At 40.6% G+C, this 115,343-nt stretch carries 97 protein-coding genes and 3 tRNA genes (1 of these 100 running past the window's edge); 59 read left to right on the top strand and 41 right to left on the bottom strand.

The annotated features are described in order from the left end of the window. The 3 genes from FTT99_RS12465 to FTT99_RS12475 all read left to right on the top strand — a co-directional run. Positions 1-96 (top strand): transposase domain-containing protein (locus FTT99_RS12465; protein WP_141192730.1); only part of this gene is annotated, 96 nt, incomplete at its 5' end. A 151-nt stretch (positions 97-247) separates the two neighbouring features. Beyond that, positions 248-1,225 carry a GGDEF domain-containing protein gene (locus tag FTT99_RS12470; RefSeq protein ID WP_180132013.1) on the top strand — a complete coding sequence of 326 codons (978 nt, stop codon included), beginning with the start codon at positions 248-250 and terminating at the stop codon, positions 1,223-1,225. A gap of 130 nt (positions 1,226-1,355) precedes the next feature. Next, complete coding sequence (locus tag FTT99_RS12475) at positions 1,356-2,264, top strand: polyprenyl synthetase family protein (RefSeq protein ID WP_078193048.1); 909 nt, start codon at positions 1,356-1,358, stop codon at positions 2,262-2,264. 197 nt (positions 2,265-2,461) lie between these two features. Here FTT99_RS12475 and putP read toward each other — a convergent pair whose 3' ends face one another. The 5 genes from putP to FTT99_RS12500 form a co-directional block, all read right to left on the bottom strand. Then, on the bottom strand, positions 2,462-3,952 hold the full coding sequence (gene putP / locus FTT99_RS12480; RefSeq protein ID WP_111885594.1) for a sodium/proline symporter PutP: 1,491 nt from the start codon (positions 3,950-3,952) through the stop codon (positions 2,462-2,464). 211 nt (positions 3,953-4,163) lie between these two features. After that, entirely contained in the window at positions 4,164-5,018 is an 855-nt protein-coding gene (locus FTT99_RS12485) for an SPFH domain-containing protein (protein ID WP_078189969.1), read from the bottom strand. 16 nt (positions 5,019-5,034) lie between these two features. After that, positions 5,035-5,514 carry an NfeD family protein gene (locus tag FTT99_RS12490; protein WP_078189968.1) on the bottom strand — a complete coding sequence of 160 codons (480 nt, stop codon included), beginning with the start codon at positions 5,512-5,514 and terminating at the stop codon, positions 5,035-5,037. A gap of 99 nt (positions 5,515-5,613) precedes the next feature. Continuing rightward, the gene (locus tag FTT99_RS12495; RefSeq protein ID WP_180055353.1) at positions 5,614-6,537 is read right to left on the bottom strand and encodes a patatin-like phospholipase family protein; all 924 of its coding nucleotides are present in this window, start codon (positions 6,535-6,537) and stop codon (positions 5,614-5,616) included. Positions 6,538-6,598: 61 nt separating this feature from the next. Then, complete coding sequence (locus FTT99_RS12500; protein ID WP_180132012.1) at positions 6,599-7,234, bottom strand: 1-acyl-sn-glycerol-3-phosphate acyltransferase; 636 nt, start codon at positions 7,232-7,234, stop codon at positions 6,599-6,601. A gap of 169 nt (positions 7,235-7,403) precedes the next feature. On the opposite strand from FTT99_RS12500, the gene FTT99_RS12505 reads away from it, so the two are divergent. From FTT99_RS12505 to FTT99_RS12525, 5 genes are all read left to right on the top strand, one after another. Continuing rightward, positions 7,404-8,690, top strand: coding sequence for an MFS transporter (locus FTT99_RS12505; protein ID WP_180132011.1), 1,287 nt, complete (start codon positions 7,404-7,406; stop codon positions 8,688-8,690). A gap of 127 nt (positions 8,691-8,817) precedes the next feature. Then, positions 8,818-9,924, top strand: coding sequence for a porin (locus FTT99_RS12510; protein WP_180132009.1), 1,107 nt, complete (start codon positions 8,818-8,820; stop codon positions 9,922-9,924). A gap of 140 nt (positions 9,925-10,064) precedes the next feature. Continuing rightward, complete coding sequence (locus tag FTT99_RS12515) at positions 10,065-11,735, top strand: phosphoethanolamine transferase (protein WP_180132007.1); 1,671 nt, start codon at positions 10,065-10,067, stop codon at positions 11,733-11,735. 3 nt (positions 11,736-11,738) lie between these two features. Then, positions 11,739-12,407, top strand: a complete 669-nt coding sequence (locus tag FTT99_RS12520) for a response regulator transcription factor (protein WP_180132005.1) — start codon at positions 11,739-11,741, stop codon at positions 12,405-12,407. Positions 12,408-12,426: 19 nt separating this feature from the next. Beyond that, positions 12,427-13,746: an ATP-binding protein gene (locus FTT99_RS12525; RefSeq protein WP_180132003.1), complete on the top strand. Its 1,320-nt coding sequence runs from the start codon at positions 12,427-12,429 to the stop codon at positions 13,744-13,746. 43 nt (positions 13,747-13,789) lie between these two features. On the opposite strand, the gene FTT99_RS12530 is transcribed toward FTT99_RS12525, so the two are convergent. Continuing rightward, positions 13,790-14,497, bottom strand: a complete 708-nt coding sequence (locus tag FTT99_RS12530) for a phosphatase PAP2 family protein (RefSeq protein ID WP_180132001.1) — start codon at positions 14,495-14,497, stop codon at positions 13,790-13,792. A gap of 172 nt (positions 14,498-14,669) precedes the next feature. Between FTT99_RS12530 and FTT99_RS12535 the strand changes: the two genes are divergently transcribed. Then, positions 14,670-15,368, top strand: a complete 699-nt coding sequence (locus tag FTT99_RS12535) for an HAD family hydrolase (RefSeq protein WP_180131999.1) — start codon at positions 14,670-14,672, stop codon at positions 15,366-15,368. Positions 15,369-15,443: 75 nt separating this feature from the next. Here the strand turns inward: FTT99_RS12535 and FTT99_RS12540 are convergent, their stop codons facing one another. The 3 genes from FTT99_RS12540 to dhaK form a co-directional block, all read right to left on the bottom strand. Then, positions 15,444-16,631, bottom strand: a complete 1,188-nt coding sequence (locus tag FTT99_RS12540; RefSeq protein ID WP_180131997.1) for an ammonium transporter — start codon at positions 16,629-16,631, stop codon at positions 15,444-15,446. A gap of 603 nt (positions 16,632-17,234) precedes the next feature. Then, the gene (locus FTT99_RS12545; RefSeq protein ID WP_180089250.1) at positions 17,235-17,912 is read right to left on the bottom strand and encodes a DUF421 domain-containing protein; all 678 of its coding nucleotides are present in this window, start codon (positions 17,910-17,912) and stop codon (positions 17,235-17,237) included. A 225-nt stretch (positions 17,913-18,137) separates the two neighbouring features. After that, positions 18,138-19,868 carry a dihydroxyacetone kinase subunit DhaK gene (gene dhaK, locus FTT99_RS12550; protein ID WP_180131995.1) on the bottom strand — a complete coding sequence of 577 codons (1,731 nt, stop codon included), beginning with the start codon at positions 19,866-19,868 and terminating at the stop codon, positions 18,138-18,140. A gap of 392 nt (positions 19,869-20,260) precedes the next feature. On the opposite strand from dhaK, the gene FTT99_RS12555 reads away from it, so the two are divergent. Continuing rightward, complete coding sequence (locus FTT99_RS12555; RefSeq protein WP_160242927.1) at positions 20,261-21,271, top strand: hypothetical protein; 1,011 nt, start codon at positions 20,261-20,263, stop codon at positions 21,269-21,271. Between the two features lie 219 nt (positions 21,272-21,490). Here FTT99_RS12555 and metH read toward each other — a convergent pair whose 3' ends face one another. Continuing rightward, entirely contained in the window at positions 21,491-25,180 is a 3,690-nt protein-coding gene (gene metH, locus FTT99_RS12560) for a methionine synthase (RefSeq protein ID WP_180132022.1), read from the bottom strand. Between the two features lie 479 nt (positions 25,181-25,659). Here metH and FTT99_RS12565 point away from each other — a divergent pair, with 479 nt between their 5' ends. Further along, positions 25,660-27,279: an inorganic phosphate transporter gene (locus tag FTT99_RS12565; RefSeq protein WP_180035527.1), complete on the top strand. Its 1,620-nt coding sequence runs from the start codon at positions 25,660-25,662 to the stop codon at positions 27,277-27,279. A 165-nt stretch (positions 27,280-27,444) separates the two neighbouring features. Here the strand turns inward: FTT99_RS12565 and FTT99_RS12570 are convergent, their stop codons facing one another. From FTT99_RS12570 to FTT99_RS12575, 3 genes are all read right to left on the bottom strand, one after another. Next, positions 27,445-28,995, bottom strand: a complete 1,551-nt coding sequence (locus tag FTT99_RS12570) for a hypothetical protein (protein ID WP_180132021.1) — start codon at positions 28,993-28,995, stop codon at positions 27,445-27,447. 219 nt (positions 28,996-29,214) lie between these two features. Further along, positions 29,215-29,394 (bottom strand): hypothetical protein, encoded by a 180-nt coding sequence (locus FTT99_RS16525; RefSeq protein ID WP_180005268.1) that lies wholly within the window; start codon positions 29,392-29,394, stop codon positions 29,215-29,217. A gap of 245 nt (positions 29,395-29,639) precedes the next feature. Next, positions 29,640-30,257, bottom strand: coding sequence for a rhomboid family intramembrane serine protease (locus tag FTT99_RS12575; RefSeq protein ID WP_111884441.1), 618 nt, complete (start codon positions 30,255-30,257; stop codon positions 29,640-29,642). A gap of 158 nt (positions 30,258-30,415) precedes the next feature. Here FTT99_RS12575 and nfuA point away from each other — a divergent pair, with 158 nt between their 5' ends. Both nfuA and FTT99_RS12585 read left to right on the top strand, forming a co-directional pair. Next, positions 30,416-31,054, top strand: coding sequence for a Fe-S biogenesis protein NfuA (gene nfuA, locus FTT99_RS12580; protein WP_078189947.1), 639 nt, complete (start codon positions 30,416-30,418; stop codon positions 31,052-31,054). Positions 31,055-31,285: 231 nt separating this feature from the next. Then, positions 31,286-33,478, top strand: coding sequence for a TonB-dependent siderophore receptor (locus tag FTT99_RS12585; protein WP_180132020.1), 2,193 nt, complete (start codon positions 31,286-31,288; stop codon positions 33,476-33,478). Between the two features lie 37 nt (positions 33,479-33,515). Here FTT99_RS12585 and FTT99_RS12590 read toward each other — a convergent pair whose 3' ends face one another. Beyond that, positions 33,516-34,523 (bottom strand): hypothetical protein, encoded by a 1,008-nt coding sequence (locus tag FTT99_RS12590; protein ID WP_180024089.1) that lies wholly within the window; start codon positions 34,521-34,523, stop codon positions 33,516-33,518. Between the two features lie 46 nt (positions 34,524-34,569). Further along, positions 34,570-35,610 (bottom strand): alpha/beta fold hydrolase, encoded by a 1,041-nt coding sequence (locus tag FTT99_RS12595; protein ID WP_373684601.1) that lies wholly within the window; start codon positions 35,608-35,610, stop codon positions 34,570-34,572. 334 nt (positions 35,611-35,944) lie between these two features. On the opposite strand from FTT99_RS12595, the gene FTT99_RS12600 reads away from it, so the two are divergent. After that, positions 35,945-36,559 carry a carbonic anhydrase gene (locus FTT99_RS12600; RefSeq protein ID WP_111884438.1) on the top strand — a complete coding sequence of 205 codons (615 nt, stop codon included), beginning with the start codon at positions 35,945-35,947 and terminating at the stop codon, positions 36,557-36,559. Between the two features lie 84 nt (positions 36,560-36,643). Here FTT99_RS12600 and FTT99_RS12605 read toward each other — a convergent pair whose 3' ends face one another. Then, a complete protein-coding gene (locus FTT99_RS12605) occupies positions 36,644-37,273 on the bottom strand; it encodes an arylesterase (protein WP_180132018.1) in 630 nt (209 codons plus the stop codon). An 11-nt stretch (positions 37,274-37,284) separates the two neighbouring features. On the opposite strand from FTT99_RS12605, the gene FTT99_RS12610 reads away from it, so the two are divergent. Together FTT99_RS12610 and FTT99_RS12615 are read left to right on the top strand one after the other, a co-directional pair. Next, a complete protein-coding gene (locus FTT99_RS12610) occupies positions 37,285-38,016 on the top strand; it encodes an ABC transporter ATP-binding protein (protein WP_111884437.1) in 732 nt (243 codons plus the stop codon). After that, positions 38,013-40,514, top strand: coding sequence for an ABC transporter permease (locus FTT99_RS12615; protein WP_180132017.1), 2,502 nt, complete (start codon positions 38,013-38,015; stop codon positions 40,512-40,514). Before FTT99_RS12610 ends, FTT99_RS12615 begins: the two co-directional genes overlap by 4 nt. Positions 40,515-40,641: 127 nt before the next feature. Here FTT99_RS12615 and FTT99_RS12620 read toward each other — a convergent pair whose 3' ends face one another. Beyond that, positions 40,642-41,466: a rhomboid family intramembrane serine protease gene (locus FTT99_RS12620; protein ID WP_180107562.1), complete on the bottom strand. Its 825-nt coding sequence runs from the start codon at positions 41,464-41,466 to the stop codon at positions 40,642-40,644. Positions 41,467-41,544: 78 nt separating this feature from the next. On the opposite strand from FTT99_RS12620, the gene mtgA reads away from it, so the two are divergent. Both mtgA and ppk1 read left to right on the top strand, forming a co-directional pair. Then, positions 41,545-42,222: a monofunctional biosynthetic peptidoglycan transglycosylase gene (gene mtgA, locus FTT99_RS12625; protein WP_078193019.1), complete on the top strand. Its 678-nt coding sequence runs from the start codon at positions 41,545-41,547 to the stop codon at positions 42,220-42,222. A 146-nt stretch (positions 42,223-42,368) separates the two neighbouring features. Beyond that, positions 42,369-44,450 carry a polyphosphate kinase 1 gene (ppk1, locus tag FTT99_RS12630; protein ID WP_111884435.1) on the top strand — a complete coding sequence of 694 codons (2,082 nt, stop codon included), beginning with the start codon at positions 42,369-42,371 and terminating at the stop codon, positions 44,448-44,450. Positions 44,451-44,534: 84 nt separating this feature from the next. On the opposite strand, the gene FTT99_RS12635 is transcribed toward ppk1, so the two are convergent. The 5 genes from FTT99_RS12635 to rubA all read right to left on the bottom strand — a co-directional run bounded on the left by FTT99_RS12635 (position 44,535) and on the right by rubA (position 49,240). Continuing rightward, complete coding sequence (locus FTT99_RS12635) at positions 44,535-45,146, bottom strand: response regulator transcription factor (RefSeq protein ID WP_180107563.1); 612 nt, start codon at positions 45,144-45,146, stop codon at positions 44,535-44,537. Positions 45,147-45,904: 758 nt separating this feature from the next. Continuing rightward, a complete protein-coding gene (oxyR, locus tag FTT99_RS12640; protein ID WP_180132111.1) occupies positions 45,905-46,810 on the bottom strand; it encodes a LysR family transcriptional regulator OxyR in 906 nt (301 codons plus the stop codon). A gap of 11 nt (positions 46,811-46,821) precedes the next feature. Then, the gene (estB, locus tag FTT99_RS12645; protein WP_218954527.1) at positions 46,822-47,760 is read right to left on the bottom strand and encodes an esterase EstB; all 939 of its coding nucleotides are present in this window, start codon (positions 47,758-47,760) and stop codon (positions 46,822-46,824) included. 58 nt (positions 47,761-47,818) lie between these two features. Further along, a complete protein-coding gene (locus FTT99_RS12650; protein WP_180132110.1) occupies positions 47,819-48,997 on the bottom strand; it encodes an NAD(P)/FAD-dependent oxidoreductase in 1,179 nt (392 codons plus the stop codon). A 78-nt stretch (positions 48,998-49,075) separates the two neighbouring features. Further along, positions 49,076-49,240, bottom strand: a complete 165-nt coding sequence (gene rubA / locus FTT99_RS12655; RefSeq protein ID WP_005179369.1) for a rubredoxin RubA — start codon at positions 49,238-49,240, stop codon at positions 49,076-49,078. 527 nt (positions 49,241-49,767) lie between these two features. On the opposite strand from rubA, the gene FTT99_RS12660 reads away from it, so the two are divergent. After that, entirely contained in the window at positions 49,768-50,313 is a 546-nt protein-coding gene (locus FTT99_RS12660) for an adenine phosphoribosyltransferase (RefSeq protein WP_078189930.1), read from the top strand. Positions 50,314-50,392: 79 nt separating this feature from the next. Here the strand turns inward: FTT99_RS12660 and FTT99_RS12665 are convergent, their stop codons facing one another. Continuing rightward, positions 50,393-50,899: a YqiA/YcfP family alpha/beta fold hydrolase gene (locus FTT99_RS12665; RefSeq protein WP_078193013.1), complete on the bottom strand. Its 507-nt coding sequence runs from the start codon at positions 50,897-50,899 to the stop codon at positions 50,393-50,395. A gap of 461 nt (positions 50,900-51,360) precedes the next feature. On the opposite strand from FTT99_RS12665, the gene lysS reads away from it, so the two are divergent. Both lysS and FTT99_RS12675 read left to right on the top strand, forming a co-directional pair. After that, on the top strand, positions 51,361-52,887 hold the full coding sequence (gene lysS, locus FTT99_RS12670; RefSeq protein ID WP_078193012.1) for a lysine--tRNA ligase: 1,527 nt from the start codon (positions 51,361-51,363) through the stop codon (positions 52,885-52,887). A gap of 169 nt (positions 52,888-53,056) precedes the next feature. Beyond that, on the top strand, positions 53,057-54,508 hold the full coding sequence (locus FTT99_RS12675) for a capsule assembly Wzi family protein (RefSeq protein WP_180132109.1): 1,452 nt from the start codon (positions 53,057-53,059) through the stop codon (positions 54,506-54,508). A 353-nt stretch (positions 54,509-54,861) separates the two neighbouring features. On the opposite strand, the gene trpS is transcribed toward FTT99_RS12675, so the two are convergent. Further along, positions 54,862-55,875: a tryptophan--tRNA ligase gene (gene trpS, locus FTT99_RS12680; RefSeq protein WP_168379231.1), complete on the bottom strand. Its 1,014-nt coding sequence runs from the start codon at positions 55,873-55,875 to the stop codon at positions 54,862-54,864. A gap of 202 nt (positions 55,876-56,077) precedes the next feature. On the opposite strand from trpS, the gene FTT99_RS12685 reads away from it, so the two are divergent. Continuing rightward, positions 56,078-57,004, top strand: coding sequence for a DUF808 domain-containing protein (locus FTT99_RS12685; RefSeq protein ID WP_180132108.1), 927 nt, complete (start codon positions 56,078-56,080; stop codon positions 57,002-57,004). A 46-nt stretch (positions 57,005-57,050) separates the two neighbouring features. Next, positions 57,051-57,956 carry a neutral zinc metallopeptidase gene (locus tag FTT99_RS12690; RefSeq protein WP_180132107.1) on the top strand — a complete coding sequence of 302 codons (906 nt, stop codon included), beginning with the start codon at positions 57,051-57,053 and terminating at the stop codon, positions 57,954-57,956. 56 nt (positions 57,957-58,012) lie between these two features. Here the strand turns inward: FTT99_RS12690 and FTT99_RS12695 are convergent, their stop codons facing one another. Next, positions 58,013-58,570 (bottom strand): hypothetical protein, encoded by a 558-nt coding sequence (locus FTT99_RS12695; protein ID WP_180132106.1) that lies wholly within the window; start codon positions 58,568-58,570, stop codon positions 58,013-58,015. Positions 58,571-58,789: 219 nt separating this feature from the next. On the opposite strand from FTT99_RS12695, the gene FTT99_RS12700 reads away from it, so the two are divergent. The 6 genes from FTT99_RS12700 to FTT99_RS12725 all read left to right on the top strand — a co-directional run bounded on the left by FTT99_RS12700 (position 58,790) and on the right by FTT99_RS12725 (position 62,168). Next, complete coding sequence (locus tag FTT99_RS12700; protein ID WP_180011033.1) at positions 58,790-60,289, top strand: sodium:proton antiporter; 1,500 nt, start codon at positions 58,790-58,792, stop codon at positions 60,287-60,289. 496 nt (positions 60,290-60,785) lie between these two features. After that, on the top strand, positions 60,786-60,968 hold the full coding sequence (locus tag FTT99_RS16635; RefSeq protein WP_373684806.1) for a BapA prefix-like domain-containing protein: 183 nt from the start codon (positions 60,786-60,788) through the stop codon (positions 60,966-60,968). Further along, positions 60,943-61,140, top strand: coding sequence for a hypothetical protein (locus FTT99_RS12710; protein WP_111884424.1), 198 nt, complete (start codon positions 60,943-60,945; stop codon positions 61,138-61,140). Before FTT99_RS16635 ends, FTT99_RS12710 begins: the two co-directional genes overlap by 26 nt. Positions 61,141-61,167: 27 nt before the next feature. Continuing rightward, positions 61,168-61,389, top strand: a complete 222-nt coding sequence (locus FTT99_RS12715) for an Ig-like domain-containing protein (RefSeq protein ID WP_078193005.1) — start codon at positions 61,168-61,170, stop codon at positions 61,387-61,389. Positions 61,390-61,419: 30 nt separating this feature from the next. After that, complete coding sequence (locus FTT99_RS12720; RefSeq protein ID WP_227591821.1) at positions 61,420-61,779, top strand: type I secretion C-terminal target domain-containing protein; 360 nt, start codon at positions 61,420-61,422, stop codon at positions 61,777-61,779. A 71-nt stretch (positions 61,780-61,850) separates the two neighbouring features. Then, a complete protein-coding gene (locus FTT99_RS12725; protein ID WP_180131606.1) occupies positions 61,851-62,168 on the top strand; it encodes an MGMT family protein in 318 nt (105 codons plus the stop codon). Positions 62,169-62,278: 110 nt separating this feature from the next. On the opposite strand, the gene FTT99_RS12730 is transcribed toward FTT99_RS12725, so the two are convergent. Further along, positions 62,279-62,719 (bottom strand): universal stress protein, encoded by a 441-nt coding sequence (locus tag FTT99_RS12730; protein ID WP_078193002.1) that lies wholly within the window; start codon positions 62,717-62,719, stop codon positions 62,279-62,281. Positions 62,720-63,012: 293 nt separating this feature from the next. Beyond that, positions 63,013-63,429: a hypothetical protein gene (locus FTT99_RS12735; RefSeq protein ID WP_078193001.1), complete on the bottom strand. Its 417-nt coding sequence runs from the start codon at positions 63,427-63,429 to the stop codon at positions 63,013-63,015. 167 nt (positions 63,430-63,596) lie between these two features. Here FTT99_RS12735 and FTT99_RS12740 point away from each other — a divergent pair. After that, positions 63,597-63,673, top strand: a tRNA-Met gene (locus tag FTT99_RS12740). Positions 63,674-63,941: 268 nt separating this feature from the next. On the opposite strand, the gene FTT99_RS12745 is transcribed toward FTT99_RS12740, so the two are convergent. Next, positions 63,942-65,567, bottom strand: coding sequence for an NAD+ synthase (locus FTT99_RS12745; RefSeq protein ID WP_111884419.1), 1,626 nt, complete (start codon positions 65,565-65,567; stop codon positions 63,942-63,944). Positions 65,568-65,942: 375 nt separating this feature from the next. Continuing rightward, positions 65,943-66,455, bottom strand: coding sequence for a hypothetical protein (locus FTT99_RS12750; RefSeq protein ID WP_218954528.1), 513 nt, complete (start codon positions 66,453-66,455; stop codon positions 65,943-65,945). 165 nt (positions 66,456-66,620) lie between these two features. Here FTT99_RS12750 and FTT99_RS12755 point away from each other — a divergent pair, with 165 nt between their 5' ends. From FTT99_RS12755 to FTT99_RS12775, 5 genes are all read left to right on the top strand, one after another. Beyond that, positions 66,621-68,123, top strand: a complete 1,503-nt coding sequence (locus FTT99_RS12755) for an AAA family ATPase (RefSeq protein ID WP_180131604.1) — start codon at positions 66,621-66,623, stop codon at positions 68,121-68,123. Then, positions 68,111-69,550 carry a VWA domain-containing protein gene (locus FTT99_RS12760; RefSeq protein WP_180077240.1) on the top strand — a complete coding sequence of 480 codons (1,440 nt, stop codon included), beginning with the start codon at positions 68,111-68,113 and terminating at the stop codon, positions 69,548-69,550. The genes FTT99_RS12755 and FTT99_RS12760 overlap by 13 nt, the downstream gene beginning before the upstream one ends. A 237-nt stretch (positions 69,551-69,787) precedes the next feature. Next, entirely contained in the window at positions 69,788-70,744 is a 957-nt protein-coding gene (locus FTT99_RS12765) for a metal-dependent hydrolase (protein ID WP_180161565.1), read from the top strand. 12 nt (positions 70,745-70,756) lie between these two features. Next, complete coding sequence (locus FTT99_RS12770) at positions 70,757-71,623, top strand: SDR family NAD(P)-dependent oxidoreductase (RefSeq protein WP_180161567.1); 867 nt, start codon at positions 70,757-70,759, stop codon at positions 71,621-71,623. Continuing rightward, positions 71,620-73,260 (top strand): NAD(P)/FAD-dependent oxidoreductase, encoded by a 1,641-nt coding sequence (locus FTT99_RS12775; RefSeq protein ID WP_180161569.1) that lies wholly within the window; start codon positions 71,620-71,622, stop codon positions 73,258-73,260. Before FTT99_RS12770 ends, FTT99_RS12775 begins: the two co-directional genes overlap by 4 nt. Positions 73,261-73,594: 334 nt before the next feature. On the opposite strand, the gene gltA is transcribed toward FTT99_RS12775, so the two are convergent. Then, positions 73,595-74,872, bottom strand: a complete 1,278-nt coding sequence (gltA, locus tag FTT99_RS12780; RefSeq protein WP_078189909.1) for a citrate synthase — start codon at positions 74,870-74,872, stop codon at positions 73,595-73,597. Positions 74,873-75,899: 1,027 nt separating this feature from the next. Between gltA and sdhC the strand changes: the two genes are divergently transcribed. From sdhC to pgaD, 13 genes are all read left to right on the top strand, one after another. Next, positions 75,900-76,298, top strand: coding sequence for a succinate dehydrogenase, cytochrome b556 subunit (sdhC, locus tag FTT99_RS12785; protein ID WP_078192993.1), 399 nt, complete (start codon positions 75,900-75,902; stop codon positions 76,296-76,298). Further along, on the top strand, positions 76,298-76,663 hold the full coding sequence (gene sdhD, locus FTT99_RS12790) for a succinate dehydrogenase, hydrophobic membrane anchor protein (protein ID WP_078192992.1): 366 nt from the start codon (positions 76,298-76,300) through the stop codon (positions 76,661-76,663). Before sdhC ends, sdhD begins: the two co-directional genes overlap by 1 nt. Before the next feature lie 12 nt (positions 76,664-76,675). Continuing rightward, positions 76,676-78,574 (top strand): succinate dehydrogenase flavoprotein subunit, encoded by a 1,899-nt coding sequence (gene sdhA, locus FTT99_RS12795; protein ID WP_078192991.1) that lies wholly within the window; start codon positions 76,676-76,678, stop codon positions 78,572-78,574. Between the two features lie 14 nt (positions 78,575-78,588). Further along, entirely contained in the window at positions 78,589-79,296 is a 708-nt protein-coding gene (locus tag FTT99_RS12800; protein ID WP_078189905.1) for a succinate dehydrogenase iron-sulfur subunit, read from the top strand. 794 nt (positions 79,297-80,090) lie between these two features. Next, a complete protein-coding gene (locus FTT99_RS12805; RefSeq protein ID WP_180131616.1) occupies positions 80,091-82,913 on the top strand; it encodes a 2-oxoglutarate dehydrogenase E1 component in 2,823 nt (940 codons plus the stop codon). A gap of 16 nt (positions 82,914-82,929) precedes the next feature. Then, positions 82,930-84,147, top strand: a complete 1,218-nt coding sequence (gene odhB, locus FTT99_RS12810; RefSeq protein ID WP_111884404.1) for a 2-oxoglutarate dehydrogenase complex dihydrolipoyllysine-residue succinyltransferase — start codon at positions 82,930-82,932, stop codon at positions 84,145-84,147. 60 nt (positions 84,148-84,207) lie between these two features. Next, positions 84,208-85,638, top strand: a complete 1,431-nt coding sequence (gene lpdA / locus FTT99_RS12815; protein ID WP_078192989.1) for a dihydrolipoyl dehydrogenase — start codon at positions 84,208-84,210, stop codon at positions 85,636-85,638. Positions 85,639-85,818: 180 nt separating this feature from the next. Then, positions 85,819-86,985: an ADP-forming succinate--CoA ligase subunit beta gene (gene sucC, locus FTT99_RS12820; protein WP_078192988.1), complete on the top strand. Its 1,167-nt coding sequence runs from the start codon at positions 85,819-85,821 to the stop codon at positions 86,983-86,985. A gap of 13 nt (positions 86,986-86,998) precedes the next feature. Continuing rightward, positions 86,999-87,889 (top strand): succinate--CoA ligase subunit alpha, encoded by an 891-nt coding sequence (sucD, locus tag FTT99_RS12825; RefSeq protein WP_180121689.1) that lies wholly within the window; start codon positions 86,999-87,001, stop codon positions 87,887-87,889. Between the two features lie 232 nt (positions 87,890-88,121). Beyond that, positions 88,122-90,578 (top strand): poly-beta-1,6 N-acetyl-D-glucosamine export porin PgaA, encoded by a 2,457-nt coding sequence (pgaA, locus tag FTT99_RS12830; protein ID WP_180131599.1) that lies wholly within the window; start codon positions 88,122-88,124, stop codon positions 90,576-90,578. Beyond that, on the top strand, positions 90,578-92,443 hold the full coding sequence (gene pgaB, locus FTT99_RS12835; RefSeq protein WP_257229295.1) for a poly-beta-1,6-N-acetyl-D-glucosamine N-deacetylase PgaB: 1,866 nt from the start codon (positions 90,578-90,580) through the stop codon (positions 92,441-92,443). The genes pgaA and pgaB (FTT99_RS12835) overlap by 1 nt, the downstream gene beginning before the upstream one ends. After that, positions 92,443-93,714 (top strand): poly-beta-1,6-N-acetyl-D-glucosamine synthase, encoded by a 1,272-nt coding sequence (gene pgaC, locus FTT99_RS12840; protein ID WP_180131597.1) that lies wholly within the window; start codon positions 92,443-92,445, stop codon positions 93,712-93,714. The genes pgaB (FTT99_RS12835) and pgaC overlap by 1 nt, the downstream gene beginning before the upstream one ends. After that, positions 93,701-94,213, top strand: coding sequence for a poly-beta-1,6-N-acetyl-D-glucosamine biosynthesis protein PgaD (gene pgaD / locus FTT99_RS12845; RefSeq protein ID WP_180131595.1), 513 nt, complete (start codon positions 93,701-93,703; stop codon positions 94,211-94,213). Before pgaC ends, pgaD begins: the two co-directional genes overlap by 14 nt. Before the next feature lie 55 nt (positions 94,214-94,268). On the opposite strand, the gene pgaB (FTT99_RS12850) is transcribed toward pgaD, so the two are convergent. The 4 genes from pgaB (FTT99_RS12850) to FTT99_RS12865 all read right to left on the bottom strand — a co-directional run bounded on the left by pgaB (FTT99_RS12850) (position 94,269) and on the right by FTT99_RS12865 (position 99,367). Then, positions 94,269-95,525, bottom strand: a complete 1,257-nt coding sequence (pgaB, locus tag FTT99_RS12850) for a poly-beta-1,6-N-acetyl-D-glucosamine N-deacetylase PgaB (protein WP_180131592.1) — start codon at positions 95,523-95,525, stop codon at positions 94,269-94,271. Positions 95,526-95,831: 306 nt separating this feature from the next. Beyond that, the gene (locus FTT99_RS12855; protein ID WP_180131589.1) at positions 95,832-97,544 is read right to left on the bottom strand and encodes a flotillin family protein; all 1,713 of its coding nucleotides are present in this window, start codon (positions 97,542-97,544) and stop codon (positions 95,832-95,834) included. Positions 97,545-97,720: 176 nt separating this feature from the next. Next, positions 97,721-98,359 (bottom strand): YqiJ family protein, encoded by a 639-nt coding sequence (locus FTT99_RS12860; protein WP_180131587.1) that lies wholly within the window; start codon positions 98,357-98,359, stop codon positions 97,721-97,723. A gap of 465 nt (positions 98,360-98,824) precedes the next feature. Then, positions 98,825-99,367, bottom strand: a complete 543-nt coding sequence (locus FTT99_RS12865) for a hypothetical protein (protein ID WP_111884395.1) — start codon at positions 99,365-99,367, stop codon at positions 98,825-98,827. Between the two features lie 321 nt (positions 99,368-99,688). Here FTT99_RS12865 and cysD point away from each other — a divergent pair, with 321 nt between their 5' ends. The 7 genes from cysD (at position 99,689) to FTT99_RS12900 (ending at position 104,496) form a co-directional block, all read left to right on the top strand. Then, positions 99,689-100,603 (top strand): sulfate adenylyltransferase subunit CysD, encoded by a 915-nt coding sequence (gene cysD, locus FTT99_RS12870; RefSeq protein WP_078189893.1) that lies wholly within the window; start codon positions 99,689-99,691, stop codon positions 100,601-100,603. A gap of 167 nt (positions 100,604-100,770) precedes the next feature. Then, positions 100,771-102,384, top strand: a complete 1,614-nt coding sequence (gene cysN, locus FTT99_RS12875; RefSeq protein WP_180011013.1) for a sulfate adenylyltransferase subunit CysN — start codon at positions 100,771-100,773, stop codon at positions 102,382-102,384. Between the two features lie 147 nt (positions 102,385-102,531). Continuing rightward, entirely contained in the window at positions 102,532-102,804 is a 273-nt protein-coding gene (locus FTT99_RS12880; protein WP_180161571.1) for a hypothetical protein, read from the top strand. A gap of 41 nt (positions 102,805-102,845) precedes the next feature. Next, positions 102,846-103,256, top strand: coding sequence for a surface-adhesin E family protein (locus FTT99_RS12885; protein ID WP_180161573.1), 411 nt, complete (start codon positions 102,846-102,848; stop codon positions 103,254-103,256). A gap of 130 nt (positions 103,257-103,386) precedes the next feature. Continuing rightward, complete coding sequence (locus FTT99_RS12890; RefSeq protein WP_180161575.1) at positions 103,387-103,908, top strand: PadR family transcriptional regulator; 522 nt, start codon at positions 103,387-103,389, stop codon at positions 103,906-103,908. Beyond that, the gene (locus tag FTT99_RS12895) at positions 103,905-104,222 is read left to right on the top strand and encodes a DUF3861 domain-containing protein (protein ID WP_180161577.1); all 318 of its coding nucleotides are present in this window, start codon (positions 103,905-103,907) and stop codon (positions 104,220-104,222) included. The genes FTT99_RS12890 and FTT99_RS12895 overlap by 4 nt, the downstream gene beginning before the upstream one ends. A gap of 13 nt (positions 104,223-104,235) precedes the next feature. After that, entirely contained in the window at positions 104,236-104,496 is a 261-nt protein-coding gene (locus FTT99_RS12900) for a DUF2798 domain-containing protein (protein WP_180026651.1), read from the top strand. Between the two features lie 13 nt (positions 104,497-104,509). Here the strand turns inward: FTT99_RS12900 and FTT99_RS12905 are convergent, their stop codons facing one another. Next, complete coding sequence (locus FTT99_RS12905) at positions 104,510-104,860, bottom strand: co-chaperone YbbN (protein WP_180020679.1); 351 nt, start codon at positions 104,858-104,860, stop codon at positions 104,510-104,512. A 131-nt stretch (positions 104,861-104,991) separates the two neighbouring features. Between FTT99_RS12905 and FTT99_RS12910 the strand changes: the two genes are divergently transcribed. Further along, positions 104,992-105,984 (top strand): NAD(P)H-quinone oxidoreductase, encoded by a 993-nt coding sequence (locus FTT99_RS12910; RefSeq protein ID WP_180049110.1) that lies wholly within the window; start codon positions 104,992-104,994, stop codon positions 105,982-105,984. 467 nt (positions 105,985-106,451) lie between these two features. Here the strand turns inward: FTT99_RS12910 and FTT99_RS12915 are convergent. Then, positions 106,452-106,537: transfer RNA gene (locus FTT99_RS12915), tRNA-Leu, on the bottom strand. Between the two features lie 10 nt (positions 106,538-106,547). Further along, positions 106,548-106,621 (bottom strand) — tRNA-Cys (locus tag FTT99_RS12920). 152 nt (positions 106,622-106,773) lie between these two features. Between FTT99_RS12920 and folD the strand changes: the two genes are divergently transcribed. After that, positions 106,774-107,622 carry a bifunctional methylenetetrahydrofolate dehydrogenase/methenyltetrahydrofolate cyclohydrolase FolD gene (folD, locus tag FTT99_RS12925; protein WP_078192972.1) on the top strand — a complete coding sequence of 283 codons (849 nt, stop codon included), beginning with the start codon at positions 106,774-106,776 and terminating at the stop codon, positions 107,620-107,622. A 263-nt stretch (positions 107,623-107,885) separates the two neighbouring features. After that, on the top strand, positions 107,886-108,554 hold the full coding sequence (locus FTT99_RS12930) for a methyltransferase (RefSeq protein WP_078189884.1): 669 nt from the start codon (positions 107,886-107,888) through the stop codon (positions 108,552-108,554). A 71-nt stretch (positions 108,555-108,625) separates the two neighbouring features. Here the strand turns inward: FTT99_RS12930 and FTT99_RS12935 are convergent, their stop codons facing one another. The 3 genes from FTT99_RS12935 to FTT99_RS12945 form a co-directional block, all read right to left on the bottom strand. Further along, positions 108,626-109,054, bottom strand: a complete 429-nt coding sequence (locus FTT99_RS12935) for a hypothetical protein (RefSeq protein ID WP_078193296.1) — start codon at positions 109,052-109,054, stop codon at positions 108,626-108,628. A 198-nt stretch (positions 109,055-109,252) separates the two neighbouring features. Continuing rightward, the gene (locus FTT99_RS12940; protein WP_180041673.1) at positions 109,253-110,572 is read right to left on the bottom strand and encodes an MFS transporter; all 1,320 of its coding nucleotides are present in this window, start codon (positions 110,570-110,572) and stop codon (positions 109,253-109,255) included. Between the two features lie 287 nt (positions 110,573-110,859). Then, the gene (locus tag FTT99_RS12945; protein WP_078192971.1) at positions 110,860-112,179 is read right to left on the bottom strand and encodes an MFS transporter; all 1,320 of its coding nucleotides are present in this window, start codon (positions 112,177-112,179) and stop codon (positions 110,860-110,862) included. A 341-nt stretch (positions 112,180-112,520) separates the two neighbouring features. On the opposite strand from FTT99_RS12945, the gene glpD reads away from it, so the two are divergent. Then, a complete protein-coding gene (gene glpD, locus FTT99_RS12950) occupies positions 112,521-114,038 on the top strand; it encodes a glycerol-3-phosphate dehydrogenase (protein WP_180132077.1) in 1,518 nt (505 codons plus the stop codon). 80 nt (positions 114,039-114,118) lie between these two features. On the opposite strand, the gene FTT99_RS12955 is transcribed toward glpD, so the two are convergent. After that, positions 114,119-115,343, bottom strand: partial view of a phosphoenolpyruvate carboxykinase (GTP) gene (locus tag FTT99_RS12955; protein ID WP_180007483.1) — the 3' portion only. 608 nt of this gene lie beyond the right edge of the window; the window shows 1,225 of its 1,833 coding nt (coding positions 609-1,833); its start codon lies beyond the right edge, outside the window — the gene reads right to left on this strand; its stop codon occupies positions 114,119-114,121.

A 115,343-nucleotide genomic window follows, 5' to 3' on the forward strand; every position in this document is an offset into this window, starting at 1 on the left:
GCCTATTTAAGTGATGTGCTGAAAAGGTTGCCGACACATAAAGTGACTCAGATTGAAGAATTACTGCCACATCGCTGGAAATCCAACTCAAATTAAAAAATAGGCATGGGGTTCAGCGGACGCTTACATTGGTATATATTTTTATATAATATGAACTGCATTTAATATTAGAAAGTTTCTGTGATTTATGTCAGATTAATTTTGTTAGCATTTTGCGTAGCTTTACCCTGAAAAAAGTAGCGAAACCATGCTTAAAAAAGACTTAATAAAATCGGATCTACCTACTGAACAATTGGCTGTATTAGAAGCGTTGCCAATGCCTGCTGCGTTATTTTCTGCGACAGCTGAACTGATATGCGCCAATCAAATATTTAAACATCGATTTCAGTCAGACTTACAAGAGATTGTATTGAATCATGTGTCCGTGATGCAGCAAAAAACCAAAGCCACAAGTTCTGAGTTTGATTTACGCTGTTTTGAGAACGATAGCATTGAACCCTTTATGTATAGTGAAAACGAACGGCATTATTGGTTCACGCTCAAACCAAAGTTTCAACAAAGTGGCGATTTGGAACATGTGCTGTTGTGCTGTGCGGACATAACGAATTTAAAGCAATTCGAATTATCGCTGTTGAAACATAACCAACAACTCGAACAACAAGTTTATTTTGATTATCTGACAGGGATAAAAAATCGACGAGGTTTTGATTTAGACCTTTCTCAGTGGCAAAAAAGCTTCGCGGTTGAACAAGCCGATGAAATTTGTTTGATGATGCTCGACTTAGACAATTTTAAGCAAATCAATGATATCTACGGTCATGCGTTTGGCGATGAAGTTTTAAGAAAAAGTGCGCAGCTTTTAAGGGTGCAAATTAGTCAACACGCAGATGCACAAATATATCGCATGGGTGGGGAAGAGTTCGCAATAATTTTGCCACGCACAGCAATATCGACCGCATGTTCGATTGCACAACAATGTTGTGAGCAAATCTATGCTTCTTCGATGAGTTATGCGGATAAAGCTCTACAACTGAGTATCTCATGCGGAGTGGCCCTGTGGGATGGTACGGAGTCATTTTTTGAAACATTGGCACGTGCCGATCAGGCTTTGTATCAAGCCAAGAAAGGTTCGAAAAATTGTACCTGTTTTAATGATGGACAAAATGTGGCGCTATTTGAGGAAACGACATTTAAAAAACCATCAGACTGTGGGAAAAACACATAGATTTAGGCCGTAACATAGAGAAAGATCTGAGAAAGCAGTATGATGCAACAGGTCAAAATTGACAGAAAACATTGGCAGTCGATTTGCTAATGAACGAAGCAGTTAAATATTTAAAGTATTTGAGGTGAATGTGTCTTCTTTAACAGACGTTTCCACACATGCCCTGACAGAAGCGCAGCAGCGTATTCAGCAGGATTTACTGACAGCGCTTGATGCATTTTCAATTCCAGAACCCTTAAAAGGGGCGGTGTATCATGCTGTGATGTTGGGTGGAAAACGCGTTCGACCGGCACTTTGTTATGCAACAGCAGCGTTAAAACCCAATACCAATTTTGCAGCCGTACGCCGTGCTGCTGTGGCGATTGAATTTATTCATTGCTATTCATTGGCACACGATGATTTGCCGTGTATGGACAATGATTTACTTCGTCGTGGTCAACCAACTTGTCATGTGGCTTTTGGTGAAGATACGGCCTTACTTGCTGGCGATATTTTACAATCGATGGCTTTTGAAGTTTTGGGCAGTCGTCTCTTTGATCAAGGCCCAGCCGTTGAAGCGCCGATCATCTTGAAGCAAATGCAAATTTTAGCGACAGCAACTTCAAAAATGGTCAATGGACAAGTCCTAGACTTACAAGCGGAAGGCAAGCATGTCAGTCAGGATGAACTGGAAAATATTCATCGAAATAAAACCGGCGCTTTAATTTCTGCTGCAATCATGATGGCTGCAGTGACGATATTTAATGGCACAGATCAAGCCATTCCTAAACTCCGCGAATTTGGTCTCGCGATTGGTTTAGCCTTTCAGGTGCAAGATGATATTTTAGATATTATTGCTGATACTGAGGCATTGGGTAAAACTGCAGGTAAAGATCAACAAGTGGATAAATCGACATATCCTGCGTTAATGGGTCTCGAGCAAGCCCAAGCTTATGCAGAAGAATTACATGCACAAGCGCTTCAAGCTTTGGATTATTTTGCAGAAGATGCGGCAGAATTACACAAGATCACACAGTTTTTATTAAAACGTCAAAGTTAATATGACGCAGTAAAAGACCTCAGCCCACACATGTAATCTGTTGTGGGCTTTTTTATATCAAGAACATTTGGAACAGAAGTCAATAAACCATATACGGAATAGCTAAATGGATGACATGATAAAAAAGAAAAAAGGACGCCTAGCGTCCTTTTTTGCAGATATTAAAACTTAGAAATTAAATTTAAGTGCTATTGGTCTTAAATACTTTCTTTATAGATACGATCTGCTTCTTCAAATTTTTCAGTGACTTCAGCAGATGGCGCTTTGCCCATTAAGCTCACAATGATGATTGCAATGAGTGAGCAGATGAAGCCCGGTATAATTTCATAAACCCCTGTATCGCCCCAGAGGTTTTTCCATAGAATAACCATAACCGCACCGACCACCATACCTGCTAAAGCACCATTGAGTGTCATGCGTTTCCAGAACAATGACATGATAATCAGTGGGCCAAATGCAGCACCAAAGCCTGCCCATGCATATGCGACGAGACCAAGGACTTTAGAGTCAGGATTAGCCGCCATATAGATCGCTAGCAACGCAATCATTAACACCATAATACGGCCGACCCAAACCAATTCTTTTTGTGAAGCATTTTTGCGTAAGAATGATTTATAAAAGTCTTCAGTTAATGTACTTGAGCAGACTAAAAGCTGACAGCTTAAGGTACTCATGATGGCAGCTAAAATCGCAGCCAATACGATACCTGCCACCCATGGGTTAAATAGAATTTTAGTCAATTCCATAAAGACCGTTTCAGGGTTTGCTGTAACGACACTTGACAGTTCTGGATGCTGTTGGAAATAAGCAATACCGAAGAAGCCTGCTGCAACTGCGCCACCGAGGCAGAGCGTCATCCATGTCATACCAATACGGCGTGCATTAGGAATCGATTTAACTGAATCTGCTGCCATGAAACGCACTAAGATATGCGGTTGACCAAAATAGCCTAAGCCCCATGCCAATAATGACATGATTGCGACAAAACTTAAGTCAGCAAATACATTCATCGCTTGAGGGCGTGCTGCTTCTAGTGCCAGAGTGAACTGGCTTAAATCAGAGAATGACAACATGACCACGATAGGGGTAAGTAGCAAGGCAAAAATCATAAAGCCCGCTTGAATGGTATCGGTCCAACTCACAGCAAGGAAGCCACCAATAAACACATAGCTCACTGTTGCGATGGCACTGATCCAAAGCGCAGTGCTATACGACATACCAAACATACTTTCAAATAATCGAGCGCCTGCAACCATGCCTGAAGCACAGTAAATTGCGAAGAAAATCAAAATAATCACAGCAGACACGATACGTAAGATTTTCTTTTGATCGTTAAAACGATTTGAGAAATAGTCAGGTAGGGTCAAAGCATTATTTTGAACTTCGGTATGTACACGGAGACGACCTGCTACAAGTAACCAGTTGAGCCAAGCACCGATGATCAGACCAATTGCAATCCACATTTCAGATAAACCTGAAAGGTAAATCGCCCCCGGAAGACCCATGAGCAACCAACCACTCATATCCGATGCACCTGCAGAAAGGGCAGTGACAAAGCTCCCTAATCGGCGGCCACCTAAAATGTAGTCAGAAAAGTTACTGGTCGCACGGTATGCAAGTAAACCGATCACGACCATGGCGACAATATAAAAGAGAAAGGTAATTAGGGTGGGATTCAGGGAGCTCATACGGTATCCGCTTTGGCGTTGGACAATTGCGTTTAATTAGGGGACTCAATGGGATTTGCCTAAGCCAAGTAGGTGAAATCGAACGATAAGTCCTAAAACGTCAAAAAAATAACGTGAAATTTAAACATAAATTCACAAACTTTGCCTTCTTTTTTGTTTTGGGCATAAAAATGGGCCGTATGTCACGCCCCATTTTTATTAATGTGAAGATTTAGTTATTACGTCCCATCACACCACGAATCGTATTCAGTACATCCGCAGGTAAAACCACAGTTTTGGCATTATTAGATTTAGCCATATCTTGCATGGCTTTAACGTATTGTTCACCCAGTAAGTAAGCAACTGGAATTTCTTTATCGCCGACGGCTGAACTCACCATTTCAATTGCACGCTGTGACGATTCTGCCAATACCACTTGAGCTTCTGCATCACGACGAGAGGCTTCTAAACGACCATCTGCTTCTAAAATAGCCGCTTGTTTTTCCCCGTCTGCCTTGGTCACTGTCGCACGACGTTGACGTTCAGCGGCCGCTTGCTCTTCCATCGCAGCTTGCATGGTATGAGAAGGTTTAATATCTTGAATTTCTACAGTTTTAAGCGTAATACCCCAGTCAGAAATATCGTCAGAAATTGCGGCTTTAAGTTTAGCCTTAATATGATCACGCGATGACAGTGCATCATCGAGGTCCATTTCACCGACAATTGAACGTAAAGAGGTTTGAACTAAGTTTTGAATCGCCCATGTGTAGTTTTCAATACCGTAAACTGCTTTTTCAGGCGTGGTTAAATTGATATAAGCCACAGCATTCATCAGCAGTACCGCGTTGTCACGAGTGATCACTTCCTGAGAGGGAATATCTAACACGATATCTTTGGTTGTCACTTTATAAGCCACTTCATCGACATACGGAATCACAAAGTTCAGCCCCGGATTGAGCGTGGTATGGTATTTACCTAAACGCTGAACAATCCATTTATAACCTTGGGGAACAATACGGACACCTTTAAAAATGGTGACGGCTACAAAAACTAAGAGCGCTAAAAAAACAATAGAAACACCAGACATGTCATTTCTCACTTATTTATGGATTGTCAGTGGGGTGGTTGCTGCTGTGCAGTTGGACGACTAAATCATTGCCTAAAATATCGGTCACGCGAACACGGTCGCCGACTTGAAGTGCATCTTGGGTACGGCAATGCCATTCGTCTGAACCTAAAACAGGCATCGGGAAGCGAACTTTAACGCTGCCATGATTGAGCTGGGTTTGAATCACCATACCCACTTGGCCAATCGTCGCTTCACGGGACAGACCTGCTTTGGTTTTATCGATGGATAAAGGTTTAATAAATTTGAACCACAAAAATGTGCAGAGCACGGCAAAAATAATCCAAACCACAATTTGGACATTAAAGTCCATGGATGGAAAGATCCAATATAAGATCCCAACCAAAATTGCGGAAACGCCAAACCATAGCGCAGCAAAAGACGGCAAAATTAGTTCAAAAAGCATCAAAGCGACGCCCAATACAAACCAGTGCCAAGGTTCTAAAATAAATTCCATACATCTACTCTTATATAAGGGTGAATTGATATAGATGAACCAGTATCTATATCAATGTAGCAGATGTATAACTCAATGAATATAAAAAAAATCGTTGAATTATATTTTCGCTTTTGGTGCTGGTTTAAAGGCCGCAGGGGACTGTTTAAAGTTATCGATCGCCTTAATAATGCTATTCACTTTGAGCTGTGCGGCTTTTTCACCTTCTAAAATCGTCGCATTGCTCGACTTCAAATCGAGTGTGCCGATATGTCCCACTTTAGGTTGAATCACGAAATTAGCATTTTTCAGTTCTTCATTAATACTTTGTTGTCCCATGATGTTAATGGTTTGATCGAGTAAACCAAACATGCTTACGGCTTTGCTACCGTCAGGACGCGCAGAAATATCAACAGCAATCACGATATCTGCACCCATATCACGTGCCGTTTTCACTGGAATCGGGCTGACTAAACCCCCATCGACATATTTAACCCCTGCAATAGTCGCAGGTACAAATACATTCGGAATGCTGCACGATGCACGCACTGCTTGGCCAGCATTGCCGCGGTTAAATTCAGTTTTGCTGCCATTATCTAAACGGGTGGCTACAGCAGCAAAGCGTTTTGGAAACTGTTCAATTGGTTTATTGCCGACGTTTTTATTGACAAAGTCTTGCAGTTTTTGCCCTTGAATAATGCCTTGGCTATTTAAGGTTAAGTCACGAATATCGGACTCTTTAAAGTTTAAGGCCAATTGCTGCATTTGATAAGGCGTTTTACCGCTGGCGTACAAGCTACCGACAAAACTACCCGCACTGGTCCCAGTCACAATTTTAGGTTTAATACCGTGCGATTCAAGCACTTTAAGCACGCCAATATGAGCAAAACCTTTGGCACCGCCACCACCGAGCGCAATCGCGATCACCGGTTCACGTGCTTTGGCTGGTGTAGGTGTCGTGGTTGCAGGCGTTTTGGTTGCAGAATCACAGCCAGTGAGTGCTAATACGAAGAGGCTAGGAATCAGGTAATGCAAAAGTTTCATGGGTGAAATCTGATGGTTAAATATACAAAGTGCACATCACATCAAAAAAATAGCCATTTGACTAGGGCTTTTTCCAGTGCTTTTGTAACGGCAAGGCCAACCATTCGGGATTTTTCGGGGAAAACTTCCCGTCATATATCTTCAAAATTTTTTCGAGATCAGTTTCAAAATCTCCACTCGGTTCAAAAACACCCAAGCAATGAATGGTTTTCTTTGCATAATCAAAGCTAAACATCACAATAGGTATCTGTGCTTCATAGGCAATATAGTAAAAACCACTACGGATTTTATCGGCTTTTTTTCGTGTTCCCTCAGGTGCCATTCCAATCCAAATTTGATCTGTCGCTTGGACAATCTCAGCAATTTCACGCGTCAGTCCATGTGGATTTTCACGCTGCACAGGGATCACGCCGATCCAATCCAAAAGTGGTTTTAAGGGAGTATCGAAAAGGGTGTTTTTGCCAAAAATGGTTATTTTTATCCCGATCCCAAGCAAGGCGAGAAAGCCGTGCCATGCATCTATATTAGAAGTATGCGGAGAAATGATCGCTACAGCTTTGGCAAGGTTGGGAAATTCGCCGTCAAATTTCCATCCTTGTGCCAAAAAAAGTTTTTTAAATATTGCGCGGCTCAGAGTGGAACCACGTGATGGGACTTGATCGGGCAAAACCGGAAATAATAGAGTCTTTTGATTCATTGCATATTCTTATATAGGTGAAATCCATTTTTGATGTGATGCACATTTAAAAGTACGGCATCAGCATTGACCTTTATCTTAGGTTGATGATTTTTTTAGATCATTGGCAAAATAGCCGTATTTTGACTACTCTAAATGTAACTTCAGCGCACTCAACATTTAGGAACTTATGATCCAGCTTCGTCAGCTCAATCTTTTACTGTTTTCTTTATATTGGGCGCAAGGGTTACCTGTCGGTTTTATGACGCATGCTTTACCAGTGATTTTAAGAGCGCAAGGTGTTTCTTTGGCACATATAGGTGGCTTTGGATTACTCATGCTGCCATGGTCGATCAAAGTTTTTTGGGCACCGTGGATTGATCGACATGGTTCAAGGTCCAAAGGGCACTATCGGAGTTGGATTATTCCAATGCAGTTGTTGTCCGTGTTGGTCTTGGTCTTCCTGTCTTTTTTGCCGATCCAAAGCTTGAATGAACCAATGTATTTGCTGCTGTTTTTTGTGGCTTTACTCAGTATGAATTTGGTCGGTGCAACTCAAGATGTTGCAACGGATGGCTTGGCTGTCAATATTTTAAAAACTGACCAACAGCACTGGGGCAATACCTTTCAGGTGATTGGTTCAAGACTTGGCTTTATCGTGGGTGGTGGCGCTGTGCTTTGGGCCTTGGATTGGTTGAATTGGCAAGCCACCTTTCTGTTTTTAGCGGCATTGGTGTTCATCAATACGATTCCTATTTTTCTGTATCGAGAACCTTCAAAGCCACCAATCAACATAATTTCCTCTCAAGAGAATGATAACAACCATAAACATACTTCAGGCTTGTTCTACGCCATTCGCCAGTATCTGACTTATTTTACTCAAACTAAAACTCTCTCACTGTGGCTGATGATCTTGTTGAGTTTTAAGCTTGCAGATGGTCTGGCAGGTCCTTTACTTAAGCCACTGATGGTCGATTTAGGATTGAGCTTTAGTCAAATTGGTCTGTATATCACCATGTTAGGTGCGGTGGCTGCTTTAATTGGGGCAGGGCTTGCTAGTCTTAGCTTGAAGTATATTTCTCGGGCGCAAGCCTTGGTTTTCTATTCGGTATTGAAAATATTCAGTTTATTGGCCTATGCATGGCTGGCTTTGCAGTTCGAGGCAAAACGGCCCGTCCATGAATGGCTGATCTATGGGATCAATGCTGCCGAAGACATGATTTCAGCCATGCTGCTCGTGATCATGCTGACTTTGGTGATGCAATATAGTCGTAAAGCATTTGCAGCAACGGACTTTACATTTCAGGTTGCCATTATGGCGACGGTGAGTGGGGGGCTGTATAGCATCAGTGGCATAGTGGCCGATCAGTTGGGTTATAGCACTTATTTATTTTGGATCACAGGTTTGGCTGCATTGAGCTTAGGCCCGATTCTATTTTGGGGAAAAGCATCAAAAAATGACCAAAATCACTTCTAAATCATGATTTTGGTTGTTTTTTATCAGCTAAAGCACTAAAAGAGCAATGCAAATATTATTTTAATAATTTTGTAATATGTTTCCCGTGTGTAATATCTGTTACAAAATAATTTAAGGAAAATTTTTGATGAAAACTAAGTTAGCAGCGGCTATCGCATTGAGCCTTTTGGCTGGTTCAACCTTTGCAGCACCAACCTTCTACGGTGAAATTGATGCGTCTGTTGATTATTTACCTGAAGATAATAAAACGGGTGTTTCAGACAAAGATGTCGTTGAAATCAGTTCAAACAGTTCTTTCTTGGGTTTAAAGGGCGATGAAAAACTGACAGACCGTTTAAGCGCAGTTTATGCAATTGAATGGGCATTTAACTCAGACGGCGAAGGCGATGACTGGTCTAAGCGTAACCGCTTCGTTGGTTTGAAAGATGCGAAACTTGGTACATTGAAAGTTGGTGCACACGATACACCATTAAAACAATTGTCTAGTCCGGTTGATACATTCAACAACTACGTGGGTAACCGTGCTGATGTTACAGGCATCATGACCGGTGAAAACCGTGTCGATAACGTTGTTGTCTATGAATCACCAGCATTTAAAATTGCGGAAGGTGCAATTAAAGTTAATGCATTGCTTGCAACTGGTGAATCTTCAGGAATCAAGAGCGACAAAGGTGTAGTAAAAACCGCAGGTCGTGGTCTTGGCGATGCTTGGTCGGCGTCTGTTGTCTATGACAGCCCCGTTGTTGTCGCAGGTTTGGCGTATGACAAAGCCATTCCATCGAACTTTGGTGGTGTAGGGATCTTAAATGCTCAAACTCCTGAAGTTACAGGTACCAAAGTATTTGCTGCTGCAAATACCGTTCGTGCGATTGGTCGCGTAAATCTTGAGGGCGGTTTGGCACTCAAAGCACTGTATCAAACATCAGAGGTTGAGGCTGCTAAAGGTAATGATGTTGCAGCAGCAAATATTGATGATGCTCAAGGTTGGTTAGTCGGTGCAGAATACAATCTACCATCTGCAAAAGCGTGGACAGTCAAAGCACAATATAGTCAAAATACCACGACCTATAAAGTGGGTGAGGATTATGAAGCTCAGCAATTCATTGCAGGTGCAGATTATGCATTTAGCAAACAAGTGAAAGCTTATGGTTATGCAGGTTACTTAGCACTTGAACAAGGTTCTAATGAAAGTGAACAACCTGTTCTAGGTACAGGTCTAGAATTTAAATTCTAAAACTTTGATTTAAGTTGTTCAAAAGGCGATGTTTTACATCGCCTTTTTTGATTTTTCTTGTTTGGTTTTGATCAGTTTTAAGTGATTTTTAAGTTTGAATTTTTAGATTAGGGCATCAAAGATCAATAATTGATGCCAATATGCTTCAGGTCATAGCTAAAATACAGCAAAAAATTCCAAGACTTAGTTTAAGTCAATTTAACCTCGTGCTTGCCTTATGGCTTGGGGTGGTTTTGAACCTCGCGTTTTATCAGCAAATCCAGCAGCTCACACCTTATACGGGGCTGAAGGCCGGACTATTTTTAGCGGCAACCGTACTGGTGGTAGTGGCACTTTATAATGTGCTGATGCAACTACTGCAATGGCGATGGAATTCAAAACTTTTGGCGAGTGTTTTGCTGATCATTGGTGGCTTGAGCGCTTATTTCGTCAATAGTTTAGGCGTGACCATTACATCTGACCAAGTGCAGAACATGATGCAAACAGATGTAAAGGAAGTGCAGGATTTAATCTCGCCACAATTTTTTATCTGGGTCTTTGGACTGGTTATTTTGCCAGTGCTATTGATCTGGCTTTTGCCACTGCATAAAGAAGCCCTAAGCACTGTCGTAGCCAAAAAGGGTCTACATATAGTGCTATCGCTCATCCTTTTGGGTGCTTTGCTGTTTGTTTATTTTGTTGATTATGCAGCGATCTTTCGTGAGCATCGTGACTTAAAAGGCATGCTCTCACCACAAAACAGTATCGCTTCGACATTTTCCTATTATCACAAAAAAGCACCGAAACAGAATTTGCCATTGCTGAGCTATGGTGAAGATGCACATATGGTTGAAAACGTAAGCGCCAAAAGCTTACCAAAATTGATGGTCTTGGTGGTTGGTGAAACTGCGCGCGCGGAAAGTTTTTCACTCAATGGCTATGCTAAAAATACCAATCCTGAACTCAGTCAGCAAAATATTATCAATTTTAGCCAAGTCAGTTCATGTGGCACCGCAACCGCTGTGTCTGTTCCTTGTATGTTCTCGGGTATGTCGAGAACCGAATATGACGAACAGCTTGCAAGTCATCGCGAAGGTTTACTCGATATTGCACAGCGTGCAGGCTATAAGGTGACGTGGCTAGATAATAATTCAGGCTGTAAGGGCACATGTACACGTGTTGAAAAATATGAATTTCCTGAAGCACTGAAGAAAAAGTGGTGTGATGCCGATGGCGAATGTCATGATGAAATCTTAGTGGATGGTTTGAAGGCATATTTGGCTTCGATTCCCAAAGCAGATCAAACTCCCCGTTTAATTGTGTTACACCAAATGGGCAGTCATGGCCCTGCCTATTTCAAACGAAGTACCGCAGCGTTTCAAAAATTTAAGCCAACCTGTAATAGCAATGCCATACAGGGATGTAGCTCGACAGAATTAATAAATAGTTATGACAACAGTATTATCTATACCGACCATGTGCTGAGTGAATTGATTAACACCTTAAAAGTGACTGACCACTATCAAACAGGACTGTGGTATTTGTCCGATCATGGCGAGTCGACAGGTGAACATGGCTTATATTTACACGGTTCTCCATACGCAATTGCACCGTCACAGCAAACCCATGTACCGATGTTGATGTGGTTTTCACCGGCGTGGCAAAAAAATAATTCAGCGCAATATACTTGTTTAATGGCACAAAAAAGCCAAAAATTAAGTCAGGATAATCTATTTCCATCGCTATTGAGTTTGCTCGATGTGCAGACTCAAGTGATTGATGAAAAAAACAATATGTTGCAACAATGTACTTCAGTACAGCGCAGGACTTAAGCCATGCACAAAATACTTATTATTGAAGATGATTTCATGATTGCCGAATCGACTAAAACCTTGTTGAACTATCAACAGTTTGAAGTCGAGTGGGTGAATAATGGTATCGATGGCTTAAAGCTCATAATGCAAGGGGGGATTGATATCGTCTTGCTGGATCTAGGTTTGCCGATGATGGATGGTATGCAAGTCCTGAAACAAATTCGTCAAATCCAGCCTAAATTTCCGGTATTAATCATCTCGGCACGTGATCAATTACAAAATCGTGTAGATGGATTAAACCATGGGGCAGATGACTATCTGATTAAGCCTTATGAGTTTGATGAATTACTTGCACGGATTCATGCACTCCTTCGACGCACAGGGCTGAGTTCAGTCGAAGCACCACAGAAAATTTTAAAACATGGTGAATTGATTTTAGATATCGAACAGCATCTTGCACGCTATAAGGGTCAATATGTCGATTTATCTAACCGTGAATGGGCCATATTGATTCCACTGGTAACGCATCCGAATAAGATTTTTTCGAAAGCCAATTTAGAAGATAAGCTTTACGATTTTGATAGTGATATCAGCAGTAATACTATTGAAGTGTATGTGCATCATCTTAGAACAAAATTAGACAAAGATTTTATTCGCACCATTCGTGGTTTAGGTTATCGACTCGGTTAAGGCAAAGGAATTATCAACCATGCAGCAGCCTTATTCTCTGAAAAAGAGACTAATTATTTATGTTTCTGTTTTCAGTATGCTTTTGGGCTGTCTTTTGGTGTTTTCAGCTTATCGAATTGCACTTGAAGAAATTAATGAAATTTTAGATGCGCAAATGCAAAATTTGGCGGAACGTGTTGCAGAGCATGATCCGCAGCCCATTCGCAGCGAATTTGATCAACATAAGCGTTATCACGAAGAAGATTTATTTGTCGATGTGTGGACCTATCAATCCAATGCGCATCAAACCCATCAATTAAAATTATTGGTCGCGCCTCAGCCCAAAGCCGGTTTTTATACTCACAGTACCCAACAAGATGAGTGGCATACCTATATTTTGCCACTTGCAGATCGGCAAATTCAGGTCAGTCAGCAAGAATCGGTTCGACAACATCTTGCTGCTGAATTGGCTAGTAGTATGTTTATTCCCTATTTGGTTTTCATACCTTTTGCATTAATCGCTTTGGGATGGTTGATTCAACGCAGTTTAAATCCACTGGAAAAATTTAAAAAAGAACTGGTAAAACGGGATGCCTTTGAACTTTCTCCAATCTCTCAAATGCCTTATCCAGAGGAAATTGCACCGACTATTATCGAAATGAACCAGTTGTTTGAACGAATTTCGTTGTCGCAGCAGGAACAGCGCCAGTTTATTGCTGATGCAGCGCATGAGTTACGGACCCCGATTACTGCACTGAATTTGCAAATGCAGATTTTGCTACAAAAATTCCCACAAGATGACGCCCTACAAAATTTGAGTAAAGGTTTAATTCGTATTCAGCATTTGGTCAGTCAATTATTGAGTTTGGCAAAACAAGACGCCTCGGTCTTTGAGCTTGAGCGCAAACAACATTTTGATCTCAAGCAAGTCGCAACCAATTGTGTCGAGCAACTGGTACATTTGGCGATGCAAAAAGATATTGACCTTGGCATGGAGCAACAACAGAGCATTGCCTTATATAGTCTTGAGCCAACCGTACATTCAATCATTTTTAATTTGATTGATAATGCCATTAAATATACCCCTGCACAGGGCATGATTAATGTCTCCGTCTTTGAACATGCGGGGCAGGCGGTTGTACAGGTTGAAGATAGTGGGCCTGGCATCGACCCTGCTTTATATGAGCAAATTCGAAAACGCTTTTATCGAATTTATAATCATGAAGAAATTGGAAGTGGTTTAGGGCTGGCAATCGTGGATAAAGCCGCAAAACATATCGGTGCGGAATTGGAGTTTTCTCAAAGTGAAACATTGGGTGGTCTGAAAGTGAGTTTACAGATCCCATTTAGTGAATCATGAGTGACTCAATCATTTTCAGATCAAGCTCAATTCAGGGACTTAATTAGATCCATGTAAAAGGTTTGCTGTTTTGCTGCGTAGTTGATGTAGTGAAATGGCGAGAAAATAACAGATACATGGCACAATTAAATGCCCAAATGATCCATACGGTCCAAAGGTTATGACTCAGAAAATGCGCACCCCGCATCATTTGCGCCCAGCCAAAAGCAAAGCCTAAAATCAGCCCAGCACATAAAAAGAAGTAAGCACGGGCAGGTCGATGTATTCGATAAACAAAATATCCCGTAATTAAGGCAAAACCAGTCGCAGCATGGCCACCGGGGAAGCAGTGTCCTTGGCGTGCTGAAAAATCCCAAGAAAAGCCTTGGGCTGTGGCGACGGTCATATTCCAAGGGCAGGCATGTGCAGATTGTGATTTGAGTAAACCAATCATTGCCGTGCTGAGTAGAGCCACCACGATAAAATAGCCAAATTCAAACTTACGTGCTTTCAGATGCGGATATTTAAAACTGCATATCCACGCTGCGATATAGAGAACATAAACGCCTATAACGATATTCTTGATATAGCGATGGTTCAGCACCGCAAGTGCCCAATCATTACGATGAGGAAAACCACCATGTAGGTCGACCCAAGGCTGAATAAAAGCTTGGTCGAGCGAACCACCGACGGGGAAAACATAAAGGAGGCCAACCAAACTGAGTGTGAGCAGCAGGGCTTGCCGTAATAAAAAGAAACGGTTCGAGAGCATAAGTCGTGTGATGTGCTGAAATTATTTTGTTTGAATGCTGCTATTTGAAAACATGAAACTTAAATCAGACTTAATCGGCTATGTGAACTGTATCGATATCGATAGCGAAGAAGGTGCATAAAGCAGAACGGGCATTGTGTTAAAGTTTTTGAAAACTCAGTAATAAAGATTTATGAGCATACGTGCAGTCCTTTTTGATTTAGATAATACCTTGACTCATCGAGATCACAGCGTTCAGGCTTATACGCAGTATTTAGCCGAGTCTTATCAGTCGACGCTGGCGGAGGTAGACCTTGTACAGATTAAACGTATTATTAACCGTATAGATAATGGGGGGTATCCGAAAAAAGAACTCCTTACTCATCCCAGTATTGGGGCATCTGTCGCTTATGCCCTACAAACAGAGCTAAGTTGGATACATCAACCCGATTTTGATGAGCTGACACAATTTTGGTTTCAGCACTTTGGTCAGTTTGCCGTGGCGATGCCAGGAGCATTGAGCTTGCTGCAGCAACTAAAACAACAGCAGTATAAATTGGCTGTGGTGTCGAATGGTGGACATGCCACACGCCTGAATATTCTGAATGGACTAGGTTTTGCATCGTATTTTGATCAGATCATCAGCTCGGAAAGTGCAGGCATCAGTAAGCCCAAAGTTGAAATATTTCAGCACAGTTGTCGTGAGTTGGGCGTGATGGAAACCGAGTGTTTATTTATTGGTGATCATCCTGTCAATGATATTTATGGTGCGAGCCAAGCAGGGATGTCTGCTGTATTGCTTGAAGGCTTTCATACTTTAAGTGCTGAACAACAGCACAGCATTCCGAATAAAATTCAGCATTTGGATCAGGTCTTAGATTTTCTAAAATAAGGTGATTTAAACTCAAGCTTTAAGCGAAGTTCTGGGTAAAAAAAGCGGCATAAATGCCGCTTTAGATTGTGTTATTTAGAACATGTTTTCTTCAGAGTTTGCCGAAATACGGTGAATACTTAAGTCTGCACCACGGAATTCTTCTTCTTGATCTAGGCGAATACCCATCGTTACTTTGAGTAGACCATAAACGATGAAACCACCTGCTAATGCAATCACGATCGCGAGCAGCGTACCGATACATTGAGAGATCATTGAAATACCGCCTAAACCGCCCAACCATTTTTGTCCAAATACACCCACTGCAATACCACCGAAAGCACCACATACACCATGTAGTGGCCATACGCCAAGTACATCATCGACTTTGAGTTTGTTTTGAGTGTAAGTAAATAGTTTGACAAAGATCAGACCTGCGATAGCGCCGATAATCAACGCACCGACAGGATGAACTACATCTGAGCCTGCACAGATTGCAACCAAACCTGCTAAGGGACCATTATGTAAGAAACCGGGGTCATTTTTACCCATAAAGTTTGCTGCAAGCGTACCGCCCACCATTGCCATGAGAGAGTTAATCGCAACCAGTCCTGAAATGGCATCCAAACGTTGCGCACTCATCACGTTAAAGCCAAACCAACCGACGATTAAAATCCAAGAACCTAAGGCAAGAAATGGAATACTTGAAGGCGGGTGCGCGCTGATACGACCGTCTTTTTTATAGCGTCCATGACGTGCGCCAAGTAAAAGCACCGCAGCCAAAGCGATCCAACCGCCCATGGCATGTACCACGACCGAACCAGCAAAGTCATGAAAGGCTGCGCCAAATGTACGTTCTAACCAACCTTGTAATCCAAAATTACCATTCCATGCCATGCCTTCAAAGAATGGATAGACCAAAGCGACCAATAATAATGTGGCAATCGCTTGAGTCCGCATTTTTGCACGTTCAGCAATACCACCTGAAATAATCGCTGGAATGGCTGCGGCAAAAGTCAGCAGGAAGAAACAACGCATTAAGTTGTAGCCATGATCGGCTGCTAAAGTGTCCCCAATATGAAAAAAGTGCTGACCATAAGAGATGTAATAACCCACAAAAAAGTATGCAATTGCGGAAATAGAAAAGTCAGTCAAAATTTTACTCAGCGCATTGACCTGATTTTTATGTCGTACTGTACCTAATTCTAAAAATGCAAAGCCTGCATGCATGGCAAGAACCAAGACTGCACCAAGAAGGAGAAAGAGGAGATCTATATTTTGCATAAGGTGTTCCAGTTTAGTGCGCTAGTTCACGAAAAGAACTTCAGTATATCGAGCGGAATAATTTCGAAAAGAGGAGTGAGAGAGGGAAATTTTGATTAAAAAAACTAAAAAATGTAGAAGACTCGATATAAAGCAAAGACTTGCTTGAGTATGACAGTAGTGCACTAAAATAGTGCAATGATGATTTGCAATGACAAAATTAAATGAATGATTATTAAGTGAAAAACTATGTTTTTAGAATCTGTTTAAAAAATGAAAAACAAATAGCGCCATTTCTGAGTTAATTCAGGGCAATTCATTATTTTATATTTTTATCTGATTGATAGATGTTAGCGCGATAATGGAACTGAAAATTGACAAATGATACATTTTAGGGAGTCTGTCTGAGCATCTTGTGGTCTTCAAAAGATGAAAGCTAGATGTCTCACCTGAACTGAAATAATGCACAGATATTAACCAATGAAATCTCTGCTGTTGCACTTTTAGATGGCGAAATAAACCTCCAAGAGGTGGTTTTGTGGTGATGGTCGTTGGATCTGACTGTATTTTGATGACGTGTTTAATTGAAGCGGCACAGAATTTTAAAGTTTTAGCCTTGAATGCTTAAGCTAAACGCTGTGTATTAATCGCTTCAGCCCAGTCACAACATCCGCAGCGCGGGCAGGTATCCTGAGCACCGTAAATGTACATGGTTTTGCCACAGTGCGTACAGGCATACAGCTGATGCATTTTGATATCTCGAACCGCTTTATAGGGTTTCGGAAATAGTGGCAGTCCATAACGTACTTGTTCAGGTGGATAAAACAAAATACTAAATTTTCCATCACTTTCTAATAAACCAACTCGAACTTGTCCAAGATGCTCCACATTTTGCTGACGCATTTCAGAGAAGAATTCATCATGTGACATTTTACCTTGCTTAATCTTTTCTAAGACCAATTCACCATCTTCCACAATGTAGAGGGCTTTGCCTTCAATTAAATCTTCAAAAGGTTGGTATTTCATCATGAGCCAAGTGATAACTCGGTATAAACCAATCACCACCGTCATTACAATGAGCGCTTGTAAGAGGGGGAGTTCCTCTTCAAACATCGGGTCGCCTGCAATAGAACCCAAAGCAAGGAGGATGGCAACTTCAAAGATGGATAACTGACGCACGCCGCGTTTGCCTGTTAGGCGTAAGAATACGATGATTAAAACGAACATAATGACGCTACGCAAAATCACTTCGGCAGCAAAAGTCCATGTAGTGTCATGGATGAATATTTGATTTAAATCCATGTCTCATCCTTTTTTATCGTTATATGTTTTAACTTAGCAAAGCGCTAGGCGATAAAGCAGCTCAATTGTGTTAATTTTTAAGCATTATTTGAAAATGGATTTCATGCTAACGGTATTGTATGCATGAGATATTTGATGAAAAAAAAGTGCTTTAAAATAGCCATAAAAAAAGCACCGACGAATCGATGCTTTTGATGTGGTCTGGCAATTTTTAAAGATGCTCAGTTATTTAATATGTTCTGCAATATCCGTAAAGATTACACCTAAACCATGTGCGCCAGCATCTGGATAGCCAAGACTACGGTCGCCTACAGTTCCCGCACGTCCCATACGCGCTACGATCTCTTTGGTATTTTCAGCGCCTTGAACCGCCGCTTTTGCACCAAGTACAAAGTTTTCTTTAAAGGATTTATCGGTATGGGCAGACCAAGAATCTGCGCATGGTACAAGTGCATCAATCAGGGTTTTATCACCCACCACTGCGCCGCGTCCAAATGAACGCTCACCTGTAGTTTGAATGCCTTTGACCGCTGCTTGCAGCATCTCTGCAAAATCAGCGACAGTTAAAACTGATTTGCCTTGAATTGATTTCGCTGCTGCACGGAATGCTGAACCCCAGATTGGGCCAGATGCACCGCCACAGTGTTCCATAATGATCATTGAGCAGTTCAGCATGAATTCATCCATCTGCTGCGCTTGAATCAGACTTTGCCATTCACGTTTTAATTGCTTAAAGCCTTTCGCCACGCTCATACCGAAGTCGCCGTCACCTGCATGCGCGTCTAGTTCACAGAATGGCACTTCATTTTTAATGATGCAGGCAGACATGACATCGACCACATAGCGCATGTTTTCGATGGTGAATTGTTCATTGCTAATCACCGCATGTTCAGGCTGTGTTTCAACTTGGGTATTTACTACAGCTTCGGTGGCAGAATCTTTGGTCGTGAAAGTTAAAGGCTGTGCTGCTGAACCATCCATTTTAAATGCAGGGGTGTTGGCTGCTGCATCGAGGTAAGTTTTCAATTCATCATCGACAGCAAGCAAGGACACAGATGCACCATTCATGTCGATACTGGTCATATAGTTGCCGACAAATGTGCGGTAAATTTTGATGCCTTTACGTGCAAGGTGTTCGCATACATCATGGTTAAAGACATACAACTCTTGCAGCGGTGTGCTACCAAAGCCATTGACCAAGATTGCAACTTCTTTCATGTCTGGGCGGTCAAGGAACAGGTCATCCACGATGCGCTGTGCCATTTTTTTAGATGGCAAGATTTTTTCACGACGGATGCCGGGTTCACCGTGAATGCCGACGCCATATTCCATTTCGTCATCAGCCAATGTGAAGGTTGGCGTACCTTTAGCAGGAACGGTACATGAGCTATAAGCAAAACCAAGGCTAATGACGTTGTCTGCAGCTTTTTGAGCAATCGCTTTTACTTCGGCAAGTTCTAAACCTTTTGATGCCGCTGCGCCTGCAATCTTATGTACAAATACTGTGCCTGCAACACCACGACGACCGACTGTATAGAGGCTGTCGTTGACCGCAATGTCATCTGCCACTTTCACGTAGTCAACTTTGATACCATCTTCAGTTGCTAAGGCTGCACCGTTCTGGAAATTCATCATATCGCCAGAATAGTTTTTGATAATCATCAGGACGCCTTTGTCAGTCGCGACTTGCTGCAAGGCTTTATAGACCTGAATTTGTGAAGGTGAGGCGAATACGTCACCACATACGGCAGCGTCTAACATACCTGTGCCAACAAAGCCTGCATGTGCAGGTTCATGACCGCTACCGCCGCCACTGATCAATGCCACGTTTTGGTGTTTTTCTTTACGTGAAATGATTTTATAGGCTTCATTAAATTGAAGCTCTGGATGAGCCAGTACAAGTCCTTTGCACATTTGGACAACGAGGTGTTCTGCGTTGTTCATGAGTTTTTTCATGGAGGAGAGCCTTCAAGTATTCTAGGAGAGGTCTGAAGTCTTATTATTATAGAAATTATTAAATAAATAAAAATTAAATTATTGAAACTTGATTTCGAAGGTGAAATTATAGTTGGATAGATTTTTCTATTTTTTTTATGAATATTTGATTTTTTAGTATCTTATTTTTGCTATGAAATTCTTAAAAATATAATAAAATTATTACATTGAAGGGGCTTTGTTGCATAAATATGTAAGCATCTGATTTAAATAAATTTAATTTTGGATCAAAAAATAATCAAAACTTTTAAAATCATATAGTTATGAAATCTTTGTGCAACAAAGCCCATTGAAGGTGTTAACTTAGTTGTAATTTTTAACTTTATTCTTTAACTTAATAACAGTAGGGCATTATGGAAAGCATAAGAATATGTAGTTTATTTGAAATGGAGAACATTCCTCAGGGTTCTGATAAGCTAAAAATTGATGAGAAGGATATTTTATTTTTTAGAAATGAATTAAAGTGTTTTGATTTTTATCAGAATATAGACAAAGGCAGAGTAAGTTGGAGTTTGATTTTTTTTAAAGGTGAAGAATATGAGACTAAATATAATATTTCTTTTTTCGAAACTCAATTTAGTAAATTAATTACTAAAGAACAGTATGAAGATAAAAAAAAATCGTTAGGTCAAAAGTTACCTTTTGCTACGTTGGTTTATTGTGATATTGATGGTTTAAAAGAAGAAAATTTGATCAAAAATTCAATAAGATTAAAGGGAGGTAAATCTTCAATTAGGAGAGAAGATTTCTTGGATTTTAGAAATGCAAAAATATTTATTGAGCCTAAAAATATTATGTATGTGAATGAGGTAGGATATAATGCTGATCAAAATTTTCAAAGGTTTATTTTATTGTATGCTCTGAGTCAAGCTTATATAAAAGTGATAAATGATCTTTCTGAAAATCTTAGAGGTATTAGTTTAACTACTAGTCAAGATAGAATGAGAGCTCTTGTAAAGAATGTAGCATTATTTAACGCAAAATATTTTTTTATAAAACCTATATCTGATGGTAGTGTTGAGTTAAATGCCTATTGGTCTAAAATTATTGAAAAATATGATTTATTAAATAGAAATAATGAGTTGATTAATCAGATTAAATTTCTTCATGAAATAATTGAAATTGAAAATATTAGTGAGCAAGAAAAAATAAGGGATTTAAATAGGAAAACAGATGAATTTAGAGTTTATTTATTAGCACTATTAGGGGTCGCAGCAACACTTGCCAGTATGCCAGGATTAGTGGAAATATTTATATTAAAATTGAATTCTATGTTTACATACGTTCTTATTTCTTATGCTATATTAATTTTCGGAATAACTATTATTTCATATGCTTTATCGAAGTTAATTTTTAAAAAGTAGACTTCTTGCGTTAGTCAAATTTTAAGCAGTGAAAAGCTATATTTTATAAGGTTTTAGCCAATTCAAAAATTAGATGAAACTATACTTTCGCAAGAGGTCTAGTATATATAAGAAAAATCCCCTCAAATGAGGGGATTTTTTTTGTATTCGATACGAATGGATTCTTCATCCTGAGCAAGATTTAAAGCACTGCTTTAAATCTTGTGTAAGAAAGGGGGATTAAACAATCGAATCATCCAAATTTGGCGCTAACCAACGTTTCGCTTCATCCAGTGTCCAACCTTTACGCTGCGCATAATCTTCAAGCTGGTCGCCTGCGATTTTACCCACGTTAAAGTACTGGCTTTCAGGGTTTGCATAGTAGAAACCGCTGACAGATGAAGGCGGCCACATTGCAAAACTAGAAGTCAATTGCGTACCAATCTTGTCGGTAGAACCTAACCAGTCAAACAATGGCGCTTTTTCAGAATGCTCAGGACAAGCAGGGTAGCCCGGTGCAGGACGGATGCCCACATACTTCTCTTTAATCAATTCTTCATTGCTTAACGTTTCAGACGCTTGGTTACCCCAGAACTCTTTACGGATGCGCTCATGCAAATGCTCCGCAAACGCTTCCGCAAAACGGTCACCTAAAGATTGCGCAAGAATTGCAGAGTAGTCATCGCCTTTAGCTTTGTACTCATTTGCCATTTCTTCCGCACCAAAGATGGATACCGTGAAACCGCCCAAGTAGTCTTCTGCGACACCTTTAGGCGCAACAAAGTCTGCTAGAGACAAGTTTGGTTTACCTGTCACTTTGTCAGACTGTTGACGAATGTGATGGAAAGTATGCGTAACCGATTGACCATCTTCGCTATACACTTCAACCGAATCCGCTGCAGAACGGTTAGCAGGGTAAATACCAAACACAGCACGAGCATCAAAACGTTTGTTGTCGATGATGTCTTTTAGCATGGTCTGTGCTTGTTCATACAAGTCAGTGGCTGCTTCACCTACAACTTCATCAGTTAAGATAGCAGGGAATTTACCTGCCAAACTCCAAGAAATGAAGAACGGTGTCCAGTCAAAGTACTCAACTAATGTTTCCAATGGATAATTGGTCAGCGTTTGCGTACCAATAAAGTTTGGCTTCACAGGCGCATTGGCAGCAAAGTCAATTTTTAAGCCATTTTCTACAGATTCAGCATATGTCAGCTTGGCAGCTTTTGGCTGTTTATTGGCAATACGCTCACGGACTTTTTCATATTCAGCACGTGTGTCTTCAACAAATTTAGGCTTCATTTCTTTAGAAAGTAAAGTTGTTGCTACACCCACCGCACGAGATGCATCGGCAACATAAATGACTGCATCATTTGAATATTGCGGATCAATTTTCACTGCCGTATGCGCTTTAGAAGTGGTTGCACCGCCAATCATCAATGGAACATTAAAGCCTTTGCGCTGCATTTCTTTCGCAACAAAAACCATTTCATCCAGTGACGGCGTAATCAGGCCAGATAGACCAATAATGTCGACTTTCTCATCAATGGCAGTTTGCAGAATCTTCTCGCAAGGTACCATCACGCCAAGGTCGATGATGTCATAGCCGTTACAGCCCAACACCACGCCCACGATATTTTTACCGATGTCGTGCACGTCGCCCTTCACCGTTGCCATTAGGACTTTACCCTTAGATTGGCCAGCTGTTTTTTCCGCTTCAATGAACGGATTCAGCCAAGCTACAGCCTGTTTCATGACACGTGCAGATTTCACGACTTGCGGCAGGAACATTTTGCCTGAACCGAACAAATCACCTACCACATTCATGCCGTCCATCAGCGGACCTTCAATCACATCGAGTGGACGTTTAGCTTTCAGGCGTGCTTCTTCAGTATCTTCATCAATAAAGGTGGTGATACCTTTCACTAAAGCATGCTCAAGGCGCTTTTCTACGGGAAGCTCACGCCATTCCAAGTTTTCCACTTGTTTTTGCGCAGCACCTTGACCACGGTATTTTTCAGCAACTTCAAGCAGCTTTTCTGTAGCTTCTTGATGGCTTTCACCTTGGTTTTGGTTCAAGATCACATCTTCAACCGCAGCTTTCAGTTCAGCATCAATATCATCATAAATCGCCATTTGACCTGCGTTGACGATACCCATAGTCATGCCTTGCTGAATGGCATGGTATAAGAACACTGAGTGAATCGCTTCACGTACAGGCTCGTTACCGCGGAAAGAGAACGATACGTTAGACACACCGCCAGAAATCATCGCATGCGGCAAGTTTTGCTTAATCCAGCCAGTCGCTTCAATGAAGTCCACAGCATAGTTATTGTGTTCTTCAATACCAGTTGCCACGGCAAACACGTTAGGGTCAAAAATGATGTCTTCAGCAGGGAAGCCCACTTCATTGACCAATACATCATAAGAACGTTTACAGATTTCTTTTTTACGTGCAGCAGTGTCGGCCTGACCATTTTCATCAAATGCCATCACAATCACCGCAGCGCCATACTGACGGCACAAACGCGCTTTTGCAACGAACTCGTCATAGCCTTCTTTTAAGGAAATCGAGTTAACAACTGCTTTACCTTGTACACATTTTAAGCCCGCTTCAATGATTTCCCATTTAGATGAGTCAATCATGATCGGCACACGTGAAATTTCAGGTTCAGAGGCTACAAGATTCAGGAAGTGCACCATTGCGCCTTCTGAATCCAGCATGCCTTCATCCATGTTGATATCGATAATCTGAGCACCGGCTTCAACTTGCTGCTGTGCAACTTCTAAAGCTTCGGCAAAGTTTTCTTCACGGATTAAACGTAGGAATTTTTTAGAACCTGTCACGTTGGTACGTTCACCGACGTTTACAAACAGCGAATCTTCTGTAATGTTGAACGGCTCTAAACCGCTGAGACGGCAAGCGGGTTTGGTTTCTGGCACTTGGCGCGGCGCAATGTCTTTTACGGCATTGGCAATAGCGCGGATATGATCCGGCGTTGTACCGCAGCAACCGCCCGTGATGTTAATCAGGCCGCTTTCTGCAAATTCTTTAATAAAGGCAGCGGTTTGTTCAGGGGTTTCATCATAACCGCCGAAGGCATTTGGTAAGCCAGCGTTCGGATGCGCCGAAACAAAAGTATCGGCAACGTCAGCAATGGTTTTTACATGCGGACGCATGGCATCTGCACCTAGGGCACAGTTAAAGCCAATCGACAATAAGTCACCATGACGCACAGAGTTCCAGAACGCTTCAGCAGTTTGGCCAGTTAAAGTTCGGCCAGAGGCATCGGTAATGGTGCCTGAAATCATCAATGGCAATTCGTAGCCAATTTGGTTGAACACTTCTTTCACTGCAAAAATGGCAGCTTTACAGTTTAAAGTATCGAATACAGTTTCGATGAGCAGAATGTCGGCACCGCCTTCAATCAGAGCATGCGCAGCTTGAATATAGTTTTCTTTAAGCTCATCAAAAGTAATATTACGAAATGCTGGGTCATTTACATTTGGCGAGATCGAGCAAGTACGTGAAGTCGGGCCAAGCACACCTGCTACAAAACGCGGTTTTTCAGGCGTTGAGTATTTTTCACAAGCTGCTTTGGCAATACGCGCTGCTTCACGGTTGATCTCTGATACCAAATCTTCCATGTGGTAGTCAGACATTGAAACTTTTGTGCCGTTAAAGCTGTTGGTTTCAATGATGTCTGCGCCAGCATCGAGGTAGGCTTCATGAATGCCTTGAATGATTTGCGGCTGAGTCAACACCAATAGGTCATTATTGCCTTTGAGGTCAGATGCCCAATCTGCAAAACGCTCACCACGGTAGTCAGCTTCTTCGAGTTTATGACGCTGAATCATGGTGCCCATTGCACCGTCGATAATCAGAATCCGTTGAGCGAGCAGCTCTTTTAGGGTGGCAAGCGTGGACATAAATAACCCCAATCCGATGGAATATAAAATCGGCAAATATATTAACAGAATTCATTGCAGTTTTATTGATATTCAATGATCTTCACAGCGCGCAATTATTAGCTTGTTGAATTAATGAGCAATATTGCAACTTGATAATTTCATATTCCAATTTCATATAAATGTATGGAAAGCTTCATGAATTTGTCATATTGCTCAGGCAAGATTAAAAAACATCCATTAGGGCTATGCAAAATGACAAAAAAACATGACAGATGAAATATAAGTTGAAATATTGGGTTTCAAAGAAAATAAAGTTTAAATACGCAGATTAAATAACTGATTTACTTTATGAAAGTAGAGTAGGGAAGTCGGTTTTTAACACTTAAAAAAAACAAATAAAGCATGAAAAATTGCTTTATATGACACCGCTTTGTCATATAATTGTCATAATTAAATTGAACAATATGGGGATTTTAAAATCCTCTATTCCTGCCTGCATGAATTCTAAACAAACTCCCGTAGATTCAGCGCACACGTCGACTCCTCAAAAGTCCACGAATGTTCATGTGCCTACACCGAAATTCTTTATGCCGGTATTTTTGACGGTGATTATTTCAACGTTGATTTATATTGGTTTTCAGGTGACTGCCGATTTAGCGCATGTTCCGCCTTTAAGTCTTTATTCAATGATTTTATTGGGCACAGCCTTATTCATCGCACTTGGCTTTGAATTTGTAAATGGTTTCCATGACACTGCAAATGCAGTAGCAACAGTGATTTATACCAACGCCTTGTCAGCACCGGTTGCAGTAATGTGGGCGGGTTTCTGTAATTTTCTGGGTGTAATGGTTGCCAGTGGTGCAGTTGCTTACGGCATTATTGCTTTATTACCTGTTGAATTGATTATGAACGTTGGTTCAGGTGCAGGTTTTGCCATGGTTTTCGCAATGCTGATCGCAGCGATTTTGTGGAATTTAGGGACTTGGTTCTTAGGCATCCCAGCGTCTAGTTCGCATACTTTGATTGGTTCTATTCTTGGCGTTGGCATCATGAACTACCTGTTAAATGCAGGCGGTGGTGCGAGCGGTGTAGATATGGAGCAGGTGCTTAAAGTCGGTAAGGCGTTATTGTTCTCTCCACTGATTGGTTTTGCATTTGCAGCCCTAGTTTTCTTGTTGGTGAAGCGTATTTTCCGCAAACAGCTAGAATTGTTTCAGCCACCAGAAGGCAATAAGCCGCCACCACCACTGATTCGTGCAATTTTGATCTTTACCTGTACAGGTGTAAGTTTTGCGCATGGTTCAAATGATGGTCAAAAAGGTATGGGTCTGATCATGCTGATTTTGATCGGATGTGTGCCATTGGCTTATTCATTGAATAAGAACTTAGATAATCAACATATTCAATCTTTCCATCAGTTATCTGCTCAAACTGCGACTGCGATCTACGCAGAGCATAAGGATATTCCTGATGCACAAGCGCGTGATGTACTCACCAAATACATTCAAACCAAAGAAGTCAGCCCAGAAGTTGTGCCAGCTTTGGCAAGTTTGACCGATCATTTAGGTGAGCGTGTTGCACAGTATGGCGACTTAAAAGATATTCCTGAACAAGAAGTATCTTCGATTCGTAATGACATGTACTTAAGTACTACTGCTTTTAAACGTCTAGATAAAGCTGAGCAACTACCAGCAATGGCAGAAGCTGAACAAAAGACTGTGAAGGAATATCGTAGTCACTTAGACTCGTTCTTACAGTACATTCCAACATGGGTGAAAGTCGCTGTTGCATTGGCACTGGGTCTTGGAACCATGGTGGGTTGGAAACGTATTGTCGTGACTGTAGGTGAACGTATTGGTAAAAACCACATGACCTATGGTCAGGGTATGTCTGCCGAGCTTGTTGCTATGTCAACGATTGCTGCTGCGGATGGTTTTGGTATGCCAGTATCGACTACACACGTACTTAACTCTGCGGTTGCAGGTACTATGGTCGCGAATAAATCGGGTCTGAACTTTGCAACAGTGAAAACCATTCTATCGGCTTGGGTCTTTACTTTACCTGCAACGATCTGTCTATCAGGCTGCTTGTACTGGTTATTCTTGAAAGTGTTCTAAGCAACTCAAATTCCAGATATAAAAAAACGCTGCTTCGGCAGCGTTTTTTTATGGCTGTATCTCAGACATCACCGATTTTAATGGGATGACTGAGAGCTGAATTAGAACAATCAAACTAGCGAGTTGAAACTTTGCAAAGTTCAACACTTATTTGAACCAATGCAATTACGCTTTTTTAAACAGCCCCAATACTTTTTTCACGGGCAGTTTTTCTTCTGCAAAACCATACAGCGCTGCAAAAGGTAAGGCGGTACGCGCCAAATAAGCCACACGCCATAAGCCACCATGGTTGGCACCATGCATCATGAGTTCTAATGGATGGTCTAGCGCTGTTTCAGGGTTAGCAACTGAGTGAGGATTTCTCAAGTCATGAATCCATAAAGCCGCCATGAGTGCATTGGTGGTTTCAGGTTGAAAGGATTCCACATCAAATAAACTCGCACCATTAAATGCGGCTTTTAATAATGGATTCTTCGTCACTGAGCGAGTCGTGGTGGATGGCGCAATATTGATACTAACCCGCTGACCATTTTGACGTGCGACAGTTGCGCGCCATTGTTGGATACGTTTTGCGAGTGCGTAGTTTGGACCTTGTTCTACCACCAGACAGTCAGCAATACCATAGGATTTTCCATTGTCTGCTGTGATGGTTTGCTCATTATTTTGCTTAAAGAAATGCTGACCTGTGACTTTGGCAATACTTTGTGTCAATAGTTTTTGTGCAGAAGCACGGTTTTGGAATTTGGCTTGTGCTGCCGTAACAATCTCTTCTGGAACCGCATAGACATCGGTTGGAGTACACATAAACATCAAGCTGGTGTCGGCTTTTTGTTGGCTGACATAGGCCATGATGCTGTCCATCGCCATTGCAACACGAACATGCTTTTCACCATCTAAATAGGCAATTGCAGCCAGATCTAGTTGATGTTCACTTTGTGCAAGCCATTGTGCAATTTCAGGAATGTGTGTCAGTAAATTGGCGCCCAATTTGTGTTTTAGTTCTTGAATGGATGTGTCTTCATGCACAGCGTCGAGACTTGGTGCATATAAAGTGGCATTACCGGCCTGAACCGTGCTTAAGATTCGATCCCAAACACGTTCATTATTGAGGTCGATTGCCACAATATTGGCTTTCCATTTTGCTAACCACGTCAGAGGGCCAGCTTCGGAGGCAGCACCAAAAAGCACCATAGTCCGATCTGACAAATCGAACCATTCTGGGTGTGCAATGGCTTCACGTAATGCGTCGGCATGACTGGCTTCAATGATGCCAGCATCTTGCCATTTTTGAATCTGAGCCAGTAAAGCCTCACCTTGAAGTTTTTGACCATGATAGGGCACATACCACTCAGGCGCTGCGTCACTTTCACCTTTTAATTTCACGGTATGCAGCGGATGTGCAGTCAAAGCTACTGCATCTTTGAGCGTATACTTTTCTTGATTACGATAAAACTCAAAGACGTGATGCGCTTTATTTAAACCTTGCTCTGCAATGTTGATCGCGGCTTCAGATGATTGAATCCCTTGTTCAACCAAGGCTTTAAAATATTCAGGATATTTTTTACGCCAGTTTTTTTCTTGTTTTGCACGTACAGAAGAGTGATGGTCAACTGCAGCTAAGGCTTCAGCGATAATTTCACGACCAGTTTTAGATGTACTCGGCTTTTGGTTTGAAGCCGAAATGGGAAATTGAAGACCTTCAGTTGAACTCGACATGCAAAATATCTCAGCTAATTTTGTCATTAATATACAGATGTATACATTATCTATGCCAAATTAAAAAATAGGGTGGCATAAAGTGCCAGATTTATATGATTTGTCATGTGCTTTTGTGAACTTTCGTAGAATATACAGCGTCAATTTTTATTGTCGCAATTGAAAAAGCCTTCGGTTTGAAGGCTTAAAAGAAGAGGGCATGAAATCAGCAACGGCAAATCAACAACGGCCTTTTTTAGCCTGTCCGGGCGGGCAAAAGTCGCCATGGCGATCTGGGTAATTATAAGGATAGTGATTACGATCTGGGTCGACCACGATACTGCCTTCACGGGTGTGAACGGCACAAGCACTCAACACGCAGGTCAACAACAAACTTGAGAACATCAGGACTATTTTCATTGGAATTTTCCCTTTTTTATTCTGTGTCATTTCAGTTTAAATCAGGGCAAGGGAAGATAGCGTTTCAATCTGCTGTGAAATTGTATAGCTCGATATTCAAAGTGCAGTGTTGTAGATGTGGGAAATTGGCTAAAGAAAAGATCAAAGGGCATGCGGCTTAACGCAGCACAATAAAAAAGCCTAAACTGAAACGGTTTAGGCTGTCATTTTTAGGTTAAATCCAGCTGATTTTTTAGACTTAACGTTTAGAAAGGAACGTTTAATAACTGACTTAAGAAATGTGGAATGAGTTTTGGTTCAAGAATAATCGTCATGATTACACCATACGCTGCGCCCCAAAGGTGTGCGCTGTGGTTAATGTTGCTGTTGCCACGTTTACCTGACCAGATACTATAAGCCACATATAGCACGGCAAAAATAATCGCAGGAACAGGAATAAAGAATACAAAAATCAGTTTCCACGGTTCAAACAAGATATACGCAAAGAGTACCGCGGACACCGCCCCAGAAGCGCCTAAACTTGCCCAATGGGTATCATGCTTATGTTTTAAATAACTCGGAATAATCGCAGCAATCAAACCGCCTAAATAAAACAGCACAAAGCCCATGTCGAAGAAATATTGGCGATAAAAACTTTCAATCACGCTACCAAAGAAAAATAAGGTAATCATGTTGAACAATAGGTGCGCGCCATCTGCATGAATAAAACCATGGCTAATAAATCGGTCATATTCGCCACGACTGAGGGCTGGCGGCCAAAATAACAAACGATTCATCACTTTCTGATTTGAAAATGCAATTAGTGAAATCACCACCGTAATCAGGATAATGGTCACGGTGTGGTTAAAGGGTAGGCCCAACATATATGACTATTCTACTTGTTAAAATTTATGCTCAATAATGCCATTAAATCTGCCTAAAGCGTGAACTTTCAGAATAATTCCGACAATTTTAGTTGATTTTTTTCTAATGCCCCGCATCTTAAGTTAAAATAGCGACTTCAGCTTGAGGAAATATTGTAATGTCGACTGAGAACAACAGCACAGCAGTTGCTGAAGAAATTCCAAACCTATTGATCACTCCAAATGCCCAAGAGTATTTGAAAGATCTTTTGGATAAACAAAATACACCGGGCATTGGTGTACGTGTTTTTGTGGAAAATCCGGGTACGCCACGTGCTGAATGTTGTATGGCTTACAGTGCACCAGAAGAAGTTGTGCCTACAGACTATAAACAAGACTATCCAGATTTCCCTGCATTTATTGACACACCGTCTATTCCATATCTTTTGGATGCGGTGATTGACTATAACAAAGACCGTTTTGGTGGTCAGTTAACATTCCGTGCGCCAAACTCTAAAGTGCCACGTGTGGGTCCAGATGCCTCTGTAGAAGAGCGAATCACTTATGTTCTACAGTCAGAAATTAACCCAGGCCTTGCAGGTCATGGTGGTAACTGTGCATTGGTAGAGGTGGTTGAAGATGCAGAACATGGTTTAACTGCAGTGCTTAAATTCGGTGGTGGTTGCCAAGGTTGTTCTTCAATCGATTTAACCTTGAAACAAGGTGTTGAAACAACATTGAAGCAGCATGTACCTGAATTAATGCGCGTTGTTGACCAAACGGATCACAGTAATACTGAAGGTGCTTATTTCAAATAAGTTCAGTATTTTTATAAAAAAGCCGCAACGTTGCGGCTTTTTTATTGTCTAAATCAAAAAAATGAAGATTTTCAGATATTTCTAGGGTTTTTACATCAAAATGATAAGCGATATCACAAATATAAATGAGAATGATTATTAAAATTAATTGCAATATTGTTTGTGTTGGTTACAATGTGCAACACCTTATTCTAGATTTCTCCATAACTTAGCCACTTTGGGAACAACCAAATGACCAAGCATCTCCTCCGTTCAACACTTACACTTTCAGTACTAAGCGCAATGGTAAGCCTCAGCCATGCGAATGAAGCAGCAGAAGCAGTCGATGAATCTGTAGTTAAAATGGAAACTATTGTTGTTACCGCAGCAGAACAGGTTAAACAATCATTAGGTGCTTCAAAAATTACGGCAGAAGATTTAGAAAAAATGCCGGTTGTGAATGATATTTCAGAGTATGTGCGCCGTATGCCGGGTGTGAATTTGACTGGTAACAGTGCCACAGGCCAACGTGGTAATAACCGTCAGATTGATATCCGTGGTATGGGGCCTGAAAACACGTTGATCTTAATTGATGGCAAGCCAGTAAATTCGAGAAACTCAGTACGTTATGGCTGGCGCGGTGAGCGTGATACACGTGGTGATTCGAACTGGGTACCTGCAGATGCTATTGAATCAATTGAAGTGCTGCGTGGTCCAGCTGCAGCGCGTTATGGTTCAGGTGCGATGGGTGGTGTGGTCAATATTAAAACCAAGAAAGTGACCAACGACGTGCATGGCTCGGTGGAGGTTTTTACCAATCAGCCCGAAGATGCTAAAGAGGGCGCAAGTCACCGTGAGAGCTTTAACTTAAGCGGGCCAATTCTTAAAGATGTTCTTTCATATCGTTTATACGGTAGTTATAACAAAACCGATTCAGATGCTGCGGATATTAATGCATTAATGGACAATGGCGCGCGTATGGCGGGTCGAGAAGGCGTTGAAAATAAAGATATCGCAGGGCGCTTGGCTTGGCAGTTGAATGATCAACAAGTCTTGATGTTTGACGCAAGTGTTGGCCGCCAAGGCAACCGTTTTGCAGGCGACAGTCAAAACAGTGTATTTGATCCAGCCGATCCAAACAAAGCACCAATTTTATCCGCTTTAATCGGTGAAGAAACCAATACCATTTATCGTGATAGTTTTGCATTAACCCATGAAGGTACGTGGGGTTGGGGCGATAATAAACTCATTGTGCAATATGACAAAACCAAAAATAAACGCCTACCTGAAGGAACAGGCGGTAGTACTGAGGGACAGATTAATAATCTCGAGAATAAACAAACGTCACATCTAGAAACCATTCGCTTTAATGCAGAAGCCAATCTGCCGTTCCAATGGTATGTCCCACAAGTATTAACTTTAGGTGCTGAATGGATTGAAGATGACTTTACCGATACGGTTAATACACAAGCTGGCGCAGGCGGTTTTGGTGATGTGCTGACTTCAGGTGACCGTTCACACATGGATTCACGGATTGCGTCGGCCTATATTGAAAACAATATGAACTTGGGCGAAAGCACCGATGTTGTTTTGGCACTACGCTATGATAATCATAGTAAATCGGGTGATAGCTGGAGTCCAAGTCTCAATATTACGCAAAAGCTTGGAGACTATTGGACATTAAAAGGTGGTGTGGCTAAGGCGTATAAAGCACCTAATATGTACCAAAATGCAGAAGGTTATCTGTTAAGCACTCGCGGTAATGGCTGTCCGATTGGGCTGAGCCAATGTCTATTACAAGGTAATGGCGATCTCAAACCTGAAACTTCAGTGAATAAAGAATTAGGTGTACAGTTTGAAAAAGACATCGTAAATGCAAGCTTTGCATGGTTCCGTAATGATTATAAAAATAAGATCGTTGCAGGGGATACACGTCTAGAAGAACTGGAAGTAAATGGAACAACATATAATGTACTGCGTTGGATGAATACGCCAGAAGCCTTGGTGGAAGGTGTTGAAGGAAGTATTTCTTTGGACTGGGGTGATATCACGTGGACCAATAACGTCACCTATATGATCAACTCTGAAGATAAACGTACTGGCAATCCACTTTCAGTGATTCCAAATTACACCATAAACTCTATTTTGAACTACAACATCACGGATCGATTAGACAGTAACTTTGTCTATACCCAATATGGTCGTCAAAAACCACGTCAATATGCAGAAACCAGTCTTGAAAGCAAAAATGGCTTGGCGATGGATAGCGTGAAAAGTTATGGCATTGCAGGCATTAACTTTGGTTATAAATTTAATGCGGCTTTAAGTGCTCGTATCGGTGTGAATAACCTATTTGATGAGCAAAAACTGCGTGATAAAACGGTCAACCAAACATATAACGAGCCGGGTCGAGCTTATTATGCAAGTTTGAAATACCAGTTCTAAATATGTCCAAAAGAAAAGCCGCTTAACGCGGCTTTTTTTATGTTGGGATATTTAAAATTTTCAGTGCTTCACTTGAGTAGTAGAATTGTTCTAAATAGAGACGTGAACGCTCACGCAAATAACCCGACTCAATCATTTGTTGAACGATAGGATTGAGTAAGTTTTGAAGTTCATGCTGAATCAGTGCTTCATCAATATTTAAATCACGTAGCAATAAATCAAAAGGGCGTTCTGCATTGCGCACGTACCAAGCGTATACGCCATCATGCACTTGCTGTTTCATATACTCAGACTGTCGCATAAAGTCCCAAATTTCATGACCCATGGCAACTGTTTGCGGCAAGTCCTGAACTTCAACATAGTTCTTTAATACCGAAACTGGCAGCGCTTTAATTTTATGCCATAAATTGGCTTGAAAGTGGTACAGCTTATGATCATCAAAGTGCTGATTTAACACGGTTTCACTCATTTGACTGAGCTTTAAAATATTCTTTTGCAAGTATTTGCTGACAGCATTATCTAAATTGGTATCTGTGACATTTTCCAGTACCGATTTCCCCATTTTCATAAATCGTGAAACACCGGGTACCGATTTTGCAATCACTGAGTTGTCTAAATAATCTTGTATCGCATGTTGAATCAACTGACTGATCATGGCTGAAAATGCAGGATTATTGACCATGGTATGAATTAAACGCTGACGATGTCCTTGTTTACTTGCCACATACTGCGCAATTTTATCGATGGTCAACACAGGAATGATTTCGGCAATCGTGGTGCTGTCATTTGCAGGATGAATCAGTGCAAATTTGATATGTTCAGCAATTTGCTCAATCAGAAATTGACTTGCAGGGGTATTTAAAATTTGTTTCTGCAACAAAGCATTGATTTGATCAAAACTCCAAATCTGCTGCAAAGATTGTTTACGAAACCATTGATAAAAATGGGTGAATTCAGTGGCTACGGTATCATTGTGTGAAAAGCTCTGATCTAAAAAGTTCAGTTGAGCGTCAATCAACTGCTCAATCATCGGGTTTTTCTGCATACTTTCCCTGAAGTCCCAGTCATGGGTATCTAAAAATGGCGAATGCTCAGTTTAACTGAATCAGTTTATCTACCAAAGGGTTTTTAAACTTTTGACTTTTCGCAAGGAAAGGTAAGTAATGGTCTGCAACTTGTTGTTCGGCTTCTAAGATTGGCATATGACCGACGTTATTTAAAATCACAGGGGTTTCTGCACGTTTCAGTAAAGACTTGAGTTCGCCAGCCACTTCCACATTAAAGATTTTATCTTGTTTGCCCCAAAGGATCAGGGTTGGTGCTTCCACCGTTCGTGTTAATCGGGCAAAAGTTTCAGGGGTGTAGATTCGATTGAGCGTGACGACTTGATCGATCATTTTACTGGTGAAGGGCGCACGCGCAATTAAGATATTCTCCTGCGCTTCTTTAAGCTGTGTCGGAACATTGGGCGGATTTTGCATGAGTTTATGCATGACATCATCTAAATCACCCGGTTTTGAAACGATTAAATTTTTAAGTTTATACGGGTCGCGGGTGTAACTGGTATTGGCCTGTTTATAAATGCCCGCGCTGTTGAGTAAAAATAAACTTTGGGTATCAAAAGGATATTGAGAGGCATATACCGTGGCAATGGAACCACCCAATGAGTGACCTGCAACATTCAGTTTATCTTCAATATCTATTTTAAGGACAAACTGGCGTAGTTGTTCCGTGACATTCGGCACTGAGACATCAAAATCGACCGGCACATGTGTATCGCCATTGGCCGGAAGGTCGGGGATGATCACGTGATAGTTCGGTGTTAAATAATGCGCAACACGATTCCAATTATCACGTGTGCCGCCTAAACCATGAATCAGCAAGATGGTCGGTTTAGAGCGTTGACCGCCTTCGCTATAACTCCAATTCACATTGCCGACTTGAACACTATGTGTGACTAAACCTGCCGCTTTACGCTCTTGGCTCAAATAATTTTGCACGATAGAGGGTACGGCAAAGTTTTTGCTGATGGGAGACGGATTTGCAGCCAAAGTGTTGTTGGCAGTAAACGTCATACAGCAAATTGTTGCTAGCTTGAAAAAGCCAAAAACGCGTGAATGATGTCCTTTCATTGACGTTTACCCCAGTTAAATCGAATCGATATATTTTTTAGATCATTTATATGACTATTATCAGAATGGGCTGAAATAGTAAAAGCGTATATTTATGAAATATATTGTAAATTAAAAATGACCTTTGTCATCCATTGCTTTTTTGACGTGGTTAAACTTGCGTTTTAATAATGTGAACCATTACAGAAAAAACAATTTTTTTTGATGAATGTGGAGTAGCATTTTCTATCAAGTTACATCGTCGTAGAAAAAATTCACAGCAATTGTTTTTGCAAGTGACAATCGATTCGACTGGGATTAAAATATTGCAACTTCGGATAAGGGTAATTAGAACATGCTAACAGCAGCAGAAGCTTTAGATCGTTTAAAAAAAGGGAATCAACGTTTTGTAGACGGTGAAACGAATCACCCAAAGCTTTTGACGCATCAACAACGTGCTGAAATGGCCGAAAGCCAAGAACCTTTTGCGATTATTTTAGGGTGTTCAGACTCACGTGTTCCTGCTGAAATGGTATTTGACCAAGGCTTAGGCGATTTATTCGTGATTCGTGTTGCAGGTAATATTGTGGCACCGTCTCAAGTCGGTAGCGTGGAATTTGCAGCAGAAAGCTTCGGTTGTCCTGTGGTCATTGTATTGGGCCATACACACTGTGGCGCGATTCATTCTACGATTGAAGCTTTAACTAACCCTGCGACACCACCATCAGCTAACTTGATGTCGATTGTGAATCGCGTTCGTCCATCTGTAGAAATACTTATGCAAACTGAATTGAAAGATGACCTTGAAAAACTTTCAATGCATGCAGTACGTTCAAACGTTTTTGCATCAGTAAATCAACTGCGTCATGGTTCAGCAGTCCTCGAAAACTTAATTGCGCAAGGCAAATTAAAAGTTGTGGGCGCTGAGTATTCACTCGAAACGGGTGAAGTAAGCTTCTACGATTTCTAAGCAAACTACAGTAAATACAAGATTTAAAAAAAGGCGCTCAAATGAAGCGCCTTTTTTTAACGAATCCATTTTCACCCACTAAATTTATAAGCTGGCTTTAATCAATGGATAAGCATTATTCAGCAAAATTGGTTGCGCTTTGGCATTTGGGTGAATTTGATCTTGTTGCATCAAATTTTTATGCCCCGCCACGCCTTGCATAAAGAAAGGTAATAATTTGACTTTGTACTGTTGGCTCAACACTTGATAGTTATTTTCAAAAGCTTGGCTATATGCCTTGCCATAATTCGGTGGAATTTTCATTCCAAATAAAATCACTTTCGATTTGGCCTGTTGGCTTTTTTGAATCAGCTGCGCTAAGTTTTTTTGAATTTGTGCAGGGGGCTGTCCGCGTAAACCATCATTACCACCTAATTCAATCACCACAAGGTTTGGACGATGAGTTTGCAACAGTTTGGGGAGTCGCGCTAAAGCACCACTGGTGGTTTCACCGCTGACACTTGCATTGACCACTTTATGTTGTTTCGGATACTGTTGGTCTAGACGTTTTTGTAATAAGTGGACCCAACCTTGCTGCACTGAAACACCGTAACCTGCACTTAAGCTATCGCCCAAAATCATAATGGTTTTGGCAGAGAGCAGCATCGGGCAGAACATCAGTGCAATAGCCAGCAAGTAACTCAATAGACGATTATTTTGAATGCGATTTTGCATATAGGGAAGATATGACCCAACTCACGACAGATGTTGACATCATGCCACAGGCGATTATTTCTGCACAGCAATTGACACAAAAGATACAACTTCCACAAAAACAGTTATCGATCTTTGAACAACTCGATCTTGAAATATTTGCAGGGGAACAAGTTGCGATCACTGGTCGTTCGGGTTCAGGTAAATCCACCTTGTTGGGGATTTTGGCGACCTTAGATCAGGCCAGTTCGGGACAATTACGGGTCTGTGGTCAGGACATTCATCTATTAAATGAAGAACAGCGTGCTCAAGTCCGTTTGGCCCATATTGGTTTTGTCTTTCAGTCTTTCCAGTTGTTGCCACATTTAACGGCACTGGAAAATGTCATGCTACCGCTACGGTTACAAGCAAATTTTCAGGTCAAAGCTGCCGAAGAAAAAGCATTAAAACTGTTAGCAAAGGTCGGACTAGAACGCCAAGCGCATCAAGCCCCTAAAGTTTTATCGGGTGGTGAGCAGCAACGGGTTGCGATTGCCCGTGCTTTGGTGAGTGAACCCGATCTGATCTTTGCAGATGAACCGACAGGTAATTTAGACAGTGCAACGGCACAGGAAATTGAACAACTGTTATTTCAGTTAAATCGTGAAATGGGAACCACTTTGGTATTGGTGACGCATGATGCCGATTTGGCCCGTCAATGTCAGCGCCACTTTGAATTGGTCAATGGTCAATTGATTGAGCATCGAACAGGAGATGCTGCATGAATCTTTTGGCATTGTTTCGACCACTCTTACAGCTGAGTTTTAAAACTACGGGTGTGTATTTATTATTGATCGCACTGACCTTGGCGATCAGTGCCACCACTGCTTTAAAGTTTAGCAATGTACAAATTCAAAATGCTGTAGCGCTACAAGCTGCTGAAATGTTGGCAGCAGACTTGGTGCTGATAGCCAATGAACCAATTCTACAAGAGTGGAAACAACAAGCCAAAGCACAGCAATTAAAACAATCGAATGTCACGCTATTTAGCAGCATGGCGCACACTGATCAGCAATTTGTCATGGTCAATGTCAAGGCCGTTGATGCCGCATTTCCATTACGAGGTGAACTCGAAACAGAACCGAAACTAAACCGTTCTATACAAGCAGGTGAGGTCTGGTTAAGTCCTCGTGCCATGGATTTATTGGGTGTAAAGGTTGGAGATCAGATCAATATTGCTGATGCTGCTTTTCAAGTCAGTGCCAAAATCATTCATGATACCAATCAAGAGCTTGGCTTCAGTGGTTTTTCACCGACAGTTATGATTGCGCAGTCTGAGGTGGCGAGAACCAATGCCATTCAAGTCGGGAGTCGGATTGAATATCGCCTGTTAATGGCAGGAGATGCACAAAATACCCAGCGCTTTGAAAAACTGTATAAGCAAAAATTTGGTGATCAAAGCGAAGACCGTTCCGCTAACTCAGATCATACGCAGGTTCAGGATGCAGCTCAAAGCAGTTTAAAAATGAGAAATGCCAGTGAAGGCAATACTCGCTTAATGAAGCCGATTGCAAACCTAGAAACGTTTTTACAACTGGCGAATATTTTAACCATTCTACTTTGTGGTATCGCCATCGCATTAACCAGTCAGCGCTATGTCCAACAAAATCAGGATGCCATTGCACTGATGCGCTGTATTGGGTCGACCAAACAGCAAATATTAAGTGCTTATTTGGCTTTACTGTTGGTTGTACTCGGGCTTTCAATCCTGTTTGGAAGTTTGATTGGTCTGGGATTGGGTTATGGCTTATTGCAACTGATGCTACAGCTGATTCCAAATTTACAATTAGAGTTTTCAGCCCTGTCTATGCTGCTTGGCCCACTTCCAATTGCAATATTCACCAGTGCGATTGTGCTATTAGGATTTGTTCTTCCGAGTCTTTGGCAATTATTAGGGACGCCGCCAGCACGGGTGATACGACAACAAGAGCGTTCTGTACGTTCCATGCTTTGGATGCTCAGTTTCGGAACACTCAGTTTGGTGGTGTTTTGTGTGGTTTTAACTGAAAATTTACAACTCACGCTGTGGCTGATTTGCGCCATCATCTTCCTGTGTATCGGCCTATATATGATGGTCTGGCTGAGTTTGAAAGCCTTAAAAAGTTGGGGGAGGAAAATCTCAGCATATATACGTACACCGTATCAAACGGCATTTCAAATTACTGCATTGGCATTAGGGCTAAGTCTGATCACGGTTTTAGCGGTATTACGTACAGATTTGCTGGAACGTTGGCAACAACAATTACCACAAGGGACACCTAACCAATTTGTCTATGGATTACCGCCATTTGAGTTGCAGGATTTTAATCAACAACTCAAGCAGCATGGTTGGCAAGGGACGCCGATGTACCCGAATATTCGTGGACGATTAGTTGCCAAAAATGATCTCCCTTTTTCGGATGCCTTAATTAAAAGCAATAATTCATTACGCCGTGAATTAAATCTTACGCAGGCTGCAACTTTTCCAAAAGATAATCAAATCATCGCGGGCAGTCAGCACTTTCAACAGGTTAACGAAGTATCGGTAGAAGTGAAAACCGCACAAGAACTGGGTATTCAAATTGGAGATCGACTGAGTTTTAGCCTTCCTGAAGGGATTTTACAAGCCAAGGTGATCAACCTTCGCAGTGTGGAGTGGGAAAGCTTTAGTCCAAATTTCTTCTTTATTTTCTCTCCCCAAACCATGGATGAAAATGCCGGCAGCTATTTGGGGAGTTTCTATGTTCCACCGCAAGATAAAAATCAGTTAATTGATCTGATTCAGCAGTTTTCGAATACCGTGTTTATTGATGTTAGTCTAATTTTGGATGAGATCAAACGCATCGTCAGCGTATTGGTTCAGATTATTACTATCTTGGCGCTATTGGTCAGTATTTCAGGCATTTTGGTCTTGATCGCATGTTTGAACTTATTTATGGATGAACGCAAAAAAGAAGTGGCATTACTGCGTTCCTTTGGCAGTTCCAAGCAAAAATTAAAGTCGATGCTCAGTTTGGAAGTCGGTTTGATGGGGCTAATTTCGGGTGTTGTGGCATGTATTTTTGCTGAAGTGATCAGCGCGATTGTCAGTTATAAAATGGAATTGGTCATCCAGCTACATGCCGAGATTTGGTTGATCCTCCCACTGGTAATGACCTTAGTCTGTACATTGATCGGACGTTATCGCTTAAGTTATCTTTGCGATATTCCACCCTTAGAAAGTTTGCGTGAACTGAATAGTTAAGGGTGGAGATGGTTAACAGCCGAGCAAGTTAAGAGTGGAGCAAGAACCTAGTGCGTAGTTTGGATTTAGACAAGATTTGATGTGTTTTCAACATGTGTGTGTATAGCCACAGGGTTCATTCCACAGTTTAACGTGCTGTGAGCGATTGCTTCATCAGCAGGATAAAGTGTTCCCAAAGCGGTAAAATCGGTTGGATTAATTGTTGGCAATGCAGATAAAACAGGTAGCATCCGACAGCTGCGGCTATAAGACCGATCATTTGAATGAGCAGGGATTGATGTAATTTTTGTCCTATATACCAAATGAAAGCCAAGGCAGCGCCCATCAACATGCCGCCAATATGCGCGGCATTATTAATTCCACTAATCATAAAGCCCATCGCGAGGTTAATGCCCATCACCATCAATAAGGTTTTTTTATCCAGATAAAATTGTTGTTTAGGTAACATCGGAAGCAGCGAAATAATCGTCAACGCTGCACCCAGTCCCATCACTGCACCCGATGCACCTGCACCAATACTTGGGAAAAGCTGCTGATTGGCTGCACCTTCGGCCAATAATGTATAACTGTTTTGAATGGTTAAATACCCACTCAATAAACTTCCCATCAGTCCTGCTAAAACATACAGGCCGAGGAAATAGAAACGACCTAACATTTGCTCGGCAACACTGCCAAAAATATACAAAGCCCACATATTCAACATCAGGTGAATCAGGCCAAAATGAAAAAACATACTGCTGAATAAGCGGATGGGTTCCTCTAAAAAGGTTAAAGGTGCATAATCAGCACCCCAACGCAAAGCATCCAGTGTGTCGGGTTGGCTAACGTTCATTCCATGCAGCACTTGCCAGCCAAAGAGTCCAACATTGATGGTAATTAAGAGTGCCGTGATCCACCACAGTTGGATTTGCAGCTTACGGGTTGATACAGCAGGAGGGCTGAGTTCAGACATGCTATTCTTGTACTGTGTCAAAATATTTAAAAATAAGCTTAACATGAAAAAACAGAATTTCTGGAGTAACACACTGACATGAAAGCCTTTATTGTTCGTACATTGTTAATTCTTGTCAGTCTTGTGCTTTTGGTGCAGCTTTGGATCTTTGGTAGTTTGGTGTGGTGGCGTACACATCCTGTGGAATCGACAATGATGATGCGTTTAGATTATTGGTCTGAGCCATCAAAACCGATTAAACACGAATGGCGTGATTACGACCAAATCAGTGATTATGTCAAACATGCTGTTGTTGCCGCAGAAGATGGTAAATTTTTACAACACAAAGGTTTTGATTGGGAAGGCATGCAAAATGCCTTGGAGCGCAATAAAGATAAAGGCAAAGTGGTTGCAGGTGGGTCTACCATTTCTCAGCAATTGGCAAAAAACTTATTTTTATATAATAAGCGGTCATTTATCCGCAAAGGACAGGAAGCCGTTGCAACATGGATGATGGAACGCATGTGGACGAAGCAACGTATTTTAGAGGTATATCTCAACTCGGTTGAGTTTGGGGACAACATCTATGGCGTAGAAGCTGCAACACAGCACTACTTTGGTAAAAGTTCACGGAGTTTGAGCCGAGAACAAGCAGCGTTTATTGCGGCTATTTTACCCAATCCAAAATATTATGATGAAAATCGACAAGATCGTAAGCTAAATTATCGTAAGCGCATGATCCAAAAATATATGCGTTATAGCCATATCCCGGATTAATAACAATCGACACACCCGTCAAATGGCATGGTAGCGATTTGAATTACAACAAAAAGCTCATCTTTATGGGCTTTTTTTATGAAATTGTCACAAATTTGAAGCATACTAAACTGAGTACAGCACACATTTTTTAATATGGGTTTGAAATGAATACCGCAGCTGAAGTCGCGCAAGTACCTACTGAATATACTTATAATGATCGTTATATTAATCGAGAGTTATCGATTCTCGACTTTCATCTGCGTGTGCTCGAACAAGCGGTTGATCCGATACATCCATTACTTGAACGCATGAATTTCTTGCTAATCTTTTCGCGCAATTTAGACGAATTTTTTGAAATTCGTGTTGCGGGAATGATGGAACAGCTAGACTTAGGCAATGAAAGCCGCAGTCCAGATGGCTTAACACCAAAACAAGTATTAGATGAAATTTCTGCGACAGCGCATGCGGCAATTGAGCGCCAGTATCGTATTTTAAATCAAGAAATTTTACCCAAACTGCGTGAAGAAGACATTTGCTTCTTACGTCGTGGTGAATTAACCCCTGCACAATCGGCTTGGGTAAAAAAGTATTTCCAAGAACAAGTTGCACCAGTTTTAACCCCAATTAGTTTAGATCCTGCACATCCATTCCCTCGCTTGGTGAATAAGTCGCTGAACTTTATTGTGACTTTAGAAGGGAAGGATGCGTTTGGCCGTCAGATTGACTTAGCCGTTGTACCTGCACCACGTTCGCTGCCACGCGTCGTTCGGCTTCCTGATGAATTAACCGGTGGCAAAGAGCATCATGTGATGCTATCGGCAATTATTCATGAACATGTCTCTGATTTGTTCCCAGGCATGACGGCGACGGGTTGCTACCAATTCCGCGTGACGCGTAATGCCGATTTGGCTTTGAATGAAGATGTTGAAGATTTGGCTAAAGCCCTCAAAGGTGAGTTGAATTCACGTCGATTTGGTCGCGCCGTTCGCTTGGAAGTGACAGAAAATTGTCCGCAGCATATTTATGAATATTTGCTTGATGAGTTCGATTTAGAAGAAGAGCAACTCTATAAAGTAGATGGACCAGTTAACCTTGCACGTTTACTGTCAAACTTTAAACGTCCACATCTACGTTATGACGCGCATATTCCTGTTATACCGAAAGTACTCAAAAAATCTGAAAACATTTTTAGTGCGATGCAAAAGCAAGATATTTTGCTGCATCATCCCTTTGAATCATTCGCACCGGTAATTAATTTACTGCGTGAAGCTGCACGTGATCCACAAGTTTTGGCCATTAAACAAACGCTTTATCGAAGTGGCGCAGATTCGGAGATTGTGCAAGTTTTAGCGGAAGCAGCACGTAATGGCAAAGAAGTCACCGCTGTAATTGAGCTTCGAGCACGATTTGATGAAGAATCAAACATTGCTGTGGCTAATGTATTACAAGAAGCAGGCGCAGTTGTCGTGTATGGCATCGTGGGCTATAAAACTCATGCCAAAATGATTTTGGTGGTACGCCGCGAAAACAATAAATTGGTGCGATATGTGCATTTAGGTACGGGCAACTATCATGCGGGAAATGCGCGTATCTACACGGATTACGGTCTATTAACCACAGATAAAGAACTCTGTGAAGATGTACATCGTATTTTCCAAGAATTGACTGGTATGGGTAAAATGGCGAAGCTAAAAAAACTGCTGCATGCGCCATTTACCTTACATACTCAACTCATCAATTATATTGATAATGAAATTACTAATGCTAAAGCGGGTAAGTCTGCGCAAATTATAGTCAAGGTTAATGCATTAACAGAAGTTCAGTTGATCAATAAACTGTACGAAGCGTCACAAGCAGGTGTACAGATTGATTTAATTATTCGTTCTATTTGTTGTTTGCGTCCAGGTTTACCGGGGCTGTCTGAAAATATTCGCGTGCGCTCTATTGTTGGGCGTTTTTTAGAGCATACTCGAGTGTATTATTTCAGTAATAATGGTGATTCACGTATTTTCTGTTCAAGTGCAGACTGGATGGATCGTAATTTATTTAATCGCGTGGAAGCCTGTTTTCCAATTGAAGATCCAGCGTTGAAAAAGCGTATTTATCAATTAGGTTTAGTGAATTACTTAAAAGATAATCAGCAAGCTTGGTTGCTCCAAAGTGATGGGCGTTGGATTCGTACGCATGTTCAAGAGGGTGAGGAAGCACACAATTCACAGCATGTGCTTATAGAAGCATTTAAATAAATGCGTTAGAAAAGTAAAAGGGAGCAATGCTCCCTTTATTTTTTTAATTTATAAGTTTTTTTGAATCATTTATCTGAACTAAATTTAGCTGTAGCTACTAATTTTTCGGTAGATATTTTTAACAAAACCATCAATTTGATACGTTGAAAGTTTTAACTCACGGACCATCTGATCTTGAGTCGCGCTATGGCTGACCATATCTAAAATTTGGTATTCAGCTGGATTCAGACTGAGCTGTTTAGGTGCTGCATTTTGCGGACTAAAAGTTTCACTCAATAAAAATTTAGCAAAACTTGGATGCAATGCAGCGCCACCTCTTAAAATAGTTTTCAGTTGGTTGTAGGTGTCTTCCAACGGTTGTTGAATCAACATATAGGCGGTTGCACCTAACTGAATGGCATGTAAGGTTAAATCTGTAGATTGTTCATTGACTAAAATGATGAGATTACTCGAAGGATAAATCTTTTTGATTTTATGGATGAAAGAGATATCAGACTGCTGAGTGATCACTAAAAAAATTAAATTGGGTAATTGATTGAAAATTTGTTGTTCTGCATCTGCTAAGTTTTCTGAAAATGTAATGAGCTCTTCAGGATAACCGAGGTTTCCTAAGATGTTAAACAGCACTGTTTTTGAAGTCATTGCTTGATGATCAATGATCAAAACGGGTACTGGTAATAAAAATTCACTCATCATACATTTCGCTCATTTATTATTTTTAATCAAATTGCATTTCCATAATGTGCATGAAAGTGAATTAGAAAAATATACCTAGAAGTAGTGATTTATATATCAAAGTATAATTAAGTTATTGTGATATAATAGAATTTAATTAATGTATGGTTTTTTGTGTTTTTCATTATGTTGAATGCAAAGATTTATAGTTTTTTCGTTTTTATTTTTAGAATATTGATTAAATAATCATCAGATTTAGATTCGAATTGAAAATAATAATTGAAATGTGAAAGCAGTATTTTGACAACCGATAAATTGAACTGTTTCTGAGATGAGTTAATATTGACTAATTGATTAGTTATTTTAAACATAAATATTAGTAATTATTTAAAATAATGTGATTTATTTCTCATCTATGTTTATTTTATAGCACAAAACACAACTATAAAAAAAGCCCTTTATAAAATGAATCAGAAATACTTTATCTAAAATACCTGAAACTAGTGATTTTAACGAAAGTTATATTTTACTAAGATGTATTTATCTTCTTACTTATCTGGCTAGTGTGAAGATATTGTTGAGGCGATGAATTGAGATATACATCAAGTCATATATTACCTTATCAGGCTACCTATTTGGGTTAGCCTTTTCTTTTTTCTAGAGAATGTATTTTTCATTTTCAATTTTAAACTCATCTCAATGTTATTACTTCTGCATTATTCATTTCTGCCAAATAAAAAAGAGAGCACAGGGCTCTCTTTAATTTTCAAACTGATTAATTAGTGCAGATTGTTAGTGATTTTCTGCAAGATTTGAAGCAATACATCAAATTCACTTTGAAGCGGTGTACTCTTACGTGTTACCAATGCCAATGTGCGTGTAGGACTTGCTTCAATTTCTTTCACAGCCAAATCTTCATTGGCTTTGATCATATTGGTATGAACTGCAATTTCAGGCAATAAGGTAAAGCCTAAATCTGCGGAAACCATTTCAACCAAAGTTGGCAATGAGCTTGCTTTTAATCGATGGTCATTTTTACGTTCACCAATCGGACAAGCACTCAAAGTATGATCACGTAAGCAATGGCCTTCTTCAAGCAACATTAAACGAGATAAATCTAAGTCGTCTAACGATTTTGCTTGAGCTGCATTTTGGTCAGCTTTGTTGTACACCAAGAACAATTTTTCTTTGTTTACTTCTGCAACTTTCAAGCTACGTGTATCAAAAGGAAGAGCAAGTAATACGACATCTAGATTACCGTGCTCAAGTTTCTCAACAATTTTTTCACTTTGTGCTTCATGTAAGTGCAATTGAATTTTTGGTAATTGCTTATGCACTTCTTCTAATAATGGCGCAAGTAAGAACGGCGCAATAGTAGGAATGACCCCTAGATGTAAATCACCCGTTAGAGGTTCGCTCATTTCACGACTTAAACGCATTAGGTCTTGCGCATCTGCCAATAGAACTCGGGCTCGTCCGACAACTTGTTCGCCAAGAGGAGTTAAACGCACGTTTTGACGGTCGCGTTCTACCAATACGCCACCTAGTAAACGCTCAAGTTCCATGATCCCGCCAGACAAAGTAGACTGGGTGACAAAAGAACGACGCGCAGCTTCAGTAAAGTGTAGCGTTTCTGACAGTGTTACTAGATATGACAGCTGTCTTAAGGATGGTAATGCAGCCATAGTGTCCTAATTTATGATTTAAAGTGATCAGCAAACAAACCGCTAAGATATGGAATAAAATGCGGTGGGATATCATGCCCCATTCCATCAATTAATTCAAATTTAGCACCTGAAATAGCCTTTGCAACGGCCTTACCATGGCTTGGCGGCAGCAAACGGTCACGAGCTCCATGAACCACAATGGTTTTATGCTGAATTTGTTTATCCAACTGCAGCAGGGAACCTGTACATAATATTGCTAAAAACTGTTGAAGTACACCCGCTGGGTAATAACTCCGCTTATAGAGTTTACGTGCAGTTTGTATCGCTTCAAGCTGATTAATATAGCCTGGAGAGCCTATAATATTAAAAACTTTCAGGCTATGGTTAATAATGCCATCTTCATCGTTAGATTCAGGTTTTTCAATTAGACTAAATAATTGCTTTGGAAATGGCGGTGGAAGTAAGGGTTGGATGTTACTGGTAAAAAGTAAGCTTAAGTTGTGCACTTTATCAGGATAACGTGCCGCCACGATTTGAGCAATCATGCCGCCCATCGAAGCGCCTAAAATATGGACTTTATCAAGTCCCATACGATCAATTAACAGTGCAACATCGTCTGCCATATCATATAGATCATAAGGCGCACCTTGATTCTCTAGACCTAAGGCAAAACGTCCCATCAGTTTAAAGGTGTTAAGACGTGGGCCTGGGTTACGAATTTTACTCGACAGACCAATATCGCGATTATCAAAGCGAATAACTCGGTAACCTTGGTCTATTAGGGACTTACAAAAGAAATCAGGCCAATACAACATTTGTGCGCCGAGTCCCATAATCAATAAGACTGTAGGATCTCCAGGATGACCACCCACCTCGACATGAAGTTCAATGCCATTGCCTAACTCTACGCGAGTTTCATGCATAAAAGAGGCATAAGGTGAAATATTAAACTGAAGGGCACTATTCATTTTTATTTTCCTTTAAAAAGGACGTCTATTATTATTAGGACGTCCTTGTATTTAAACCCTAAACTGAAGCAGGAATCAAGTCCGGAACCTGCTTAGTCAAAGTTAAGCGTTGCTTCCCAGCAGTTGCACCGAGCAGTACAAATCCACGTAATACGCCATCTTGATCGATCGCACGGGCAATCATGCCATCTTCAAGCTCTTCTGTTTCCCATTGGGTTTCTACATCAATAGGCGCAGGAAGGACAGTTAAAGGTGCAGCAGGTGTTTTAACAGCTACAGGCATGGCAGGATAATGCACTGCGGTATGTTCACCATTGAGGGTTTTTGCCAAAGCACGCGCTTGTTGCATGATTGGCATCACGTATGGCAGAAGGGTACCATTGACTTCAGCACAGTCACCGACAGCATAGATATCTGCCAAGTTGGTTTCTAAGCTTTTATTGGTTAATACGCCACGACTGGTGTGAATGCCGGCTTGTTTTGCCAAGTTAATTTCAGGCTGTAGACCAATCGCAGACAACACAACATCTGCCACTAAGCTTTGACCATTGGCAAGGCTCACTTGATAGTCACCATTTTCAATACGTGACACTTTGTCGACTGTCGTACCTAAAACGAATTGAATACCCGTTTCTTCTAAATTGCTTTGGAATTTAGCTGCAACATGAGACGGCAGTAGGCGACCCAAAGGTTGCGGAGCTAAATCGACCACCGATACTTTCGCCCCAGTATTTTGGAGGTCGTTGGCAAATTCACAGCCAATCAAGCCTGCCCCTAAAATCACCACACGTTTATCTTCACGTGCTGCAAGCTGTTTACGGAAAGCTTTGTAGTGATCTAAATTGTTGACGACGTGAATGTCTTCACTGCCATCACCCGAAATAGCTAAGCGAATTGGATTTGCGCCGACTGCTAAAACGAGTTTTGAATATAGTTGTGTTTGAGTTTCGTTTTGACTTTCAATAGTGAGCTCATGTTTTGCTGCGTCAATGGATTTAACCCAACTCTTATTGATGATTTGCATATTGAGTTGAGCCGACATTTTTTCGGCATCCCCTAGAGGGATTTGCTCAGGAGCTTTATTACCAACGAGCGCATTGGATAATGTCGGTTTAGCGTAGTTAATGGCATCATCCGCACAGATCATAATAAGTTCTAGTTCAGTATTTAACTTTCGAAATTCACGTGCAACGGCATATCCCGCCATACCAGAACCAATAATGACAATAGGGTGCATACTCAACTCCAAACACATTTCATATTTTTTTAAAGACAAAAAAAAGACCATAACGATGATGGCCTTAGATTCTATTTATTAGATTTCAACCATTTCAAAATCTACTTTTGAGACGCCACAGTCTGGGCAAGTCCAATCATCCGGGATATCTTCCCATTTTGTTCCTGCCACGATACCGTCTTGTGGCCAGCCTTCTGCTTCGTCATAAATCCATCCACAAACGATGCACTGATACTTTTTCATTCCATTCTCCAAAAACTGACACAAAATTAAGTCAGTAAATACTTCATAACTGTATAAGTTTATACCTTAAGGTTAATTAGCCTTATACAGTAGACTCTTATGTTAAATTTTTACGCAGTTCTAACGATAAAGTAAAGTGGCTAAGAGTTTAATGAGTGAAATTAAAAGCAGAATGGCAGTGAGGGACAATAAATATCATCAAAACCCCAGATCTGGGAAAAATTGTCTGACAATATTTATGCCTATTGAAAGCTATATTTGAATTCATTTCCGTGAATTGGGTTCTAAATACCGCTTTTTCTATATTCATAGACTAAAGTCTTGCAGAAAAAAACTCTAAAATCTTTTATTTTATGATTAGGAAAATATATATTTGATATTTTTTAAATAAATACAATATTAATAATCAATAACTTATGTAAATTTGCTGTATCTTAAATATGCATTTTAGTCGGGGGTTAGCTGTTCTTTTCTCTCAAATCGCGTTAAAATTCACACATTCCTTCCTTAATTTATTTTCTCCTATTATGAGTAATTCTACTGCTGCGGCATTGTGGTCTAACATTCGTACTGTCCAAGATTTCCCAAAACCAGGAATTTGCTTCTTTGACCTTACGCCGTTATTTATGAATAACATCGAATCGTTAACTGATGCCCTAATTGCAAGTATTCCAGCTGAGCAATTGGCAGAAGTAGATAGCTTTATTGCAGTTGAAGCGCGTGGTTTTGTTTTGGCAAGCTTACTTGCTCAGCGTACAGGCAAAGGTTTGGTGTTGGTACGTAAAGCCGGAAAATTACCACCACCTGTTGTCGGTGTTGGTTATAGCCTTGAATACGGTTTAGATCGTCTTGAAATGTCAGCTGAAATCGAATCACAAAAAGTAATTATTGTGGATGACGTATTGGCGACGGGCGGTACGCTTCGTGCAGTGAAACAATTGGCTGAAAAATGTAAACACCAAGTTTTAGGTGCAAGCATTTTCTTAGATTTGCCTGACTTGCATAAAGATTTAGGACTAAATATTTGGTCAGTTTTAGATGATAAAACACGTCCTGAAGCAGATGCAGCTTAAGCGTCAGTTTAAAATGTAAAAAGCCTTGTCTATGACAGGGCTTTTTTATGTCTGATAAAACGACGTTGCTGCATATGATTTATTTTTTTAAGTAGTTTAATTCGAGATGCTGGATTAAATCATTAATATTTTCAGGGCATTGTAGACGATGGTGTCCGCCATCCATGACTTGAACTTGCATATAGTCTTCGAGTTGTTGTTCTGCTTCATACATATCTAAGATTTCATCGCCACGTTCGATATATGCAATTTGTGGAATATCGTGATCCAAATCCATTTCATTAATTGCAGGGTAGTCGTCGCGAAAGTCTGGATGCAGACTCGGGTTGGCAATTACACACGGAATACGATGAAACAGCGACATTTTTAATGCCCAATATGCCCCGAGACTATGCCCGACGATGATATCGGGCTTAATGGTTTCAATACTCTCGTGGTAAAAATCCGCAACAGTTTGAAAATTTAAGTTGCGATAGTCCACTTCAATGCAGAATTTTTGTTTTGCATTGATGGCATGGAACTTCGTAGATTCACGGGAAGAATCCAATCCATGTAAAAACAGAATTTTCGATAAGCAGGAAGTCATTGTTTTTCTACACACTGTTTTCAAACATTTTTGGATGTGTTGAATATTTTATTTTTCAACAATTTTATGACTTCATTGTAGAGAGAATTGTCAAAAAGAGAATTTAGCTTTTGGTCTAATTTATAGGCATTTAAAAGACTTTAGTCTTAAAGAAAATAGATTAAAAGGTTGAACTAAGTTATTGATATATATTTTAATGTATTGATAATTATAAGTATTTTTAAAGCTTTTAGTTATCATCTGATATCATTAAAATGTAGGTTTTCGAGCTTGAGTATTTAATTTTTATCTACTGCACATCTGTAAGGTAGGTTCTATGTCTACCTGAAGGTATAACGATTAAAACATCTTACTTCGATAAATTTCTACTTATTAAAAAAATGCGCGCATTGCTTACTGCTCAATTCAAAGGAAATCTGCTATGCTATGCAACTTCCGTTTTTTAACTATTTGAGACAGAGATGACGCAACATAACGCTCAATCGACTTCTGAACAAGCCATTTCCGAAAACGATTTAATTGCACAGCGTCATGCCAAGTTAGAGCACATCAAAGAGCACGCCAAGGAAACAGGTGTTAGCCCGTGGCCTAACACATTTAAGCGTGAACACTATGCACAAGACCTACAAGATCAATTCGCTGAAAAATCAAAAGAAGAAATTGAAGCAGGCGAAAAGGTTTATGTAAAAGTTGCTGGTCGTGTGATGTTGAACCGCGGTTCATTCATCGTAATCCAAGATATGACTGGTCGTATCCAACTTTATGTACCACGTAAAGAGTTGGATGCTGATGTTCTTGCAACTATTAAAGCACTCGATTTGGGCGATATTATTGCCATTGAAGGTTATATTGGTCGTTCTGGTAAAGGTGACCTTTATGTTCATATTGAACATTTTGAGCTTTTAACCAAATCACTCCGTCCACTTCCAGACAAATTCCATGGTTTGACTGATACTGAAGTTAAATACCGTAAGCGTTATTTAGACCTCATCATGAACGAAGAAACACGTAAAACTTTTGAAATTCGTGCAAAAGTGGTGTCAGGTATTCGTTCATATTTGAGCAATGAGCGTTTCATGGAAGTTGAAACACCAATGATGCATGTGATTCCGGGTGGTGCATCTGCGCGTCCATTCGAAACTCACCACAACGCATTAGATATGCCTTTATTCTTGCGTATTGCGCCTGAGCTTTACTTAAAACGTTTGGTCGTTGGTGGTTTTGAGCGCGTGTTCGAAATTAACCGTAACTTCCGTAACGAGGGTGTATCAACACGTCATAATCCAGAATTCACCATGATTGAATTCTACCAAGCATATGCAGACTACAAAGACCTGATGGCTTTGACAGAAAATATGCTTGAAAAATTGGCCATTGACATATTAGGTTCGACTGATGTGCCTTATGGTGATGAAGTGTATAGCTTCAAAGGTCCATTCAAGAAAATTTCGATGTTTGATGCGATTCTTGAACATAACCCAACGTTCACTGCTGAAAATGTATCTGATCGTGAGTTCCTTGCAAACTTCGTTAAAAATGAACTGAAAGAGCAAGTAAAACCTGGTTTTGGTTTAGGCAAACTTCAAACCATCGTATTTGAAGAAACTGTTGAAACAGAACTTCGTCAACCGACATTCATCACAGAATACCCAGCAGAAACTTCACCATTGGCACGTCGTAATGATGAAAATCCACATATTACGGACCGTTTTGAATTCTTCATCGGTGGTCGTGAGTTGGCAAATGGTTTCTCAGAGTTAAATGATCCGATTGACCAAGCTGAACGTTTCCAAGCCCAAGTTGCTGAAAAAGATGCGGGTGACGATGAAGCAATGCATTACGATGCAGACTTCATTGAAGCATTGGAATATGGCTTACCTCCTACAGCGGGTGAGGGGATTGGTATTGACCGTTTGGTGATGTTATTTGCGAATGCTGCAAGTATTCGTGAAGTGATCTTATTCCCTCATATGCGTCATAAAAACTAATTTAGTTTTTGAAATAAAAAACCCGCTTAATGCGGGTTTTTTATTTTGTATTTTTATTGAACATCTTTACCTAAATGATGAAAAAAATAAAAGGAGATACAGTTTCACCCTTGAATAAATGAGTTGAAAAATCTAAGGTGGGCTGTGAATTAAACTTGAGAAAAAGAGCATGTATTTAAGAAAGTCACTCTATGCTGCTGTACTGTTTGGATTATCAGTTCCTGTTTTTGCTCAGGGGATTGTATTAAATAATGAAGAGTTACGCGCAGATTTGAATTGGTTGAATCAGCAAGGCGTTATTCAAATTAGTACCTCAACATGGCCAATGAGTGGTGATGAAATACAGCGAGCGTTAACTTCTGCAAAAGTGATGACACCTGCACAACAAAAAGTATTACAAAGTATTCAAAATAAATTGACTGCCGAAAATGCATTATTAAAAGCAGAATTGTTTGCAGAGTCAGATAAAAATAATTTACCGCAAAATTTTGGTGATCATCAAAAAGCGCAATATCAAGGTGCACTTGAGCTCAACGTTGGTGGTGAAAATTGGGATGGTCGTTTACGTGTAAATGCTGAAGATAAACAGCAAATTAATAATGATCAAGATGTAAATGTGGAAGGCTCATACATTGCCGGGAAGCTTTGGAACCAATGGTTAATTGCAGGTCAGATTCCGACTTATTGGGGGCCTGGTCATGACGGTAGTTTAATCCGTGGTGATGCGAGTCGTCCTGTGTACGGTGTTACTGCACAGCGTGCACAACAGAATGCTTTTGAAACACCATGGCTATCATGGATCGGCCCTTGGCAGTATCAAGCTTTTGCTGGACAGTTAGATGATTATTCTGCTATCCCAGATGCAAAACTCATTGGACTTCGACTAACTGCACAACCTACTCCATATTTGGAATTGGGAGCATCACGTTCTATACAATGGGGTGGCGAAGGTCGTCCCGAAAGTTTTAGTTCACTTTGGGATGCCTTTATTGGTAATAAAGATAATGGTGGAACAGGTGAGGCTGATCCATCAAATCAAGTCGCGGGTTTTGATGCGCGTTTGAATTTACAACCACTTGTGCAAGTTCCAGTTAGTCTTTACGGCCAATATATTGGTGAAGATGAAGCAGGTGGTTTACCGGCAAAAAGCATGTATCTTGCAGGTGTTGATTATTCTTCAAGTGTAAATAATATGCCTTATCAACTGTATACTGAATGGGTTGATACTCGAACTAATGGTGATGCCAAAGGCATTTCATACAATCACTCTATTTACACAGATGGATACTATCAACATGGCTATCCACTTGGTCATGCATTAGGTGGTGATGCTCAAATGGTTTCAGTAGGTGGGAATATACGTATTGATCCACTAAACCGTCTAAATGGTCGTGTACTTTTTGCAAAAGTTTCTGAAACAGAACGTGCTGCTTTGAACAATGCAGCATTTCCAGAAAAAGATGAATTGAAAGCTCTCGACTTAACTTGGACACATTATTTACGTCCAGATATGCCTTTAAAAATTAATGGTTGGGTGAGTGACTCGGATTTAAATGGTAATGATGGTGGAGCGTCAATTGGAATTGAACTACCATTAGATAAACGTTTATTTCATTACTAATTTATATTCATTTTTAAAATGATGTATTAATTGAAAAGTCCGCTTATAGCGGACTTTTTGATATTGGTTATTGCTAATTTTCAGACAAAAAAATACGCAATGATTGGGGTGTTCATTGCGTATAACAACGAATCTGTTTTCACAGGTTCGGTAAAGGAGAAATGTTATGAATTTAGGTATTCCTAAAACATAAATAGATAATAGAGTGAACGGTCAGTCATTTCATTGGTGTTCACGTTAAGTGATGTTACCTAACGTTAAAACTAAGGAGATTTTGTGAATACCTTCACAAAAAGTGCCTATAAAAAAGCCTTTCACATTGGAAAGGCTTAATTTTATAGAATTTTTTAAATTTAGAAGTGGAATACACCCAGTCCAGATTTAATTTCGTCTAACGTTTGTTGGGTAATATCACGGCATTTATCGGTACCGGTTTTTAAAATATCCATGATGTAATCAGGATCTTTTTGCAATTCTAAACGGCGTTCACGGATCGGGCCGATCAGCTCTTTTAGTACACCTTCAAGACGCTTTTTCACAGTACCATCGCCTAAGCCACCACGACGATAGTGTTCTTTTAATTCTGCAACAGCTTCTTTATCTGGATCGAATGCATCAAGGTAAGTAAATACGACGTTACCTTCCACTTGACCCGGATCTTCAATACGTAAATGATTTGGGTCGGTATACATTGCATTAACAGCTTTCTTGATATCTTTATCAGTCGCGTCAAGCACAATAGTATTGCCCAAAGATTTAGACATTTTTGCTTTGCCATCAAAACCAGGTAGACGGCCTACATTAGAGAGTAAAGCTTTACATTCAGGAAGTACGTCACGACCAATTTGACGGTTTAAACGACGAACAATTTCATTGGTTTGTTCAATCATTGGAATTTGGTCTTCGCCCACCGGAACGACAGATGCTTTAAACGCTGTAATATCGGCAGCTTGAGCCACTGGATAACATAAGAAACCTGCAGGAATGTCACGCTCAAATCCACGCATTTGAATCTCAGATTTGATGGTTGGATTACGCTCTAAGCGAGAAACCGTCACAAAGTTCAAATACAACATGGTCAATTCATTCAATGCAGGTAAGCATGATTGAACGCAAATCGTGGTTTTAGTTGGGTCAATTCCTACAGCAAGATAATCGGTTGCGACTTCAATAATATTGCGACGAACTTTTTCGAAGTTATCGGCATTATCAGTTAAGGCTTGAGCATCAGCTAAAAGAAGATGTTGATGATGCGAATCTTGTAAACCTACACGTGAACGTAAAGAACCTACAAAATGACCTAAATGTAATTGTCCAGTCGGACGGTCGCCAGTCAAAATCACTGGACGATTATCTTGAGTACTCATTATCTGTTCCAAAGTGGTAGTCAAAGCTACGGCTGATTTTCAAAGAATGTCCCCATTGTACGGCATTCTATTTTTGATTGTTACTGACACAGCACAATTGACTGAAAAATGGGTGAATATTTTGTTAATTATTAAAAAACTAAATACAATTTTAGTGTTAAATAGAATTAGAATAATAAAAAATGCCTAAAGGATAAAAATAATGGCGAGTAGCTTATTAATCTTACTTGATGATATTGCAACTGTGCTGGATGACGTTGCTGTGATGAGTAAGATGGCAGCCAAAAAAACAGCGGGTGTCCTTGGTGATGATTTAGCACTGAATGCACAACAAGTCAGTGGTGTCCGCTCGGATCGTGAACTTCCAGTTGTTTGGTCTGTGGCCAAAGGTTCTTTTGTTAATAAATTAATTTTGGTTCCGGCTGCTTTATTGATCAGTGTGGTTGCACCTTGGCTGATTACACCACTATTGATGATTGGTGGTTTGTTCTTATGTTATGAAGGTGTGGAAAAAGTTCTGCATAGTTTGCATCATAAAAAAGCCAAAACAGAAGAAGTTGCTCGTGAAGAGATGACTCATATTGAAACGGATTTGGTGACTTTTGAGAAAGAAAAAGTCAAAGGCGCCATCCGGACCGATTTTATTTTATCTGCTGAAATTGTGGTGATTTCATTGGGTACGGTTGCAACTGCGGCATTTGGGACCAAGGTCATGGTACTTTCGGTGATTGCAATATTAATGACCGTTGGTGTCTATGGTTTTGTCGCGATGATTGTCAAAATTGATGACTTAGGGCTTTATCTCACTCAACAAGCATCACAATTTAAAAAGACCGTTGGACAAGGTTTGTTAGCATTTGCACCTAAGTTGATGAAGACATTGACCATTGTAGGTACGATTGCCATGTTTTTAGTGGGTGGTGGCATCATTACCCATGGTGTGCCTTTACTACACCATTTTATTGAAGGCTCTGTAGATTATGTAGAACATATTCCTACAGTTGGCAGTATTGTGGGTGCATTAACACCGACTTTAATCAATTTAGTGACAGGTTTTATTGCAGGTTTAATCGTGTTGTGCGTCGTATCTTTAATTCAAAAAGTATGGCCAAAGTCGCAAAAGGATTAATCTGTAAACGCACGGATATCAACTATTTTATATAAGGAAGATCACTATGCGCTGGAGAGGTCGAAGAGTTAGTTCAAACGTAGAAGACCGTCGCGGTGGTGGCGGTGCAAAAGCGGGTGGGATCAGTATTCTCGGTTTGGTTGTGGCATTTGTTGCGTGGAAATTTTTTGGTGTAGATCCGCAGCAAGCTTATCAGGCGACCAAACAAGTGACTTCACAGGGTCAAACGGCTGAAGTCAAAGGTTTGGATAATCCAACACCTGAACAACAAGAAGCGATGGATTTTGTTGGCACTGTTTTGGCCGATACGGAAGATACGTGGAATAAAGTCTTTCAAGAACAGTTAAATGCTCAGTATAAAGCGCCTAAATTGGTTATGTTTAATGGTGTGGTCAATTCAGGTTGTGGTACAGCACAAGCGGCAATGGGGCCGTTTTATTGCCCAGCAGATCAGAAGGTCTATATTGATACTGCATTCTTTAAAGATATGCGTACGCAAATGGGCATCACGGGTGAACAAAATCAAACAGAATTGAGTCGCCAAGATCAGGCGGGAGATTTTGCGCAAGCCTATGTGGTTGCCCATGAAGTTGGACATCATATCCAAACGATTTTAGGCATTTCTGAGCAAGTCCAGCAGGCCCGTGCGCAAGCATCTAAAGCTGAGGGTAATCGTTATTCGGTTATGCAAGAACTGCAAGCAGACTGCTTTGCGGGTATTTGGGCGCATCATAATCAACAGCGTACTCAATTTTTAGAGCAGGGCGATGTAGAAGAAGCGATGGACGCTGCACATAAGATTGGTGATGACTATTTACAGAAAAGTGCAACAGGGCAAGTGGTCCCAGATAGCTTCACGCACGGCACTAGTGAACAACGTATGAAATGGTTCCAGACAGGGTTGAAATCAGGCAATATCAATAGCTGTGATACCTTTAATCAAGCCATTTAAAACAAAAAAGAGGATGCAAAACATCCTCTTTTTTTCATTGAAAAATACATTGAAGCTTATTTGTTGAGAAATGATCTAAAGTTTCGAACAATACGATAGCTCACATACAAGGCGGCAAATGCAAATAAAGTCACGCCAAAAACTGTATATTTAAGGCTTGAAATATCGTTTTGATAGAACTGTTTTAATTGGGCATCGCTATAGCGTAATTGTTGTTTTTGTCCAGTGCGGCTATTGGTGAAACTCACATTTTGGATATATTGAAATTGTCCGATTTTTAGCAAATCGAGGTGTTGAATTTGTCGGGTGTGTTGCTGATTAAATTCATCTAGACAAATATCTTGTGCATAGTTTTCACAATTCATTTTGGCAAGATAACCATTATTCGCCAGCATGATAAAAATCGCACGATCGGGTGATTCATTATTGGAGACCAAAACCAATTGTTCTTTGGGTGTTGAATCCAGTGAGATGGTTTTTGCCTGACTAAAATAGTGGTCAGCACGTAAAATTTCCTGTGACTTGCTATAGCAAGTGAGGAGCAGGGCCGCCGTAATGATAAAAATCACAGCAGCAAAAAAGAGTCGAAAAACAGTTTTAATAGTCTGATGCATAGGAGAAATCATGTAGATGATGAAAATGCATAAAATTTATGCAGGCTTGCTATGTTAAATGATCTTGATAAAAGATGTGAAAAAAACTGAATTGATACACGGAATTTAGATAAAATTCGTTAGAATATTTTATTTTTAAATACTAAATAATTTGGTATTTATTTTCAAAATACCTATATCTCACTCTGTAGGCGACACAGCACCAAAATTGGGAACGAAATGGGAAATTATTTTTTTCTACAGGTTTTTACCGTTATTTTTGCACTTTCGATTGCAACCACGATTTTTAATAAACGTATCTTGGGCTTTCCACAAGCCATAGGTGTTCCCATTGTTTCTGCAATTTTTGTCTTTATTTTGCAATGGGGCGCAAGTTTGCTCAATGGCAATCAATTTGTGACGATTAATTTACACAATATTGAAGAGGCAGTTCGTCATATCGACTTTTATGACTTTTTAATTAATGGCGTGATTTGTTTTATTTTGACCTCATCTGCCTTGAAATTTAAAGTTTCCGATTTACGTTTGCATTGGAAGCCGATCAGTATTCTGGCCAGTATTGCCTTGGTGCTTTGTGCGGTGTTTTTTGGTGTTGCTTTATATGGTTATCAGTTCTTAATTGGCCATCATGTTGATTTATTGGTGTTGTTATTATTAGGCGCTGCTTTAGGTGCGACCGACCCGATTGGGGTCAAAGGTGTACTAAGTTCGGTACGTGCGCCACATCATTTGATGGTGAAATTAGAAGGCGAATCTCTCTTTAATGATGCCATGTGTATTGCCGTGTTTATGACTTTACTCAATGTCTTGCAAGGTGAGCATTTTACCGTCCTTGGTACGCTTGAAACACTGTTATATGAAATTGTTGTTGCAATCATTATTGGTTGGGCATTTGGTTTAGGGATTTTACGTTTACTCCGCGGTAAACATGAAATGGAGTCCTTGATTTTAACCACAGCATTATTGGCAAGTGGTTCATATCTAGTCGCTTTATTCGCACATGCATCTGCACCAATTGCATGTGTTATTGGTGGTCTGATCGTTGGGAATAAATGGAAAGAAATCCTCCAAGACCGAGAAATCAGGGAAGTGAACCATTTCTGGCATACCGTGGAAGGAATCATCAATTCCTTCTTATTTACCCTGATCGGTCTCGAGTTATTTATCTTAGATTTAAGTCTTAGCTTGATTTTAGGCGGCATGGTGGCGTTTATTATTTTGCATGCATCGCGCTTTGCAGCAAACTATTTATCTTTCGCATTTTTCCCGAGTTTCCGTAAAAAAAGCTATAACGGTAGTCTTGCGATTTTATCCTGGGGTGGGGTTCGTGGAGGCATTTCATTGGCCCTAATCCTTGCTGTTGCCAATATTCCTGAACTTAGTGAATACAGTAGTATTTTGATTGGATATACATTTATCGCAGTATTAATGTCGGGCCTCGTGTGTGGCTTAGGTTTACCTGCTGTGATGAATGCTTTTTATTACAATCCCAATGAAGAAACCAAAGGCTTCAAAGGTTGGTACCAAAGAATGTGCCATAAAATGAATAAAAAGGGCTTCCAATATATTGTGGGTGAAGATATCCATGGTAATGAAACCATTACGGTTTATAACCCAGAAGCGTTAATAGATACCAAAGCGGATGATGGTGTTGCTGCGGTGCATAACCCAGAAAAAGTGCAAGAAGTTCGTCGTTTAGAGAACCCCGAAAACTTCTAAAACTGATTTGTTTGACTTAAAAAAGGAAATGCTTGGGCATTTCCTTTTTTATTTCTAGTTGTGTTCCATCAAGTAACATCAAAAGTCGGGAAATTATGACTGGTCATTCATTGGTGTTATTGTGACTTACATCACATAAATAAGTGTTTGTTATTACTTGCATAAAGATGGCTCTAAAATCTAAATGTATTGATAAAAATATTAAAATATTAAAATATTAAAATATTAAAATATTAAAATATTAAAATATTAAAATATTAAAATATTAAAATATTAAAATATTAAAATATTAAAATATTAAAATATTAAAATATTCAAACAATTATGCAAAAAAATACACAAAGCATGATATAACGCACACAATTAAAAAATTGTTTTTAATGAGTTGTAATTAAAGAAATTATTAATCACCAACAACTCATTACAAAACCAAAAAAACATAAAAACGGTTCTCATATAAATAAATGAGGTTTTACCTATGTCGTAAATTTCTGTCATTTCTAAAGAAAGTCATAAAGTTTTGGATCAAGTTGAATCCAATCAAGTTGGGCTTATCAAAAATTCTGTCATCGTACTCAAAATCCGGAAAGAGGATGTTACTTCAATTACAAAGAACGGTGCTGACGTAATAATCACCTTAAAAAAATGGGGAAGTGATTACTGTACAAAACTATTTTAGTGAGGCGACACCAGACAATAGTTTGGTATTTGAGGGTGAAGACGGTACATGGTATTGGGCAAAATTTACAACAGCCAATGGTGATATTGAGGATGTTATTCAGTATCAACTTTTAGAAGAAATTAAACTGCTGCTTTATAACGATTCATTGACGGATGTAATTTTACCCTGAATTGCGGGAGCAGATGGTGCTGGTTTATTGGGTGCAGCTATTGTTGGTGAATCTGATTATTCTGGTGGTTCTAAGGATACGACTAAACCTGACGCGTCTAAAGATGTGGTGATCACCGATGATGGTGAGCACGTCACAGGTGAAGGTGAGCCGGGTACAACGGTAGAAGTAAAAGATCAAGATGGCAAAGTCATTGGCGCAGGCACAGTGGATTTATCAGGGAATTTTGATGTTGAATTTAAAAATTAATTAACCAATGGTGAAACCATTGAAGTCACTGTGACAGATAAAGTAGGCAATGATCAATTCAACACCAAAGCGGGCATTGATACGGTTATTTATAAAGTATTGGATCAAGCCGATGCAACGGGCGGTAATGGACATGATACTTGGAATGACTTTAATTCGTCTGTAGGCGATAAAGTGAATATCAAAGCCTTGTTACAAGGTCAAAATGTCAATCAGTCGAATATTGATCAGTTTGTTTCGGTTAAATCTGATGGCAAGGGCAACACTGTGATCAGCATTGATCGTGATGGAACAGGATCTAAATTTGGTGATAAAGTTGAATTACTCACTTTGAAAAATACCGATGTGACTTTACAAGATCTAATCGATCACAACCAATTACTGTACTAATCTGTCAAAATTAAGTATTAATCAAAGAGAACCTTCGGGTTCTCTTTTTTATGCGGCTCAAAGGAGATCAGATGAAGCAGAGTGATGAATTGGCAACGCAAATTTTGTCGGTCATTCAATTGATACCGCAGGCGAAGATTGCCACTTACGGACAAATTGCCAAATTAGCGGGTTTAACGAAGCATGCACGACTGGTTGGCTATGTACTCAAGCATCTAGATGCAACATCAACGATCCCATGGCATCGGGTGGTCAATGCGCAAGGAAAAATCAGCACGCAGCGTTGCAATGAAAAAGGTGAAAATATCCAGCAGTTGAAGCTGGAAGCCGAAAATGTCTTTGTAGTGAATGGACGCATCTCATTGAAACAATATCAATGGATACCTTAAAAAATCCTTGCCTTAAACATAGAATTTTAATTTTATAATTGATGACGCAGTCAATAAAAAAGCCCTCTAGGATCAGAAGGCTTTTTATTTCACGCTATAAATCTAATGGCTTATTTGCGCACAACCAAAACAGGAATGTCTGAAGCACCCAGTACACTTTGAGCTACGCTGCCCAAGAAGAATTTTTTGATCCCTGTACGGCCATGTGAACCAATGATAATCAAGTCCGCATGTGTTTCTTCTGCAGCTTTAACCAGTTCAGTATGCACCACTTGACCTTCAAGTAAGCGAGTTTCAACAGTGACACCTTCAGTTGAAAATTTCGCTTTTGCTTCTTCAAGTGTATTTAAAATCGATGCACGAGCACGTTCAATTAAATCATTGGTTTGTGTTGCTGAAATATACTCTGCAGCAATATATGGATCGAGCGTCAGTACTTGAACCACAGTAATTTTACTGCCAAAAGTTTTTGCAAACTCGACAGCTTTAGCCACCGCAGCATAAGAAGTTTCTGAACCGTCCACTGGAACTAAAATATTATTTAAAGCCATCTTATTTCTCCTTATCTGATCAATTGAATTTGGATGGAAAAACCTGAAAAAAAGTGCTACTTACATTGATCATAGTTTCATCATACGCTTTTTTATTTGGGAATAAAACCAAGTAAATTCATAAGGATATTGCGAAATTTGCAATAAAAATATTGCAAAAATATAGACTTGTTTTCACCTCGCTTAGCGATAGCAAAAATGCTCAATAATGTAAGCAGCTATGTCTAGATTGTAAGACAATTTGGTGCTGAAAAAATTGAGCCTAGATAATTCATCCATCAGTGGACATGGTTTCAATCACACCGTTTCTCTTGCTCTGTCAGTGTAATATGCAACGCTTGTTGCTCAAGCAAGCTTAATTTATGCAACGCATCTTCAGGGAAAATCTGTTTTTGCAGGCGTTGAATTTGTCGCGCTGATAAATGCTGATTGGCACAATACATCGCAGCTTCATTAGCGCGCGCAACACTGACTAATTTCTCCTGATCATTGAAGTCGAGACGAATGATTGATTGCTGTGCTCGGCTAAGTTGAGCCATGCTGCGCTTTTGTTGCATGCTCAATAAAGGCTGTTTATTAATCCAAGTCGCCACATCACGTCGCACACCATTATAGTCAACAAAAATAGGTGAGACGATTTGGCAGCCCGTTAAGGTCATGACGGCAAGGCTGAGGGTCAGACAGGCTTTTTTTATCGAATTGAATTGCATGATAAAACTCTAATTTTTAATCAAAAAATATAGTAAATAGGGCTAAAAATAGCATAATTTGCTTAAATAGTAACATCTTGAACTTTGCTTGTTTAAACTCTGAACAATTGCAAACAAAAATGCTTGACGATAATGTGTGAAATCTAGATAATGCCACCACAGTTTACGGCTATGTAGCTCAGTTGGTTAGAGCACCGCACTCATAATGCGGGGGTCACAAGTTCAAGTCTCGTCATAGCCACCATTTTTATAGACCAAGCTCTCAGCTTGGTCTCTTTTTTTGTGCCTAGAAAAAGTCAAATAGATTGAAATAATTACAGCACTAATAAAATAATCTATTTACGATGTTAATGTAGAAATAAAAGAGAACTCAAATCTTTGATGTTATGAATTGATGTCCTAACTTTTGAAATACACCTCTCAATTATTTTTAATTTTTACTACTACGTATTTTGCACCTATAAAAAAAGCCCAGTGATAGAACTGGGCTTTTTTTAATTTGAATCGAGTAATTAGATACCCGGTTTCCAACCATTCACGATTGGGTAGCGTCGTTCACGGCTAAATGCACGTGAGCTAATACGTGGACCAATCGCGCCTTGGCGACGTTTGTATTCGTTTAGATCAACCAAACGGATGACTTTTTTCACGACTTCAGCATCAAAACCTTTGGCAATGATGTCATCTTGGCTCATGTCTTCTTCGATATACGCATACAAGATGGCATCCAATACTTCATATTCAGGTAATGAGTCTTGGTCTTTCTGATCTGGACGAAGTTCCGCAGAAGGTGGACGAGTAATTACACGTTCAGGGATCACTGGTGTTTCTGAAATGCTGTTACGGTATTTTGCTAGTTCAAATACAATCGTTTTATAAACGTCTTTAAGAACCGCAAAGCCACCGACCATGTCACCGTACAATGTACAGTAGCCAACAGATAATTCAGACTTGTTCCCTGTAGAAAGGACTAAATTGCCGAACTTGTTCGATAAGGCCATTAGCAACGTACCACGAGAACGCGCTTGTAGGTTTTCTTCAGTCGCATCAGTCGGTGCAGCGCCAAAGAAAGGGAATAAGGTTTGCATAAAGCCATTCACAATTGGATTGATTTCGGCAATACCAAAAGTTACGCCCATATTCTTGGCTTGTTCAGCAGCATCTTCAACGCTGATTTGCGCGGTATAGGTATATGGCATCATGACCGCTTGAACTTTATCGGCGCCAATCGCATCGGCAGCAATCGCTAAAGTTAATGCTGAGTCAATACCACCAGATAGACCTAAAATCACGCCAGGGAAGCCTGAACGTTGTACGTAGTCACGTGTTGCGATCACAAGGCTTTGGTAGATTTCAGCCATGGTATTTAATACAGGCGTGATTGCACCTGTTTTAAAGGCTTTTTGTTCAGCATCGTATTCTGCGATATATAGATCTTCAACAAAACTTGGTGCTTGCAACGCAACTTCACCTGAATTGTTCATCACAAAGCTTGTGCCATCAAAGACAAGGTCATCTTGACCGCCCACTTGGTTGCAGTAAACCAGATTGATGTTCAATTGTTTGGTCAATGCAGCCATGGTTTCAATGCGATGCTGTGGTTTACCAACTTCATAAGGTGAAGCATTCAACACCAAAGCGGTTTCAACATTTAACTGAGCAAGCTGTTGAACAGTTGGTAAAGCCCAAACATCTTCGCAAATCAACACACCAAACTTATGACCTAAATATTCAAAGACAAGGTGTTGATGACCCTCACTGAAATAACGTTTTTCATCAAAAACGCTATAGTTTGGAAGATTTTGTTTATTGTAAATCCCGAGAACTTGACCATTTTTCATGACAGCAGCAGAGTTATAGCGCTGACCATCTTCAGTTTGATTCACAAAACCAAAGACTAAAACGATGTCCTTAACGTTCGCCAATTGTTCAAAAGCTTGCTGTGTACGTTTATTTAAACTTGGACGTAATAATAAATCTTCAGCAGGATAACCAACTGTAGAAAGTTCAGGAAAAACAATAATATCTGCGTTCTGTTCTTTTGCAGCATTGGCTTGTTGAAGCATTTTTGCTGCGTTTGATTCTAGATTACCAATATGCGGAGAGAACTGAGCAAGTGCAATTTTAAAACTATTCATTCCAACTAAATCCTATTCCTATAGGTGAATACACTTAACACACTGATTTGTATTATTGTGATTATTCAGCGAGTGTATTTAGATACGAAAAATACTGCCGAAAGGCGAAAACAAAACACCATCATCGTATGATAATTCACTTGTTTTGATGCAAAGCAAAAAAATAAGGTAAACCTATTTTATCTGAATTTAAGCGAGATACTAGAGGTATTCATAGCTTTTAAAAGCCTAGCTGAGCTTATGTGCCATAAAGTAAATATTAATGCTGTTTTTTTGTACTTAAAATAGCGTCAATGGTCGAGCAATAGCGTGAAATAGAATGATCTGGCGATATTCAATTTTATCTATAAATATTCGCTACAGAGCATGGAAGCTTTATAGCTCAATTTGATGAACAAGTTCCGGATATAAAATAATATTTTTAATTCGCTTTAAATAGATGTCACGAGCAATGTCACCTTGTTGCTCAATGTTGTAGTCAAAAAATGCCTTGTGTGGTTTGAGGGTATAGCGGTAAGGATTATATTTTTTAAAACTGAAGAAATACGCCATCTGTAACACAGCGCCTCGACCCAAAACATTGATTTGCTGCTGGTATTGATAAACATGGGCCATCTCATGAATAAACAGGGCACGATATCCTAAAGACGCTTTGGCATAGTCCGCTTTAAACAGTAAATTTCGTGCATGGATATACCCCTGAGGCGCCATGACCACATGCGCCGATTGCCAAGGCAAAAAAGGGTGATTCATCACTTTCACTTGCTCATATTGAATCAAATCCCCAAACACACTGCGACACATGGATATTTCACCTGCCGTGAGGGATCGATATTTAAAACCTTCAAGTTTTAACAGTCGGATGAGTGTAGGAAAGAAGGGCAACATGATGAAAAGTTTCTAGAGTTCCAAAGGGATGTGTAGTTTTACTATAACCTGAAAATACAGTATCACGCTGTTGCACTGTATTTAAAAAGCGATATTTTTGCATCTGCTACAGAGAAAAATCGGTTAGGGCGTTACAATTTAGTTTTCGGTCAAACAGATAATCAGATGCAAGCAAGAATCAATACTTTAATTTCTGAAATCAGCAAAAATATGTATGAACGCGAGCAGATTATTGCATTGAGTTTGCTGGCTGGTGTTGCGGGCATGAATACCTTTTTATATGGTTTGCCCGGCACAGCAAAAAGTTTGATTTCGCGTCGAATCGCGTCTGCTTTTGAAGTCCATGACTACTTTGAATATTTGATGAATCGTTTCAGTACGCCGGAAGAAATTTTTGGCCCAGTATCAATTAAAGCCTTAAAAGAAGATCAATATATTCGTAAAACAGAACATTATTTACCACGGGCAGATTTTGCTTTTTTAGATGAAATTTGGAAAGCCAGCCCTGCAATTTTAAATACTTTACTGACCTTGGTGAATGAGCGGAGTTTTAAAAATGGTGACATTGTCCAAAAAGTTCCATTGAATGTTTTGGTTAGTGCATCGAATGAAATTCCTGAACCCAATCAAGGTTTAGATGCCTTGTATGATCGTTTTATTTTGCGCTTAGAAGTGCCGCCGATTGCTGTTGCAGAAAACTTTCATGCACTGTTACAGGCCAAGCCGAGTCAAGTCAGTGTTGAAGTCGATGCAACTTTAAAAATAAAAAAAGCGGAGCTACAAGATTGGTGGGAACAGATTTATCAGGTGGATTTACCCGAATCGATTTTAAATCTGTTTGATCAACTTAAAACTCGACTCAATCATAACTTTGAAGATCACGTGGTCTATGTCTCTGACCGTCGTTGGCAACGTGTGGCTTATTTAGTCAAAGCCTGTGCATTTTTAAATAATCGTTCATCGGTGATTTTGAGTGATTTATTAATTTTAAAACATTGTTTATGGAATCAGCCTGAAGACATTGGTTTTGTTTCACAGCAGATAGATGAAGTATTGGCTGAAAATGGCTTAAATTACGGTTTGCAATTCGAACAGCATGTGGCAGAGAAGGATGCACTTGAACAGCGGGTGCTCAATCATTTTTATTATACCGATGATGTGTATGAGAGTTATTTAATTCATGGCACTGACTACTTACGTGCAGTGACCAATCTAGATCGACACTATAAAGATAAAGTGTTGTATCTCGAACTGGATAAAATGGATACGAAAAAGGACTTCTTTGCCTTAGATGATACTGGTGAAGAAGTGCGTGGCATCGTATGTAATTTTAATGGTTCAAGAGTGTGTACGTTAAAAGGTGGTTATTACGGCTTAGAAGAAGTGGTGACGCCGTATATAAAACATACCAAAGGTAGTCCACGTAGCTCTCTTTCAGCACAAAGCCAATATGAGCTGTTACACGAAGTTCAACAGCTCAAAGCACTGTTTCAAACAGAATTGGATCTGTTGACGGAACGCTTTAACAGTCAAAAACATCAGTTTAAATCGGTCTTTGTCACTGAACAGGATATTCAACAATTAATTCAATCTATTGAGCAGCAATTGGCGAGATATCAGTTGCAGTTGCAAGATTGTGAGCGCTTGGAACAGTTATGTCGCAATTAAAACCGACACGACAACAAACCCAATCGGCGCTCGATGAATTAAGTTCGCAGCTTTATGATGAATTAAAACAATCCAGCTTAAAACATTGGTTGAAAGATCATAAAGTTGCAAAAAAGCTCGATCAAAAAATTCAGGAATGGGCCTTTCAGGCAAAGTCGAGTTTAGATCAGCAGCATCCCTATGCAATGGCGCAGCAGCAATTGGAACATTGGCTTGCGATAAAGCATTGGGAACAGGGCGATTTTGTTCAATTCCACACTGAATATGCTGCCTTCATGCAAACCTTGGGGATTCCAGAATTCACTGAAATGTGGCAACAGAGCCAACAGTCGTTGCTGACCGAGCAACAGCGTCAATTACACATTGAGCTATTCAAAGGTAAATGGCAGCGCAAATTGACTGAAGCTATTGCGCATTGGGAGTTTGAGCAACTCCGTTTACAACGAGATGCCTTTTTAGATGAAATCAAAGATTTTCTTGCGACATTGTCGAAAATGGTCAAGCACCATGACAGTGTCGGGTTTGAAACTGGGATTTTTCTGGACTATTCCAAAGGGCAATTAACTGAGCATGATGTACAGAACTTTGAGCAATGGGCGAATTATCTCGAGCAAGATCGGGCGCTTAAACGTCTATGTCAAATGATTGGAAGCGCACAGCCGAATATGCCACGTAAGCGGATTTCTGCTCAGTTAGAACAAGAACCACAGCAGCTTATTCACACCCCGATGGCGCAAGAGGAAATTACTGGAATTAAATTAGCACAAGAACTCAGTATGGCTTTACCTAGCGAGTTGGCGCTATTAGCCGATCCAGACTTGCAGGTTTTATTTGATTTGAAATATTTAGAATCTAACCTGATGAGTTTTAATCGACAAGGTCAGCAACAGGGACGGGTGATCGAAGACCCACGCCATACACAGCGTCGAGTCGGACAAAAAGGCCCGATGATTGTCTGCTTAGATACCAGTGGCTCAATGAATGGACAACCTGAACTGATTTCCAAAGCGATTTGTCTATATTTATCGATTCGAGCGCTAAAAGAAAAGCGAGCGATGTATTTGGTAAATTTCTCGACCAATTTAACCGCGCTGAATTTACAGCGTAACAGCGCTTTGGATGATGTCATTCACTTTTTAGGGCAGTCATTTCATGGGGGAACAGATATTATCCCTGCGATGAATCATGCCGTGGACATGCTGAAACAACCGAATTTTGTACATGCTGATGTGGTGGTGATTTCAGACTTTATTATGGGTCAACTTACTGAAGAACTCATGCAAGAGATCACACATTTTAAGCAGCAGGGCAATGGGTTTTACGCTGTGGCTATCGGTAATTTTAAACTGGATCATTTAGATGACAATCTGTTTGATCATCAATGGGTCTATCAATCTGCGACCGGGGAAGTGCAAAAAATCCAATAATCATCACTCACTCAAAATACGCCATGACCTTTAATGACAAGCTTTTGAGCCATACAACACCGATGTTTTAAAGATTGTCTGACAAAGAAAATATTTGAGCATTTTTGCAAATCTAGAGGTCGGTTTTGCTAATGGCCTAGTGATCTATCTCACTTAATTTGATCCTCAATCTATGTGTTTTTACTTTAATCGACATGAAGTCAATGAACGGTAAACACCCAAATTGAGAGCAAAACCATGAGCGCTTTTCAACCGATAAAAAAAACTTTAGCACGCGTATTTGCAGGCCCTGTCTTTGACCCAACAAAACAGTCTGCCGTTGTACCTATTCGTCATATGAAATTTGATTTCGAACCAGAAAAAATTGATCCAAAATTTTATATGAATGCAGAATTGGCCAGTGCCTATTTTGCATCTTTATCTATTTTCTTAACCCGTGGCGAAGATTTGGTGATTGATACTGCTCGATATCATCGCGACTTTATTCAAGATCCTGTATTAAGACAACGTGTCACGTCGTTGATTGGGCAAGAGGCTATTCATTCACGTATGCATGAAGAAATGAATGAAGCGTATCGCGCAAGAAATCTGCCTGTGCAATTTTTTAGAAAGTTAGAACACTACGTCTTTGCCTATGGTTTTGAACGTATGCCACAGCCAATGAAGTTATCCTTAATGGCAGCAATTGAGCATTTCACCGCAGTGCTTGCGGAATACATGATGAATCATGAAGAAATCTTTTTTAATTCAATAGATGAAAAGCAGCGCGCCATTTGGATGTGGCATATGTTGGAAGAGTCTGAACACAAAGACATTGCCTATGATGTTTATCAAGAATTATCAGGTAATTATGCTTTACGTATTGCTGGCTTTTTCCCGGCATTAATTACCATTTTGGGTTTGATTTCAATTGGTGCATCGATTGTCCCTTTCTACAGAAAGCCATCAAATTTGATTAGCCTAAGCTACTGGAAAGATGTTCCGCGCAGTTTCCAGCTGATTTTTGGTCTAAGAGATGGTGTTTATGGCAGTAGCCTCGGGCATATTTTTGACTATCTACGACCAAGTTTTCACCCAAATGATCATGACACTTCTGCATTTCTTGAATATTACAAAAAGCGTTTTCTGAACCCTGTTGATGGTGTGTTAACACCTTATTTTGTCAAAGAATTTACCCCAGCATTAAAACGATAAAAGGACAAAACCATGGGTCTATTTGGAAAAAAGAACAAGCCAAGTGAAAATGCCTATGCGGTGGTCACTGGTGCAGGCAGTGGTATTGGGCGAAGCTTCGCTTTGGAGTTGGCACGTCGTGGCGGAACAGTGGTCTGTGCCGATATTCATTTAGAGGCAGCACAAGAAACGGTGGATCAAATTCAATCCATGACCTCATCAAATGCTTATGCAGTGCAGTGTGATGTAGGTAAAGCTGAAGAAGTAAAAGCATTGTCAGAGCAAACTGAGCAGTTGATGGGACATGCTGTGACCTTGGTGATCAACAATGCAGGCGTCGGGCTGGGTGGTAAATTTGATGAACTGAGTCTAGATGACTGGCAGTGGTGTATGCATGTCAATTTGTGGGGGGTGGTGCATGGCTGCCATTATTTTGTACCCAAGCTGAAACAAAATAAGCTGGGCGGCGCGATTATTAATGTTGCTTCTGCTGCAGCATATACTGCTGCACCAGAAATGACAGCATATAACGTGACGAAGTCGAGTGTGTTGGCATTGTCTGAAACTTTATCGGCAGAGCTCCGATCGGCAAATATCCGTGTGAATGTACTGTGCCCAACCTTGGTGCCGACCAACATTATGAAAAATGGTCGCTTGCCTAATCGATATTCAGGCTTGGCTGATCAACTGCTGATGAATCATGCATTTACGACGAGCCACGATGTCGTCAATTTGACATTGAATAATTTAGATGCTGGGAAGTTGTATACCATTCCGCAACCTGATGCCAAATTATTTTGGTGGTTAAAGCGTCTATCCCCGCAAACCTATACCCGCTTATTGGGGGTGGGTTATCCCTTATTTAACAACTATATTAAAAAGTCGGGAGCAAAAGCATGAACATGCCGACACAATTACATGACGAAGATGTAAAAGCATTAGATCAAGAGAAAACTCAAACTAAAAAGGCAACAACGCAAACTAATGCACGTCGTCCTGTAACGTCTTCTGCCAAAGCAAAAAAAGCAGTACAAGACCAATCAGAGTCAGAGCCTAGCCTAGAAAAACCAAGCGTAGAAAATCAAGTGCGTGTCTACGATACCATTGTGATTGGTGCGGGGATATCAGGTTTAGCTGCTGCTCATCAAATGAATGAACGGGGTTATACCGATTATGTGGTTTTAGAAAAAGCCAATCGCGTGGGAGGAACATGGCGCGACAACACCTATCCAGGTTGTGGATGTGATGTTCCTTCGGCGTTGTATTCTTTTTCATTTGCGCCGAGTCATAAATGGAGTCATTTATTTGCCAAGCAACCTGAGATTCTGAACTACTTAGAGGATGTGGCAGAGCAGCATGGGCTTTATCGTAACATTCAGTTCAACTGTGAATTGATTGCAGCGGAATGGAATGAGGAATTAAAGCAATGGCAATTGGAGACGAGCAAAGGTAAGTATGCGGCGAGAACGGTAATATTTTCCACTGGGCCGATTACTGAACCGCAAATTCCAAAAATTAAAGGTATTGAAAGCTTTGAAGGTGAAATGTTCCATTCTGCGCGATGGAACCATGCCTATGACTTAACAGATAAACGTATTGCAGTAATTGGTACGGGGGCATCTGCGATTCAGTTCATTCCTCAGATTCAACCTATTGCCAAAAATGTGGTGGTGTTTCAACGGACCGCACCATGGGTATTACCAAAAGCAGATTTACCACTGAATGACCGTGCGAAAGGCATCATTACCCGTTTTCCGACTGTTCAAGAAACTTGGCGCAAAAGTGTGGCTAGTATATTAAATGGTATTAATTTAGGACTGCGTAATCCTTCGCTTTTAGAGCCTGTGAATTATTTGGGTCGTCAGTTGTTGAAAACACAAATTCAAGATGCTGAATTACGTGAAAAAGTAACACCAAACTTTTCTATTGGTTGTAAGCGTCTTTTATTTGCCAATAACTATTATCCTGCTTTGCAGCAAGCCAATGTCGAACTTGTACCATATGGTTTAGTTGAAATAGAAGGTAATACTGTTATTGCTGCGAATGGTGAACGTCATGAAGTCGATGTCATTATTTGGGGCACAGGTTTTGAAGTTTCTCATCCGCCGATTGGACAACGTGTAAAAAATGCCAAAGGGGAATTATTGTCAGAACTTTGGAAAAACAGCTCTCCTGAAGCATTTTTGGGTACCAGTATCGCGCAAGTACCTAATGCCTTCTTGGTGCTCGGGCCAAATATTTTGGTTTATGACTCATTCATTGGGATTGCAGAAGCACAGGTTGGGTATATCGTCGATGCCTTGGTAAAAATGAAACAAGAGAAGATACAACGGCTTGAAATTAAGCCAAATGTATTGGCCTATCACAATGCAAAAGTACAGACGCATTTACAGACTACAGTCTTTAATAGTGGCGGTTGTAAGAGTTATTACTTAGATGCCAATGGGCGCAATTTTGCAGCTTGGCCGTGGTCACTGAAACAGTTAAAGCAGCGTCTTAAACAGGTAGACTTGGCAGACTATGAGACGGTTGCTTAGAGAAGGTTGCTTAATAAAAGTTATTTAACTCAATAAGCCAAAATAAAGCATCATCAATATTTAAACCTTTTGTTTACAGCCTAATTTCTACGTGGAATTAGGCTTTTTTTATGACGCTATCTGATGAAACAGTGTGAGATTTTCTAGAAAATGGCGATTTAAAATACATTCAGCAATATACACCATACTTTATAGCTTGTGATGCATCGTTTTATCTAATGATTGAGTTGGAAAATTCAGTCAGATGGGGCTGTTCAATAGCGCAAAATAATTCTAGCTGCATAAAAAAACCGCCCCAAAGGGACGGTTTTTAGATTCGCACAATTCTTTCGAATTAACGACCTTGGATATCGCGTTGAGTTTCGCCAGTGTAAAGCTGACGAGGACGACCGATTTTGTAAGGTGCGCTATGCATTTCTAACCAGTGGCTGATCCAACCAACAGTACGTGCAAGAGCGAAGATTACGGTAAACATTTCTGTTGGGATACCAATCGCTTTAAGGATGATACCTGAGTAGAAGTCTACGTTAGGGTATAGGTTACGTTTGATGAAGTATTCGTCAGAAAGCGCAATACGTTCAAGTTCCATAGCCAAAGCAAGTTGTGGATCGTTGATACCAAGTGCAGTTAACACTTCGTCACAAGTTTCTTTCATTACTTTCGCACGTGGATCGAAGTTTTTGTAAACTCGGTGACCGAAGCCCATAAGTTTAACTTCTTTAGTTTTCACTTTTTCCATGAACGGAGCAACGTTTTCTACAGTGCCGATTTCGTCAAGCATCTTAAGAACAGCTTCGTTCGCGCCGCCGTGAGCAGGTCCCCATAGAGCCGCGATACCCGCAGCGATACAAGCGTATGGGTTAGCGCCAGTAGAACCAGCAAGACGTACTGTAGAAGTAGACGCGTTTTGTTCGTGGTCAGCATGAAGCGTGAAGATACGGTCCATTGCTTTAGCAAGAATAGGGTCAACTTTGTAATCACGGTCTGCAGGAGTAGCAAACATCATGTACAAGAAGTTTTCTGCGTAGCTTAAGTCGTTACGTGGGTAAACGAATGGTTGGCCTACTGTGTATTTGTAAGTCCAAGCAGCTAAAGTAGGAACTTTAGCGATTAAGCGAATAGCAGTGATTTCGCGGTGGTCAATGTTTTCAACATCGAAACCGTTGTGATAGAACGCAGAAAGCGCACCAACAACACCACACATGATCGCCATAGGGTGAGCGTCACGACGGAAACCATTGAAGAAACGGCCAACTTGATCGTGAACCATAGTGTGGTTACGAACTTTAGCATCGAATTCTTGTTTTTGTTCAGCAGTAGGAAGCTCGCCGTTCAAAAGAAGGTAGCAAGTTTCTAAGTAGTCTGCTTTAGTAGCAAGCTGGTCGATTGGGTAGCCACGGTGTAGAAGAACACCTTTACCGCCGTCAATGAAAGTGATTTTAGATTCACAAGCAGCCGTTGAGACAAAACCAGGATCAAAAGTAAAGTGACCTGCGGCCAACACATCTTTAACGTCAATTACATCTGGGCCTAGAGTGCCACTGTAAATTGGTAAGTCAATTTCTTTGCCATCAAGCTGTAAAACGGCTTTTTTGCCAGTTGCTTCAGACATTCAATAGATCTCCTGTCCTGGTGAATGTTTTATCTGACTCAGTACTAATCTTTTAATGCGAGAATCAGACAGATCAAAAATTTGCTCTAAGATTAGAGGGAACTGAAATTTTGTCAATTATACTTATGGATATAAATTGAGGATCATTCCTTGAAATGAAGCACAATTCATACGCTTAAAAAATGAGTAAAATCACAGTGCCGACGCAGTATAATAAGTCAATTTGCAGGGGAGGTGCAGATTAAAAAAAGCCTATTGCCTTAATTGTAAGCAATTTTTAATTCTTAAAAACTCTGAAACAAATATGAATTACAAGACCGCTATTTCATTAAATTATTATAATTTTCGTAACTTACATACATCTGTGGCTCTAAATTGCTTTTTTCTTATTCATAATTAAAACGACTTAATCGTACTTAAAAAAAAGTTCGTTTGGTTAAAAAATAGTTAATTAAACGCCTTTAAAGGATCAATAAATGAGCATTTTTGTCATTGGAAAGGTAAAAAATGGCGTTTTATTAAACAGATTTGCTGTTGCTAAGATTTTTATGCACAGACTAAGTACTTATTTCGTTTCATGATCTTTGAGTTTTATTATTTGAGAAAATGATGCACATTTATTTTTATGATTATGGCTTGGCGAATGTGTTGGAAGATTTTAAAATGTAGTGGGAAAAGAAAGATTTAGATTTGTTCATCTTTAGTCTAAAAGTTTAAATCGCCATATACACACAAAAACAATAAGTGAGATTTACATTTAACTGATTAAAACCAACAACATAGTATGATTTTCTTAGATAAATAAGGTATTTGTTTTTAGAAAAGTTATTGTTAATGATTCTTATTTAAGGATATTTTGCAAAATTCCTAATTGTCTTCGTTTGTGTTTTGAAAGTTCACGTTTTATAATTCCCTGTCGTTTATAAGATCAGACAGCTGCAGAGTTTATTATATTGTAATGTCTGACTATGCTAGCTTTCCTACGAATTAATTCCAACAAACTCCGGATGGAGTTTTTACTTACAGGATGCCCGCTGTGAAAAGCAACAGACCTGTCAATTTGTCCATGGGTCAAGTTTTAGACGTAAACTTAAAATCCCCTGTGGCTATTGCATCAATTTTACACCGTCTATCAGGTGTTATCGTATTTTTACTCGTACCGGTCCTTCTTTGGATTTTAGACAAATCCTTATCTTCACCTGAAGGTTTTGCGCAAGTTCAAGCTGTGTTTGATAGCTTTATTGTGCGTTTTGTCGTATGGGTATTTGTAGCCGGCTTAATTTATCACCTTATCGGTGGTATCAAGCATCTATTTGCAGATCTTGGCGTTGCTGAAGAACTTCAAAGTGGTCGTATCGCAGCTACTATTTCATTGATCTTGTCTGCAATCGGTATTGTTGCAGCATTTGTATGGATTGTTCTCTAATGAAAAGTGCTACAGGTTTAACAGGATCAGGTTCTCGCGATTGGTTTATCCAGCGTGTAAGTGCCGTTGTATTGGCTGTTTATACTATTGTTGTACTGGGCTGGATCCTTTGCAATAGCGGATTCACTTTTGAGCAATGGTATGGCTTTATGATGACAACACCAATGAAGATTATGTCTTTATTGTCTGTCTTATCTCTTGTTGCGCATGCTTGGATTGGTATGTGGCAAGTATTCACTGACTATGTGACTACTCGTCAAATGGGTCCTTCAGCAAACGGTCTGCGTTTAGTGCTGACTTCTGCAGTGATTGTTGCAGTATTTGCATACGCGATCTGGGCGATCCAGATTTTTTGGGCAAATTGATAGGAAAATATCATGGGCGCTATAACCCCTAAAGAAGATTACACAAATATTCCACACCTAACTTTCGATGCAGTCATCGTTGGTGGTGGTGGTTCAGGTATGCGTGCTTCTTACCAACTTGCTCAAGCTGGTTTGAAAGTTGCTGTACTGACTAAAGTATTCCCAACTCGTTCACACACTGTTGCAGCGCAGGGTGGTATTGGTGCATCTCTTGGTAACATGCAAGAAGATAACTGGCACTACCACTTCTACGATACAGTTAAAGGTTCTGACTGGTTAGGTGACCAAGACGCAATTGAGTTTATGACTCGTGAAGCGCCTCAAGTTGTATATGAGCTTGAACACCTAGGTATGCCATTTGACCGTAACGCTGACGGTACAATTTACCAACGTCCGTTTGGTGGTCATGCTGCGAACTATGGTGAAAAACCAGTTCCACGTGCATGTGCTGCTGCCGACCGTACAGGTCACGCTCTTCTTCATACGCTTTATCAAAGCAACGTGAAAATGGGTACTCAATTCTTCGTTGAATGGATCGCACTTGATTTGATCCGTAATGAAGAGGGTGATGTGCTTGGTGTGACAGCAATTGACCAAGAAACAGGTAAAATTGCAGTATTCCAAGGTAAAGCAACATTGTTCGCTACTGGTGGTGCTGGTCGTGTTTACCGTGCATCTACTAACGCTTATATTAATACTGGTGACGGTCTTGGTATGGCAGCTCGTGCAGGTATTCCATTACAAGATATGGAATTCTGGCAATTCCACCCAACAGGTGTTGCGGGCGCAGGCGTATTGTTGACAGAAGGTTGTCGTGGTGAAGGTGCGATCCTTCGTAACGATGCTGGTGAGCCGTTCATGGAACGTTATGCTCCGACATTGAAAGACTTGGCACCTCGTGACTTCGTATCACGTTCAATGGACCAAGAAATTAAAGAAGGTCGTGGCTGTGGTCCTAAGAAAGACTACATCTTGCTTGATATGACGCATCTTGGTGCTGAAACAATCATGAAACGTCTTCCATCTGTATTTGAGATTGGTAAGAAATTCGCGAACGTTGACATCACTAAAGAGCCAATTCCTGTAGTACCTACAATCCATTACCAAATGGGTGGTATTCCTACAAATATTCATGGTCAAGTGGTTGTTCCTGTATCTCGTGAAACTGAAGCTTTGGTTGCGAACTACAATAAAGAAACTGGTGTGTACTCACACAATGCGGGTGACCGTGATTTTACTAAACCAGTGAAAGGTTTCTATGCAATTGGTGAATGTTCATGTGTATCTGTACACGGTGCTAACCGTCTAGGTACAAACTCATTGCTTGACTTGGTTGTATTTGGTAAAGCTGCTGGTGAACATATTGTTGACTATGTAACTAAACACCACGGTGATGAATATGCACCGCTTCCTACAACTGTTCTTGAAAAAACTTTGAATCGTGTTCGTCATCTTGATGAATCAACTTCTGGTGAAAATGCTCAAGAAGTTGCAGATGCAATCCGTGACATCGTTCAAGATCACGCTGGTGTATTCCGTACATCTGCACTTCTTGAAGAGGGTGTGAAACAGATTCTTGCGCTCGAACCACGTGTACGTAACATTCACTTGAAAGACAAATCTAAAGTATTTAATACAGCGCGTGTTGAAGCTCTAGAAGTTGAAAACCTGTATGAAGTTGCGAAAGCGACACTGATTTCTGCGGCTGCACGTAAAGAATGTCGTGGTGCGCATACAGTGGTAGATTTTGAATTACCGCCTGATCATGCTGACTACCCATACGGTCGTCGTGATGATGAGTGGATGAAACACACTTTATGGTTCTCTGTAGATAACCGTCTTGAGTACAAACCAGTACGTTACAAGCCTTTATCTGTAGATGCTATTCCGCCTAAACCACGTACATTCTAATTGGGAGAAGTAAGATGAGTAGAGGTACTCGTACATTTAATATCTACCGCTACGATCCTGATAAGGATGCAGCTCCGTACATGCAAACTTTTAAACTAGAGTTGACTGATAAGCATCGTATGTTGCTTGATGCACTTCTAGCATTAAAAGTTCAAGACGAATCATTAACATTCCGTCGTTCATGTCGTGAAGGTATTTGTGGTTCTGATGGTGTAAACATTAATGGTAAAAATGGTTTGGCGTGTCTTTGGAACCTAAACGACTTACCAGAAGTGATCACAATTCGTCCACTTCCAGGTCTTCCAGTAATTAAAGATTTGGTTGTAGATATGAATCAGTTCTACGATCAGTACAATAAAATCCATCCGTTCCTAATCAACAATCAGCCTGCGCCTCCTAAAGAGCGTTTGCAGTCTCCTGAAGAGCGTGAACATTTAGATGGTTTGTACGAATGTATTCTTTGTGCATGTTGTTCAACTTCATGTCCATCATTCTGGTGGAACCCAGACAAGTTCTTGGGTCCTTCAGCATTGTTGAACGCATATCGCTTCATCATTGACTCTCGTGATACAGCAACTCAAGAGCGTTTGGCTCGTCTTGACGACCCATTCTCATTGTTCCGTTGTAAAGGTATCATGAACTGTGTATCTGTATGTCCTAAGGGCCTTAACCCAACTAAAGCAATCGGTCACATCCGTAATATGCTTTTAGATCTTGGTTAATAGATTTAGCAGTAAAAAGAAGCGCACCATTAGGTGCGCTTTTTTGTCATATATAAAAGTGATGATGGTGAAAGTTATTCGCTGTCATTGCAGAGTGCTATAAATGGATTTCATAGAAACGTAGTGAATTAAAAGTATAAAGTGATAGATAAATGGTTATTTATTGATGAAACGCTCGTTCAAGTCTGTCAAAAGGATTAGAAGATGTTATTATGTAACGTAGTAAAAAGAGAGAGGATAGGAATGTCAGCTCTCTTTTGTTTTTGTATATGAGATGAGGTAAAAATCGTACGTAGACTTTTGTCTTAATTGAAAGATCATTTTATATGTAGCACCATATCATAGATGAAAATACGAACAGTGTATTTCGCTAATTTATGAGAGGTATGTGTCAAAAAAATCAATTGAAAATGCTCGAACGTGTTAGCATTTAGAGTATCACTATATGTAAAAAATGACTTTGAATTGGGTACATTTTTTCTACAATTTAAGCGCTGTAGAAGGTATATAAATGTTAATAAAGTCGTTTTAGAAAAGATAATTGCGAAAAAATTATTTTTTCTAAGATGATTTGCAAAAATTGCCCGATTTATATCGGGTATTTCTCAATGAGTAATGATGCCGCTGAGGGCGTTATTGTTCATTAATCACATTGGGTAATCCTAATGTAGTGATAACGCCTCAAGGCTTAAGCCTAATGGGGACTAATGTCATATTACCAATTTGACATTACTAATCATGGGTTCGCTTAAAAAGCATCCTGAAATGTTTTGCAATAGGAAATGGGTCCACAAATGCAAGAAGTTGCTGACGCACTGCGTCTTGACACTGAACTTAGCGCTGACAGTGCAGCGTATATTGAAGAACTTTATGAGCAGTATCTAACGGCTCCAGACTCAGTAGAGGCTGATTGGCGTGAATACTTCGATAAATTCCCGAAAGGTGATCAACCACATAGCAATGTACGTGAGCAATTCCTATTATTAGGCCGTAATTCAAGCCGTGTTCAGCCTGTAGTGCAAAGTGCAGTAAGTTCTGAGCATGAACGCCGTCAAATCGGTGTATTACAGTTGATCGCTGCATACCGTAACCGTGGTCATCAAAACGCAAAATTAGATCCACTTGGTCTTGCAAAACGTGAAATCGTGCCTGATCTAGATCTTGCTGCGCACGGTCTAACGCAGTCTGACTTAGATACTGTATTTAATACAGGTAACCTTGCAATCGGTAAGTCTGAAGCAACACTTGGTGAAATGGTTCAAGCAATGGAAGCAACTTATACTGCTTCGATTGGTGTTGAATACATGCACATTGTTGATACAAAAGAAAAACGTTGGATTCAACAACGCCTTGAAGGTACTCGTGGTCAATTTGGCTACACTGCAGACCAGAAAAAACACATCCTTGAACGTCTAACTGCAGCTGAAGGCCTAGAAAAATACCTTGGTAACAAATTCGTTGGTGCGAAACGTTTCGGTGTTGAAGGTGGTGAATCTTTCATTCCTATGGTGAATGAACTTATTCAACGCGCAGGTTCAGTAGGCTGTAAAGAAGTGGTTATCGGTATGCCTCACCGTGGCCGTTTAAACCTTCTTGTAAACATCATGGGTAAAAACCCAGCTGATCTATTTGGTGAGTTTGAAGGTAAATCTCTGCATAAAAAAGGCTCTGGTGACGTTAAATACCACCAAGGTTTCTCTTCAAACGTAATGACTCCGGGTGGCGAAGTTCATTTGGCATTAGCGTTTAACCCATCACACTTAGAAATCGTTGGACCTGTAGTAGAAGGTTCTGTACGCGCACGTCAAGTACGTCGTAAAGATATCGGTGGTGATGATGTATTACCAATCATCGTTCACGGTGATGCTGCATTTGCAGGTCAAGGTGTAAACCAAGAAACCTTCCAAATGTCACAAACTCGCGGTTATACCGTGGGTGGTACAGTTCATATCGTTGTAAACAACCAAGTTGGTTTCACAACGTCTGACCCACGTGATGCGCGTTCTACAGAATACTGTACTGACATCGCGAAAATGATCCAAGCACCGATCTTCCATGTGAACGGTGATGATCCTGAATCTGTATTATTTGTTTCTCAATTGGCACACGATTTCCGTCATACATTCCGTAAAGACGTTGTAATCGATATGTTCTGCTACCGTCGTCGTGGTCATAACGAAGCCGACGAGCCAGCTGCAACTCAGCCAATGATGTATCAAATCATCAATAAAAAAGCGACTACACGTACGCTTTATGCTGACAAGCTTGTACAAGAAGGTGTTCTTGATCGTGCTTCTGCTGATGCAATGGTTGAACAGTATCGTTCTGACCTTGAAGCAGGTAAACACGTTGCAAATGCGTTGGTACTTGAGCCAAATACAAAAATGTTTGTGGACTGGAAACCTTACCTAGGCCACGAATACACAGACAAATGGGATACCACTTTCCCAATCGAACGTCTAAAAGAGCTTGGTGCGAAAATGCGCGAGCTTCCAGAAGGCTTCGTGATGCAACGTCAGGTTGCTAAAGTGATTGATGACCGTCTCAAAATGCAGACTGGTGAAATGCCATTGAACTGGGGTGCTGCTGAAACATTAGCTTACGCGTCTCTTCTAGATGAAGGTTTCCTTGTTCGTTTAACAGGTGAAGACGTTGGTCGTGGTACATTCTCACACCGTCATGCAAAACTTCATAACCAAGTAGATGGTTCAACTTACATTCCATTATGTAACTTGAAAGAAAACCAACCACGTACAGCTATTTATGACTCATTATTGTCAGAAATGGCGGTTCTTGCATTCGAATACGGTTATGCAACGACTCTTCCGAAGAGCCTTGTCATTTGGGAAGCGCAATTTGGTGACTTCGCAAACTGTGCACAGGTTGTAATCGATCAGTTCATCGCGTCTGGCGAAACTAAGTGGGAACGTGTATGCGGTCTGACTATGCTTCTTCCACACGGCTTTGAAGGTCAAGGTCCTGAGCATTCATCAGCTCGTTTAGAGCGTTTCTTACAGCTATGTGCTGAAGAAAACATGCAAGTGATCACACCGACTACACCAGCGCAGATTTACCATGCGATGCGTCGTCAAGCACTTCGTCCAATCCGTAAACCAATGATCGTGACTTCACCGAAGTCTCTTCTTCGTCACAAACTTGCAACGTCTACTTTAGAAGAACTTGCAAATGGTTCATTCCAAACTGTGATTGATGAAATCGACAATATCAACAAGTCAGACGTAACTCGTCTAGTGCTTTGTGGTGGTAAGGTTTACTACGACTTACTTGAAAAACGTCGTGAAAAAGAATTGAACAACACAGCAATCGTTCGTATTGAACAATTGTATCCGTACCCAGAAGCACGTCTTGCTGAAGTTCTGGCACAATATCCAAACATTAAAGAATTGGTTTGGGCTCAAGAAGAACCGAAGAACCAAGGTGCATGGTTATTCATCGCTCCGCGTCTGTATGACGACGTGATGAAAGCAGGCAAACAAGTTCGTATTAGTTATGCAGGTCGTGAAGCTTCTGCTGCACCGGCTTGTGGTTCACCATATTTGCACGCAAAACAACAAGCTCAGCTCGTAAATGATGCTTTAGCTATCGTAGCTGAATAACAGGAGATTCTTAATAATGGCAACCGAAATTAAAGCACCGGTATTCCCAGAGTCAGTTGCTGACGGTACAGTTGCAACTTGGCACAAACAACCAGGTGAAGCAGTATCACGTGACGAAGTGATTTGTGATATTGAAACAGATAAAGTTGTTTTAGAAGTTGTAGCTCCTGCTGACGGTACGATTTCTGCAATCGTTAAAAACGAAGGCGATACAGTTCTTTCTGCTGAAGTGATTGCGACTTTTGAAGAAGGTGCTGCTTCTGGCGCTGCTCAAACTCAAGCTGTTCAATCAGAAGAGAAAGTAGAACAAGCTGCTGCGCAAACTCAAGCGGGCGCTGCTCCTGTTGTTGAACGTGCTCAACCTGTTGCTGATCAAGCTCCTGCAGTGCGTAAAGCATTGACTGAGTCTGGCATTGCTGCTGCTGACGTTGCTGGCACTGGCCGTGGCGGTCGCATCACTAAAGAAGATGTTGCAAACCATCAAGCTAAACCAGCTGCTCCTGCTGCTGCGCCATTAAGCGTTGCTGTTGGTGAACGTATCGAAAAACGTGTTCCTATGACTCGTCTTCGTAAGCGTGTTGCTGAACGTCTACTTGCTGCAACTCAAGAAACTGCAATGTTGACTACGTTCAACGAAGTAAACATGAAACCAATCATGGAAATGCGTGCGCAATACAAAGATGCTTTTGAAAAGCGTCATGGTGCACGTCTTGGCTTCATGTCATTCTTCGTTAAAGCGGCAACTGAAGCACTTAAACGCTACCCAGCTGTAAACGCTTCGATTGATGGCAATGACATCGTTTACCACGGTTTCTACGACATCGGTGTTGCTGTATCAAGCGACCGTGGTCTAGTAGTTCCAGTTCTTCGTGATACTGACCGCATGAACTATGCTGAAGTTGAAAATGGTATCCGTGCATACGCTGGTAAAGCGCGTGATGGTAAATTGGGTATTGAAGATATGACTGGCGGTACATTCACTATTACTAATGGTGGTACTTTCGGTTCTTTGCTTTCTACACCTATCTTAAATACGCCACAAACTGCGATTTTGGGTATGCATAAAATCCAAGAACGTCCTATGGCTGTAAATGGTCAAGTTGAAATCTTGCCAATGATGTACTTAGCGCTTTCTTATGACCACCGTCTAATCGATGGTAAAGAAGCAGTAGGCTTCCTTGTAACAATCAAAGAATTGTTAGAAGAACCAGCTAAGCTAATCCTTGATCTTTAATACTTCAGAATAATGCAATGGGCTTAGAGCGATCCTCTAAGCCCATTTTTGGAGATACACATGTCTCAATTTGATTTAGTTGTTATTGGTGGCGGTCCTGGTGGTTATGAAGCTGCTATCCGCGCTGCTCAATTAGGCTTTAAAGTAGCTTGTATTGAAAAACGTATTCATAAAGGTAAACCATCTTTAGGTGGTACTTGCTTAAACGTGGGTTGTATCCCATCTAAAGCATTACTTGATTCATCTCACCGCTATGAAGATACCGTTCATCACTTAGATGACCACGGTATTACAACTGGTGAAGTGAAATTTGATCTTGCAAAACTGCTTGATCGTAAAGACAAAATTGTTAACCAATTGACGATGGGTATTGATGGTCTACTTAAAGGCAATGGTATCGAATGGTTAAAAGGTACAGGTAAATTACTTGCAGGTAAGAAAGTTGAGTTTGTATCTCATGAAGGTGAAACTCAAATTTTAGAACCTAAATATGTAATCCTTGCATCGGGTTCTGTGCCAGTAAATATTCCTGTTGCTCCTGTAGATCAAGACATTATTGTTGACTCTACTGGTGCGCTTGAGTTCCCAGAAGTGCCTAAACGTCTTGGTGTTATTGGCGCGGGTGTTATTGGTCTAGAGTTGGGTTCTGTTTGGCGTCGTCTTGGTGCGGAAGTTGTTGTATTTGAAGCAATGGATGCATTCTTACCAATGGCTGATAAAGCTTTGGCGAAAGATTACCAAAAAGTATTGACTAAACAAGGTCTTGATATCCGTGTTGGCGCGAAAGTTGCTGGTACAGAAGTGAATGGCCGTGAAGTTACTGTTAAGTACACTCAAGGTGGCGAAGACAAAACTCAAACTTTCGATAAATTGATCGTTTGTGTGGGCCGTAAAGCATATGCAGAAGGTTTATTGGCTGAAGATTCAGGCATTAAACTCACTGAGCGCGGTCTAGTTGAAGTAAACGATTGGTGTGCAACTTCAGTTGAAGGTGTATACGCAATTGGTGACTTGGTACGTGGTCCAATGCTTGCACATAAAGCAATGGAAGAAGGCGTAATGGCTGTTGAGCGTATCCACGGTCATGCAGCTCAAGTGAACTATGACACTATCATCTCTGTAATTTACACACACCCAGAAGCGGCGTGGGTTGGTTTAACAGAAGAGCAAGCAAAAGAAAAAGGCCACGAAGTTAAAACAGGTCAATTTGGTTTCGCTGCAAATGGTCGTGCAATGGCTGCTGGTGAAAACGCAGGCTTTGTTAAGTTTGTTGCTGATGCGAAGACAGATCGTCTACTCGGTATGCACGTGATTGGACCTGCAGCGTCTGACATCGTACACCAAGGTATGATCGCACTTGAGTTCGTATCAAGTGTTGAAGACCTACAGTTAATGACTTTCGGTCACCCGACATTCTCTGAAGTCGTTCACGAAGCTGCACTTGCAGTCGATGGACGTGCAATTCACGCGATTCAGCGTAAACGTAAATAAGATGTAAAAAGAGCGGCTTAGGCCGCTCTTTTTTGTTTCAGATGGTTGTTTTAATTTGAATAATCATCTAAAAATAAAGATAAGAAATATTTTAAGATTTAAAAAGGTTAAAGCTGCTTTGACGGATGTCTGGGCTTTAATGGGTCATAACAAAGCGAAGAAAGAGTAAAAGGTTGTTCAATGAATCTACACGAATATCAAGCTAAAGCGTTATTAAAAAAATATGGTATGCCAGTCCAAGAAGGCGTATTTGTAACTACCGCAGAAGAAGCAGTCAAAGCTTTTGAGCAACTGGGTGGTAAGTTTGCGGTACTCAAAGCCCAAGTGCATGCAGGTGGTCGTGGTAAAGCAGGCGGCGTTAAAGTCGTAAAATCTGCACAAGAAGCCACTGATTATGTGAACCAAATGGTCGGCTCACGCTTAGTCACTTATCAAACAGATGCATTAGGTCAACCCGTCAGCGGTATTTTGGTATCCGAAGATGTTTATCCTGTAGAGCGTGAATTGTACCTAGGTGCTGTAGTTGACCGTTCTAGCCGTCGTGTGACCTTTATGGCATCGACTGAAGGTGGGGTTGAAATTGAGAAAGTTGCAGAAGAAACGCCTGAAAAAATTATTAAAGTTGAAGTAGATCCTCTAGTTGGATTGTTACCATTCCAAGCACGTGAAGTGGCGTTTGCTTTAAACCTAAAAGATGGTCAAGTGAATCAATTTGTCAAAATCATGTCTGCGGCTTATCAAGCATTCATTGAAAATGATTTTGCTTTATTTGAAATTAACCCGTTATCCGTACGTGAAAATGGCGAGATTTTATGTGTGGATGCAAAAATTGGTATCGACTCAAATGCTTTATATCGCTTACCAGAAATCGCAGCACTACGCGATAAAACGCAAGAAAATGAGCGTGAGCTGAAAGCATCAGAATTTGATCTGAACTATGTTGCCTTAGAAGGCAATATTGGCTGTATGGTCAATGGTGCTGGCCTAGCGATGGCAACCATGGACATCATTAAACTCTATGGTGGTCAACCTGCAAACTTCCTAGATGTCGGAGGCGGCGCGACCAAAGAACGCGTAATTGAAGCCTTTAAAATCATTTTGGCGGATAGTTCTGTGCAGGGTGTATTAATTAATATTTTTGGCGGAATTGTACGTTGTGACATGATTGCTGAAGCAATTATTGCAGCGGTTCAAGAAGTAAATGTGACTGTACCTGTGGTTGTTCGTCTAGAAGGGAACAATGCAGAGTTGGGTGCAAAATTACTTGATGAATCAGGTTTGAAATTGATTTCTGCAAATGGCTTGGCTGATGCTGCAGAAAAAATTGTTGCTGCAGTAAAAGGCTAAGGGAGTAGAGATCATGAGCGTATTAGTTAATAAAGACACCAAAGTATTGGTACAAGGTTTTACCGGTAAAAATGGCACATTTCATTCAGAACAGTCAATTGCTTACGGCACAAAAGTGGTCGGTGGGGTGACTCCGGGTAAAGGCGGCACACAACATTTGAATCTACCCGTATTCAATACCATGAAAGAAGCGGTGCGTGAAACGGGTGCAACGGCAACCTCGATTTATGTACCTGCACCATTTGTCCTAGATTCAATTATTGAATCGATTGATTCAGGTGTTGAGCTGATCGTCGTGATTACGGAAGGCGTGCCGACACTCGATATGCTAAAAGCTAAACGTTATCTTGAAACTTATGGCAATAACGCACGTCTAATTGGTCCGAACTGTCCAGGGATTATTACTCCGGGTGAATGTAAGATCGGTATTATGCCGGGGCATATTCATCAACCAGGTAAAATCGGCATTATCTCGCGTTCAGGGACTCTGACCTATGAAGCTGTAGCGCAAACCACGAAGCTGGGTCTAGGTCAGTCGACGTGTATCGGTATTGGGGGAGATCCAATTCCGGGCATGAACCAAATTGATTGCTTAAAGCTGTTCCAAGACGACCCGCAAACTGAAGCGATCATCATGATTGGTGAGATTGGTGGTACAGCAGAAGAAGAAGCGGCTGAATATATCCAGTCGAATGTAACTAAGCCTGTTGTCGGTTATATCGCGGGAGTGACTGCACCAAAAGGTAAACGTATGGGACATGCAGGCGCGATCATTTCGGGCGGTAAAGGTACAGCAGAAGAGAAATTTGCTGCTTTTGAAAAAGCCGGTATGGCCTATACCCGTAGTCCTGCTGAATTAGGCTCGACTATGTACGAAGTTTTAAAGTCTAAAGGTCTTGCTTAAGTACGGTAAGTTTCTGTTAATAAAAACCCCTCAAATGAGGGGTTTTTTTATTTTTATTTAATAATAGTGATTGAATAGTAAAGAAAATTTATAAAATCAGCATATTCTCATTCATTATTAACACTTTAGTATGAATAATTAACCAAATTTAATCGGTCAAAATGTGATATAATGTGAAACACATCACATTAATTTAATTTGATGAATAATTACTCTTCTAACGTGAATAATCATGATTTATAAATCTTATTTATCTCGTCTATGTTTCTTGTCGATTTTTTCGAGCCTTCCTACGGTTGTATTTGCAGTTGATAATATTGATCAGCAAAGAGAACAAAGTGTTGCAGATATCCGTGTCGGTAAAGTGGATCAGGGATTTAACCAATTACAAGTTTTATTAGCGCAACATCCTGAAAATCAGAAGCTCATTGCAGATTACACGCTCCTGCGTTATGCAAATGCAACCTTTAGCTCTACAGATGTGGCCTACTTGGCGAAGATTAGTCCAACGACGTTTCCAGATTATGGCAAAGTCAGTGTCATCAAAGCTTTACGTGATCTTAAACAATATGATCAAGCCTTACAGTGGGCACAAAAATTTTATCAGCAGGATCAATCGGAACAGTGGTTGATTTGGCAGGGTGTGCTGCTGGCAGAATCAGGTCAAAAAGAACAAGCAAAACAAAAACTGGCAAATCTCAACTTACAGTCGCTTGGTGCAGATTATCTTTCGCAATTGGCCTATGCCTATCGATTATTGGATATGCCTGCTGAATCCCTCAATGCAGCGAAATATGCGCTAGCAAAACAGCCCAATGCAGATACCCAAGAACAGTACGTATTGGCTCTATTGCAAAATAGCGATTTTGCCACTGCACAAAGTTACATTCAGGCCAATGGACTCAATAGTTCTAAGCCAGTGTTGCAACATTTGCTCAAGATGAATGAGTTCTCGCAGCGTATTCAACAAGGCATTCAAGCTTCAAAAAATGCGTTTGATATGAAGCGTGGAGCAACGGCATTTGAACCACTAGATCGTGTTCTGGCTGAAATGAGAGCTTATGAAGACAAACTTCCTACAGATGAAGCCAGTAAACGTAAATTTTACTATGAATATATCTATGCCTTAAATGCACGTAATGCTTCAAAGCAGGCGCTGGCACAAGTAGAAAAAACAGGTCAAACAGCTAAAGAAATGCCTGCTTATGTACGACATGCTTTGGCAGACAGTTATTTAAAATTACGTCAACCTGAAAAAGCTGAGCCTTTATATCAGAGTTTATTTGCTGAAAAAAATTATGCGGACTATAACGTCTATGCTGGTTTGTATTATAGCTTGATCGAACAAGAAAAATTTAAACAAGCCAATCAGTTAATCGACACTATGGACAAACAATTGCCGACCTTTGTTTATAGTAATGCGAAAGGGGTGGATAAGGCGCCACACGATGATCGTACTGAATTTATTGCGTTGAAGGGATTGAACTATGCTTATCGCAATGAACATGAAAAAGCTGAACGTTATTTCAATGACTTAACCGCAAAGGCTCCCGGCAATATCGGTTATCAAAATAATTTGGCATTAATTCAACGTTGGCGTGAAAAACCAGAGCAATCCCAGCACACTTTGGCACAGCAGAACAGCTTAGAGCCCATTTCACAGGGAACGCAAATTAACCGCATGCAGAATTTCCAAGCCTTGAGTCAAATTCAAGCTTGGCGTGAACTCAATCAATATATGGTCAGCCATGTCGGTGATGATACGGGCGTAAAAAAAAGTAAAAAAGAATTGGATGATCGAAATCGTGCGTCAATTCAACATCAAAGTACCTTTGCGAAAAGTGAGTCTGATGATCCTCGTGTACAAAATCGCCTGAAAGGTTCACGTGAACAGGAAAACTGGACGCGCATCAATAGCCCATGGTTTTACGATAATTATCGACTCTTTGTCGATCATAGCAACCGTTGGTCGAAGTATGAGTCTGGCAAATTAAAAGACCAGCGGATTGGCATGGGTTTAGAGTGGGCTTCGGATCGTAAAGCTGCATCTGCATTATTCTCTCAAAGCACCGATGGCGACCGTTTTGGTGTGCAATTAGATTGGTCACATTGGCTGAATGATCATTGGAACTATGCACTGGGTTATGACAGCCAAGCGGATATTCCATTGCAATCTTTGGCACAGGACCACGATGGGCAGGCTTATCGTTTTGCATTGAACTGGCAACAAAATGAATCACGCAAAGCAGGTGCAAGTTATCAATTGAGCGATATTGATGATGGCAATCTACGCCAAGAACTGTCTGGGTATTTTAAACAGCAATTCCAACAATCTCCGCATCATCTTTCTGCGGCAACACTGCGTGGTTATTACGGGAAAAATGATCCGGTTGATGTGCCTTATTTTAACCCTGAACATAGCTATAGCGCTGAAGTGACATTGGAACATGATTGGATGACATGGCGTGACTATGAACGTCATTTTAACCAGCACTTTGCAGCAACGATCGGTACCTTCGGACAAAAAGGCTACTCAAGTCGTCCGATTTATAATTTGTATTATCAACATGATTGGCAGCTCTCGCGCACGTGGAAACTGAACTACGGCATAGGTTGGGGTTCACATCCGTATGACGGAAAAGATGAAGATCGTAGTTATGCAGTTGTTGGTTTTGAGGGGCGCTTCTAATGAAAAATACATTAATACACCGCATGTTGAAGCAAAGCTTAGTTCTAGCTGTGACTTTGCCCATCAGTACGACATATCTTTTTGCTGACAATAATGTGCCAAAAACTGCAAATTTGGCGATGCCTGATCTTGATGAAAGTACCGCACATAACCAATTTGTAACGCTGACCTTTCATGATGTTCGAGATGATGTTGCCAAACGTGGTGATCGAGATGTCTATGCGATTAGTACGCAAAATCTTGGGCAATATTTTGCGTGGATTAAACGAGAAGGTTGGCAACCCATTCGTTTAGAAGATGTCATGCAGGCTCGCTTACAAAAGAAAAAGTTACCTGAAAAGGCGCTGTTATTAACTTTTGATGATGGTGCGCTAAGTAGTTATAGCAAAGTCTTTCCATTGTTAAAGCAATATCAATTTCCTGCAGTTTTTGCTATTCCAACCAGTTGGATTAATGGCAATACCAAAGATGCTTATGAAGCTTATGGTGTGGGTAATTTGATGAATTGGGATCAAATGCGGGAAATGCAAAAGTCGGGATATGCCGAATTTGTGTCGCATTCGGATGATCTGCATCATGGTATTTTGGCAAACCCACAAAAAAATATGGAACCTGCTGCGATTACGCGCCAGTATTTTCCAGCTCAAAATCGTTATGAAACCGATGCTGAGTTTGAGCAGCGTATTGTGCAAGATTTGAAGAAATCTAAACAAGAACTCGATCGTCAACTGGGTATTCATAGTATGGCGATCTTCTGGCCATACGGTGCAGTTACACCTGAAATTGAGGGATATGCACGTAAAGCAGGACTGCCCATGTCCTTTAGCTTAGGTAATGTGGTCAGTCAGGCAGATTCGGTGCATACCTATCAGCGTGCCTTGATTATGGATAACCCAACACCAGAGTTTATCCACCAAAATATGGAAGACTTTATCGTTGAAGCTCGTGCGCCTTATAAACAACGTAAAACATTCCTGAATTTTAATTTGGCTGAATTACAAGCACCAACGGCTGAGCAATCAGATCAGAAATTGGGGAGATTATTAGATCAGGTCAATGCGTTAAAAACCAATACATTGCTTTTAAATGCCGCTGTTGATCATGATGGTGACGGTAAAATTGATGCCTTATTTTTCCCAAATTCAAAACTACCGATGCAACAAGATTTACTGAATCGCACTGTGTGGCAAGCCCGTACACGAATTGGTAATCGAGTGTATGCTCAGCTCCCAATCAGTTTGGAATTACAGCAGGGGATTAATTTGGCAGACCTAACGGCAGATCTATTGAAAAACAATAGTTCGCTTGAAGGTTTAATTATTAACACCGGTAACAGCTTGGACTGTGCAATTCATTCAGCACAGTGGTCAGCCGCATGTACTGAGCAAGTGCAAAAAATTATTGCAATTAAAGAGCGTAGTAAGGCGCAAGCGCATTTTTATTCCAATATTAGTAATGATAACCAAACTGCACTTAAAGTGAATTTAACTGGACATCAATTTTCTGGATTAAAACCGTTGGTGACTCGTGCCCTAACAGCATCGGACTTTCTGTATTTAAGTATTAACCCGGGTCAGCATCCGCAAAGTTTTAAAGCTTTTATGTCCGCATTGAAGACTTTGAATACAGAGCAAAAGCAACGCTTGATTGTCAGTTTAGATATCAATCCAAATATGAGCGAGAAAGATTGGGTGAAGTATCAGCAAAACTATCAGGCTTTACGCGCAGCGTCGGTTCAAAAAATCGGACTGAATAATTATCAGCTTCAGGATGGCGAACGCGTTCAACATCACCTATATCAAAGCATCAGCTTGAATGGCAGTCCACTGACTTACCGTGATCCGTATATACAAGGAGGTCAGTAATGCAAGAATGGGAACTGAGTTTTAACGATCTGTTTTTTGCCTTTGCTTTCCTATATCCCTTGTTTATGGCGTGGATTTGGATTGCTGGAGGCGTGTGGTTCTACTTAAAGCGTGAATGGAAACAACCTGAACTTCCCGTGCCAACTGAGCAAGGCTGTAGCATCATTGTGCCTTGCTTTAATGAAGAAGCACAGGTACGTGACACGATTCGATATGCGATGCAGAGCCAATATCCAAATTTCGAAGTGATAGCGGTGAATGATGGAAGTAAAGATCGAACCGCTGAAATTCTAGACCAATTGGTACTCCAATATCCTAAATTGCGTGTGGTGCATTTGGCTGAGAATCAGGGTAAAGCGTATGCATTACGTGCAGGCGCGATGGTCAGCCAATTTGAACACTTGATTTGTATTGATGGTGATGCATTATTGCACCCGCATTCGGCACTTTGGATGATGCATCATCTGACCAGTTTCCCACGCGTGGGCGCTGTAACGGGTAATCCACGTATTGTGAACCGTTCAAGCATCTTGGGTAAAATTCAGGTCGGTGAATTTTCTTCGATTATTGGCTTAATCAAGCGATCTCAAAGAACCTATGGTCGTATTTTTACAGTATCAGGTGCAATTGCAGGTTTCAGAAAAACGGCACTAGACCGCATCGGTTATTGGCGTGATGACATGATCACAGAAGATATTGACGTGTCATGGCGTTTGCAGTTCGATCATTGGGATTTGCACTATGTACCGCAAGCCCTTTGCTATATCTATATGCCAGAAACCTTCAATGGACTTTGGAAACAACGTTTACGTTGGGCTCAAGGCGGCATCGAAGTGTTATTTGCTTATTTACCTAAAATATTTAAATGGCGTTTACGTCGGATGTGGCCGATTGCATTCGAATCTATCATTAGCGTGATCTGGGCATATGTCATGTTCAGTATTTTTGTCTTGTATTTTTATGGTCTATTTTTCTCATTACCGGGTGAGTGGGCGATTCAATCACTTTTACCTCAATGGTATGGGGTGATTTTAGGTGTAACCTGTTTATTCCAGTTCCTCGTGAGTTTATGGATCGATCGCGCTTACGACAAAAAACGCTTACTGCGAAATTATTTTTGGGTGATTTGGTATCCCTTATTTTTCTGGATCTTAGCCATGCTGACCACGGTCGTTGCTTTGCCAAAGACTATTTTTAAAACCCAAAAGCGTGCGCGTTGGGTCAGTCCAGACCGTGGATTTAGAGGGGAGGAAAACAATGAACCAAGTTAATTTACAAAATCAGAAGCCAGTTGCAAATTCAGTTTTTAAAATTATTCAAGATGAATCATTGCTTGAATTACCTGAATATATTGATAAACCTGAATACGTCAAACGCAAGTCAGCAGGCTATGGTCTGATGGCAGTTGGGTGGATGCTTTGGATGTGGTTGTTTTTACCGCTATTAACCCTTGTGTTTTGGTGGTTTGAAGGCACGGTGGTGTATTCACAGGTTATGGATCAGTCCCAACCGATGACCAGTTTAACGATCATGAAATTGATTTTCTCAATCGGAATCTTTATTTGCTGTCTATTTGTTTGGGCAAGTTATAACTGGCTGCGTTTTCACGGTGAAGACCGACGAAAGGCGCCTGAGAATGCTCAAGATGAAGATTTGGCGAAAAGCTTTCACGTAAAATCCAGTGATATAGCGACAATGCGAAAATCGAAAAATATCACCTTACACTATACGGATGAAGGTCAATTAGAACACTATAAAATCAACAGCTAATCAGGCGTTCTTCATTAGATCTAAGGTTTTAGATCTGATGATGTAGGCATTGGTATCAGTCCGTAGCTAGGGCAGGTGCAAATGCCTTTTTTATTTGCTGTGCATCTGGATGATTTTGCACGAAATCATCTGGATAATACCCAATATGTTGCACACCATGTTGTTCTAGTAAACGGATGGTGTCTGTGAGCTCCTGATTAGAAATGGGTTTTTGATGATTCCAATCGGTCACTTGAAGTTCAAAAATAGTACGGCTTAAATTAGGGTCATATTTTTTTGCACGTTCGATCAAGTTTAAATAAAACTGACGATGGTCATCTGCCTTTTCCATATAGGGCATGGCCATGATGGCGTTGTAATCATAATGTTGATACGTGCTGGCATTGGACTGGCTAAACCATTTTTCACTGTTCGGGTTCAGCACAGCTTCAGCATACATATTGCGAGCAAAATGTAATTCAGGTTGTTGCTGTTTTAAAATCTGACTAATGCCTTCAGCAAATTGGTCTAAATAGGCGGTTTTGTAGCGTGAAAATTCAAGTTGCTGCGCATGCTTTGGCTGTCCAATCAATTGTTGATCGAAGCCCCATGTTTTGTAGGTCTGAAGCGCTGCGGTACTATTATCCTCAAAATCATTGAGAGTGATATCGTCATGATAAAGAATGCCATCCACTTTATTTTGCTGAATAAAGTCTAGAAAAATTTCTGCTGTGTATTGTTGGTTTCTCGGGTCAAAGGGTGATATCCGAATATAACCTTTTTTTTCACTTTGGCTTTTTACATATTGCAGAGGGTATTGTTTCGGAAACTCCCACGCAATTAAAGGCAGCCATGCATATACAGTTTTTACTTGAGTCTGCTGTCGTATTTCGTGCAAAACACGTTGAAATAAATCTGAGCGCATTGGGATATAGCGATTTTTAAAATACACCGCATCAGCCGAACCATTGGCATCAGGGTCTGCAAAAGCTTGTAGAAAAATCGTATTGGCTTCAATGTGACGGATACGTTCGATCAATGCACGGATATTTTGTTCTTGTTGAGCCTGATTGGCATCATATACATAATCTAAGTCGATATGCATGATGCGCATACGTTTTGTAATGCTTGGCTTTTGTATATCGCTGGTCAAGGTTTGATGTAAAGGATTGGCTGATGCATATTGCTTGACCAAATCTTGTATTGGGTGGTGGGTAATATGTACCGTTTCAGCACTGCTACAGCCTGAAAAGACCAAACCGAAGCAGGTCATTAGACCTATTAATTTTTTAAAGGGGCGTAGGGAAGTAACGGCATTTAAGGAAGAAGTCATATTTATACTTGCACTGAGCGTATTATCATTCGTAAATGTTTTCATCGCATATTTTGCTGCACGTTTTAGCAAGTACAGCTAAGCAGAATATGATGAATTTGAAGATTGTAGCAAGATTGCAGGGGAAGGGTTATTCTTAAAAGTGTGATTTGGTTTGCACTTTGTTGTGATCCAGTATTTCGTCATTTTAAAGTCATGATTTGGTACTGAACGAATTTTTTAAGCTCTCGTAAGTCTTCCTTGTCGATGATCTCAATAAAAAAAACCGCAGGATTAAGCTGCGGTTTTTTTAGCGTGTAAAACGAATTAACCAGCTTTTTTGTTTAAGCTCTGAGTTAAACCATTAATATCGCCACCTTGGATACCAAGCTCACTCATCAAGCTATCAATCAGTGGGGCCTGGCTGCGGTAGCGTAGGGCACTATTTACCACTTGGTCTGACAAGGCAACATTACCGCTACCTTCGTGGTGAGCATCACCTTGGCAAGAACCTGCATGTCCAGCATTTAGGCCATTCACTTGCAAAATCTTAATGTCATCAATGTTTTCCATTGGTTTAACACTTTCGCGAATGATTTCAGGTAAGTATTTCAGCATCGCTAAACGAATTTGCATTTCAACCTGTTCAGATGACAATACGTTGTTTGCTTCGTTCACTGCACGTGTACCTTCAGCATCAACTTTGTATTGTTTTTCCATCGCTTGAGCCAACAGAACTTTTGCGTCAGCTTCACCTTTGGCTTTTAAGCGAACTTTTTCAGCTTCGGCTTCAGCTGCAATACGGATAGCTTCAGCTTCATCTGCGGCTGCTTGTTTACCCGCTTCAGCCGCGACAGTAATGGCAATCGCATCTTTCTCCGCTTTTTCTTTCGCAGAGACCAATTCAACAGCTTTTTGACGTTCAGCTTGTTGGATTTGACGAACGGTAATCACTTCTTCTTCGGCTTTTACCGCTTGAGCACGGGCTTGATCGGCATGTGCCTTAGCTTCAGATTCAGCACGAGATTTTTCAGCAATGGCAATTGCACGGTCTTGCTCAGCGAGTTCAATGGTTTTCTTTTGTTCCACTTGGGCTTGCTGAATAATTTGTGACTTTTGAATATTTTGATTTTCAACGTCACGTGCCGCAGTAATACGCTTTAAGTCAACTTCACGTTCAGCAGCAATACGCGCTTCTTCGGCTTCACGTTTTTTAGCAGCTTCTTGTGATGCAATTTCTGCAAGCTGTTCTGCACGACGGATTGAAATTTCACGTTCTTGTTGCAGTTTTGCATATTCTTCTTCACGCAAAATTTGTAGACGTGCTTGTTCTGCTTCTAAGTTCTTGGTCTTAATTGCAAGATCTGCATCTTGTTCAATCGCATTACGTTTACGACGACGGTCTTCAATGGTTTCTGTCAGTTTAGTTAAACCTTCAGCATCGAACGCATTTTGTGGGTTAAAGTATTTAAAGCCTGTTTGGTCTAAACCAGTTAATGAAACGGTTTCAAGTTCCAAACCGTTTTTATGTAAATCTTCAGACACCACTTGCTGAACTTTTTGAACGAAGTCGACACGTTTTTCATGCAACTCTTCCATCGCCATTTCTGCGGCAACTGCACGTAGAGAGTCAACGAATTTTCCTTCGACCAAATTCTTAAGTTCATTCGGTGACATGGTCTTTTGACCTAAAGTCTGTGCTGCTGTAGCAATCGAATCAGCTGTCGGTTTCACACGGACATAGAACTCCGCCATCACGTCGACACGCATACGGTCACGTGTAATCAGCGCTTGGTCATCTGCACGGCGTACTTCAAGACGTAGGGTGTTCATATTGACTGGAATAATTTCATGCAGCACCGGAAGCACAATGGCACCGCCACCTAAAATCACTTTTTCACCGCCGAAGCCTGTACGCACAAATGAAATCTCTTTACTTGAGCGACGATAAAGTCGAGCAATAATAAAACCAATAAAAATAAGTGCGGCAAAAATTATCCCGACTGAAACAAGGATACCGCTTGGAATAATGTCTAACATGGACGTTTATCTCTTTTGTTGTAGTTCAAGTTAACCCTCTAAAGTGCTAACAAGTTTGGTTTAAAAATCAGTATTTTGTTGACTCATCATGACTTCGAGATTTACAGAAGGAATGATGCGTTAAATGTATTTATATGGTGTTAGAAGAACTGATTGAGCATCAATTTATTAAAAATTTAGAGCATGGTGGCTTGAAAGCCTACATTTGTTTTTTGGGTTAAAACCACTGATTGACCTTGGCTGAAAATTTCATCTTGTTCAGGTTCAACCAAAATATAATGGGTCAATCCGTGTTGATCTTTGACTTTGGCTTGAGCAGGAGACTGTGGTCGTGCATCACCCAAAATGATCGTGGCCGTTCTACCGATCAATTCATCACTATAAATGGCGGTTGTTTCATCTTGCGGTAAAATACGGGCAATGAGCATTGCGCTAAAACGTACGAAGGGCATGCACAGAAAAATACATGCAGGTGCAATAATCCATGCACTAAACATCATACTGGTCATTTGGTTAACGATGGCTTGAATAGTAAAGCCCAATAAACTATAGACACATAAGAAAATGATGAGCCATACAAACAGTGGAATACGACCCAAATACAACCAATCGAGCACACGTGTCACGATACCTGCATCGGCATCTACACCTAGCTCTGCATTATGACCAACATCCTCAGGTAGGAATTGATCTAAGAAGCCTTGAGAACCGCCCCCTAAAATTGTTAACACAATCTCAAAAAGTCCAAACAAGAACATTAAGCAGAGACTGATGCTAAACACGATATTAGACGGGTGAGTAAACAATTCCCACATTATATTTATCTCTATATTTATGCTTATAAAAAATCAAAAAAAAATAATTCTGGCCGAATTTTTTTCAGTAAATAAAATAACATTATCTGTCGAAATTGTGTAAAAAAATTACAGATCAGATTAACAAAAAGTCGGCTTTTATGTGAGCTATTACTAAGTTTTTCTTTAAAAATAGGTGATCAATTAAGTCAGGATTATCTAAATCTAAAGTTAATAGTATTTCTGCTTTACCCATTTAAGATTTAAGTCATTGTGATCAATCAAATTTTCAGTCTAATTGCAGATATATAAGTGGTCGTGCTTAACGGAGAGAAATGGCTTGTTAAAAGGCACAGAAAACAATGTTAGGAAATGTAAATTTATAACCGTCACGGCAGTGCTGAGAGCTTTACCGTGACTTTCGATGTCATATGGAGATTTGAACTGGTGTTCAATAGAGCTATTTTTAGGTGGCTTTAACCGTTTTTATAACAATGAAGTTTGAATGCGTACTTTCATATCTAAAGCCGCTTGAACAATAAAGGTTTTCATCCACTTCACTTGTTCGCCCATCGGATTGGTTTTAATCGCAGTGTCTAAAAAGCCCATGCTTTCAAGTTGAAACAATTGCTTTTCGATCTCTTCTTCTAACTGGGTGCTATTGGCTGCGAGCGGGAAATGGATTAAGTGAAATGCTTTGGGAAAATTATAAAAAGCATAGAGCAGATTAAATGCACGTTGATCGGCCTTTAAATTGCCAGCGCCAATTTCGTAGCCGCGATCTTGGTTACTGTGAGTCACCCCAATCAAAAATTCGAGTTTATTGTCCAAAAGTCGTAGGCCGAACTGAAGGCCAATTTGGTCAGCACTCAGCTCATGTTGGATAAAGTTATTCAGCGGACTGCCGTCATCATTTAAGGCTTCTTGGAGCACGAGCATGTGTGAAGAATGCTGATAAATATAGCCAGCAAGACCTGCGGCTTCAATCAGCGACTTTAAGGTTTCAAGCGTATAGTGACTATATGGCATATCAATAACTATTGGAGAGTGATATAGCTACTTTAGGTAGTTTGAGCGAGTTTGAATACCGATTATTTAGAGGATTTAGCGATTAGTTAATTGATAAAAAATTGCGTAAAATTACGGATCTCGGACTAGAATAATACTGAAATTGATAAGTCTATCGTATTAAATTAATTAAAATTGATAAGCAGTATCAGACAATTTGTATATGACGAATAAGAATATCAATATCACAAAACAAGCAATCGTTATGAAAGCTTAATCACTATAATGTATATATATCTTTAAAAGTGTAATAAGTACACATATTCTAAGCTGGTGTTGTCCATGTCATTAAATGAGGAAAGACTTACTCATCTTAAACAGCTTGAAGCTGAGAGTATTCATATCATCCGTGAAGTTGCTGCTGAGTTCGAAAACCCAGTCATGCTGTATTCAATCGGTAAAGATTCAGCGGTCATGCTGCATCTTGCTTTAAAAGCATTCTATCCTGCCAAACTTCCATTCCCACTACTGCATGTAGACACGGGTTGGAAATTTAAAGACATGATTACTTTCCGTGACAACATGGCAAAAGAGCATGGCTTTGATTTGATCGTGCATCAAAACAAAGAAGGTAAAGATGCAGGCGTGAATCCGTTCGATTACGGGAGCTCAAAATATACTGACATTATGAAAACTCAAGGCTTAAAACAAGCACTTGATAAATATCAGTTTGATGCGGCTTTCGGTGGTGCGCGCCGTGACGAAGAAAAATCTCGTGCCAAAGAACGTGTTTACTCATTCCGTGATACCAAACACCGTTGGGACCCTAAAAACCAACGTCCTGAACTTTGGAATCTTTACAACGGTAAAGTGAACAAAGGCGAAAGTATTCGTGTGTTCCCATTGTCTAACTGGACTGAGTTGGATATTTGGCAATACATCTACCTTGAAAATATTAAATTGGTTCCTTTGTACTTGGCTGCTGAACGTCCAGTGGTTGAGCGTAACGGTACACTGATCATGGTTGATGATGAGCGTATGCGTTTGAACGAAGGTGAAGTGCCACAAATGAAATCGGTGCGTTTCCGTACTTTAGGTTGTTACCCATTAACTGGTGCGGTTGAATCAACTGCAACAACTTTGCCGGAAATTATCCAAGAGATGCTTTTAGCCACCACATCTGAACGTCAAGGTCGTATGATCGACCATGATGAAGCAGGTTCGATGGAAAAGAAAAAGCAGGAAGGTTACTTCTAAGAATCTTAAGAAATCTCCCTTGCGCAGCAGTGCTGCTCACCCTCTTTACTAAACAGGGGGAACTCCCGAGAAAGAACGGAGCAAAGTCTCCCTTTCTTAAAGGGAGATTTAGAGGGATTAAAAAGATTCAGAAACCGATTTCAAAAGAATATGTGGAGCTTTGAGCAATGTCTCATCAATCAGATTTAATTAGCCAAGACATCTTGGCGTATTTAAAACAACATGAAAATAAAGACCTTCTACGTTTCCTCACTTGCGGTAACGTGGATGATGGTAAATCGACTTTAATTGGTCGTTTGCTTTACGATTCAAAATTGATTTATGAAGATCAATTGCAAGCCGTAACACGTGACTCTAAAAAAGTCGGTACTACGGGTGATGCGCCTGACTTGGCTTTACTTGTCGATGGTCTGCAAGCGGAACGTGAGCAGGGTATTACCATTGACGTGGCTTACCGTTATTTCTCTACAGAAAAACGTAAGTTCATCATTGCTGACACCCCAGGGCATGAGCAGTACACACGTAACATGGCAACTGGTGCGTCGACTGCAGATTTAGCGATCATCTTGATTGATGCGCGTTATGGCGTTCAAACCCAAACTCGTCGTCACTCATTTATTGCGAGCCTTTTAGGTATTCGTAATATCGTGGTTGCAGTGAACAAAATGGACTTGGTTGAATTCTCTGAAGCGCGCTTCAATGAAATTCAAGCAGAGTACAATGAGTTCGTAAACCAATTGGGCGACCGTAAACCTGCGAACATTATCTTCACGCCTATTTCTGCGTTGAATGGTGATAACGTTGTAAACAAATCGCCAAATACGCCGTGGTACCAAGGTCAGACTTTAATGGAGACTTTGGAAACTGTTGAAATTTCGCATGATACGAGCAAGCACGAATTCCGTTTCCCAGTTCAATATGTCAACCGTCCGAACCTCGATTTCCGTGGCTTCTGCGGTACGATTGCACTTGGTGAAGTAAAAGTTGGCGATACCATTACTGCATTGCCATCTGGTAAGTCGTCTACGGTTAAAGAAATTGTAACTTTTGACGGTAACTTAGACCATGCTGTTGCAGGTCAAGCGGTGACTTTAACACTGAATGATGAAATTGATATTTCACGCGGTAACGTGTTGGTAAAAGCGGGCGAACAGCCTCTAATTTCACGTTCTGCACGTGCCTCTGTGGTATGGATGACAGATGCGCCTTTAGTGGTTGGTAAACTGTATAACGTGAAGTTTGGTACACAAACCATTCCTGCGAAAGTTGCGAAAATCAACTACCGTACCAATGTAAACACATTGGAAAAAACGGAAGTTGAACAGCTTGAACTGAATGCGATTGCAGATGTAACGATTGAGTTTGATGCGCCAGTGGTATTTGACCGTTATAAAGATAGCCGTTACACAGGTTCATTTATATTTATTGACCGTTTAAGCAACGTGACTGTTGGTGCGGGTATGGTTGAATCTGCGGTTGAATGGACTGCACACAACGAGCCTGTAACTGCTGAAGCGCGTGCTGCACGTTTAGGTCAAAAACCTGCTGCGGTAACTGTGACTGCAAAAGCCCTTGAAAATGCGCAAGCGATTGAAAGCTTATTGATTCAGCAAGGTGTGGTTGCAATTGCGAAAGCTGGTTTAACTGTGGAGCAAGTTGCACTAGTTCGTGAAACTGGTGTGGTTGTGATTACTGATAGTGCTGAAGGTACTGATGTGACTTATACAGTGGAGACTGCTGAAGAAGTTGCTGAGAAAATTGTTGAGTTAGTTCGTCTGTAATAGATTGAATTGATTTAAAAAAGATCCGCCTAATGGCGGGTTTTTTTATTGTCTTGAATTTAATTGCTGATAAATAAAACACTTGGATTATGTGTGATGATTCACATAAATGTTTTCTCTATAAAATGCTCTTATAGAGGGGTGTTTATGAAAAAAATATTATTTTTAATGGGGTTATGTGTATTAACTTTTAGTGTTGATGCAAAACAGAGTAGTCAAAGTACTGAAAAAATTAAGCAGAAGATTATTCAGCAATCAATTGAGAATTATCCTGGTAATTGTCCTTGTCCTTACAATACTGCAAGTAATGGTAGTCGGTGTGGTAAGCGCAGTGCATATAATCGCGCAGGTGGATATGCGCCACTTTGCTATCCTGAAGATGTGAGTGATCGGATGGTAAAAGAATTTATTAAGCTATAAAATGCTTTTTTGCGTTATGTATTATTAATTTGGGGGATTTTATGTTAAGAATATTTTGTGTACTTATATCTATGTGTGCATCTTCTTTAGTTTTTGCTAATGATCAATGGCAACGAATAGGTTATGACTCTGATCGTGAATTTTTTTATGAATATAATATAGACTCGATTAGCCAAGTCGCAGAATATCCTTATACAAGTAATAAAAAGGTTTGGGTGAGAAAAACTGTTGTGAATGATATATCTCAGGATGGTTTGTCTGTTGGAGATTATACAATGCAATTAATGTGGATAAATTGTTCAGCTAACACTCTTGGTTTAAAATCTATAGTAGGCTATAAAAAGACTGGTAAGGTAATTCCAAATTATAGCAATACTAATTCATATGTTCAGATGCAAGATGCTATACCCGGGACTATGGGGGAAGCGTATGTAGATAGCGTATGTAGCTGATAAGGTAATGAAACCAAAATTATATATAAGCCATTTCACAGTGGCTTTTTTTAATATCTTAAATAAAACATGACAAATATTAAATTGATGTTAAGATATATCTTAAATAATCTTAAGGTGTATCTTTGCGATGTCAAATTCAGACCTTTTGGACGTAAGCGATAGTCCAGTCAAAACCCGCAAACGCCTGTTTGAAGCAGGGCACATGAAACTGTTGGTGCTGCATCTGATCTCCCAATCGCCTAAGTTTAGCTACGACATTATTAAAGATGTAGGCGCAATCGTGGGCGGTGGCTACAGCCCAAGCACAGGGACAATTTACCCAACGCTGAATTACCTCGAAGAACAGCAATACATCCATGCAGAACTAAATGCCGAAGACCGTAAACAATACAGCGTTACGCAGTCAGGCTTAGTACATCTAGATGCAGAAAAAGCCACTGTAGAGAAAATTCTGTGTCGTTTTGATACCCGCAAGCAAATCCACAACAACGAAAAATACGTTGATATCAAACGCGCGATGGAAAACCTAAAAGCATCCCTGCGCATCAAAATTCAGCACAGTGAACTGACTCCTGAACAAGTGTATGCCATTGCAGAAAAAATCGATCAGGCGGCAGTCGAAATCAGCCGTATGGAGGTGACACAATGAAACAGCATCAATATGAAATTACGCTCAAACACATTGCTGATGCGCAGGGCAATCCTTCGACTTATACCGAAGCGTTGCAGTTTAATGCCTACAACCATGATGACATGTTTAAGGTATTGGAGCATTTGACTAAAGCGAAGTTATTAGATGAAGAAAAGACTAAAGCCTTTGCTGTGGGTTTAAAACTGTTTGGTGAAACCTTGCTGGAAAATAAAGACCATCCTTTATTTAAAGATTTCATGCCGCATTTCGGCCAGTTTATGAAAACACTGAAACAAACCGTAAAAGCCCAGAACGCAGCCCAAGACGAATAATAGGTATTTACAGATGAATCAACTCCCAAAATTTCATCCCAAACACATGACTTGGCTGATGCCCCTAATTCTGTCCGGCATTATGAGCGGTTCAATTTCCTGCTTTAATATGCTGATGAATAAAGGTTTAGTTGAAGGTTTTCTTGGTATTTGGCTGCGTGCATGGAGCATGTCGTGGATGATGGCATTTCCACTTATTTTGATTGTTTTGCCATTGGTGCGTAATACGTTAATGAAGTTTGTGCGCTTACCGAATGAGCCTGCATCTAAATAGAAGGTACATCCATTTAGTCATGAGTTGAGTGTGACTGCATAGCATCTTGAATGATGGCTGTTAATTCAGTCAGTGATTTGACACCTGCAATACGTTGAATCACTTTCCCGCGATAAAACAGCAAGGTAGAGGGTAGTCCATAAACGTTATAACGCAATGTCAGTATCGGTGAGGAATCAATATTCACTTTGCCAAATTTAAGCCGTGTATGCTGCGCTGACATTTGACTTGCGCACTGCTCAAATACTGGGAAGTTCTGTACACAGGGCGCGCACCAGTCTGCATAGAAGCGAATCACGGCAAAACCATCAAACCATTCATAGTCACTGGCGTTATCTTCATTGTATTCAACGATCTGAGACATGCTTGGCCTATTATTCATTTACGAAATACACTACAAATTATACATAAGTCCATGTTTATTCATTCTGCGCCATTTCTATGTTCAAATAGTGCAGAGATAGATGAATATTCAATAATTGAAAAGGGAAAACAATGTCACAGCAAAGCATGCAGCAGGTCATTATTACTGAGCCGGGCGGTGTAGATAAACTGGCCTATGAAAGTGTTGCCATCCCAGAAGCGAAAGCAGATGAAGTGTTGGTTAAAGTGCATGCCTTTGGCATCAACCGTCCAGACATCTTGCAGCGTCAAGGTTTATACCCAATGCCGAAAGGCGTAACGCCAGTACCGGGTTTAGAGGTTGCAGGCGAAGTAGTTGCTGTCGGTGCGGATGTTACTTTGTTTAAGGTGGGCGATAAGGTTTGCGGTTTAACCAATGGTGGCGGTTATGCAGAATATTGCGTGGTGCCTGAAAGCCAAACCATTGCGATTCCTGAAGGCGTCAGCTTTACTCAAGCTGCAGCGATTCCTGAAACATTCTTTACCGTTTGGGCGAATGTATTCCAAATGGGCAAAGCCAAAGCAGGTGAAACGGTGCTGATTCATGGTGGAACCAGTGGTATTGGAACTACGGCAATCATGCTGTGTAATGCGTTGGGCATGAAAACCTTTGCAACAGTCGGTTCAGATGAAAAAGTGGCAGCGATCTCTGATATCACGCATGCGATTAACTACAAGACTCAAGACTTTGAGCAAGTGATTAATGAAGCGACCAATGAGCAAGGTGTAGATGTCATTTTAGATATTGTTGGCGCACCGTATTTGGCGCAGAACCTCAATCTATTACGTCGTGATGGTCGTTTGGTCTATATCGCATTTTTAGGTGGTGCAAAGGCCAAAGAGGTGAAACTGGGTCAAATCATGATGAAGCGTTTGACCATTACAGGCTCAACCATGCGTGCGCGTAATACTGCAGAAAAAGCAGAGATTGCCAAAGGCATTCAGGAAAATGTTGTTCCGTTATGGTCTAAAGGTGAATGCCTGCCAATGATTTACAAAACATTTAAGTTTGACCAAATTCAAGAAGCACATGCAGCCATGGATACAGGCGAGCATGTGGGTAAGATTGTGGTTGAAGTGATCTAAAGGATTATTTTTAAAACGCGATGTATTTGCAGGGTGTTTTAAAATAATTAAAGAGGGCAATGTCCCTCTTTTTTATTGTATTCCTATCTGATTTGACGCAGTAACATCAAAAGCACAATTTGATTCAAATAAAAGAATGATACGCGGTAAGGTCATCCGCAAGTGTATGAGACAGGGTTGTTTTTAATCAAAAATGTTTTTGCAATACTTTGAATAAGTAGACGCTAGTGAACGAGTTTTGCGGATGACAATGGTTTTGGGTACTTTTGCCGAAACGAAAGTACCTCCAGCCGAAGGCTAATCCCATTATTCAATCCCTAGATGTAAGACTCTGTCGAGTAGATTTAAATATCGGTAAATAATGTGAAATTACTTTTACGTGCGTAACATCTGTTGCTAAATTTTAGGCATAAAAAAACCAGCTTATCGCTGGGTTCTTTATTACACCATCTTCAGTAGTAGAAGAATGGTGCCCGAGGCCAGACTCGAACTGGCACGCTTTGTGGGCGGGGGATTTTAAATCCCCTGTGTCTACCGATTTCACCACTCGGGCTTAACAAGATTGGAGGCGGAGGTCGGAATCGAACCGGCGTACACGGAGTTGCAGTCCGCTGCATGACCACTCTGCCACCCCGCCATGTCTTGTTGATGCGTATATTAGCAAGCTCTGAAAAAAAAACAATAGCAGATTCATCTGTATGAGCATAAAAGCAGCATACAAGGTAAAAAATTTAAAATAATCATGTATTATGTGCAAAATTGATTCATATCATCACTTGGAGAAGTGCCGTGGCATTAGTTTTAGATGGTCGTGCATTGGCGAAGAAAATTGAAGCTGACTTGTTGACTCGCGTAGAAGCGCTAAAAGAGAAAACTGGTCGTACCCCAATTCTTGCGACTATTTTGGTAGGTGACGATGGTGCATCTGCAACTTATGTACGAATGAAAGGGAATGCTTGCCGCCGAGTTGGTATGGATTCATTAAAAGTTGAGCTTCCTAAAGAAACTACAACTGAGCAATTGCTTGCTGAAATTGAAAAATTGAATGCAAACCCAGATGTTCACGGTATTTTGTTACAACACCCCGTACCTGCTCAAATTGATGAGCGTGCTTGTTTCGATGCGATCTCTCTTGAAAAAGACGTAGATGGCGTGACCTGCTTAGGTTTTGGTCGTATGGCGATGGGTGAAGCGGCATATGGTTCTGCAACACCAGCAGGTATCATGACCATTCTAAAAGAAAACAACATTGAAATCGCAGGGAAACATGCGGTTGTTGTGGGTCGTTCTGCAATTTTGGGTAAACCAATGTCTGCGATGCTACTTGAAGCGAATGCAACAGTGACCACTTGCCACTCACGTACTCAAAACTTAGCTGACTTTGTTAAGCAAGCTGACATTATTGTGGGTGCGGTAGGTAAAGCTGAATTGATTCAAAAAGATTGGATCAAACCAGGTGCAGTGGTTGTTGATGCTGGCTTTCATCCACGTGATGGCGGCGGTGTAGGTGATATCCAATTGGTGGGTATTGAAGAAGTTGCTTCTGCTTATACACCTGTTCCGGGTGGTGTAGGTCCTATGACCATTACAACGTTGATTCGTCAAACTGTTGAAGCTGCTGAAAAAGCGTTGGGTTAATCTTTTAATAAAAAGATATTTTAGTCACAACGGAGTCTTACCGTTGTGACTAAAATGTAAGAAGCTCGTATGTTACTTTTGTTTCGGCAAAAATAACCAAAACCATTTGTCATCTGCTGAACTCGACAGAATCAGTCTTTTGATTAATGGTATCGCAGAAACAGTGTTCATTCGATTAAGGTCTGTCTCGCACAGCAGCAGATGACGATGTCGCATATCTAATACGTTTATAAATTCAAATAAAATCATCTCCAAGGCTTAATATGAGCTGTACTTTCCAATTCCCCAAAGCCCCTGAACATTTACTGAAAGCACTGCATGAAGTCATTCCACATTGTGAATTACATGCTCAACAGTTGCCTGAAACCCCCATTTCTTTATGGTTGATACCGCCTGTATTTCCAACCGATAAATTGGATGATGAAGTCATTCGCCGTATATGGAATGATACGCCGTATTGGATCTTTTGTTGGGCTTCAGGGCTTGCAATGGCGCAGTGGTTGTTGGCAGAGCCGCATCATGTCAAAGATAAAGTGGTGTTGGACTTTGGTGCAGGTTCAGGCGTGGTGGCGATTGCAGCAAAAATGGCAGGGGCGAAACGCGTGATCTGCTGTGACATCGACCAAGTGAGCCTAGATGCCTGCCGTGCGAATGCTGAGCTGAATAATGTTGAACTCGAATATTTAGACGATCTGTATAAAGCCGAACAAGTCGATATTTTATTGGCTGCCGATGTGCTGTATGACCAATGCAATCGTTTCTTTTTGGATGAGTTTTTAAAGTTTGCTCCAGAAGTGTGGGTGGCAGACAGTCGTGTGAAAAACTTTAGTCATCCTAAATATGAAAAACTCGATGAACGAAGCGCGACGACATGGCCTGATTTGGATGAATCACCTGAGTTTCGTAATGTGAGTTTTTATAAAACCCTATAAATTTTGAGCCGATAAAAAAATAAGACGCTCCATGCGTCTTATTTTTTGTCTTTTGAACATCATAATAGTCGTTAAGAACACGTATAGCGAACCACACGTAAGGTGGCAGGGCGAGCATCTAGTGCATCACGTGCACCTAGGTTTTCGGAGTTACGAAGGTCTGGGGTATTTGACAGTCCAAAGTTCGCACGTGTATTACCAATTTGACGGCCGTACTGGGTATTTTCCAAAGCAGGATTTGCAATTTCGTTCACGCTTAAGATTTGTAATTTATAGGTCTTTTGCGTATTTAATACTTTTTGGCAAGCACGTTGTAATTTATTGGCATCCAGTTGTTGGTTTTGGCGACCCGCTAAAGTATATGCAAGTGTTGCGCTATCTGCAGATTTGGACTCTATTTGAAAGCCTGTTTGACCATTAAAAGCACGTGGAGTGCTTTGGCAAGCAGCCATCGACATTGCAACAATACCCAAACTTAAAACTTTGTAAATATTTTTCATCATTCATTCGCCGTGTGTATTTGTATGTTCAGTATGCCATAGTCCGTCTGTCGACTCGATGGCGAAAACCAAGAAAGCCAAAGAAGTTTGATTAAATCTTTGATGCAGCCGAAACGATGAGTAGATGGAAATGGAGATAAAAAAAGCTCATCAAAATAGGCTTTGATGAGCTTAAGTGGAATAGCAGGGCTGAGCGAATTAATCGTCAGTGATCATGCTATGTTTTTTCGTATCTTTCATGAAGACATAGGTAATTAAAGATAAACCAATCATGAATGTAATGTAGTAGAAGAAGTAGTTTTCATGGCCTGCATTTTTGAAGCTCAAAGCTACAAGTTCTGCGGTACCACCAAAGAGTGTATTTGCAATGGCATAAGGCAATGCAACACCTAGGGCACGGATGTGTGCAGGGAACAACTCTGCTTTTACTACGGCATTAATCGCAGTATAACCAGTTACAATTACCATACCGCTCATGCAAAGCATAAATGCTGTGGTTGGGCTGGTAGTTGAACCGATACCATTGAAAATAGGAATGGTAAACAGCACACCAAGCACACCAAAGGCGATCATAATTGGCTTACGACCAATTTTGTCTGAAAGCGCACCGATAGCAGGTTGTAAAAGCATGAAGATGAAAATTGCAGCAGTGGTAATTTCAGTTGCTGTGGTTTTTTCAAAGCCAGACGTGTTGACCAAATACTTTTGTAAATAAGTGGTAAAGGTGTTGAACGCTAAAGTACCACCGGCAGTCAACATGATCACAGTGAAGGCTTGTTTAGGGTATTTGGTAAATAACGCTAAAGCACCTGATTTTGGACCACCATTTTTAGCTTGTTCTTGAGCTTCTTTAGAGGATTGAGTTTCAACTAAACCGCGACGAATCCAGAACACCACTATAGCGAGCAACGCACCGATAAAGAAGGGAACACGCCAGCCCCATTCAGTTAAAGCTTGTTCTGAGAAATTGCGTTGTAGGATAATTAAAACGCAAAGAGCCAATAGCTGACCTGAAATCAGTGTGACATATTGGAAACTTGAGAAGAAACCGCGGTGGTTTTTACCTGCCATTTCAGTCAAATAGGTCGCACTAGAGCCATATTCACCGCCGACACTTAAGCCTTGGAGTAAACGCGCTAAAAGTAGAATAGCGGGTGCGAGCATCCCTACAGAATCGTAGGTTGGCGCACATGCGATCATCAGTGAGCCGACACACATCAACGATACAGACAGCGTCAAACCTGCTTTACGACCTTTACGGTCCGCATAAATACCCATGACCCATGCGCCGATTGGACGCATTAAGAAACCGAGTGCAAAGACTGCAGCTGCTTGTAAGAGTTTTACAGTATTGTCACCGTCAGGGAAAAATTGCGGTGCAAAGTAAAGGGTAAAAGCAGCGTAGACATACCAGTCGTACCATTCAACGAGGTTGCCGGCAGATCCGCCGAGGATAGATTTGACACGAGTTTTTCTATCCAATTGTTCAGGAACAACTGGCTCAGATGAGTTTGACACATCATTCTCCAAGGAATGAATGCAAAACATATCCATTTAAACTCTTTGGGAAAAGTTTAAATCAATATATTTTGTCGAAATGGGAGATGGAACTATATTTATTTAATTTATACTCCTGTTGTCGCAGAAAATCATGCGACTTTAGTCTATAAAATGCGATTTTTTTGACCAGATACATTTTTCACGACTAAATGAAAACAACAAGGCCTCATAGATTGAGGCTTTGATTGGAAAAACATGCTGTTTTTGATCAGCTTGATCAATAAGTCATCATCAAATAATTCTGATCAATGCTCTTGAATTTTGGAGTGGTGTTTGGTGTCTTTCATAAAGACGTAGACCAATAACGAAATAAAAATCATGATGGTTACATAGATGAAAAACCATGACTCGTGACCAGCTTCTTTAAAACTTAGCGCAAAGAATTCTGCTGTACCACCAAAGATGGTATTTGCAAGTGCATAAGGCAGCGCAACGCCCAATGCGCGAATATGTGCAGGGAACATTTCTGCTTTTACAACCGCATTGATCGAGGTGTATCCCGTGACAATCACTAAACCTGCGAGACAGAGCCAAAATGCGGTCCAATAATCTTGAGTTTGTCCTAAGGCACTAAATAGAACATAGGTGAACAGCACCCCTAAGATACCGAAGGCGATCATTAGAGGTTTACGACCAATTTTGTCGGATAGACCACCTGCTAGTGGTTGTAAGCACATAAAAATAAACAGCGCTAAGGTGGTGATTTGTGTGGCCTCAGGTTTACTAAAGCCAGAGGTATTGACCAGATATTTTTGCAAATAAGTGGTGTAAGTATAAAAAGCCAATGTACCTCCAGCTGTTAAAAATAACACCGTGAATGCTTCTTTCGGATAATGCTTAAAGAGAGAAAATAAGCCTGATTCAGGCTGGTCCTTTTGCTCTTGTGCATTTTTGAAGGACTGGGTTTCTAGCAGGCCACGTCGAATACGGAAAACCACTACCGCTAAACACGCACCGATAAAGAATGGAATACGCCAGCCCCAATCATGCAATTGTTCTTCGGTCAGCAACCATTGCAAAATAAGTAGTACGCACAGTGCAGTCAACTGACCTGCAATCAGTGTCACATACTGAAAGCTTGAAAAAAAACCACGACGGTCGCGGTCAGCCATTTCACTGAGGTAGGTTGCACTGGCGCCATATTCACCGCCGACACTTAAACCTTGAATTAGTCGTGCAACCACAAGAATAATCGGCGCCAAAATACCAATTTGGTCATGCGTTGGAGAAATGGCAATCATCAATGAGCCGATACACATGAGTGTGACGGAGAGGGTTAAACCTGACTTTCGACCTTTTTTGTCTGAATAGATCCCCATAATCCATGCACCAATGGGCCGCATGAGGAAGCCCACTGCAAAGATGGCCGCGGCTTGGAGAAGTTGTGCAGTCTGGCTGCCCTGAGGGAAAAAAGCATGGGCGAAATAGAGGGTGAATGCCGCATAGACATACCAATCGTACCATTCAACAAGATTACCTGCTGAACCTCCGAGAATGGATTTTACTCGGGTCTTTGTATCTAAATTTGATTGAGTAACAATTTCTTCCGTCATTTTAAAATCCATCTTTTTTATTGTGTGAAAATATCTTATGCGTATCGAAAAGCATGAAATGTAAACTAAAAAAGAGGTTTTGTTGAAAAAGTGTACAAATCAACGGCTTGTCATGAATTTTGCTTTGAATAAGGGTGTGGGCATTAAAATGATTGATTTCATGCTTGAGCCAGCAACCGTTTAAACGTACATTTAAAATATAACTTCTCATTTAATGAGGAATACAAAAACTCAGCGTAAGGATATCGTGACCAAAATAGGTATCTTGATCAAAAAATGATGATCAATGAGAAAAATAATAAAGCAAAGAAAACGAAGCATTGTTGAATAAAAAGATATAGTGGGAGGGAGCGATGAATACACAACAACAATTAATATATGACATGGTGGTCATTGGTGGTGGAATCAATGGTGTTGGTATTGCTTGTGATGCAGCGGGGCGTGGTTTAAGTGTTTTGCTTTGCGAAAAAGATGATCTCGCGAGCCATACTTCATCTGCAAGTAGCAAATTAATTCATGGTGGTCTTCGCTATTTAGAACATAAAGAATTTCGTTTGGTACGTGAGGCACTGGCAGAACGCGAAGTTCTCCTTAAAAAAGCCCCCCATATTATTCGACCGATGCGTTTTATCATGCCACATGAACCGCATTTACGACCGGCTTGGCTAATTCGTACTGGATTATTCTTTTATGATTATTTGGGTAAGCGAGAACAGCTTGCAGGCTCCAATGGAATTGAATTTGATGTGGAAGTTAGTCCTTTAGCACCTAGATTTACCCGAGGGTTTGAATATTCCGACTGCGCTGTGGATGATGCACGCTTGGTTGTACTCAATGCGATACAAGCACGGGAATATGGTGCACAGGTTCTGACTCGAACAGAATGTTTAAATGCATACAGTAAAGCTGGCATTTGGCAAGTGTGTTTAAAAAATACCAAGGGTTTTCAAAATGTGCAGGCTAAAGTATTGGTGAATGCGGCAGGTCCTTGGGTTGCTGACTTTATAAAACAGGGTTTAAAGCAAGAGTCACCTTATGGTATACGCTTAATACAAGGTAGCCATATCATCGTTGCAAAGCTCTTTGATGGTGATAAAGCTTTTATTATGCAAAATGATGATCATCGCATTGTTTTTGCGATCCCATATTTAGAACAATATACCTTGATCGGCACGACAGATCGTGAATATCATGCAGACCCAAATCGAGTAAAGATAAGCCAAGAAGAAATCGATTACTTGCTTGATGTGTCAAATGATCACTTTAAAACTCAATTGACGCAAACGGACATCATTTCAACCTATTCAGGTGTGCGTCCGCTGTGTGATGATGAATCAGATAATCCAGCAGCAGTCACGCGAGATTATACTTTGGCACTGACAGATGTAGAAGGTGCAGCATTGCTATCAATTTTTGGTGGCAAGCTCACCACCTATCGAAAACTCGCAGAAGCGGCGCTAGATCAACTTAAAACTGTTTTTCATCATCGATCCAAGCCTTGGACTGCTGATACAGCATTACCTGGTGCGGAAAATTTAGAATCAATCGAGCAGTTGATAGTTGAAATCCAACAAAATGTTAAAGGTGTTTCAAGCAGTCTAGCAAGTCGTTGGGCGCATGCTTATGGAACACGTGTCTGGATTTTGCTGAATCATTTAACTTCGATTGATGAGCTTGGGCAAAACTTCGGGCATGGCTTGTATGCTCAAGAAGTAGATTATTTGGTTGAGCATGAGTGGGCGAGAAGCTCTGAAGATATTTTGCAAAGACGCACAAACTTATATTTGCAATTCAGTGCATCTGAAGTTGATGTTTTGGACGAGTACTTAATGGCAATACGTATAAAGCAAAAAGCTCAAGATGTGGCTTAGTTGATATAAAAAAGACCGCGCAAGGCGGTCTTTTAAATCTTTCTTAATCCCTCTTTTAATGGAGGGAAATTAAAGGCCGATTAAGCAGATTTTTTTACAGCTTCTAAAAGTTCGTCTTGACGTACTTTAAGTGCTTTTGGTAAGCGATCACCAAGTTTGTTGAACAATTCAGTGTGGCTTTCAAGTTCTTTGATCCATTGATCTTTATCTTGAGAAGTTACAAGCTCGAATTGCTCTTTAGTGAAGTCTGAACCAGTCCAGTTCAATTGTTCGTATGTTGGAACAAGGCCGATAGGTGTTTCAACAGCGTCTGCACGACCTTCACAACGGTCAATGATCCACTCAAGAACACGCATGTTTTGACCGAAACCAGGCCATACAAAGTTACCTTCAGCATCACGACGGAACCAGTTCACGTTGTAGATACCAGGAAGTTTATTGCCAGCAGCTTTAGCTTTAGCAGCAACTTCTTCACCAAGTTCTAACCAGTGAGAGAAGTAGTCAGCCATGTTGTAACCCGCAAATGGAAGCATTGCGAATGGGTCACGACGAACGATACCTTGTTGACCAACAGCAGCAGCAGTTGTTTCAGAGCCCATAGTTGCAGCTTTGTAAACACCGTCAACCCAGTCAAATGCTTCTGAAATTAGAGGCACTGTGTCTGCACGACGACCACCGAAGATGAATGCAGAAATTGGAACACCTGCTGGATTTTCCCAGTCAGCATCAATAGAAGGACATTGACCAGCTGAAACAGTGAAACGAGCATTTGGATGAGCTGCTTTTTCTTCGCCGGTGTGTGGTTGACCTTTCCAGTTAGTCAAGTTAGCAGGCGCTTCTTTAGTAAGGCCTTCCCACCATACTTCACCTTCGTCAGTTACAGCAACGTTAGTATAGATTACGTCTTTATGAAGAGTCGCCATGCAGTTCGGGTTAGTCTTGGTATTTGTACCAGGTGCTACACCGAAGAAACCAGCTTCAGGGTTGATTGCATATAAACGACCATCTTCACCTGGTTTGATCCAAGCAATATCGTCACCTACAGTTTCAATTTTCCAACCTTCGTAACCCGCTGGTGGAATCAACATCGCGAAGTTTGTTTTACCACAAGCAGAAGGGAATGCAGCTGCGATGTAGTGTTTTTCGCCTTGTGGGTTAGTCACGCCAAGGATGAGCATGTGTTCAGCTAACCAACCTTGTTGACGACCCATAGAAGATGCAATACGTAAAGCTAGGCATTTTTTACCCAACAATGCGTTACCGCCGTAACCAGAACCGTAAGACCAGATTTCACGCGTTTCTGGG

Source organism: Acinetobacter sp. YH12040 (genome assembly GCF_013420005.1).
Classification (GTDB): domain Bacteria; phylum Pseudomonadota; class Gammaproteobacteria; order Pseudomonadales; family Moraxellaceae; genus Acinetobacter; species Acinetobacter amyesii.

What these genes read in the sequence shown, in the direction of transcription:
- FTT99_RS12470 (WP_180132013.1), top strand. Translation starts at nt 248, where the DNA reads ATGCTTAAAAAAGACTTAATAAAATCGGATCTACCTACTGAACAATTG.
- putP (WP_111885594.1), bottom strand. Translation starts at nt 3,952, where the DNA reads ATGAGCTCCCTGAATCCCACCCTAATTACCTTTCTCTTTTATATTGTC.
- FTT99_RS12485 (WP_078189969.1), bottom strand. Translation starts at nt 5,018, where the DNA reads ATGTCTGGTGTTTCTATTGTTTTTTTAGCGCTCTTAGTTTTTGTAGCC.
- FTT99_RS12490 (WP_078189968.1), bottom strand. Translation starts at nt 5,514, where the DNA reads ATGGAATTTATTTTAGAACCTTGGCACTGGTTTGTATTGGGCGTCGCT.
- FTT99_RS12495 (WP_180055353.1), bottom strand. Translation starts at nt 6,537, where the DNA reads ATGAAACTTTTGCATTACCTGATTCCTAGCCTCTTCGTATTAGCACTC.
- FTT99_RS12500 (WP_180132012.1), bottom strand. Translation starts at nt 7,234, where the DNA reads ATGAATCAAAAGACTCTATTATTTCCGGTTTTGCCCGATCAAGTCCCA.
- FTT99_RS12505 (WP_180132011.1), top strand. Translation starts at nt 7,404, where the DNA reads ATGATCCAGCTTCGTCAGCTCAATCTTTTACTGTTTTCTTTATATTGG.
- FTT99_RS12510 (WP_180132009.1), top strand. Translation starts at nt 8,818, where the DNA reads ATGAAAACTAAGTTAGCAGCGGCTATCGCATTGAGCCTTTTGGCTGGT.
- FTT99_RS12515 (WP_180132007.1), top strand. Translation starts at nt 10,065, where the DNA reads ATGCTTCAGGTCATAGCTAAAATACAGCAAAAAATTCCAAGACTTAGT.
- FTT99_RS12520 (WP_180132005.1), top strand. Translation starts at nt 11,739, where the DNA reads ATGCACAAAATACTTATTATTGAAGATGATTTCATGATTGCCGAATCG.
- FTT99_RS12525 (WP_180132003.1), top strand. Translation starts at nt 12,427, where the DNA reads ATGCAGCAGCCTTATTCTCTGAAAAAGAGACTAATTATTTATGTTTCT.
- FTT99_RS12530 (WP_180132001.1), bottom strand. Translation starts at nt 14,497, where the DNA reads ATGCTCTCGAACCGTTTCTTTTTATTACGGCAAGCCCTGCTGCTCACA.
- FTT99_RS12535 (WP_180131999.1), top strand. Translation starts at nt 14,670, where the DNA reads ATGAGCATACGTGCAGTCCTTTTTGATTTAGATAATACCTTGACTCAT.
- FTT99_RS12540 (WP_180131997.1), bottom strand. Translation starts at nt 16,631, where the DNA reads ATGCAAAATATAGATCTCCTCTTTCTCCTTCTTGGTGCAGTCTTGGTT.
- FTT99_RS12545 (WP_180089250.1), bottom strand. Translation starts at nt 17,912, where the DNA reads ATGGATTTAAATCAAATATTCATCCATGACACTACATGGACTTTTGCT.
- dhaK (WP_180131995.1), bottom strand. Translation starts at nt 19,868, where the DNA reads ATGAAAAAACTCATGAACAACGCAGAACACCTCGTTGTCCAAATGTGC.
- FTT99_RS12555 (WP_160242927.1), top strand. Translation starts at nt 20,261, where the DNA reads ATGGAAAGCATAAGAATATGTAGTTTATTTGAAATGGAGAACATTCCT.
- metH (WP_180132022.1), bottom strand. Translation starts at nt 25,180, where the DNA reads ATGTCCACGCTTGCCACCCTAAAAGAGCTGCTCGCTCAACGGATTCTG.
- FTT99_RS12565 (WP_180035527.1), top strand. Translation starts at nt 25,660, where the DNA reads ATGAATTCTAAACAAACTCCCGTAGATTCAGCGCACACGTCGACTCCT.
- FTT99_RS12570 (WP_180132021.1), bottom strand. Translation starts at nt 28,995, where the DNA reads ATGTCGAGTTCAACTGAAGGTCTTCAATTTCCCATTTCGGCTTCAAAC.
- FTT99_RS16525 (WP_180005268.1), bottom strand. Translation starts at nt 29,394, where the DNA reads ATGAAAATAGTCCTGATGTTCTCAAGTTTGTTGTTGACCTGCGTGTTG.
- FTT99_RS12575 (WP_111884441.1), bottom strand. Translation starts at nt 30,257, where the DNA reads ATGTTGGGCCTACCCTTTAACCACACCGTGACCATTATCCTGATTACG.
- nfuA (WP_078189947.1), top strand. Translation starts at nt 30,416, where the DNA reads ATGTCGACTGAGAACAACAGCACAGCAGTTGCTGAAGAAATTCCAAAC.
- FTT99_RS12585 (WP_180132020.1), top strand. Translation starts at nt 31,286, where the DNA reads ATGACCAAGCATCTCCTCCGTTCAACACTTACACTTTCAGTACTAAGC.
- FTT99_RS12590 (WP_180024089.1), bottom strand. Translation starts at nt 34,523, where the DNA reads ATGCAGAAAAACCCGATGATTGAGCAGTTGATTGACGCTCAACTGAAC.
- FTT99_RS12595 (WP_373684601.1), bottom strand. Translation starts at nt 35,610, where the DNA reads ATGAAAGGACATCATTCACGCGTTTTTGGCTTTTTCAAGCTAGCAACA.
- FTT99_RS12600 (WP_111884438.1), top strand. Translation starts at nt 35,945, where the DNA reads ATGCTAACAGCAGCAGAAGCTTTAGATCGTTTAAAAAAAGGGAATCAA.
- FTT99_RS12605 (WP_180132018.1), bottom strand. Translation starts at nt 37,273, where the DNA reads ATGCAAAATCGCATTCAAAATAATCGTCTATTGAGTTACTTGCTGGCT.
- FTT99_RS12610 (WP_111884437.1), top strand. Translation starts at nt 37,285, where the DNA reads ATGACCCAACTCACGACAGATGTTGACATCATGCCACAGGCGATTATT.
- FTT99_RS12615 (WP_180132017.1), top strand. Translation starts at nt 38,013, where the DNA reads ATGAATCTTTTGGCATTGTTTCGACCACTCTTACAGCTGAGTTTTAAA.
- FTT99_RS12620 (WP_180107562.1), bottom strand. Translation starts at nt 41,466, where the DNA reads ATGTCTGAACTCAGCCCTCCTGCTGTATCAACCCGTAAGCTGCAAATC.
- mtgA (WP_078193019.1), top strand. Translation starts at nt 41,545, where the DNA reads ATGAAAGCCTTTATTGTTCGTACATTGTTAATTCTTGTCAGTCTTGTG.
- ppk1 (WP_111884435.1), top strand. Translation starts at nt 42,369, where the DNA reads ATGAATACCGCAGCTGAAGTCGCGCAAGTACCTACTGAATATACTTAT.
- FTT99_RS12635 (WP_180107563.1), bottom strand. Translation starts at nt 45,146, where the DNA reads ATGATGAGTGAATTTTTATTACCAGTACCCGTTTTGATCATTGATCAT.
- oxyR (WP_180132111.1), bottom strand. Translation starts at nt 46,810, where the DNA reads ATGGCTGCATTACCATCCTTAAGACAGCTGTCATATCTAGTAACACTG.
- estB (WP_218954527.1), bottom strand. Translation starts at nt 47,760, where the DNA reads ATGAATAGTGCCCTTCAGTTTAATATTTCACCTTATGCCTCTTTTATG.
- FTT99_RS12650 (WP_180132110.1), bottom strand. Translation starts at nt 48,997, where the DNA reads ATGCACCCTATTGTCATTATTGGTTCTGGTATGGCGGGATATGCCGTT.
- rubA (WP_005179369.1), bottom strand. Translation starts at nt 49,240, where the DNA reads ATGAAAAAGTATCAGTGCATCGTTTGTGGATGGATTTATGACGAAGCA.
- FTT99_RS12660 (WP_078189930.1), top strand. Translation starts at nt 49,768, where the DNA reads ATGAGTAATTCTACTGCTGCGGCATTGTGGTCTAACATTCGTACTGTC.
- FTT99_RS12665 (WP_078193013.1), bottom strand. Translation starts at nt 50,899, where the DNA reads ATGACTTCCTGCTTATCGAAAATTCTGTTTTTACATGGATTGGATTCT.
- lysS (WP_078193012.1), top strand. Translation starts at nt 51,361, where the DNA reads ATGACGCAACATAACGCTCAATCGACTTCTGAACAAGCCATTTCCGAA.
- FTT99_RS12675 (WP_180132109.1), top strand. Translation starts at nt 53,057, where the DNA reads ATGTATTTAAGAAAGTCACTCTATGCTGCTGTACTGTTTGGATTATCA.
- trpS (WP_168379231.1), bottom strand. Translation starts at nt 55,875, where the DNA reads ATGAGTACTCAAGATAATCGTCCAGTGATTTTGACTGGCGACCGTCCG.
- FTT99_RS12685 (WP_180132108.1), top strand. Translation starts at nt 56,078, where the DNA reads ATGGCGAGTAGCTTATTAATCTTACTTGATGATATTGCAACTGTGCTG.
- FTT99_RS12690 (WP_180132107.1), top strand. Translation starts at nt 57,051, where the DNA reads ATGCGCTGGAGAGGTCGAAGAGTTAGTTCAAACGTAGAAGACCGTCGC.
- FTT99_RS12695 (WP_180132106.1), bottom strand. Translation starts at nt 58,570, where the DNA reads ATGCATCAGACTATTAAAACTGTTTTTCGACTCTTTTTTGCTGCTGTG.
- FTT99_RS12700 (WP_180011033.1), top strand. Translation starts at nt 58,790, where the DNA reads ATGGGAAATTATTTTTTTCTACAGGTTTTTACCGTTATTTTTGCACTT.
- FTT99_RS12725 (WP_180131606.1), top strand. Translation starts at nt 61,851, where the DNA reads ATGAAGCAGAGTGATGAATTGGCAACGCAAATTTTGTCGGTCATTCAA.
- FTT99_RS12730 (WP_078193002.1), bottom strand. Translation starts at nt 62,719, where the DNA reads ATGGCTTTAAATAATATTTTAGTTCCAGTGGACGGTTCAGAAACTTCT.
- FTT99_RS12735 (WP_078193001.1), bottom strand. Translation starts at nt 63,429, where the DNA reads ATGCAATTCAATTCGATAAAAAAAGCCTGTCTGACCCTCAGCCTTGCC.
- FTT99_RS12745 (WP_111884419.1), bottom strand. Translation starts at nt 65,567, where the DNA reads ATGAATAGTTTTAAAATTGCACTTGCTCAGTTCTCTCCGCATATTGGT.
- FTT99_RS12750 (WP_218954528.1), bottom strand. Translation starts at nt 66,455, where the DNA reads ATGTTGCCCTTCTTTCCTACACTCATCCGACTGTTAAAACTTGAAGGT.
- FTT99_RS12755 (WP_180131604.1), top strand. Translation starts at nt 66,621, where the DNA reads ATGCAAGCAAGAATCAATACTTTAATTTCTGAAATCAGCAAAAATATG.
- FTT99_RS12760 (WP_180077240.1), top strand. Translation starts at nt 68,111, where the DNA reads ATGTCGCAATTAAAACCGACACGACAACAAACCCAATCGGCGCTCGAT.
- FTT99_RS12765 (WP_180161565.1), top strand. Translation starts at nt 69,788, where the DNA reads ATGAGCGCTTTTCAACCGATAAAAAAAACTTTAGCACGCGTATTTGCA.
- FTT99_RS12770 (WP_180161567.1), top strand. Translation starts at nt 70,757, where the DNA reads ATGGGTCTATTTGGAAAAAAGAACAAGCCAAGTGAAAATGCCTATGCG.
- FTT99_RS12775 (WP_180161569.1), top strand. Translation starts at nt 71,620, where the DNA reads ATGAACATGCCGACACAATTACATGACGAAGATGTAAAAGCATTAGAT.
- gltA (WP_078189909.1), bottom strand. Translation starts at nt 74,872, where the DNA reads ATGTCTGAAGCAACTGGCAAAAAAGCCGTTTTACAGCTTGATGGCAAA.
- sdhC (WP_078192993.1), top strand. Translation starts at nt 75,900, where the DNA reads ATGCCCGCTGTGAAAAGCAACAGACCTGTCAATTTGTCCATGGGTCAA.
- sdhD (WP_078192992.1), top strand. Translation starts at nt 76,298, where the DNA reads ATGAAAAGTGCTACAGGTTTAACAGGATCAGGTTCTCGCGATTGGTTT.
- sdhA (WP_078192991.1), top strand. Translation starts at nt 76,676, where the DNA reads ATGGGCGCTATAACCCCTAAAGAAGATTACACAAATATTCCACACCTA.
- FTT99_RS12800 (WP_078189905.1), top strand. Translation starts at nt 78,589, where the DNA reads ATGAGTAGAGGTACTCGTACATTTAATATCTACCGCTACGATCCTGAT.
- FTT99_RS12805 (WP_180131616.1), top strand. Translation starts at nt 80,091, where the DNA reads ATGCAAGAAGTTGCTGACGCACTGCGTCTTGACACTGAACTTAGCGCT.
- odhB (WP_111884404.1), top strand. Translation starts at nt 82,930, where the DNA reads ATGGCAACCGAAATTAAAGCACCGGTATTCCCAGAGTCAGTTGCTGAC.
- lpdA (WP_078192989.1), top strand. Translation starts at nt 84,208, where the DNA reads ATGTCTCAATTTGATTTAGTTGTTATTGGTGGCGGTCCTGGTGGTTAT.
- sucC (WP_078192988.1), top strand. Translation starts at nt 85,819, where the DNA reads ATGAATCTACACGAATATCAAGCTAAAGCGTTATTAAAAAAATATGGT.
- sucD (WP_180121689.1), top strand. Translation starts at nt 86,999, where the DNA reads ATGAGCGTATTAGTTAATAAAGACACCAAAGTATTGGTACAAGGTTTT.
- pgaA (WP_180131599.1), top strand. Translation starts at nt 88,122, where the DNA reads ATGATTTATAAATCTTATTTATCTCGTCTATGTTTCTTGTCGATTTTT.
- pgaB (WP_257229295.1), top strand. Translation starts at nt 90,578, where the DNA reads ATGAAAAATACATTAATACACCGCATGTTGAAGCAAAGCTTAGTTCTA.
- pgaC (WP_180131597.1), top strand. Translation starts at nt 92,443, where the DNA reads ATGCAAGAATGGGAACTGAGTTTTAACGATCTGTTTTTTGCCTTTGCT.
- pgaD (WP_180131595.1), top strand. Translation starts at nt 93,701, where the DNA reads ATGAACCAAGTTAATTTACAAAATCAGAAGCCAGTTGCAAATTCAGTT.
- pgaB (WP_180131592.1), bottom strand. Translation starts at nt 95,525, where the DNA reads ATGACTTCTTCCTTAAATGCCGTTACTTCCCTACGCCCCTTTAAAAAA.
- FTT99_RS12855 (WP_180131589.1), bottom strand. Translation starts at nt 97,544, where the DNA reads ATGTTAGACATTATTCCAAGCGGTATCCTTGTTTCAGTCGGGATAATT.
- FTT99_RS12860 (WP_180131587.1), bottom strand. Translation starts at nt 98,359, where the DNA reads ATGTGGGAATTGTTTACTCACCCGTCTAATATCGTGTTTAGCATCAGT.
- FTT99_RS12865 (WP_111884395.1), bottom strand. Translation starts at nt 99,367, where the DNA reads ATGCCATATAGTCACTATACGCTTGAAACCTTAAAGTCGCTGATTGAA.
- cysD (WP_078189893.1), top strand. Translation starts at nt 99,689, where the DNA reads ATGTCATTAAATGAGGAAAGACTTACTCATCTTAAACAGCTTGAAGCT.
- cysN (WP_180011013.1), top strand. Translation starts at nt 100,771, where the DNA reads ATGTCTCATCAATCAGATTTAATTAGCCAAGACATCTTGGCGTATTTA.
- FTT99_RS12880 (WP_180161571.1), top strand. Translation starts at nt 102,532, where the DNA reads ATGAAAAAAATATTATTTTTAATGGGGTTATGTGTATTAACTTTTAGT.
- FTT99_RS12885 (WP_180161573.1), top strand. Translation starts at nt 102,846, where the DNA reads ATGTTAAGAATATTTTGTGTACTTATATCTATGTGTGCATCTTCTTTA.
- FTT99_RS12890 (WP_180161575.1), top strand. Translation starts at nt 103,387, where the DNA reads ATGTCAAATTCAGACCTTTTGGACGTAAGCGATAGTCCAGTCAAAACC.
- FTT99_RS12895 (WP_180161577.1), top strand. Translation starts at nt 103,905, where the DNA reads ATGAAACAGCATCAATATGAAATTACGCTCAAACACATTGCTGATGCG.
- FTT99_RS12900 (WP_180026651.1), top strand. Translation starts at nt 104,236, where the DNA reads ATGAATCAACTCCCAAAATTTCATCCCAAACACATGACTTGGCTGATG.
- FTT99_RS12905 (WP_180020679.1), bottom strand. Translation starts at nt 104,860, where the DNA reads ATGTCTCAGATCGTTGAATACAATGAAGATAACGCCAGTGACTATGAA.
- FTT99_RS12910 (WP_180049110.1), top strand. Translation starts at nt 104,992, where the DNA reads ATGTCACAGCAAAGCATGCAGCAGGTCATTATTACTGAGCCGGGCGGT.
- FTT99_RS12930 (WP_078189884.1), top strand. Translation starts at nt 107,886, where the DNA reads ATGAGCTGTACTTTCCAATTCCCCAAAGCCCCTGAACATTTACTGAAA.
- FTT99_RS12935 (WP_078193296.1), bottom strand. Translation starts at nt 109,054, where the DNA reads ATGAAAAATATTTACAAAGTTTTAAGTTTGGGTATTGTTGCAATGTCG.
- FTT99_RS12945 (WP_078192971.1), bottom strand. Translation starts at nt 112,179, where the DNA reads ATGGATTTTAAAATGACGGAAGAAATTGTTACTCAATCAAATTTAGAT.
- glpD (WP_180132077.1), top strand. Translation starts at nt 112,521, where the DNA reads ATGAATACACAACAACAATTAATATATGACATGGTGGTCATTGGTGGT.